This is a genomic window from Mycobacteroides sp. H003, from assembly GCF_001440135.1.
Classification (GTDB): domain Bacteria; phylum Actinomycetota; class Actinomycetes; order Mycobacteriales; family Mycobacteriaceae; genus Mycobacterium; species Mycobacterium gwanakae.
Genome location: NZ_LJYL01000034.1, coordinates 1,317,252 through 1,431,251 on the forward strand (window position 1 = coordinate 1,317,252; position 114,000 = coordinate 1,431,251).

Below are 114,000 nucleotides of genomic sequence, written 5' to 3' on the forward strand. Positions count from 1 at the left end.
ACGTGACACCCCGTGGGGTGCGACCGCCGCCAGTACCCGGTCCACCAGATATGCGTCGACGGGCATCGACTCATCGAAATACAGTTCACCGAAGCTGAAGTACGCGGTGTGCAGGCCCTGCTGACCCAACTCGCGATGGACGCCGGCCATCAGCCGACCCACCTGTCGCGAGTCCTCCATACGTGCTTGTTGTGCGGGCGGGAGCTCCCTGCCCTCATTCAAGACCGCGAGGTTCATCAGCTGCCAATCGATCGACAGGCCCGACTGGTCCGCGAGTGTGTTCAGCCATCGCGCGGTATTCCAGGAGAACGGGCACACCGGGTCGAGCCACACCCTCACGTCGAACGTGTCGGCTTGCGCAGAACCACTGCCTGTGGACATTCGGCGTCTCCCATCACGGCTCACAAACTCGTTCTCATTCCGTTTATACCATACCCCCTACGGTATATAAGCCAGTATGAGATTCCGGGGCTATATACCGTAGGGGGTATGGTATTTGTAGAGTCGACGCGAGCGAAGAGGGCACACGTTGGCGCCGAAAGCACTTGATCTACAACAGAAAGGTGGCCAGAAGGTGCGCACAGCAACAGTTGCCGTGATGCGGCGCGCGTGGGTTGCGGCGGTGGTTGCATGTGCGGTCGGTGTCGGCGCAATCGCCGTGAATCACCTGCGAGGAGCGTTCGGCTCCGAACCCATATTCTCGGCCACCGGCAGCAGCGCACAGCCACTCGCGCCCTCGGCGATCAAACACGTGCGATACGAGATCTACGGCCCCACCGACACCACGGGTGCGGTGAGCTACCTCGACAAGAACGCGCAACCACAGTCCGCCGATTTCACCACTTTGCCCTGGACCTACACAATCGAAACCACCGTGCCCGCGGTTATTGCCAGTGTTGTGGCGCAAGGCAATAGCGCCGCGATTGGGTGCCGGATCACAGTGAACGGCCGAATCGAAGACGATCAGTCTGCTGACGGGCACCACGCCCAGATCTCCTGTCTGGTGAAAGCAGCATGAACCCTCCTGCTCAAGAACGTCCTGCCTTCATGCGATTTGTTCGCAGATTCGCCATCCCCATTGTGCTGGCCTGGCTACTACTGACCGTGGCGGTGAACCTGCTTGTGCCACCCATTGAATCGGTGGCAAGAGATCACGCGGTGACGATGTCGCCGCGTGACGCGCCGGCGATGATGGCGGCTAGGCACATCGGTGAGAAGTACCACGAATCTGACTCCGACAGCATGGCCATGATCGTGCTGGAAAGCGACAATCCGCTCGACGCATCGGCACACCACTACTACGACAACCTGGTACGCGCACTGCGGACAGACACTGGCCACGTTCAGCACGTTCAGGACGTGTGGGGCGACCCGTTGACAGCTTCCGGTGTTCAGAGCCGCGACGGTCACGCCGCGTATGTACAGCTCAATCTGGCTGGCGACCAGGGCAGCACGCTCGGCAACAAGTCGGTGACAGCGGTCCGCACAATCGTGGACAGCTCCCCGCCACCGCCGGGCCTCAAGGTTTACGTCACCGGCCCGGCGGCGCTGACCACCGACATGAATGAGGCCGCCGACAAAAGCATGCTGATCATGATGGGCGTGACCGGCGCAGTCATCATGATCATGCTCCTCATCACGTACCGCTCCGTCAGCACGATGCTGCTGGTTCTGGTCATGGTTGGCTTCGAGATGGGCACCGCCAGAGGTGTTGTCGCGATTCTCGGTAACTACGACCTCCTGGGATTCTCGACATTCGTGGTGGCCATGTTGTCCTCGTTGGCGATTGCCGCGGGAACCGACTACGCCATCTTTCTCATCGGCCGCTATCAGGAAGCGCGCCAAGCCGGCCAGGATCAAGAAACCGCGTACTACACCATGTTCCGGGGAACCGCCCACATCATCCTGGGATCTGGTCTGACCATCGCCGGTGCAACGCTGTGTCTGCATCTCGCGCGACTGTCGTACTTCAAGGCCCTCGGCATCCCCTCTGCACTGGGGCTGCTGGTGGTTGTCGCAGGCGCCCTCACCGCGGCGCCCGCCGTCGTCGTCCTCGCAACCAGGTTCGGGCTGCTGGAACCCAAACGAGCCGTGAAAGTTAGGCGGTGGCGGCGTATCGGCACCGCCACCGTGCGCTGGCCCGGCGCGGTGCTCGCCGCCTCACTGGGCATAGCGATCATCGGTATCGCGATCATGCCGACCATGAAGGTCAGCTACAACGACCGGTTCTACATACCGGCCGACCTGCCTTCGAACGTCGGCTACGCGGCCGCTGAACGCCATTTCACCGCCGCCACAATGAATCCCGATATTCTGATGATCGAGAGCGATCACGATATGCGCAACTCCGGCGACATGATCATTCTTGACAAGATCGCCAAAGACGTGTTCCGTTCACCCGGAATCGCCATGGTACAAAGCATCACCCGCCCCTTGGGGGGCCCGATTGAGCACACCTCCATCCCTTTCCAGATCAGCGCCCAGTCGATTCCGATCCAGCAGAATCTTCAGTTCATGAGGGACCGCGCAGCCGACATGCTCACCATGAGTGAGGATCTCGGCTCCATGATCGGCTCCATGGAGCGCATGCGATCCCTGCTGAGCCAGATGAGCGACACAACGCACCGCATGAGCGCGGACATGACAGATGCGACAGCAACACTCAACGAGATTCGGGACCATCTGGCCGACTTCGACGACGTGATACGACCGCTGCGCAACTATCTCTACTGGGATCAGCACTGTTTCGATATCCCTGCATGCTCTGCCATACGTTCGGTGTTCGACGCCATCGATGGCGTCGACACGTTCAGCGACACGATGCGCACACTGACCGCAGACGTCGGAAACGCCGACGCAATCATTCCGCACATGGCGGCCCAATTTCCCCCGATCATCGCCGTGGCCAAGTCCATGCGCGCGAGCCTGCTGACCATGCACAGCAGCTTCTCGAACCTGGTGACACAGATGGCGCAGATGACCGACACCGCCAGCGCGATGGGACAGGCCTTCGACGCCTCCCGGAGCGGCGATTATTTCTATCTTCCACCAGAAGCATTCCAGAATAAGGACTTTCAGCGCGGGCTGAAGCTGTTCCTGTCCCCCGACGGCACAGCCGCGCGCTTCATCATCACCCACGACAAGGACCCGGCCACCCCCGCAGGAATCTCCTCAGTCATCTCCGAGCTGGAGGCCGCCCATCAAGCTGTCAAGGGAACCTCCCTGACCGGCGCCGAGTTCTACCTCACCGGCACCGCCGCGATCTACCGCGACATCCAATCTGGCTCTCGCTATGACCTATTGATCGTCGGAATCGCCGCCGTGACACTGATTTTCGCCGTGATGATGATCATCACACGGGCACTGGTCGCCTCACTGGTCATCGTCGGCACCGTACTGCTGTCGCTCGGCGCCGCGTTCGGGCTGTCGGTGCTGGTGTGGCAGCACATTTTCGGCCTCGAGCTCAACTGGATCGCGCCAGTCTTCGGATTGATCATCCTGCTAGCTGTCGGCTCCGACTACAACCTACTGCTCGTATCCCGATTCCAGGAGGAGATCGGCGCGGGACTCAAGACTGGCATCATCCGTTCAATGGGAGAAACCGGCGGAGTCGTCACGTCCGCGGGGCTGGTGTTCGCATTCACCATGATGTCCATGGCTGCAAGCGATTTGAGCTCGATCGGCCAGGCCGGAAGCACGATCGGCCTAGGTCTGCTGTTCGACACACTCATCGTGCGCTCACTGATGACCCCGTCCATAGCCGGGTTACTCGGCCCATGGTTCTGGTGGCCGCTGAGAATACGCACCTACCCTATACCCAGGAGGGTATACTGCCAGTAGCTAGGCGCCCCCGAAAGGTAGAGACATGATCGACGATCAAGACAGCATCACCGCGATCCTCAGCAGACTGCGCCGGGCACAAGGTCAGCTCAACGGCGTCATCAACATGATCGAGAACGGACGCGACTGCAAAGACGTGGTGACTCAGCTGGCTGCCGTATCGCGCGCCCTCGACCGCGCAGGATTCAAGATCGTCGCCACCGGGCTGCGGGAATGCATCACCGCCGATCGCAACGGAGACACCGCGCCCATGACCGAGGCCGAACTCGAGAAACTGTTCCTAGCCTTGGCGTGAGCGCGGCGCCTCGCGCCTACCTTTCGCGGCTCAGATATCGCCCGAGAAATCTGCGGTGAACCAGCGGTCGGGACGGATGGTGAACAGTACGTTCTCGCTGCCGTCGTAGCTGCGTACAAACTCCCGGCCGCCCTCCTCACCGAGGTAGCGGATGGCGATTTCCTCGCGCGCCGCCACCGGGGCCGGCTCAGCAGCCTCCACGACAGTGCCCTCGACGACGACGTACTGATAGGGCAGCTCTTCCTGCTGAACCGTCAGCGTCACCGCCCCGGCCTCCTGGATAAGCCGTGCCTTGCGATTTCCCGCACTCGTGCTGATACGGATGTTTCCACCGGGGACGTAGTCGTACCAGATCGGCACACTGGCCGGCGGGCGCTCGTTGGCGGCAACCGACAGCACAGCGATGTGCTTGGCCGCAAGAAAATCCTGACGCTCTACTTCGCTGAACTGACGTGGCATGTTGCGTCAAACCCCCCGATCTGTCGGGCTTATTCCCGCACCTAGATTCATCTGGATTTGATCCCCCAAAGCACATTGGCGAGCAAGGCATCCACGAAGTCCGCCGTGAGCGGCTGATCCGGTACCAGCAGCCGGTGGTAGCAAGCGCCCCACAGTTGGTCCACGACGACTTCCGGGTCCGTGGTCGCATCAAGCTGGCCGCGTTCCTGCGCGCGGCGCAGCGCCGCTACCGCAAGTGCGCGCCGCGGACCCGAATATCGTTGCAGAAAGGCAGCTTTCAGGTCAGGATCGAGCTGCGCCTGACCTATAAGCTCCCCGATGATTCCGCCCCCGACCGTGTCACGGATGACGCCGAGGAACGCGCGCAGCTGCACGCGGAGATCGCGCTCGATCTCCCCGGTATCGGGGAACCCCAATTCCGGTTCAACCTTTCGGAAGTAGCCATCGAGCGCGAGGGCGCCCTTCGACGGCCACCACTTGTAGATCGTCATCTTGCTCGCACCCGAAAGAGCAGCGACCTTCTCGATGGTGAATCCGCTCATGCCATCGGCGAAGAGCAACTCACCCGCCGCCTGCAGCACTTCCTCGCGCACCTCGTCAGCCGGGCGACGCCCTCGTCGCGGCCGCCTCACCGCGTTCCGTTCCGCCTGGGCCACCATCGCCTCCGTCCCCTTGCCAACTATGTGTACGTACCGTACATTATCGATATGTACGATACGTACACATAATCGATCGGAGGTCGCACATGAAGATGACGGGCAATACGGTGTTCATCCCCGGAGCCACCAGTGGGATCGGCTTGGAACTGGCCCTGGCCTTGCAGGCCAAAGGCAATACCGTGGTCGTCGGCGGCCGCCGCACCGAGCTGCTTGAGCGAATCCGCGCCGAGCACCCCGGCATCTCGGCAGTGCAGATCGACATCTCCGATCCGGCGAGCATCCGCACCGCCGCCCAGCAGGTACTCACCGAGCATCCCGACGTGAACGTCCTCATCGCGATGGCGGGCATCATGCGCGTCGAGGACTGGCACCACCCTGAGTTTTTTCTTCAGTCGGCCGAGGAGATCATCACCACGAACCTGCTTGGCACGATTCGGTTGATCGCCAACTTCATCGAGCACCTACAGGCCCAACCGGAAGCCACCGTCATCACAGTGTCGTCCGGATTGGCCTTCGCACCCCTGAAGGTCACCCCCAGCTACAACGCATCCAAGGCTGCCATCCACATGCTCAGTGAGACGCTCCGGCTGCAGCTCGCGGATACCACCGTGTCGGTCAAGGAACTCCAGCCACCCGCGGTTCGCACAGATCTCATGCCGGGCCAGCAAGAGAGCGACTTCGCAATGCCCCTGAAGGACTTCGTCGACGAGGTGATCACCCTGCTGGAGACGCAGCCCGACGCCAACGAGATCCAGGTAGAGCGGGTGAAGTTCCTGCGCTACGGCGAGGCACGCGGTGACTATGACCACGTCGTCGCGACGCTCAACGCCTCCGATCCCCACGCTCGCCAATAGCGGGTGTCGCATACCTCACCTGGATACCTCGCTTCGCTCTTGCCAAGATTGAGTGGATGACTGACGAGGCGAGCACCGGCGCACCCGGCACCAAGATCGCGCTGGCGCTAGGCGCGGGCGGGGCCCGGGGTTACGCGCATATCGGTGTGATCCAGGAACTGCGCGAGCGTGGCTTCGAGATCTCCGGGATCTCGGGGTCATCGATGGGTGCGCTGGTCGGCGGCCTGGAAGCAGCCGGTGCGCTCGACGGATTCACCTCGTGGGCGACCTCGTTAACGCAGCGCGCGGTATTGCGGCTGTTGGATCCGACCTGGACCAGCCCCGGCTTCTTCCGTGCGGAGAAGATTCTGGACGTCGTGCGCGAACTACTCGGCGACGTCGCGATCGAAGACCTGCCGATCCCGTTCACCGCGGTCGCGACCGACTTGATCGCCGGTAAGTCGGTGTGGCTACAGCGCGGCTCATTGGCGTCGGCCATTCGCGCATCCATCGCGATTCCCGGAATGATCTCTCCACATGTACTCGACGGCAGAGTGCTGGCCGACGGCGGTGTTCTCGATCTGATGGCGGTGGCCCCGCTGGCCGGGGTGCACGCCGAGCTGCGAGTGGCGGTAAGCCTCAGCGGAGGCGAAGAAGTACGCGCCCCGGCGCCGCCGCTGGACCCCGAGCCCCGTGAGCCGCGCGTGACGACGGAGTGGTTGAACCGGCTGCTGCGCAGCACCTCGGCGCTGTTCGAAACCGATGGCACCGAGGCCGCTGGCCAACCGGATCCCGCCGCGAAACTGACGAGCTTCGAGGTGATGAACCGCACCATCGAGGTCATGCAGTCCTCACTTGCCCGCATGCAGCTCGCGGCACACCCGCCTGATGTTCTCATCGAGGTGCCGCGCAGTGTCAGTCGCAGTCTGGACTTTCATCGCGCCTCCGAGGTCATCGAGGTCGGGCGCCGTTGCGCCGCTGAGGCTCTCGATACATACGCGAACGCGAACTAGCCGTTGCCATCCCGTCCACCAGTCGAATGACCGATGGCCGACCATCGCGACCGCCGCTAGCATCCAATGAAGAGTGTCAACCGTCCCTGACCGTCCAGCACGCCTCATCCCCTTGGAGGGCACCATGGCCCGCACAGTCTCGCAACTCATCGTCGATACCGTGAAAGCCGCTGGTGTTCAACGCATTTATGGCCTTCCCGGCGACTCGTTGAATGGCTTCACCGAAGCTCTGCGCCGCGATGGCACCGTGGAGTGGGTTCACGTGCGCCACGAGGAGGCGGCCGCATTCGCCGCAGGAGCCGAGGCCGCACTGACCGGCACTCTTGCGGTGTGTGCCGCCAGCTGTGGTCCGGGCAATCTGCATCTCATCAACGGGCTTTTTGACGCACACCGCAGCCGCGTTCCCGTCCTGGCAATCGCATCGCACATTCCCAGCGCCGAAATCGGCAGCGGCTACTTCCAGGAAACGCATCCACAGAATCTGTTCGCCGAATGCAGTGTGTACAGCGAGCTGGTGAGCAGCGTTGAACAGCTCCCCTACGTCTTGGACACCGCCATCCGGGCCGCGCTGGATCAGCGGGGTGTTGCCGTCCTGACGATCCCCGGAGACATCCTCAGCGCCAAGACAGATGTAACACCACCCTCGGCGCCCATCGTCGCCGGCATCGGGACCCGTCTGCCGGACCCCGAGTCCCTAGAGCGAGCGGTGCGCGTACTGAACGGGTCCAGCGCGGTCACGATCCTCGCCGGAGCCGGTTGTGAGGGCGCCCATGCCGAGCTGCTGGCGGTAGCCCGCAGGCTGCAGGCCCCGATCGTGCACACGTTGCGCGGCAAGGAATTCGTCGAGTACGACAACCCATTCGATGTCGGCATGACGGGCCTGTTGGGATTCCGTTCCGGGTACGACGCACTCGAGGACACCGACGTGCTACTGATGCTCGGGACGGATTTCCCGTATCGACAGTTCTACCCACCGAAGGCGACCGTGATTCAGGTCGATATCCGCGGTGAACACATCGGCCGTCGTGTCCGGGTGGATGTCCCACTCATCGGTTCGGTGAAAGACACCTTGCAGCAACTTAATTCGACACTTGTTCCGCATTCCGACAGCAAGCATCTGGAGCGCGCGAAAGAGAACTACACGCGTACGCGTGCTCAACTCGACCGGCTGGCGGTGGACGATCGCAATCAGACGCCCGTGCGGCCGGAGCTGGTAGCGCGCAGGATCGACGAGCTGGCCGACGAAGACGCGGTATTCATCGCCGATGTCGGCACACCGGTCATCTGGGCCGCGCGCTACCTGTCCATGAATGGCAGACGACGCCTGCTCGGTTCGTTTAACCACGGCAGCATGGCCAATGCGGTACCCCAGGGAATCGGCGCCCAGGCGTCACACCGCGGCCGCCAAGTCGTCACGCTTTCCGGCGACGGCGGCCTCGCGATGATGCTGGGAGACCTCATCACACTGACCCAGTCTCAGCTGCCCATCAAGATGGTGGTGTTCAACAATGGCGCGCTCAGCTTCGTAGAGCTGGAAATGAAGGCCGCCGGAATCGTGAACTACGGCACGGCCCTGGACAACCCCGTCTTTGCCGACCTCGCAAGGGCACTCGGGATTCACGGTGTCCGTGTGGAGCGCCCGGACCAACTCGACGCCGCGTTGTCGGACGCCTTCAGTCACGACGGCCCGGCCCTCGTGGAAGTGCTCACCGCCCGCCAAGAGCTGTCGATTCCACCGACCATCACCGCCGCGCAGGTCGCAGGCTTCTCCCTGTGGGCAACGAGAACCCTGTTGTCGGGCCGCGGCGACGAGCTCATCGACCTGGCCAAGACGAACCTGGGCGCGCGTCTGCGCCGCCGGTAAGTCTCAGCCACTGCTGCCACGCGGTCGTGGCGCTACCATCGCAAACGCCATGACCGCTGCTCCTTCCCCTCCTACGTTCGTCGGGCGCGACGAACTGCGCGACGTAGTCAGGCGCGTCGCGACCACGACAGACAACGCGCCCAACGTGTTACTCCTGCTCGGAGAGGCCGGTATTGGTAAGTCAGCGCTGCTGCGGGATGCCACCTCAGCTGCCGCGAACGCCGGAGTCCGGGTGCTCTTCGCCGCCGGGAGCCAACCCGATCTGTTGCACGCCTACACGTCCCTGGCCGAACTCATCTGCCCTTTGAACAAGCACGTCAACGCGCTGCCCAGGCTGCTGCGTGACACCCTCAGTGACATCCTCGGGATCAACAACACACCCTCATCACCCAGTCCAGTCATCATCCGGCATGCGCTCCTTGCCTTACTGGAATTCGTAGCCCGTGAACGCCCGCTCCTTCTCGCACTCGACGACGTCGACCTACTCGACCGCGATTCACGTGAAGTACTGATCTCCGTGTCCCGCAGGCTCATCCACACTCCGGTGTCGGTGATCATGACGGGCAGACACCGAGATGGGCTGCCTGGCCTCGACTCGGTCATCACCGTTATCGACGTACCGGCACTGAGCGACCGCGAAGCGAGTGATCTCCTCGACACACAAATACCGCCCCCCGAGCGTGGCGTTCGCGGTGAAATCATCCGGTGGGCGGACGGAAATCCGTTGGCGCTGATCGAAGGGGCACGCTTCTACGGTCTTTCCGGCGCCACGGTGTTCCGCGGAAACAACATGGCCGGATACCGCGGTGCGCATTTCATCTTCTCCATAGAGCTGGCGGCACTTGATAAGATCACCCGAAAACTGTTGTTGTACAGCGCATCCGGTTCGGGATACGAAACCGTGGACATCATCACCGATGTGGCCGGCCACGGTACCGACCTATCCGTCTGGAACGACGCCGAGAACGCTGGGCTACTGAGTATCACCCCGGATAGGTTGATCAAGTTCTGCCATCCACTGCTTCGGGCTCTCGCCTATATCGATTCAACCCTGACCGAACAACGGGACGCCCATCTCGCCTTCGGACGATCTCCACTACTCGACAATGCCTGCCGCGCCTGGCATCTGGCTGAAGCAGCGCGCGGGCCAGATGAGGCCATCGCATCAGCACTGGAACAGTCCGCGCAACTGGCCCAGGAGCGCGGCGGCTACCTGGAGGTCACACGTGCGCTGCAGCGTGCCGCAGAGTTGAGTCCACATGATGACGACGGTGCGCGCCGCTACGCCCGGGCCGCGGCGGCCGCGAACTTCGGTGGCGACACCGCCTGGGCACTCACACTCTGCGACAAGGCTTCTCAGTTAACCAATCAACCCGATATTCTCGGTTACGCCTCCCTCACCCGAGCTTCCATCAGGCTGCAATCAGCACAGGCGACCGAGGCCTTCGAACTGGTTCGCCGCTGTATGGAGGGAGCAACGCCCCCGGAGGGCCGACTGGCCCTCACGCTGGCTCACCTGGGCGCCTCGGCCTCCTACTATTCCGGGGATATCGGACATCGCGAAGCGCTCCAGAAGTGGCTTCCCCGCCTTCCCTTCGATGACACCGAACAGGAGGAGACGTCGGCCGAATTCTTCACATTCCCGGAGGGTGCTGCCGCCCTGCAGCGCACCTACATCGGCATGTACGCAGACACCGCCTCAGCAGGGCACGCCAGGCCGACATCCTTCGACCGGTGCTGGCTGACACCGCAGGCGCCGATCCTGGAACCCTTTCGGCATCTCGTCGTGGGCCTCATGGCAGCCTCCACCGACGACTCCGACCTTGCTGTTCGCCATCTCTCGGAGGCGGTTGAATCCCTCAAAGGCAGTGGCGGCATGCGGGGCTTCACCTATGCACTGGCACCCCTCGCCTGGGCACTGCTGGACACGGGCCGCTGGAATCAACTCGGGGAACTCCTTGCCGCCACCGCGGACCTGTACGAGCTCGACGATCTCGCACTGCTGCACAGCGAAACCGCCGTGTGTCGTGCGCAGCTACTCGCATATCGCGGTGACGTCACCGCCGCGACAGCGGCGTTGCGCAGTATCGACACCTCCTCGTTGGATACGACGTCAGGAGCGACACGCACCGCGCTCACGCGCGCATGGGGGTGGACCGCGATCCTCCACAACGACTTCGACGGCGCGTATCAATACTTCCGCGCGCAGTTTCATTCCGACGGGACGCCCACGCACTTCGTCGTATCGCACCGCGGGGTAGCCGAACTGGCCTGGGCGGCTGCGCGCAGCGGCCGCGCCGAGGAGGTTCGGCCGTTGATCGAAGCCATCGGAAGGCAACTGGACCCCGCGTCACCCACACGAATCCGGCTGCTGCATCACCAGGCAATGGCGCTGGTGTCCTCAACCGCGAACGCGGAGGACTACTTTCGGCTCGCGGTAGACGATTCCAGCGGAGATCAGTGGCCACTTGAAGGCGCTCGCGCCCGGCTGCACTACGGAGAGTGGTTGCGCCGAGCCCGTCGTCCCGCTGAGGCGCGTCCCCTCCTATCGACGGCCCTGGCGGTTTTCGAGCGCCAGGGTGCCGAGGCGCTGGCGGCACTCGCCCGTGCCGAATTGCGTGCCGCGGGCGTCGTCTCGAAATCTGCCCGCACCACCGCAGGCTTCGAATCGCTGACCGCGCAAGAACAGCAGATTGTCAGGCTCGTGGCGTCTGGCATGACCAACCGCCAGATCGGCGATCAGCTCAACCTCTCACCGCGCACCATCGCATCTCACCTGTATCACGTCTACCCCAAGCTGGGGATCAGCCGACGGCACGAGCTGCGTGACCTGATCACGTAGCTGGGCCCGCGCGCCGCACCAGTCATATGACTGATGCGCCCATGTCCACGGTGACGCATAGTGCACCCATGACTACCCTGCCCACGGCGGCACTGCAGGTGGCAGAGTTGTCGGCGCTCCCCGAGGGGGCGCCCCATGCCACCCGAGTGAGCGGCGTGGACATCGTTCTGATTCGCCAGGACGAGGATGTTTCGGCGCTGTACGGCCGCTGCGCACACCGCGGTGCCCTAATGGCCGACGGCCACCTCGAAGGTGACCTCCTGGTCTGCGGGGTTCACGGCTGGCGTTACGAAGTGGACAGCGGTATCTCACCGGTCAATCCTTCGGTGGCACTGACGAAATTTCCCGCCTGGGTCTCCAACGGCACTGTCTACGTGGATGAATCGGCTGTCTCGGCATTCGCGAAGGTATATCCGGTGTCGTACGAGGACGACGGCTATCAGGGCGCGTGGATCAAACCTTCTGATACCGCGGAGGAGCCCTTCGTCACCCAGATCCACGAGCTCGCCGCCCACGGGCTCGACAGGGTCGGGCATCACGGGACGATGGCGGCGATGGGGGTTCCGCGCGACAAGCTGCCCTCGTGGGATTCGATTCAGCTGGTGACCGGCCAGCTGGCTCGTCTGCCCCTGCTGGACGACGAACCCGTCGACACCCGCACGGTGATCGGTCCGGGCGCCCGGCGCCCGCTGTCCCTCGACATCCCCTTGTTTGTCAGTGATATGAGCTTCGGGGCACTCTCGCAAGAGGCCAAGATCGCGTTGGCCGCAGGCGCCGATCTCGCCGGAACGGGAATCTGTTCGGGTGAAGGAGGCATGCTCCCCGAAGAACAGCAACACAATTCGCGATACTTCTACGAGCTGGCCTCCGCCAGATTCGGATGGAGCTTCGAGCACGTCAAGAAGGTGCAGGCTTTTCATTTCAAGGGCGGCCAGGGTGCCAAGACCGGTACCGGCGGGCATCTGCCCGGCAACAAGGTCGTCGGGAAGATCGCCGAGGTCCGTGGTCTCGCACCGGGCACTCCCGCGATCTCACCGTCTCGCTTTCCCGATTGGACATCCCTGGACCAGTTCCGTGACTGCGCGAACGAGGTGCGCGAGTTGTCGGGGGGAATCCCGGTCGGCTACAAGATGAGCGCACAGCACATCGAGCGCGATATCGACGCGGCGCTCACCATCGGCGTCGACTACATCATTCTCGACGGTCGCGGGGGTGGCACCGGCGCTGCACCAATTCTCTTTCGCGACAACATCTCCGTACCGACCATTCCGGCTCTGGCTCGCGCGCGTCGACATCTCGATCGCTCCGGTGCACGGGAGGTGACTTTGGCGGTGACCGGCGGCATCCGCACCCCGGCCGATATGGTCAAGGCGCTGGCGCTGGGCGCCGACGCCATTGGTTTGTCCAACGCCGCACTGCAAGCCATCGGCTGTGTCGGCATGCGCGCCTGCAACACCAACACCTGCCCTGTCGGCATTGCCACCCATAATCCAGCGCTGCGTGATCGTCTGCCCATCGATCTTGCGGCCGCGCGATTGCAGCGATTCCTGCAGTCCACCGTCGAGCTGATGACGATACTGGCCAGGGCGTGCGGGCATCGCCGTCTCGCCGACCTGGAGCTCGACGATCTCGTCACATTCGACCGCGACTTCGCATACCTCAGCGCAGTCCCCTACGCAGGAGCGATACCACTGTGAGCGAACAGGAACTGGTCTGGCACAAGGCGGCTGATCAGGATGCGCTGGATGAGGGTGAGGTGACGGTCTGCCCGGTGGGCATGAAGTCCGTGGCCTTGACCAAACTGCACGGCCGTTTCGGTGCCATCGACAACCGGTGCCCCCACCAGGGCGGTCCGCTAGGCCAAGGCACCTTGGAGAACGACAAGATTCGTTGTCCCTGGCATGGATTCGACTTCGACCCATTCACCGGCGAGGCAGCCGGTGGACCCGACTTCGATGTGCAGACCTATCCCGTGGACGTGCGCGAGGACGGCGTGTACGTGGGCACTCCGCCGCCGGCCCCTCATGTCCGCACGGTCAGCGACGTGCTGATTGAGACCATGACCAACTGGGGTGTCGACACCGTCTTCGGTATGGTCGGGCACTCGAATCTCGGTGTCGCCGAGGCGATGCACCGCGCCGAAGGCGACGGCAAATTGCGGTACTTCGGCATCAGGCACGAGGGCGCGGCGGCCTTCGCCGCCTCGGCATACGGGAAGCTGACCGGACGCCCCGCCGCGTGTTTCGGTATCGCCGGCCCGGGTTCGACGAATCTGTTGACGGGGCTGTACGACGCGAAGGCCGATCGCGCACCGGTGCTGGCCATCTCGGGCAACGTGGATTCATCGGTGGCCGGTAAGGGCGCCTTCCAGGACATCGATTTGCTGGCGGCCTTCGCCGACGTGTCCGTGTATTCGGCGATGGTGCGGGCAGGCTCGGACCACGCCGAACTGATGACGATGGCGCTCAAGCACGCCATCCTGGAGCGCGGTGTCGGCCATCTCGTGCTCCCCGACGAGGTCCAGGTACTCCCCGCGCCCGACGAACCGGCCACCGGGCCGCGGGGCCGCATGCCGGATCTGCGGGTGGGCCCACCTGCGGCGGCGCTCGACACGGCGCTGCGCCTCATCGAATCGGCCATGCGCCCAGTGATCGTGGTGGGCGCCGGTGCGAAATTCGACATGGCAGCCATCACCGCGCTGGCCGAGCGGCTGAACGCCCCGATCCTCACCACCTTCAAGGCCAAGGGCCAGATCTCCGACCGTCATCCGCTCGCCGGCGGGGTGCTGGGCCGCTCGGGTACACCGGTTGCGTCTTGGATGATGAACAAGACCGATCTGCTCTTGGTATTCGGCGCGTCGTTCTCGAATCACACGGGTATCTCGCCCTACAAGCCGACCATTCAGGTCGACACCGACCCACTGGCGCTCGGCCGCTTTCGACCGGTCACGGCACCCGTGCTCGGTGACGTTGGTGTGACGGCCGCCGCCATGTCCGATGGGCTCCGGACAAACCCGGCGCTAGTCGACCAACGTCCCGAGCTCGCGGAGCGCTGGTCGGTATGGCGCACCGAAAGGACGCGCCGGGCCGCCGCCCCCGCACATGGACGAGTGTCTGCTGCTGCCGTCTTCCATGCGCTCAACGGTTTGGTGCCCGAAAATGCAGTGCTGACAGTCGATGTGGGCAATCATGCGTACTCGTTCGGCCGCTATTTCGAGCCCACCGCACAGGCGGTGCTCATGTCGGGATATCTCGGCTCCATCGGCTTCGGTTTTCCCGCCGCCATGGGCGCCTGGGCAGCGGCCCCGGATCGGCCCATCGTCGCGGTGACCGGTGACGGCGGTTTCGGCCAGTACCTCGCCGACTTCACCACTGCCGTGAAGTACGACATGAATATCACCCATATCCTGCTCAACAACGGCGAGCTGGCCAAGATCAGCGAGGAACAACGCAGCTCCGAATACGCCGTGTGGCAGACGTCGCTACACAATCCGTCGTTCGCGGAGTTCGCCCGCGACTGTGGAGCGTATGGCAGGCGCGTGAGCGATGCGTCCGAGCTGAATTCGGCGATCGCCGAGGCACTCAGCCATCCTGGGCCTGCCCTGGTTGAGATCCTGACGGACCCACGGTCGCACTAGAGGAGCCCCTGGGTTATCCACAATCCGTAGTTTGTCCACAACCAGGGCACAGCACGCGGTGCGGCTCAACAGATTCCCCTAGAATCGAAAGTGTGTTCGACTCATTGGGAGACGCCGATCTGATCGATGTGATCACCTCGGCACAGCGTGCCGAGACGCAGGCATGTGCCCGGCGGTTACATGCCATCGGCGTGCTCGTCGACCGGCACGCTGACCTCAACAAGGCTGATGTGCGTGACCATCACCCCCTGGATCGCTGGGATAGAATTGCCGCCGAAATTGCGGCGGCTCAGGGCATCACCCAGGCATTGGCCTCCAGCCAGATGCGGTACGCCCAGGTTCTGCGGCACCGCCTCACAGCAGTCGCTGAACGCTTCGCCGCCGGTGATCTTGACTTCAGGACCGTCGCACTGATCATCAACCGGACCGAGCTCGTCGACAACGACGCCACGGTGACGCAGGTGGATACCGCGATTGTGCGCGCCCTGCCCCGCTGGGCGCGCTGGTCCCACAAACGCATCAGTGCGGCACTCGATGCGTTGGTGCTTCACTTTGATCAGGACGCCGTGCGGCGCAACAGATCTGCCAAGGAGGGACGGCATATCGAAATCCGCCCAGCCGACACCGGGGAACCCGTCGCCGAGATCTGGGGCACCCTGCAGGCCACCCACGCCGTCGCGCTGGACAAACGACTCGATCTTCTGGCCGACACCGTGTGCCCAGCAGATCCACGCACGAAAGCCCAACGCCGTGCCGATGCGGTCGGTGCGCTGACGCGGGGTCTTGATCAGATGCGTTGTACCTGTGGACGTCCGGCCTGTGCTGGACGCGATATCGCCGATTTCGCGGTCGTCGTCAACGTGGTCGTCAACCAATCCACCCTCGACGGTCTAGACGATGTACCCGCCCATGTCCCAGGCTTCGGGATGCTTGCCGCCGAGCAGGCGCGCACCGTGGCCTCCGGCGCCCGCACTCGGACGCTTGGCGATTCCCACAGCACCAGATACCGCCCATCCGAAGGGCTTGTGGCTTTCGTGCGATCCCGCGACCAGCTCTGCCGATTCCCCGGCTGCGAGTGCGCCGCCGACCGGACGGACACCGACCACACCGTGCCGTGGGCCACCGGTGGTCCCACCACCGGCACCAATCTGAAAGCGTTGTGCCGCAAACACCATCTCCTCAAGACCTTCGGCGGCTGGGCCGAGATCCAGGACCCCGACGGCACTGTGCACTGGAAGGCCCCGACGGGGCACATCTATGTCACCACTCCTGCCAGCCGCTTCCTCTTCCCCGCCCTTACCCGCCTGCGCACCCGAAAACAGGAACGCGACCGTCGGCGCCAGGTGGAGCGCAACCTCAACCGCCAGGAACGATTACAACGCGAGGCAGCACTGGCCGCGCTCACCGCTCAGGATCCGCCACCCTTCTAGAACGCTTTACCTATTCCGGCCAGCTATTGGCCCGGATCAGCTCCACCAGATCCGCCCGCACGAAGGACGGATCGAAATACGCAAGCACATCGGCATTCATGTTGCCGAACGTACTGTCCGGCCGGTGCCGATTGCCCTCGAAGAAGGCGTTCAGAATCCTGTTCTTGAAGTCGGGCCGCGGATGCGCGGCGGTTACCGCATCTAAATCTTTGGCAGACAGCGCATCCCGCGCGATGCCGACCACGTCGGTTTCAACCCCGGCCGTAACGAGGGCCACCTCCGGGCTCAAGAACTCGGTAATCCCGGGCGTGGTGTGCAGCGCGATCGCCAGCCACACGTTCTGTGCCTCCTGGGCACCCACCCCTCGTTCGGTCAGGAAGTCGCGGGCCGCGTTCGCGCCGTCCACCTCGAAGCGCAGCTGCGAGTCCCGGAACCTCTCGGTAAGGCCGATGTCATGGAACATCGCGCCGGCGTACAGCATCTCCGGATCAGGTTTCACACCGCGACGCTGCCCCTGCAACGCACCCAGCAGATACACCCGACGGGAGTGGTGAAACAGCAGGTCGTCCTCCGTGTCGCGGATGTACTCGGTGATCTCGCGAACCAGCGGGGTATCCGGGATCTCGACTCCGGCAATCTCGGTCATGGCATCTCCTCATGTCTGGCGGAACTAGTCCGGATGTCTGGCGGAACTAGTCCGGCCGAACTCGGTCACCTACGAGTTTCTGGCGCAGACACTCGACAGTGGGAGATGCACAGCCGCCGTCGATCCCACAGATACAGACATCTGCGCAGCCGCGCATCTGCGATCCTGTGGTCATGTCCGATGAGCGGCTCATCACCATCGTCGTGTTCGACGGCATGAAGCTGCTGGACCTGGCCGGTCCCGCCGAGGTGTTCGCCGAGGCCAACCGATTCGGCGCGAACTACCGGCTGGTGGTGGCCTCGGTCGACGGGCAGGACGTGGCGACATCCATCGGGTCAGCGTTCTCGGTGACCGCGACAATCGACTCCATCGAGTCCACGGACACCGTATTGGTAGCGGGCGGGGATGTGCTGGTCGGGCGCCCAGTGGATCCCGCACTCGTGGACGCCCTGGCCCGAATATCCGCGCGGTGCCGGCGTATCGCGTCCATCTGTACGGGCGCCTTCCTGCTCGCACAGGCCGGTGTCCTCGACCATCGTCGCGCCACCACGCATTGGCGTCATACCGGGTTGCTGCAGCGGGCGTTTCCGAACATCACCGTCGAGCCCGACGCGATCTTCGTCAGGGATGCACATGTTTACACCTCGGCCGGGGTGTCCGCGGGTATCGATCTGGCGCTGGCGCTCGTCGAGGACGACTACGGATCAGACATCGTGCGTGAGGTGGCGCGGTCACTGGTCGTCTATCTCAAACGCGCGGGCGGACAGTCCCAGTTCTCGGTCTTCGTGGAGTCGGCGCCGCCTGCGGGCTCGGCGCTGCGTCCGGTAACCGACGCTATCGCCGCCGACCCTGCCGGCGATCACAGTGTCAACAAGTTGGCCGCGCGGGCGGCGCTGAGCGCCCGCCAGCTCACCCGGCTCTTCCACACCGAATTAAGCACTACGCCAGCGCGATACGTGGAACTCGCCCGAATCGATGCGGCCCGCAGCGCCTTGGATGCAGGCAGCACCGTCGCCGAAGCCGCACGAATCGCTGGGTTCGGCAGCCCGGAGACGCTGCGGCGGGTATTCGTCAGCGAGCTGGGAGTCTCACCGAAGGCCTACCGCGACCGGTTCCGAACCGCCGCACGCTAATGCCCGCGCGCCACCCAATCGTCGTAGTGCACGATCTCGTCACCGATGGTGGTCGTATCGCCATGACCGGTGTAGACCACCGTATCGGCGGGAAGTGGACCAAGACGCCCAGAAATGGACCGCAAGATCGTCGGGAAATCGGAGAACGACCGCCCGGTGGCGCCCGGCCCGCCCTGGAACAGGGTGTCGCCCGAGAACACGGCCCGCAGCTCGGGTGCATACCAACATACCGAGCCCGGCGAATGACCCGGCGTATGCAGGGCGTGCAGTTCCAGTCCACCGACGGCAAGCACCATGTCGTCCTCTACCGCACGGAAATCCCTGTCCGGATGAGTCATTCGCCACAGCACGTCGTCAGCCGGATGTAAAAGCACCGGCGCGTCCAGCGTGTGACTCAACTCAGGAGCGACGGTGATGTGGTCGTTGTGGCCATGGGTACACACCACCGCCACAACATTGCGCCCGGCGACCGCCTCGACGATCGGCTCCGCCGAATGGGCGGCGTCGAAGACCACCACATCGTCGCCCTCGCCAACGATCCAGATGTTGTTGTCGACTTCCCAACTGCCACCATCGAGTTCGAAGGTTCCGCGGGTCACGACCCGCTCAATGCCACTCATCCGTCGACCTTTCGCATGGTTTCAGTATTGCGGATCGCCCCAGCACCGATCGATCGCACGCCATGGATCAGCGAAATGCCCACCCATCCCGCGGTACGGCGACTGGGATTTGAGCGCGGCCCACACTATGGGCGCTACCAATCGCAAAGGTGCGCGCCGCCACCCCACCGCGGCACTCGTCTGAGCATGCATCACGGGTAGCGAATGTCGCTGGAAGTCAAGGACTTGTTGAGAACGTTCGGTATCCATCCAATCGGTGACGAACCAGCTCCGATCATCGCCGGGATCGCCCGGGCGTCCCGCCGGAACGCCGCCGACAAGCCCCATCGCGGCCGCCGTTTCGGATGCAACGGCCGACTGCGTGGTGCGATGAGAGCTGTCGCCGCCGATCAGGAAGACCTCGCGTACCTGGCTCGTCGATACCGCGGCGCAAAAGGCCTGTGCAACATCGCGCACATCGACGGTCTGGATCCGGCCGTCCGACGGAAGCACCGCTTCAAACCGCAGCAAGTTAGGATCAATGCTCCACCGAGGCGCCGACGTCAAGACTCCGCCGAGCCGTAGCACAACCCATTCAAGTGCCGACGAAGTCACCAGCTTCTCGGCGGCAACCTTGTTGGCGCCGTAGAGATCACTCGGGTTGACCGGCGTCTGAGCGGTGAGCAGCCCCCTGTCACGATGCGGGTTTCGGGTGCCGTATACCGCGACGCTGGAGGCCAGAATGAAGCGCGGTGCCGATGCGAGCCCCGCGGCGGCGGCCACCAGATGCCCCGTCGCCTCGACGTTGACTGCCTGCGCCAACGCCCGATTCGCGTAACAGAACGGCGGAATCAGAGCCGCGAGGTGAACAACCGCCGCGGGCGCTACGGATTCGATCAATGCCGTGACCTCGGCGACGGATGTCAGGTCAGCCCAGTGCACCTGCACTCCGGATGGCAGACGCTCCGCGCTCCGCAGGTTCGCCGGTGTGCGCAGATCAGTGGCGGCCACGGCGTAACCCCGTGCCGCGAGGACATCCACAACAGCGGACCCCACCAGGCCGAACGCGCCGGTCACCAGAACACGATCACCGGTCACGCCAACCTCCAAATAGACAAGTGTCCAGCCCCTAAATGCTTGTGGCCGAGGCCATATATGCGACCTACCGCACCCACTATTGCCGAAAACCAGACACCTGTCCAGAATGGCCATGCGACGGCCCGGCGCTCCGGCGGATCGTTAGTGTTGGACCATGACAACAGCGTTTGTGTTGTCCGGTGGCGCCAGCCTCGGGTCGATACAAGTCGGCATGCTGCAGGCGCTGACGGAGGCGGGTGTCACTCCTGACCTGATCGTCGGCACGTCCGTGGGCGCCCTGAACGGCGGCTGGCTGGCCGCTCGCTCCGAGATGGCCGGCGTGAACGCACTCGCCGATCTGTGGCGTTCACTCTCACGCGGTGACGTCTTTCCCACCAACCTGTACACGGGGTTCCTGGGGTTTGTCGGTCGCCGGCGCAGCCTGGTTTCGGATTCGGGCCTGCGCCGGTTATTGCGAGAAAACCTGGAGTTTCACCGGCTCGAGGACGCGCCCATTCCCTTGCACGTAGTCGCGACGGACGTGCTCACCGGCAAAGACATTCTGCTGTCGCGCGGGAATCCGATCGACGCGATTGCCGCCAGTGCCGCTATCCCCGCCGTGCTGCCGCCGGTGACTATCGACGGGCGGGACTACATCGACGGCGGCGTCGTGAACAACACCCCTCTCTCCCACGCTGTTTCGCTAAGCGCCGACGAGATCTGGGTGCTACCCACCGGATACTCATGCGCTCTTCGCGAAGCTCCGAAAGGCGCGCTGGCCATGGCATTGCACGCCACCACGCTGGCCATCAACCAACGCCTGGCCGTGGACGTGGCCCGATTCGAGGGAACCGTCGACCTGCGGGTGGTTCCGCCGCTGTGTCCCGTCCGTATCTCACCGATTGACTTCTCGCATTCCGGTGAGCTCATCGACCGTGCACGCGCGCAGACCCTCCGATGGCTACTCATGCCGAGATTCAAGATCAATCAGGCGGATCTGCTGGAACATCAGCACGACTGAGCACGCCGAGCTGCAACTGGCCCGCGCGGCACTCAACGCGGACGTCACCGTCGAGCAGCTCGACACCGTGCTCACCGACATGTCAGCCGTTCTCATCGACATGAACGACACCCTTGGCGTCATCGGCGAGCTCACACCGCGCATGATGCTCGTCGTCGAGCGCATGGAGAACGTCATGACGCGCATCGAGCGAATCGTCGGGCTCGCGGAATCCGTGCTCACGCCGGTTACCGTCACCGAGTCCGCCGTGCGTAGCGTCCTCGTGTCGTTCCAGAACGAGATCAAGCGACGGCTGAGTCCGCCACGCGCTGACTAGAGTGACGCCATGGAGCTTTACGACGTCATGCGCACCACGTTCGCGGCACGTGAGTTCACCGGAGAACCCCTGCCCGACAAGGTATTAGATCGCATCCTGGATAACGCGCGGTTCGCACCTAGTGGAGGCAACCGGCAGGCCGGTCACGTCATCGTGGTACGGGACCAGCGGACCCGTGAAGGCCTCGTCGCGGCGGCGCAGCCGGGAGCACGCCGCTACTTCGCGCAGATCATGGCCGGCGAATCGCCGTGGAATCCGGTAACCCCCACGCAGGTTGATCAGGAGACCATCGATGCGACCACCGTTCCCGCGTCGGTAGCCGACACGCTGCGCACCGCGTCAGTCGTCCTCGTCGTGTGCGTAGACCTGCGGCTTGTCGCCGCGACGGATCAGGAGCTCAATCGCGTCGGAGTCATCAGCGGAGCATCGGTCTACCCGCTGGCGTGGAACATCCTGCTGGCCGCGCGAGCAGAAGGCTTCGGCGGAACGCTCACCACCATGGCAGTCGCACAGGAGCCGAAAGTACGTGAGCTATTGGGTATTCCCGAAACGTATGCGGTGGCCGCGGTGTTACCCATCGGCAAGCCGATCAAGCAGCTGACCAGGCTGCGACGCAACGCCATCGAGGAATTCGTCACCCTCGAACGGTTCGACGGCGATCCCTATCGCCCCGAGCACGGCTGATCGGGAGGCCCGGAGGAGCCCGCGAATGTCACTCACGGCCACACGAATATTCGAGATCACACTGATTTCCCCGGGCAACCTGATGTTTGATCGAATGGACGTGCCAGTCAGCGATCTGAAACGAGCAACCCGTGAACGCACAGGACGAGCCGGACACCACATCGGATGAATCGGATACCGCGCTACCCGAGGAGCCGGGAGAGGACGCTCCCCCGGAGAGTGCTTCGGCCCTGATCACCACCACGGGGCTGGGCGTGGACGGTGAACACGGACCGCTCTTCTCCGATATCGACCTGGAACTCACCTCGGGGTTCCACGCCATTCAGATGCCCGGTGGACCCGGACAGCACACATTGCTACTGGCGCTGGCCGGACGACTCAAGCCCAGCCACGGCACGGTCACCGTGATGGGTGACAGCGATCCGCGGGCGATCCGCCGACACTGTGCCATCGCTGCTTTCGCCGATATCGATGAGCTCGAAGAGACCGTGACCGTGCAGACCGTTCTCGCCGAGCAGGTCCGCTGGCTGGCACCGTGGTTCTCGCGGGTCCCTGCCGACACCGGACGCGACAAACTGGCCGAAGTATTCGGTGAGCTTCCCACCCCTTCGGCGGGCACGTACATCGTCGAACTGTCTGACCTCGACCTGTTCCTGCTGCGGATCACGCTGGCACTGCTCTCCGACCGGCCAATCCTGGTCATCGGCGACCTGGAACAGGTCCGCGACAACTCCCGCCGGGCCACGGCCGTCGAACGACTCGGTGCGCTCGCCGAAAACCGCACCGTCGTTGTCGGGGTGACCAACCCCCTGGGTATCGACGCGCCCATCCACGACTTGCACGACCATCGCATCCTCACCGGGAGGGACTAGCCCATGCTCGCTGGACTCGCATTTGGTTCAGAAATAAAGCGTTTCGGTCGCAGCCGAATGACCCGCGCCGCGATCGTGGTCCTCATGCTGCTGCCGCTGGTATACGGCGCGCTGTATCTGTGGGCCTACTGGGACCCCTTCGGTCACGTCAACAAGATGCCCGTGGCCCTCGTCAACGCCGACAAGGGCGCCACTGTTTCCGGCCAGCAGGTGAACATCGGCGAGGAGATCTCCAAGAGCCTCACCGCTGACGGCAGCATGGACTGGCACGTCCTGAATCTCGATGAGGCGCGCGCCGGAGTTGACCACGGCAAGTACTACTTCATGTTGGAGCTACCGCCCGATTTCAGTGAGGCCATCGCCTCGCCACTGACCGGTCAGCCGAAGCAGGCCAATCTGGTCGCCGTCTACAACGATGCCAACAATTACATCTCCTCGAGCATCGGCCGCACCGCAATCGACCAGGTGCTCAATGCCGTCTCGACCCGCATATCCGGCCAGGCCGTCAATCAGGTTCTGTCCGTCGTGGTCTCCTCCGGCGCGGGTATCCAGCAGGCCGCCGACGGCGCGCAGAAACTCGCAGACGGCGCGGCCAAGGTCGACGACGGTGCCGGGCAGCTCGCCAACGGGCTGCACACGGCCCGACCCGGATCAGCGCAACTGGCCACCGGCGCCAAGCAGCTCTCCGACGGCATCAACCAGGCAACCGATCCCCTGCTGACCGTCAGCAAGGCGGTCGCGAACATCGGCGGCAGCACCGACAAGCTCCAGCAGGGCACCGACGCGCTCCGGCAGGCCAACGATCAGATCGAGGGCATCGCGAAGGCGCAGGACAGCGCCGCCAACGCACTCAGCCCGGTGATCGACCAGCTGGCCGGACGCCAGGACCCGGCGGCGAACACGTTGCGCGGGATACAGGATCAGTTACGCGAGCATCAGTTCACACCCCAGGTTCGCCAGCAACTGACCGACGCGGAGAACGCGTCGATCGCAATGACCGAGACGCTGCGCGGACCCGGCAGCCCGCTGAAGTCTGCGCTCGATCAGGTCGGCGGCAAGGGCCAGGAGCTCACCAACAAGCTCACCCAGCTGCGTAACGGCGCGCAGCAGCTGGCCACCGGGAACGCGCAACTGTCCAGTGGTATCGCCCAAATGGACGACGGTGCGCAACAACTGAAATCGGGTACCGCACAGCTACGTTCCGGCTCGGCCGAACTGGCGACCAAGCTCGCCGAAGGCGCCAAGCAGGTGCCCAACTGGAGTGCCCAGCAGAAGGACGCCATCGCCGACACCATCGGCGGTCCGGTGCATCTGGAGACCTCGCATGAGAACGCCGCACCCAACTTCGGAACCGGCATGGCGCCGTTCTTCGTCACGCTGGCGTTGTTCTTCGGCGCATTGGTGCTGTGGATGATATTGCGGCCCTTGCAGACTCGTGCGATTGCGGCGGAGGTTCTGCCGATTCGGGTGGCCCTCTCCAGCTATCTGCCCGCCGCCACCATCGGAATCTTCCAGGCGATCATCCTGTACTGCGTGGTGCGATTCGCGCTCGGAATGCACGCCGCGCACCCCGTCGCGATGCTCGCGTTTATGGTGCTGGTCTCATTCGCGTTCGTTGCCGCTACCCAGGCCATCAACGCGCTGGTGGGTCCGGCTGTCGGGCGGGTGCTGCTCATGGCCCTACTCATGTTGCAGCTGGTCAGCGCCGGCGGCATGTATCCGGTGGAAACCACCTCGAGACCCTTCCAAGTGCTGCACAAATACGATCCGATGACGTATGGCGTCGACGGACTACGTCAACTGATTCTGGGCGGCATCGATGGCAGGTTGTGGCAGTCGGTGATCACACTGCTCTGCATCGCACTGGGCGGGCTCCTGATTACCAGCCTGTCGGCCCGGCGTAATCAACTCTGGAATCTGACGCGGCTGCTGCCGTCGATCAAGATGTAGCACGCTCCGCCGTGGTGGCTTTGCGTCGCGAGCGTGTCATGGCCACTCGACGCTCCCGCGTTGTCATCGCACCCCAAACACCGTGTGGTTCATCGGTTCTCATGGCGTATGCCGCGCACGGCCTGCGTACCGGACACGCGTTGCAGATCTGCTTCGCCTGCACCTCGTATTGCTTTCGCAAGGCTCCACGCTGAGTTTCGGCGTAGTAGAAGATATCCGTCGACATTCCACGACAGACCGCTTTGACCTGCCACTCCAATTCATCCAAACCCGGTTCCAGGCCGCGAAACTTTGGTCGTGTCACGGCCGTGCCCCAAACCGCCCGAAAGCATTCCGGCGCGTCGATGCCATCCGCATCCACCGAGTCTGGAGCCCCTGACCGCCGGAATGCGATAGCCAGTTTGGACAATGTGCGCCGCGGAATTGTCCCGACTGGCTCTAGGATTCGCCGGCGCCAATCGCTACTGTGCGCGTCCGCTGCGCCAATCCATCTCGGCGGGCAGGTGCGGCGACAGTCCAGGCGGCGATTGTGCTCGCCGCCGCGGTGCCCAAACAAATCGCGGCATACCAAAGACTGCCGATCGGATCGCCGGCGCCGGTCACGCCATGGTCCGCCCCGAAGTAGCCGGGCAGCGCCGTCACCCACAGCACCGTCATCACCACCAGGTAGAGCCCCGCATAGATCAGGATGGCCGGATGCGTGGTGTAACCGTCCGCGCCGTCGCGCCGAACACCGCGCCACTGTCTGATCAGCACAGGCACCGCCACTGCCACGACGGCGATCAGCTCCAGGACATAGACGACACCCACCACGGTGGTGCTGCCCGATACCGCACCGGCGATGGTTGCCGGTAGCGGTAAGACCGCGGTACCGATCGATGCCAGCACGCCGATAACCACCGTGCGCCAGATGATCTGACTGCCCGTGAAGGATCGTCCGGCGTCCACATGCCGACCCACGAACAACTGGGCGCAGAACGCCAGCGACATCGGCCACAGTGCGGCAAAGACGACCACGCTGCCCATCGGGACCGAGTCGAAGAATGGCTTGTTCAGCGGATTGTCCAGAGTCCATTCCCACCAGCGCAATTGCGGGCCGAGGTGGTCGAAGATCTCGTAGAACGCGTGGTGCACCGTACCGACGCAGGCTGCTCCGATCAGGACGCCGTAGCGGCGGAAGACGCCCAGTGTCCTGACGATCTCGAAGGCCACGGTGGCCATCATCGGGTAGATGGCGATGATGTACAGGGGCAACCGGCCCCACAAGAAGTCGACAGTAAAAACGTTGTGCGCGAACATCGTGTCCACGTGCTCGCTGATACCGAACGGCCCGGGGAAGTACAGCGGCGGTTCGATGATCAGCAGGTATGCGATCGCTCCGAACCACACGACGATGTTTGTTGGATCGTTGTGGCGGCGGAGCCGAATGATCGCGTAGACCAGCGCTAACACCGCCCCAGCGATTACGGTCAGCTCCAGGACCGGCAGCGTCCAGTTCTCCAGTGAGAACGGACTGCGGAAGGCGACGATCCCTCCCGCGGTGTCGCACGAGAATCCCAGGCGCGCTGCCAGATCGGCGAATGTGGGGGCACACAGATAAGACACGTTCAGACTCCCACCTGCGCCGCCGGATCAGCCGTGTACCACTGTGTGACTTCATAACCGGCCTCATATCGCGCGAACCACTCGTCGGCCAGGGCCGGCAACTTCTCGTGCGCTGGATTGTGCCCCGGGATCTGACTGCGCACCGCGCCCGACATCGCAACCATCACCTCACGCACCGGCAAGCTACTGAACGCGTTCTCGATGGGGCCGTCATACGGTGCGTTTACAAACGGAAGCCGTTGCAGCAGAGACTTCTTCCGCGCCTGCATGCCGAACATCGACAGCGCGTCCACCTTACGATCCTCGAGAGGGACATGCTTGTTGAAGCCCTCGCAAGCGATGCGCAACACCGACCAGACATGCCTGAAGATCGACGGCGCCACGCGCATGCGGTACCAGGGATCGTCGGCCACCGCGTCATAGATGATCAGCGCCGAGCTGCGATGTTCCACCTCTTCGACGAAGTGCCACAGGAACAGCGAGGCGACGCGATCATCGCCCGGCGCGAACAGGGTGTCGTCGTGATCCAGCATCAGTTTGAAGACCGGGGTGAACGTCGCCTCCAGGTCGGCGGTGTACGCCAACCGATACTTCAGCGGCTTGTTCGCGGTCAGTTCGTCGAAGGCGGCGACTACCTCATCCAGGGTCTCCTTGAGGCCCGGGTAACTCTTGATCAGACCCTTGGCGTGCTGGCGATGACCCATGGAGTGCTGTCCCTCTTGCCGAACGAAGGCCTCGGCCTCCTCGGCGATCGCCGGATCGGCGATCAGCGGCATGGCCTCGGGAATCATCTGCCCGATCATCTTCTCGAATGCGATCGCCAGGAAGGAGACCGCGTTGGCCATGCTCGAAAAGGCCGGGTTGGACTCGTTCCACAGGAACGGAACGTGATGGTCGGCGAACGCAAACCGCAACTTGCGCACGATGAGTTCCGTCATGAAAGGCACCTCGCTTAGAACATACAATCAGACACTTATTTGTTGTTCTGTATGATTACTGGATCGAGCGGGTGGTGTCAACGGTCGATATGCTGCGTGGATGCCGGCGGCCAGGGAACTTCACGATGGCGCGTAGACGGGGATGGGACGGTCAACCACCGAACAGCGACGTCGAGGCATCCGATCGGATAGTGACCGCAGCCGTGAAGCTGATCGGCGAGACAGGTTCAGCGGTAAGCCTGGCCGACGTCGCGGCTGAACTCGGCGTCATCCGGCAGACGGTCTACCGGTACTTCCCGACGGCTGACGCACTCATGCACGCGGCCTCCATCGCGTCGGTGGACAGCTTCCTGGACCGGCTGACGGGAGTCGTGCGCGGCATCACCGATCCCGCCGAAGCACTCACCGAGGGTGTGCTCTACACCTTGGAAGAGGTCACTCGCACACCACATTTGGCCATCATGATGTCCGAACCGTACGCACACTCACACACCAGCGATATGACCTCGGACGAGGCACAGGCGTTCGGTCTTCGCATGCTCGGCCGATTCGACGTCGAATGGGATCAGTATGGGTACGACGACGATGCCAAACGCGGACTCGTCGAGTTCGCCCTACGAATCATGTTGTCGTTCTTCGTCTCCCCCAATGAAGCCACGCGTTCCCGCGACGAACTGCGCAGCTTTCTCAGGCGCTGGCTCGGCGGAGCCATCTTGGCCCAGCGCCCCAATTAATCACCAATTCCGTTTAAATTAATCGCTTCTATCGCCTTTCATAATTAGTCGGGTGGTCCTACCTTGACGTTATGAAGCCGATCAATCGACGCACCGTCCTCGGCGGTGCCGGAGTGGCGGGCGTCGCAGCCGTCGCCGGCGCGGGGGCCGACCGGGCTCTGTCTTCTCCCCGCTCCCGTGACGACGTAAAGGATCAGACCGTGACCGATGACGCCGCCCGCTTCGGCGATCCCCGCCTCCCCGCCGAGCTGAACACCGCACAACCGCACCTGTTTCACCTTGGCGCGCTGGCGCCGCAGACCTTCGACGGGGGCGATCTGCGGCAGGCTCACGAGGGCAATTTCCCTATCCTCACCGGGCAGCAGGCCAGCATCGTCATGGTGACCTTGCAACCCGGCGGAATACGGGAACCCCACTGGCATCCCAGTGCCTGGGAGATCAACGTCATCACCAGCGGTGTGGCGAAGTGGACGTTGCTGGACCCGGAGGGACACAGTGAAACCTTCGACGCGCACGTCGGCGATGTCGTCTTCGCGCCTCAAGGATCGCTGCACTATTTCGAGAACAAGGGCACCGAGGACCTCAAGCTGCTGATCGTGTTCAACGCCAGCACCGCGGAAGGCAAGGATGACATTGGCATTGGCGCGTCGATCAGCAAGCTGCCGCCCGATGTCCTCGCCGCGATATTCGGTGTACCGACGGAAACCTTCGCATCATTCAAAAAGATCGATGAGTCCGTCACCATCCTGCGCAGGCCTAACCGGTGATGTGCGGGCCGAATCGGCGCTCCAACCCGCGATTCACCACGAGTCCGAGAATCGCACCATAGGGCCGGCGCAAAATCCCGGAAAGCACCTGGGCCCCGCTATCCTGTGGCCCAACTGATGTCAACGACTCCCCGAACTCGTCTTTCCGTGGCAGCCCGCCGCGACGAACTGCTGCGGGTCGGCTCGGTACTCTTCGCCACCCGCCCCTGTGACGAGGTCTGGATCGAGCACATCGCCCAAGAAGCGGGCGTATAGTCCGCCCTGATCTACCACTACTTCGGCAACAAGAAGACCTTCGTCGGCGAGATTGTCCGCCGCGATTCCGAGTCATTTCTACGGGCGATCACGGTCGACCCCGCACTGCCGCCGTACGAGCAGTTCCTTACCTCGCTCGACGCCTACCTCGACCACATCGAGCAGCATCCGCACGCGTACATCGCGATGACCCGCGGACTGGCCAGCACCGACCCGGCGGTCCGGGAGATCCTGGACAGCAACCGTGCGGTGGTAACGGAACACACGCTCAAGAGGATCGTTTCAGGGACGCCCACGCCCGCCCAACGCATGATCGCGCGCGCCTGGGTCGTCTACATCGTCGACATGTGCATGGCGTGGCTGACCGACAGCATCGTCGACCGCGCCGAGCTACGCGATCTGCTGATCCGTTCCTACGACGCGCTCAGCGGCGTCATCACGGACATCGGAAGCGCTTAGCCCACAATGCGGTTCGCTCGCCGGTAAGGTAGCGCCCCATTGCTGGTTCACTACCACTAGCCTTACTTCCCGGACAGCGGTCGGTGCGCGTTATGGAGGAGAAGGTGGCCACACCCCGACGCCGGCGTGTGTCCCTGAGGTTGCGGCGCGCCTTGGTTCTCACTCACCGCTGGATCGGCCTCATCGGTGGACTCCTCGTGGTGATCATCAGCACCAGCGGCGCCATACTCGTGTACCAGCCGGAGCTGGTCCGGGCACTGCACCCCGAGATCTTCCGCACCACATCCGCAGCCGAACCGGTCGGATTCGCGCGGGCGATCACCGAGGTCCAATCGCGCTACCCCGAAATCCAGCTTGCGAGTGCTTCTCTCAAGGACGGTGTGTATCTACTCAACGCCTCCGGAACACATGACACATTCTTCGTCGACGCGGGCACCGGCCTCCTCAACGGCCGAATCGATCTCGGCGCGGGAGTACTGGGATTCCTGGTCAACATGCACGACTGCGGGTTCACCTGCGAGGGCTACAGCGGCTATCTGCCCATCCTGACTCAGCCTTCCCCGCTGGCGCAGCTCAACGCCTTCGCCGGAATGTCCTGGGGGTCCGCACTACTCGCCCTGGCGGCCCTTATCCTGCTCCTCCTGGTGGTTCCCGCGCCGTACATCTGGTGGAAGGCGATTCGAAAGTTACGCAACGCCTTACGTGTGCGATGGGCCTCCGGGCGGTTCGCCCGTGATTTCGACCTGCACGCCATGATCGGCATCGTCGCCACGGCACCGTTGATCGTATGGGGGCTGACCGGAATGCAATTCGAGGCCCCCGGGCTGACCACCCTCTGGTACTCCCTCACCGGGGGGCACGCCTCCGAGCGCACGTTCACGGGAGGCCCCGGCGGCCAGAACATCACCGTGGAACGCGCCATGGACGCCGCCGCGCGCCAGTTCCCGGGGTCCGAGGTGACCTGGATCGGGCTCCCGGATGACGACAATGCGTTCTACACCGTGGATCTCCTGGATCCCGGCGAACCGGATTTGCGGGCGCACAGCCTCAACTACCACGGCAACCGCTCTGTCGGGGTAGACGCCCACGACGCCGGCCACGTGCAGATCCTCCGCGACAAACCTGCCACCGCATCGAACGCCATCGCCGACGAATGGGCCGGGCCCGCCGCGCATTTCGGCCTTGCCGTAAACGGCTACTGGCGCTCGATCTGGTTCGTTCTCGGCATGGCTCCACTACTGCTCGGACTCACCGGCCTGAGCACCTGGCATTGGCGGCGCCGGGCCCGCTTGCGTGCGCGACTCAGGAACGCACCGGCTCCCGGCGCGGACGCGAAAGCACCCGCGTTGGCCACCAGAACCACGTCCCCAGTAGCCGAACGAGGGCCGGAACGATGAAGGAGCGCACGATCAGCGTGTCGAGCAGCAGCCCGATGCACACGGTGGTGCCCACCTGGCCGATGGTTCGCAAATCACTGGAAAGCATCGCCAGCATCGTGAAGGCGAACACCAAACCCGCGGAGGTGACAACGCCTCCCGTACTTCCCAGCGCACGGATGAGTCCGGTGTTCAATCCGGCATGGGTCTCTTCTTTGAGCCGGGCGATCAGCAGCAGGTTGTAGTCCGAGCCCACTGCCACCAAGATGATGAACGTCAGCGGTAGGATCAACCAGTGCAAGGGCAGACCGACGAGATGCTGCCAAATGAGCACCGAAAGCCCGAACGCGCCCGCGAACGAGAAGGCCACCGTGCCGATGATGACGAACGGCGCCACCAGACTTCGGGTGATGACCATCATGATCAAGAAAATCAGCGTGAAGGCCGCGATCGCCGCGATGAGCAGATCCGATGCGGCGTACTCCTTGATGTCCTTGTTATTCGACCCCGCTCCGCCGATATAGACCTTTGACCCCGCCAACGAGGTTTCCTTCAGCGCCGTCGTAATGGCATCGGGGAACTCGTTGACGTGTTCAATTCCTTCCGGCCCCATGGCATTGCCCATGTGCGTGACGATGAACCGGGCCGCTTTGCCATCCGGTGACATCATCAGCGCCATACCGGTTTTGATGTCCTCATTGTCGAAAGCTTCGTGCGGTATGTAGAAGAAGTCGTCGCTACGGGACGCGTCGAAGTCGTTACCGACATTGATCATGTCGTCGAATGTCTGGTCCGTGGCGGTGGACTGCAGATTCGTCTGGCCGTAGGTGTTGACGATGAGGGCTTGCAGCGCTTCCTGATCGTTGGCGGTGAGCTTCAACAGCGAAACCATCTGCGGCAACAACTGGTCGACGACCTCAAGGGAGCCCACCGCATCCTTGATGTCGGCGGCCAACTTGTCGATGCTGTCCAGCATGTCGAACAGCGATCGGAACGACAGGCATACGGGGATGTCGAAACAATGCGGTTCCCAATAGAAGTAGTTGCGCAGCGGCCGCATGAAGTCGTCGAGGTTCGAGACCTTCTCGTTCATGTCCTTGGTGACTTGCTGCATGTCCTCCATCGTCACGACGGTGTTGTGCATTTCATCCGCGAGCTTTTGCGTCAGGTCGATGGTCTGTCGCAAGACCGCCACCGAGTGCGCCATGATCTGGGCCTGCTTGTCGGTGTTGGCGTTCTGAGCCTTCGTGAAGGGCAGTTGCTGACCGTTCCCGCTCCCCTGAGTGGTGAACAGGTACGGCAGAGAGGCATGTTCGAGCGCTCGTCCCATCGGCCTGGTGATGCTCTGCACCATCGCAACGCCGGGAAGCCGCACCAGGCTCTTGGAGACCCGGTCCAACGAGATGAAGTCGGCCGAGTTACGCATGTCGTGATCCGATTCGACCATGAGCATCTCGGTGAACAACTTGCTCGGCGGGAAATGCCGGTCTGCCGCCGCAAAACCTTCCTTCGCGGGGGCGTCGGACGGCTGATAGGCCCGATCGTCATAGCTCACCTGATAGGTCGGCACGAAGACCGCGCCCACGAGAACCGCTGCCGCACTTGCCACAAGGATCGGCTTGGGCCAACGCACCACACTGGCCCCGATACGCCGATACAGATGCGCCTTGGCCTTCTGCTTGGGATCGAAGAGCCCGAACAGGCTGCCCAGATGCAGCATCGCCGGCCCGAGGGTGAGCGCTGCTGCGATGGTCAAGAGCATGCCGATGGCGACCGCCGGGCCCATCGTGTGGAAGTAGTTGAGACGAGCGAAGCTCAGGCATAGACCAGCGCCCGCGATCGTCAGACCCGAGCCGATGATGACATGAGAAACGCCGCGGTACGCCGCATAGAAAGCGTCCTCCCGGCTCAATCCCGCGTTGCGCGCTTCGTGATAGCGCCCCAGCAAGAAGATGCCGTAGTCGGTGCCCGCGCCCAGCGTCAGCGAAATGACGATATTGACGGCGAATGAGGACAGCTCGATATATCCGAAATGTCCGAGGGTCGCGACAACTCCTCTGGCGACCAGCATCTCGACCAGAACTCCGAACAACGGCACCAGCATCGTGGTGACCGACCGGTACACCATGAGCAGCATGAAGATGATGAGGAAGATCGTGACGATCGTGATGTTGTTCAGGCTCGAGTTCGCGACGCTCAACGTGTCCGAGGCCAGCGGTGCCGCACCGCTGACATAGACCTTGAGTCCCGGTGGCGGAGTGTCCTTATCGATCAGGTCCTTGACCGCGTCAACGGACTTGTTCGCCTGCATCTGGCCGATATCGCCGGCCAGACGTAGCAATACGAACGCGGACTTGCCATCGAGACTCTGAGCCCCGGCTGCCGTGATCGGCTTTCCCCAGGTGTCCATCACGTACTGCACATGCTCGGTGTCGTTCTTGAGCCGGCGCACCAACTCGTCGTAATAGTCGTGATCAGCGGCGCCGAGTGGCCGATCGGCCTCCAGCACAAGCATGGTCAGGCTGGTGGACGTCGACTCGTGAAACTTCTCCCCGATTTGCAGCATCGCCCGCTGCGACGGCGCGTAGTGCGGGATCATCGGACCGGCGAGCTCGGCGGCAACGTCTTCCACGTGCGGCACGAACGTATTCGTCGTCACCGCGACAATGGCCCAGAAGACGATGATCGGCACCGCCAGGATGCGAACCATCCTGGGAACGAAGGGCCTCTTCACCCGGTGCTCGCTCATGCGGACTTCACCCTGCACATGACGTTCGCGTCGGCATGGTCATCGGACATCTCGTCGCGGACAACGTCATTCACCCGTATCCGGCAACCGACCTGCCCCCCACGCACCTGTACCGAAATGCTGCCCGAAACCACGGTGAGAGTCGTCGTCTCCGTGTGTGACCACGGCAGCGCAGTCACGTCCACCTGGTGCGGATGACCATCGATATCGACATAACTCAGCATCCCGCCATTCCCGACCGTGCCGAAGACCTCGTAGGTGAGCGTCTTGGGCGTGAACTCCGGTGGCGCCTGCGGCGGATTGACGGTGAGCACCGGTCCGGGAGCGGACAGTTCGTGCACCTTCAGCATCGAGCCACCGGCCACTCCCAGCGCAATGACGGCGACGAGCGGCATCCAGGCGCGTGCCAGGAACGTCCTGCCAACCGAACGTCGGCTCACCCGACCACCCTCCCGGACCTCGCGCCGCGTGCATGTCAATGAAGCTGACATAAGTACGGTCGGAAATGCTATCAGCCAAACCTGGGAATGCGAGCGGCAACTTTCGCCGGCCCCGACAATCCGTCAGATCGGCATCACGACGCGCGCGGCAGCCGCCCCTTCAGCCGCCGCATCCGCAGCACCTGCGCCGTGATGTTGATCGACGAGATCATCGGAATGACCCCGAGGAACGTCCGCTCGGAGGGGGTGGCTCCATGTAGCTGCTCCAGGCTGCCGAGCACATAGAAGCAGCCCAGGCTGAAGATGGTCGCCGGAATGGAGAAGGCCCACAACGATCCGCGATCGGCGATGGCCTGCCGTGCAAAGGTGAGCTCATCGGGCGACATCGGCTCCCGTTTGCGTACCTTCCTCAAGACCAATGGATAGCCACCGATCCGGTCCGCCAGTGGTGACGACGCCTGCTTCCTCAAGCGAGTGGTGTACACGAACATGCACGTCGCGAAGGTCAGCAGGGCCACAAAAGCAAGAATCGCCAGGTACCCGAAGAGGTGCCAGTTGTGCCCCAAGAAGTTCCAGTTCATCGCACCGTCCCTTTGCCCCGCCATCGAGGAATCTCCCTGGAGATACTCGGGGTTTCTCTGAATCAAGTCAAGGTTCCTGACACTGCCTGCGGCTCACAGGGTTCTGCCGACACCGGGTTGTAGGTGTGTTGTACTGGCGAGATGGCCGAGTCTCGCGAGCTCAACGAGGTGGTGGACGCCGCGATCGAGCAGTCGCTCCTCGGTGGCCCCCGCAAGTACACCCGGTCTCAGGTGTCCGAGCTGTCCGGCGTCCCGGTCGAACGCGCCCGCAAGCTATGGGTGGCACTGGGCTTCGCCGCAGCGGAAAGCGACGACGAGGTCGTGTTCACCGATGCCGACGTCGCCGCGATCCGCACCTTCGCCGCATTGGGAACGGCTACCGCAGCCAACGAGCAGAGCCAGGTCACCGCGGCCCGCACCCTCGGCCAGGCCATGGCGCGGCTGGCCGAATGGCAGGCAGACCTACTGACCCGCGAGGTCGAAGATCGCATTGCCAACGATGGCGACGCGTTCACAACCGGGTCAAGCGTCGACGCGGTTACACGCACAATCTCCACACTGACCGACTTGCAGGACTATGCCTGGCAGCGACATTTGGCTGCAGCACTCACTCGGTCGAATGAATCTGGTAGCACCACAAGACAATTGCTTGTTGGTTTCGCCGACATGGTTGGCTATACCCGCCTCTCCCGCCATCTGGACCTCGACGAACTGACCAATCTGCTCGAGACCTTCGAGACCGCACTCACCGAGGCAGTCACCACCCACGGCGGCTGGGTGATCAAGAACGTCGGCGACGAAGTCATGTTCGCCGCCGCGAGCGCCGGGGCCGGCGCGCGCATCGCCGTTGCCATGAATGCAGCGATTACTGCAGCAGCACAGGAAATTCCGGATATGCCGCAGATCCGGGTGGGCCTGGCCTACGGACAAGTGCTCGTACGCTTCGGCGATCTCTACGGCACCGTGGTCAACGTCGCCGCACGACTGACCGGCGTGGCCCGGCCCGGAACGATCCTTCTCGACGACGCCGCCGCGGCGGCACTGGGAGACGACGACGAGTTCGTTCTCCGTCACCTGCGCGGCGTGCGCGTCAAGGGGTTCTCCCGGTTGGGTTCGCATGTCTTGCGAACCCGCAAACGCTCATAACGACCCAATGATTTTGACGGACAGGAAAGGACATCACATGGCGCAGTACATCGAGGAAACAATCTTCGAGGCACCCCGAAAGACTGTGTATGAATTGTTCGCCGACCGCGAAGGGTACAACGAATTTCTGCCCTTCACAGTCACGCTGGTCCGGCCTGGCACCACCGAACGGCAGGGTGTGGGGGCGATTCACCGAATCGGTGTGGGCCCGGTCGGCGTCAAGGAAGAGATCCTCGAACTTGTTGCCGGGGAACGTATTCAGTATCGCGTCGTCGGTGGACTGCCGGTGCGCTCACACATCGGAACCATCACCCTCACCGACCACCCGCGGGGAACGGCCGTGCGCTATTCCATGGAGTCCACTCCACTGATCCCGGTACCCGATACCGCGATGGTGTGGGTCCTGCGTAAATCAATGTCGAGCCTCGTCGACGGCGCACGCCGGGAAGCGGCGCGCCGGGGTGCTGCCGGGAAAGCATAGAAAGCCAAGACTATTTGAGTCACGAACGTATTTTGAATTCCAGAGTAGAAATTTGCATTTCTGGTTCAGTTCGTGCGCCATTCTTAGGCATTGCTAATTAATCACATTCGCCCCCTATAAACCGAGTGATCTTCATTTATTCAGACACCTGCGCTTTTACGTGACTACCGACTCATATCGAATACCATTCCGTCACAGTTCCATCTCGCCTGAAAATACCCTCGGTCTCATCGGTATGCGCCTTCTGACATGGCGATTAGCCGGACATCTGGGCGGCATCTGATTACCGCCGTGCGCCCGTTAGGTCACAGCCACAGTTCACATTCCGCATCAACTTCATAACCAACCTGAACGTCAGCTGGACGTCAATTTTGGGGCGTTATAAAGTTCAGCCATCGAATTTCACCAGCGTGATTTACACGCTCAAGCTAGGGAGTCGGGTCGGTGGCGATCATCATCTTTGATCGAATGGCTATTCAGGTAATTGCCAGCGCTGGTTTATGTGCGGCCGCGTTCGTATGGGCGCCATCCGCAGTCGCAGAGTCATCCGGGAGCGCGCACCACGCGGTTGAAGACGGCCCCGGAGGCTCCGGCAAGGGTGCGTTAGTCGGCGCCCCCGCCGCAGGCGCCGCGCCCGTGGCCGGGGTGCCGATACTGCCGGGGCCTGTTGCGGCACCTGTCGTACCGGCAGCGCCCATCATCCCGGCCGCACCGATTGTTCCTGCGGCGCCAGTGGTTCCGGCCGCACCGGTAGTTCCGGCCGCACCTGCCGTGGTCCCTGCGGCCGCGCCCCTTGATGGTGCCCTGGCCGCAGGCCCCGTGGCCGGAAAGGGCGTCCCGGTCGGTTCCACGGTCCCGGGCGCGCCGACGCCGGGTATTCCGACCCCCGCCGGTCCGCAAGGCTGAGCGCCCAACCACACCCGCTTCTTCAATGATGCCGAGGCCGCGAATGCGGCCTCGGCATCATTGTTTCTCGCCAAATATTCAGAACCACAAAAGATTACGTTGGCCACGCGCCACTACTCTTGCACGACCACCGGGTCGCCGACGTTGACGTTGTCGAAGTACCACTGGGCTGCCGCGGGACTCAGGCTGATACAGCCGTGGCTGACATTCTCATAGCCCATGGCCGGTACGGCCCACGGAGCCGCGTGCACGAACAGACCACGGCTGGTGAAGCGGACGGCGTACTCCACATCGATCTTGTAGCCATCGGCGGCGGTGACCGGGATGCCGACACTACTGGAATCCATCAGCACCGAGCGCTCCTTTCCGAGGACCGCGTAGGTGCCGATGGGCGTCGGATACTCCGGGCGGCCCATGGAGGCCGGGAAGACCCCCTCTTCCCCCAGGCGCGGAAGATGATGTGGTGCAGGCAATCCCGATGCCCCGTCCGATGGCCTTCTCCACACTCCCTCATAGGACACGGTGAACGTGTGCCGCGAGATGCTGGCGATACCGACGAGAGCCGGGCCGGTGGTGATCTCCGCGGGCTTGCCGCCCACCATGAGCTTCACGGTGCTGTGCGACGGCCAGAACTGATCTGGCATCCATTGCACGACGTTGTCCTCGAGCCATTCGTACTTCCCCGTCATGGCGGGTGTGGAGGTGATCCGCAGCGCCCGCTCGGCGGCCTCGCGATTAGCGATGGGCCCATTGAATGTCACCACCACCGGATGTGCGACACCCACCGGCCTATCCGGCATGGGCGCAATGGATCTGACGTCCAGATCGAGCGGCATGCTGACAGCCGCGGCCTCGATGCCGACGGCACGCCCGGCCATCGTCGCCGCGACCACGGATACTGCGACAACCATGTGAAGAACTGTCCTCATCGACCGACCCCTTTGGGATGACCACTTCGTCATGAATGATGTGATCGTATGGACGCGTCAAGGCCCGAAGTAGCGGGCGCGCTTGCCGTTTCGATAACGCGTTCCCCACGGTTTGATAACGAAAATGTCCGCGAAAACAGCCCGCTAACTGGTCTCGGGCGAACCCCAAATCGCCGCACTTCGGGAGGCGTTTTCGGGAGAGATAAGGGCCGTCAACAACGGAGCCATCAACGCGACAATTTCGTCGTCGCTGGCGGCCACTAAATCGGGCATGCGCAGTAGATAACGCTGGCTTGCGATACCCATCAACACAGCACTCAACAGCGCCGCGCGCAGCCGTGCGTAAGGCGCTTCGATGGTGGCCGCCACCGAACTCACCGCATGCTCGGTTACCTGCTCGCGCAACAGTTCCAACGCATCCTCGCTGGTCATGCTGTTGCGCAGCAGGACCGCCATCGGACCGTCCGGCTCCGCCGCCCATCCCGAGAGCAGCCCGCGCAAGTAGTTCTCCGCCGTCACCGCCGGATCCGGCACTGTCAGCTCATCCACCGGGATGCGCCACTGGACGGCCTCGCGGAAGAGGTTGCTCTTGCTCCCGAAGTACTGGATGACCGAGGACTTGTCCACGGCGGCCGCCGCCGCAATACCGCGAATCGTGGCCTTCTCGTACCCGAGTTCGGCGAACACCCGCCGGGCAGTCGACAAGATGCGCTGTCGGGTCCGCTGTCCCTTGCGCTCGGGTGCAGGTGCAGACATGTCAACATCCTCGCAGGAATAAAAGTAGACAACTGTTGAGTTATCGTAGTCAAGAGTATCCACATGAAGGGACAGCGGGAATGACACACGTGATCGACTGGGATGGTGCCTACCGGGAAGACAAGCCGGCATGGAACATCGGCGAACCGCAGCCCGAGTACGCCGCACTCATCGAGCAAGACGGGGTTGTCCGCGGCGAGGTGCTCGACGCCGGATGCGGATACGCAGAGCTGGCGCTCGCCCTGGCCACACGCGGACACACTGTCGTCGGGCTCGACCTGGCGCCGACCGCGGTGGAGGCCGCCACCACCGCGGCAGCCCAGCGCGGTCTGCACACCGCCACATTCCAACAGGCGGATATCAGCTCATTCACCGGCTACGACGGCCGCTTCTCCACCATCTTCGACAGCGGCCTATTGCATGCGCTGCCCTCGGAACTACGGGACGGTTACGTGCAGTCCGCACATCGAGCGGCGGCACCTGGCGCCTCGTTCTACATTCTGGCGTTTGGTACCGGCGCCTTTTCCGATCACGCGGATCCGGCACCCACCCAGTTTTCCGAAGAGCAACTGCGCGCGGTGGTTTCACCGCTCTGGCAGGTCGAGAGCATTCGACCTGCACTTCTCCAGGCGGGGACCGGCGAGGCACGTGCGCTGCTACCCGGACATCTCGTGACCGCCCGCAAGGCTTGAGGTGGCGAAGTCATGACCTTCACCCCGGGTGAACAAGAATTCCTGCGCAATCAGCCCATCGGTCGCTTGTGCACCATCGGGGCCAATGGCGATCCGCAAATCAGACCGGTCGGGGTACACATCGGTTCGGACGGAATGACGATCGACATCGTCGGTCATACGCTGGCATCAACACAGAAGTGGCGCAACGTGATCAGCAATCCACGGGTGGCCTTCATCGTCGATGAAGTGGTCTCGGTGAAACCTCCGCGAGCCCACGGCATCGAGGTCCGTGGGCTCGCGGAGGCGCTTGCGGGCCGCGGCAGCACCGACGACGGGCTGAGCGGTGACATCATCCGCATCACCCCGCGTCGGATCATCTCGTGGGGAATCGATGGCCCCCAGACACGCGGCAGGGAAACAGGACTGGCGTAGGCGGCAAGCCAAACTATTTGTGAGGCTGCGCCTGCAATCGCATTTCGTCGATGACGCCCCGGAGGGCGACCCGCCCGATCTCGATGGCGCTCGCGATAGCGGCAAGGTCCCGGGATAGCCCCGACACATCATGCGCGCCAACAGGGGGACGCACCTGAACAAACTCCACGCCTCGCGTCCGGGCGTTGTCAGCGCGCCGGTACGCGAGGTGCCGACTGAGGTGGCTCCGACCGGCACCGCGCGCATGCCGCAGGTAGTACGGCATCAACGCCAAGAGTTCGAGCCCGGCCACGGATGCCGCCTGGTCCTCGCGCAGGGTGCGTAACACCAGTACATGCGTGGCACCCTGAGCGACAGCCGAGGGCCAGGGAATTGCCTCGGCAACGCCCCCATCGACGAATGCACGGCCCGCGAGTTGCACTGGCGGGCCGGCTAACAGCGGCAGGCACGCACTCGCCCGTAATGCTGTCTGCAACGACGCCCGGCCTACGACGTATGGAGCCAAGTCACATGCCGCACCGGTCCGCGCATCGGTGGCGATCGGGTGAAACGTGATCGAATTGCCAAGTATTGCATCGAAATTCATCGGTGTGATTGAGGTGTAGACGTTACCGACCAGTGCCTTGAGATCAACTACCGGGCCGCCGCGCAGCAGCCGCGCCGGATCATTCACCTTCGCAGCGGCCACTTCTGGCCACGCCCACGACGGCAGCCACCGCTGCGCCTCCCCCGTCAGCAGCCAAGCCCCGTTCAGCGCGCCGCCCGAAGTGCCGTAGACCGAGTCGAAACAACTGGTCAGGCCGAGCTCATCGAGTGCGATGCACATACCGGCGGAGTAGGCCGATCGGTTACCACCGCCTTCGATCGCCAACGCAACACGGTGGCCGTCCTGGCGATTACCGGGGCGACTACCGGTAGCCAACCGGGCGGCCAACACGTCGATAAGCGAAAGCTGCCCGTCCGTCACTCGAGCGCCTCCCATACGTCGATAGTGCGCGATCCCTACCGGCCCGCGTTCCGCGCCAGATCGATCGCGAACTGGTTCACGAAGGTGCCGGCCCGAGGATCCCCGCGGTCGCATGAACCGTCAGATTCCCCGGGACGCTTGACCCACAGGTAGGCATCGACGTTCGGGCTCGCGGTGGCCGTCGTGGGCGGAGTGCCCAATGCGCGGCCGCTGGGATTACACCAGTAGAGGGCATCCGCGGTGGGGCCCGCTCCATTACGCGAGGTATCGATCACGTAATGCGCGCCGTTCGTCATTCCCGAAATCGCGTCGCCGTAACCGATTTCCTCATCCGTGGTGAAGAAGTTCGCGGTATTGAGGCTGAAGCCTCGGGCCTTTCCGACGCCGACATCGTTGAGTCTGGCCGCCATCACGTCGGCACTCACCCACCGCGAGTGACCACCGTCGACATAGAGGGCCGTGGCCGGATTACGGGTCAGCGTGTCGACGGCATAGCGCATCAGCTCGAAGCGTTCCTGGCGTTGGCCGGGAGACAGGCAGTCCGCCATGGCCAGGGCGTCCGGTTCGAGGATGATTACCGCTGGCCCCGATCCCACGGCCGATGCGACGCCATCGATCCATCCCCGATAGGCATCGGCGGATCCGAAACCGCCGGCGGCGAAACTGCCACAGTCGCGGTGGGGGATTGCGTAGAGGGCCAGCACCGGGGTGGCGCCGGAGGCCTGCGCCGCGCTGATGTACTTCGCGTCCACGCTGGGAGTCGACACATTGTCCATCCAGTACGCCTGCGGCGTGTTGGCGATGGCCGTCAACTCGGGGCTCCCGGCGCTCTGCGCGGCACGCATCGCCGCCGAGTTCGGGTTGACGTAGAACCCTTGACCGTCCAACGGGTTGTCCGCCCGCGCCACCGGACCCACGAAAAGGCCCAGACACATCACGGCCAGCAGGGGAGCGATCCGTCGCGCGAGGACACCAGCAGCTGAGGAAATCACCTCAGAAAAATAGCCTCAGCACCACAACAAGCGCCATTCGGCCCAGTGGCGATCTGCGCTATCTATCCATCGTGTGCGGAGGGTCGTCGACTTCCTGCTTGTCTTCACAAGCGCCCAACGCGTTGACCAGTACACAGTTGTCTCCGCTGTCCTGCTGGTTGGGAGGGAGTTCCTCGCAATCGCCGACTTCGTTGACCCTCTCGCACATCACGCGAGTGCTGGGCGCCGCGTATGCCGCGGGGGCCGAGACCTGAAAAGCACCCGCGATCATCGCGGCAAAGGCCGCGGTCACGACACCTCTCATGATGGCTGCCACAGTGCCCTCCCTTCTTTGTACGGGCACAACCCCCGATCACCGTTTCAGAGCGAGAACAACGGTGAATACGGGCGGTGACCACCCATTTTACAAACTAATGATCACTGCAACGAGGGTTTCGGATATGGATCGGCGACCAACTACCCAGAACCTGCGCGCTAGGGTGCTTCCGTCGGCCTCAGCGAACAGGCCGGTAGAAAAGTTGGACACCTCATGACTGCACCCGCAGAAGCGTCGGCACTCGAAGCACGCGTCGGCCATTACTACCAGATGGACGGCCCCTACCTGGTGGGCCGCGAAAAGGTGCGCGAGTACGCCCGCGCGGTGCAGGACTACCACCCCGCGCACTGGGACGAGGCCGCCGCCGCAGGGCTCGGCTATTCCGGTCTGGTGGCGCCGTTGACGTTCACGTCGACCCCGGCCATGGCCTGTAACCGGCGCATGTTCGAATCCGTGGTCGTCGGGTACGACACCTACCTGCAGACCGAAGAGGTCTTTGAACAGCACCGCCCGATCGTGGCCGGTGACGAGCTGCACATCGACGTGGAACTGACCTCGGTGCGCCGGGTTGCGGGCAGAGACCTGATCACCGTGACCAACACCTTCACCGACACAGCCGGCGCCCGCGTGCACACGCTGCACACCACCGTCGTCGGGATCACCGCAGATGAAATCAGTCCAGGGACGATGGCCGCCGTGCAGAGGGCGATGATGCACGACGTCGACTTCTCTGGCATCGGGACAGCCGCCGACGCCTACGAGAAGACCGTCCGGCCCGAGGGCGAGGTTCGGATCGCCGCGGACAGCCGCGCACCGGGCACGCCGTCCTTCGACGATGTGCGGGTCGGCGACGAGCTACCGGTGCACCACACCCGACTATCCCGAGGCGATCTGGTCAACTACGCCGGTGTGGCCGGCGATGCCAACCCGATTCACTGGGACGAAGACATCGCCAAGCTGGCCGGACTACCCGATGTGATCGCGCACGGCATGTTGACCATGGGATTGGGTGCCGGATTCTTCTCGGTCTGGTCGGGCGACCCGGGTGCGGTGACGCGTTACGCGGTGCGACTGTCCGCACCGGCCATCGTGTCGTCCGCCGAAGGCGCGGACATCGAGTTCGGTGGCAAGATCAAATCGCTGGATCCGGAAATGCGCACCGGCGTCATCGTCGTCACCGCGAAGTCCAGCGGTAAGAAGATCTTTGGCCTGGCGACGCTGAACGTCCGCTTCAGCTGATCTGACAGCGCTAGAGCTCTGTCACGCGTCCGTTGTCGACCTTCCAGGATCGATCCAGCCGAACGTTCTGCAGCATCCGGCGATCATGTGTCACGAGCAGCAGCGCACCGTCATAGGCCTCGAGCGCCTGCTCGAGCTGCTCGATGGCGGCGAGGTCGAGGTGATTGGTCGGCTCGTCCAGAACCAACACATTGGTGCCGCATGCCTGCAGCAATGCCAGACCCGCACGGGTGCGCTCACCAGGTGAGAGCTCGTCAACCGGGCGCTCGACATGGTCGGCGCGCAGCCCGAACTTGGCGAGCAGGGTGCGTATATCGGCTGTCGACCATGACGGTAACCGCTGCTCGAAACGGTCCACGAGCCGGTCCGGGCCGGTGAAATCGCCACGCGCCTGGTCGATTTCGCCGATCGAGACATTTACTCCCAGGCTCGCACGTCCCTCATCGGGTTGCAGACGCCCCAACAGCACCCGCAGCAGTGTGGACTTTCCGGCCCCGTTAGTCCCCGTAATCCCAATGCGTTCACCGGCATCAACCTGCAAGGAGACCGGCCCAAGAACAAAGTCGCCTTGCCGCACAACAGCATTGGCCAGAGTCGCAACAACCGAACTCGAACGCGGTGCGGCGCCGATGGTGAACTCGAGCACCCATTCCTTGCGGGGCTCGGCCACCTCTTCCAGGCGCGCGATCCGGCTCTCCATCTGGCGAACCTTCTGCGCCTGCTTCTCGCTGGATTCGGAGGCCGCGCGGCGCCGGATCTTGTCGTTGTCGGGAGCCTTGCGCATGGCGTTACGCACACCCTGGCTCGACCATTCCCGCTGAGTGCGAGCGCGCGCCACCAGGTCTGCCTTCTTTTCGGCGAACTCTTCGTATTGTTCGCGCCGGTGGCGCCTGCCAACCTCACGCTCTTCCAGATAGCTTTCGTAACCACCACCGAACACGGTGGTGGTGTTCTGCGCCAGGTCCAGTTCGAGGACGTGGGTGACGCTGCGGGCCAGAAACTCGCGGTCGTGACTCACCAACACCACGCCACCACGAAGATCGCGGACGAAGTCCTCGAGCCGGGCCAGTCCGTCCAGGTCAAGATCGTTTGTCGGCTCATCGAGCAAGACGATGTCGAACCGAGATAGCACCAGGGCCGCCAGTCCAACACGTGCCGCCTGCCCACCCGACAAGGACGTCATCAAGGTCGACTCCGGTCGCACCGCATCCAGACCGAGGCCCAGATCAGCCAGCGCCGCCGGCAGCCGCTCGTCAAGGTCCGCCGCCCCGGAGGCGAGCCAACGATCAAACGCCGCAGAGTAGGCCTCGGCCAGATCGGCCTCCGCTAGCCCCTGCCCCGGGTCGGCCAGCGCCGCGGCCGCAGCCTCCATGGCCTGAGTGGCATCGGTACACCCCGTGCGGCGGGCAATGTAGGCCGCGACGGTTTCCCCAGGGAGGCGCTCATGCTCCTGCGGTAACCAGCCGATGAATGCGTCGGCCGGGGCAACACTGACCACACCCTCGAGTGGTTCCAGATCCCCGGCGAGGATTCGCAGAAGGGTGCTCTTGCCGGCGCCGTTGGCGCCCACGACTCCGATCACGTCTCCCGGCGCAACGGTTACATCGAGCCCCTCGAAGAGGGTGCGGTGAGCGAATCCGCCGGCCACATTTTTCGCGACAAGCGTTGCCGTCATGGCTTCATCGTCGCATCATCACGGCGCAAGAGAACCCGCGCGCCCGTGCCGGACCGATACCATCGCGCCATGCACCGGCCGGTTTCGAGACGCGATGCCCTTCGATACACCTTGGCCGCACCGATCCTCGCGGGTCTTCCGATGGTCCTCGCACCGAGTGCCTCCGCGGACGGGCTAAAGCTGATCGACTTCACCGAGCGGCTGGTGACCCCCGAACAGATCAAATCCGCCGGCTACGCGGGTGCCCTCGTCTATGTATCCGAGTTGCGGCCGGGAGCTACCTTTGACTTCAAACCCGTCACGCGTGACTACACCGCCGGGTTACGCGCCGCCGGACTGCACATCGTCAGCTGCTACCAGTACGGCAAGCCCGGCTGGCCCACTCCGTCCGACTTCACCCGCGGCTACGACGGCGGCGTTGCCGACGCCCAGACCGCCTTGCGACTACACGGGGCCGCGGATGGGCCCGATACCGCGCCGATCTTCTTCAGCGTCGACGAGGACATCGACCAGAACACCTGGAAAACGCTTGCAGTCCAATGGTTCCGGGGCATCAATTCGGTACTCGGAGTTCGCCGTACCGGCATCTATGGTCACGCCCGGACGTGCGGGTGGGCGATCGGCGACGGCGTCATCGGGCATTCCACGACCGGCGGTTACCGCTGGGCCTGGCAGACACGAGCGTGGTCAGGCGGGGCGCGTGAGCCCGCCGCCGTGCTGTACCAGAGCGCAGTGAACACGGCGTCGAACCCCGGCCCACTGATCGGTGACGTCCACGTGGATGTCGACGATGTACTGGCAACCGATTTCGGCCAGTGGGACTTGAGCCGCTAGCGATCTCGCACCGCGGCCGAACCAGATTTGCCGCGGAGGGAAGCCCCCCACATCGAAGGAAGGTTACGCTAACCTTCATTGGCTGGCCCGATCTCGCAGGCGGTCAGCAGCACTGGAGAGGAGACGCCAGGCTGCCCGCGTGTGGCCCTGGAAATCGGTCAGATGATGCGTTGTGAAACTGATTCCCCCACAGTCGGTCCGATCGACGGCGCAGGCAACAGGTCATGACGGCTCCGGTATGGATGGCGGCACCTCCCGAAGTGCATTCGGCCCTACTCAGCAGCGGCCCCGGCCCGGGGTCTCTACTCGCCGCGGCATATGCCTGGCGCTCGTTGAGCACTGAATATTCTGAGGCGGCAACCGAACTCACCACGACGTTGGGCACGGTACAAAGCGGTCCCTGGAACGGCTCCAGCGCAGATCAGTACCAGGCGGCGCATGTGCCATACCTCAGCTGGTTGCAGCAGACCAGTACCGTCAGCGCCGGAGTGGCCGCCCAGACCGAGACGGCGGCCACGGCCTATTCCGAGGCGCTGGCCACCATGCCCACCCTTGCAGAGCTCGCCGCGAATCATGCGGCGCATGGGGCGCTGACCGCCACCAATTTCTTTGGTATCAACACCATTCCGATCGCCCTCAATGAGGCCGACTACATCCGGATGTGGATACAGGCCGCGACCGTGATGAGCACCTACCAGGCTGTCTCGGAAACTTCGGTGACCACAGCACCGCCGACCCTCCCGTCACCGGTGGTGCTGTCGCCAGAAAGTGGTCGCACCGCGCGGGCCGCGGCTCAAGACGCCACCAAGCCACCCCCCATCGTGCCTGATCCGAACGATCCCATCGAGATGTTGCTGGCGAACTCTCAACACTTCCTGGGTATGTATCGCGCGCTGAAGGGACTGATTACCGACCCGGTCGGCACCATCATCCAGATCATCATCGACTTCTCCACCAATCCGGCCGCAGCCCTGGTTACCTGGCAGCCGCTGTTCTTCGTATTCGCCTATGCCGCAACGTTTGGTGTGATGGGAACGCCGATCTACGCCGCAATCTTGGGCCCCGCGGCGGGTATCTCACTGCCGCTCGCCATCACCTTGGGCAGCCTCTCTCAGATGCCCGCGGCGCCACCTGCCGACGTCGCCGCGGAGGTCGTCCATCCTCGTGCCGACCAGCCGAATGCGGTCGCGATGAGCGGTGGCACGGTGACCACGGCGAGCTCGGCCGCACCTCCCCCACCGTCTACCTCCACGGTGACTCCTACCTCTGCCCCGGCTCCCACCACCCCGCCACCCGCTGGCGCAGAAGGACTCGGATACGCCGTTCGGGGGGACGGGCCCGGATTCGGGTTCGGGCCAACCATGGGCCAGAGCACTGGCGCCGCGGCTCATGCCCCAAGCAGTGCCAGTGCGGCCGCGGCCGCACTGGCCTGCAACCCTGGAAAGTCCAAGAGCCGCAGGCGCCGTCGCGGAACCGCCGAGGACCGCGGGTACCGTCACGAATACGCCACCCTGGAGAACGACATCTCTGCCGACACCGCCGCCGACGATCCGCTGACGGTGAGCGCCTCGCGTACCGGCGCCGGGAGGCTCGGCTTCGCCGGTGTGCGCACCACATCGGCACCCGCCGAGGCCGCCGGACTCACCACCCTCGCCGGCGACTCCCCCGAAAGCCGGGTGAGCCCCATGCTCCCGGGAACGTGGAAGACCGCGGAAGACGGCAGCGAAACCCGCTGATCTACGCACCAACTGCCGCACATACGTGCCGTTCGAAATATCGACCCATTGTTCATGTTTCGGAATCACATCGAGCGGGTATATCCCGGTCGTGAGGCCGAAGTGGCCGCTACGAACCTTGAGCAAGGAGAGCCGCATCATGATTATTCTGGGTGTTCTGCTGGCAGTCCTGGGGTACATCTTGGCCGTCCCGATTCTCCAGACGGTGGGGATAATCCTGGTAGTAGCCGGCGCGGTCCTGTGGATCTTAGGGGCGGTGGGTAGGCCCGTCGCGGGTCGCAAGGTGTGGTTCTGAGTGTTGGTACGCCGCATTGCCCGTCCCATGCTCGGGTCCATATTCATCGCCGCGGGCGCCGATGGCCTCCGCCATCCGGAGGCATCGGCCGCCGTTGCCGAACCCCTGGTCAACGACCTTTTGGAGAACGCGCCCAGCTCAGCCATCCGATACCTGCCACGAGACCCGTCGACTTACGTCCAAATACACGGGGCCGCACAGCTTGCCGCTGGATTGGCCTTGGCCAGTGGACGGCTCCCCCGGGTATCGGCCTGGGTACTGGCAGGCACCCTGGTCCCGGTGACCCTGGGCAGCAAGGCGTTCTGGCGCGAGACCGATCCAGCCCTCAAATTGCAGCAGAAGACCGACTTCTGGAAAAACGTCTCCATCTTGGGCGGTCTGATCATCGCCGGCATCGACACTGAGGGACGGCCCGGCTTATCGTGGCGTGCGCGCAGGGCAGCTAGCGACGCTGTCGCCGTGGTTACCTCGGCACTCCCCGGGGCCGAAGACACTTCGCAGTCGCTCCGCGCCAAGACGGTAGAGCTGGGAGAAGCGGCGCGCGAGAAGGTTCCCGTGATCGCCGAACACGCCCGCGAAAGGGGTGCGGAGATCGCCGAGGCCGCGCAACGACGGGGCGGCCAGCTGGCGGATATCGCGTCACGGCGGGGAAATGAACTCGCGGAACGCATCTCAGAGCACAGCGCCGAACTGGCCAGCGCGGCAGATAGAGGCCGGAAACAGATCGAGGCACTTGCCGCCGATCCGCCACCGAGACTCCGCAGGTTCGCCCGCACCTTCGGCCGCCACTAAGAGACGGCGAAGCCCATTCCACGCATGACGGTGTCCACGTGATCGTCGTAGAGCGCATCGCTGTCTGTCACGAGATCCCGAAGACTCCCGAAGATCTCGCCGGCGAGATACCCGGTGATGGATGCCCACGCCGAGATACCGATCCCGATGATCGCGGTGTCAGCCGGTGCGTCCGTAGTCGTTCCCAGCAGCGCAGCAAGTAGTGGCCCCGGAGCCAATGGGCGGAATGTAGTGCGTTGCGGCACCGCCTCACCCGCCGCGACGGCGCTGAGATACGCGCCCATGAAGGAGACGATGACTTGCACTGCAGCAGGACCGGTCTCGGAGGGTTGCGCACGATATCCCGGGATGGGCGTACCGCTGAGCAAGGCGAAATCTCCCGGATTCGCGAGCGCCCAGCGACGGGCGGCGACGAACGCGGCGCGTACCCGCCCCCTCGCACTGCCCTGCTCCGCGGCTTCTTGCCCCTCACTCATCGCTTCGGCAAGGGCGACATTGGCGTCAACGCACAATGCGGTAATCAGCGCTGCCTGCGTATCGAAGTAGCGGAACAGTGCCGCAGGTGCCATACCCATTTCTCGGGAGATCGCCCGTAGAGACAGGGCACCGGTACCGCCGTCGGCGAGCTGCCTTCTGGCGTGGGACTTGATCTCATCCGTTGTCTGCGCACGCTGTCTTGCCCGCCTCGTGGCGGGGACATCCGCGGCATTCGTCGGGGTGGGCACGTGGCCAGTCTATGAATGCCGTGTGCTCAGCTGTTGCCGAGCCTGGGCCGAAGTAGATCCACGCCCGGGCCGGTGAGCTCGGGCAGCGCGCTGGGACGGGCACCGACCGCCATCACGATTGCCTCTCCTGGGCCTCGAATCTCCGGGCCGTCACCGTAGGTCCAGTCCACATCGGTTGCCGTCCAACGCAACCCCTTGAGTCTGCGTTTCGAGTGAATAAAAGGGTCAGGATTCTCCAGTACAGTTCGCAGGGTGTCAGCGGGCACCTTCCGGAGCCGCTTTAGCGGGCGCCGGATGTCCTGGTGATGAATGAGCAGATCAGCGAGAACCAGCTTCGGCTGGATCTTCGCCGAATAGCTTCTGTCGATGGTGGATTCGAAGGCCGCGAGCAGCTCGTCGGTCGACCATCCTTCTGCTCGGTCGATATAGAGCTGGTTCAATTTATCGGCCGATCCGCGCACCCGGACGACCTCGTAGAGGTACCTGGGGAACGAAGTTCCGTCATACAGCACGTGGGCCACCACATCACGCACCCTCCACCCCGCACACAGTGACGGCGCGTCCCATTCCTGCGGAGTGAGCGTGTGCAGCAGTGCGGCGAGGTCGCGCTTCTCCTGTTGAACCATCGCGTACACATCGGCTCGAGACATCTTTAGCTCCCTTGGCTCGGTGTCCCCTCGGCGCATTCAGTGAAATCGCAGCCGGATGAAGTTGCCCAGGCCGTTCCTTCGCCAGCTGGACAGCATCTTTGGCGTCGGCAGCCAAAATGGATCGGGCACATGGAATCCGAGCCGCGTGGCCCGGGTGAGGCCCATCTGCCGCATTTGTCGTGCCATCGTCAGCAGCGGCAGACTGGGTTGGTAGGAGTAGTCGTGTCGCCCTCGCGCGATCGAACCGGAAATCAGGCGCGCCATCTCGGCGGGCGATCGAGTAACTCCGGCGATCCCGGGATGCTCTGCTCTCCACTGGTTCACGGCGTCTTCCGATGCAAAGAAGCTGTTGTAATCGCACCAGCCGACGACCCGATGGGGCATCTCACGAACCGGATATCCGAGGTGTACCCGCAGTGTCTTGGGTGAGTAGTCGACCAGCAGGCCGTCCCGCCCGACGAGGCGCACCGGCTGCTTGGTCTGCCGGCACACAGAGTCCACGATCACCTCCGCACCGGGGAACTGCCCGGATATCGCGCACGCCTCGACAGCACATTCCGCGAACCACTTCTGCTGACCATCAACGGTAATCGCGTAGTGGTTTGTGAAGGTCGCAAACGGGCGCGCGTAGACCAGCTCGCCCAGCGGCGGCTGCGGGGCACTGAGCACTTCGTCCTGGAAAGTCTCGCTGTCCGCATGCTCCTGGTCCTGGCGGGCAACACAGATCGCGCCCTCCAGGGCACGCAGGAGCAGAGCGACCTCCCCGTCCGACAGCGCGAATTCGCTGCGTAGTTGCGCAACCGTCGGCGCGGTTCCGTCGGTCAGCACCTGCGCCATGATGCGCCCTCGGAGCGCGCGCGCCTCATCAGTCAGTATCGCCATCGACGCCTCCATTTAGTGATCACTGCTCACTTTTCGATCACTGTACACACACTGTTGGGCGTCCTCAATGCGCAACAACCCCCGTCCAGGTGGCACGTGCGGGGCCCAGTAATATGACCGTGTGGTCATATCGGTAATGGCCACCACCGATGTGAAGGGGACTCCGTGTCCGTACGCCGCACCGTCCAAAACCTTGCTCAGCGCCGCACCCTGCTGCCTGCGCCGATCGATTCACTACTGGCAGGCCCGGGACGTGACGTCAGCCAACTGACGGTGGTCGTTACGGGTGCGTCGGCCGGAATCGGCCGACAGGCCGTCATCCAACTACGCGCCCGGGGAGCTCGCGTGATCGGTGTGGCCCGGCGGGCCGATGAGCTGAAGGCTCTCGCGGAGGAAACCGGTTGCGAGTGGCGCACCTGCGATCTGAACGACGAGGCGGAGATCGCCCGGCTGCTGGAGGACCTCTGCGATCAGCGCGTGGATGTGTTGGTGAACAACGCCGGTCGCTCCATCCGCCGTCGCATCATCGACGCGACCGACCGGCTGCACGACTACCAGCGGACCATGGCGCTGAACTACTTCGCGCCCGTGCAGCTGACCCTGGGTTTACTGCCCGGAATGATCGAGCGGGGCCGCGGCCAAATCGTCAATGTCTGCACGTGGGCCCTGCACGCCAACACTTTTCCGCGCTTCTCCGCCTATGCGGCGTCCAAGAGCGCACTGGCGATCTTCGGCCGCACCCTGAACGCCGAACAGCCACACCCCGGTGTCCGCGCGACCAATGTGTACTTCCCACTGGTGCGCACCGAAATGATCGCACCCACAGCCGAATACGAGGCCGCCGTAGCGCTATCCGCACCGGAAGCCGGTCGCTGGATCATGCGCGCCGTGACTCACCAGCCGGTGGAGGTCAACGCCGCCGTGCTGCGCGCATTGCTACCGGCGATCGACTTGTTCTCACCGGCAGCAGCTGACACCACCATCGCGTCGATCACATAGGTCCGGTTACCGTACGGATTTGATCGGAAGCACTGCCAGTGCGCCGAGGACCGACAGCACCATGGACGCCAGATACAGGATGCTGAAGTCCCCTTGAGTGTGATGTAGCCCGAATAGCGCTGTTGCCAACATGGGCACAAGCAACTGCGGCAACAGGTACGCCATAGCCACCACGCCAAGGTCTTTCCCCGACGACTCCGTCTCGGGGAGCACCTCCGTCATCAGTGCCAAGTCCACGGCGGCGTAGGCGCCCTGCCCTGCTCCGATCACGGCCGCGCCGAGCAACAGCGAATGAAAGTCTTTGAACAGCAGCAAGATCACCAGGCCGACCGCAGTGATCAGGCATGAGGTCCAGACGATGCCCTTGCGCCGACCGGTGCGATCTGACCACCACGCCGATATCGCTGCGGTGATCGTATTGGTGATCAGGAAGGCACCGATGATGATGCCGTACTTGGCGGCCGCCTCATGCTCCGACAATCCCAAGGTGCCCGCCACGATGTACAGCATGTAGACCGTCACCAACAGCACCGACATCGTGACGAAAAGGCGGCAGATCCATGCCCACGCGAAATCCTGGTGTTTCCTTGGATTTATCCAATAGCTCGCGAGGATCGCTTGCCAACTTCGGGGAACCCGCTGCGTGCGGACGATGTCACGCAGAATAAGTGCGGCGGCGCCATTGAACATCAGCGCCAGTACCGCCGGGAGTCCGAACCACCATCGCGGATCGTTCGGTAGGACGTTGATGAACACGCTGCCGACCACAGGCGCAAGGCTGGTCGAGATGCCAAACACCGCCGCCACACGTGCCCGGATCGCGACCGATATCTGATCTGCCAACAGCGCGTTGAAGACCACCAGAGTTGCGGCGAAACCAATCTGGGTGATGCACCAACCCGCGACCACTCCACCGACCGTCGGTGCCGTGGCCAATGTCGTCAGACCCACCGCACCGACAAGGGTGCCCCCCACCAGGAACGGCCTGCGAATACCGAACCGCGAGATCGAGGTGTCACTGAGATGGCCCAAGGGAGGCGTCACCAGGATGATCGCAATGCCACCGAGAGCCATCGTCAACGACAGCACCTGCGTCTTGTGCGCCGGGTCAAGCTCGGCCAGCCGTAGCGGGATGCTCACCGCACCGGCGGCGAGCAGCGCGACCGCGGAGGCGAAGTAGGCCAGCAGAAAGACCGGCAGGAAGGCGCGCGGCTGCACAACCCGGACATCCGCCTCAAGGCGTGTAGCAGGCGTTTCCGTAGACATACGGTCCTCTCGATGTTCTTCGAACAACCACTGTAGGTGCTCACGCGCTAGGGCCGCTGGGCACGAGATCGGGGCACAATCGTTGCGGCACCCTGAAACCGACAACTGAGGCGGATACTCATGGCACGCATCGACACCCACCATCACTGCATCCCGGCCCTGTATCGCAAGGTCCTACAAACCGCCGGAATCGATGAGGCCGGCGGGCGGGCGCTACCGGACTGGAGCCCCGAGGCATCCCTGAAAACCATGGATGCCCTGGACATCGCCACCGCAATCCTGTCGGTGTCGACACCGGGCACTACCTTCTTGTCCTCCGCCTCTGATGCCGCGGCGCTGGCCCGCGACCTGAACGACTACACCGCGTCCGTCGTCGACGAACATCCGAAGCGGTTCGGCTTCTTCGCCACCGTCCCGATGCCCCATATCGATGCGTCTATCGCCGAAACCGTTCGTGCACTGGATGTCTTACGCGCAGATGGCGTGGTCCTGCTGGCCAACAACGACGGCGTCTACCTCGGCCAGGACGGGCAGGACGATCTGTTCGCCGCTCTGGACGCCCGCGCAGCGGTGGTCTTCATCCATCCCGCCGATCTGCCCGGGCCGGCCATAACCGGGGTGTTGCCGTTTGCCGCCGACTTCCTTCTCGATACAACCCGTGCCGCATACCTTTTGGTCCGCAACGGAATCCGCCGCAAGTACCCGAACATCAAGTTCATCCTCAGCCACGCGGGTGGCTTCGTGCCGTACGCCAGCCACCGCATGGCCGTCGCCATTACCAGCGACACGGGGGCCAACCCCGCGGACAATCTGGACGACTTCGCAAGCTTCTACTTCGATACCGCACTGTCCTCCAGCCCCGCCGCACTGCCCTCGTTGCTGGCATTCGCCAAACCCGGTCACGTCTTGTTCGGATCGGACTGGCCGTTCGCGCCGCTGGCAGCCTCACAGCTGTTCGCCGCCGGTCTGGAGAACTACCCTCTGGACAATTCGGCTCGCGCCGCGATTGACCATGCCAATGCCCTGAGGCTCTTTCCCCGTCTCGGCACGGCACCTACTCCCCCGACGCGGTCGCTCGCGGACAACGCACGGAACCTGGCGCGTCGCACCGTGATGCGTGGCGTCGCACATTTGATGGCTTCGCGGTGAACTTCGCCGTGTAGCACCAACGAGGTCATCCGGACGTTGTCTGCGACATCGCCGGTCTGCTGCGCATCTGCATGCTGTCACCTTGCTTGAAGGGATAGGCCACGGGTCGCGTCAAGGAAGGGTGTCTGCGGGCGTTATGCCGGTAGCCCCATGCTTCTGGTCCGGCTATCGGGAGGAAGTCATCGATGACCTGGTGCCGATGGGCCATGGTGAGTGCCCGGTGCACGACCGCATTGTTGGCGGCCCATAAACGCTGATGACGTTGCACCCCAATAAGTTCCAACCATTCGTCCGGCAAGGTCGAAACCGCCGCGTGGGCGGCCATCCGCAGGAACGGGTTGATGGGTAGCAGCGGAAAGGCTGGTGCGGCTGGGGGTTTCAGGAAGAACGAAACGAGCTTGTGCATTTCAGCGGTGGGCCTGATGATCTTCTTGGCGTCGACGGCGAGGTAGTCGGCGACATCTTCCGGGGTGGCGGGCACGTAGCGCGGCGGGATGCCCAGCAGGTCGGCGGTGATGAGGCTTTCCCGGTAGAACCGGCGGATCTCCTCGTCGGTCAGCTGTTGCCCGGGCGGGCAGAAGCGCTGGTAGCACTCGAGCAGCCCATGCCAACCGGTCACATAGACGAACAGCAGCGTCTCAGGGACATTCGCGACATAGGGCTGTTGGGTATCGGGCACCACACCATTGACCGCACTGTGCCGCTTGAACAGCCACTGGCCAATCTTCTCCGCCGCCTCGGTGTCGCCGAAGACCGCTTGGGTGAAGAACATGTTGGAGCGCCGGACTCGGCCAAGAGGATCCGCAGCATAGGTGGAGTGTTGATCGACTCCGGCGGCGCCGGCCGGATCGAACACGGCGACGATGGAGCCCCGGATGCCCGCGAGCGAGATGACGGGATGTCCCCACACTTTCCAACTCACCGATTCCGGGCCGAAGTAGCCCGCGTTGCGACGCGGCCCGTTGGCGATCTGCAAGGCACGGCGGCCCGATTTACCTAATGCGTCGACGAGAAGATCCATCCCTGGGCCTCTTTCCTGTATTCCCTGACGGGCAGTGCGATTTCAGCGCGATTGGCGAGGTTGGGGTACCGGCAGGCCCGGTGTTGTCATCCCGTTGAAAAAGACACCGAGCACCGTGAGGACCTCGCCGAACACGTCGTGAGGGTCCTCCGCTTGGCAGATCAGCGTGTTGCCCGAACACAGCACCCGTAAAAGCAATTGCGCGGTCGTGACCACGGGCATGGCTGAGATCAGCTCGCCCCGCTGGACCATGTGCGTCAACAGCGCGACGAGCGCCGGCAACACGTACTGGTCATCGATCTGCTGGTAACGGTCCGGGCCCAGCGCCTGGGGTGCCTGACGCAGCAGCTCGCGATGTATGGGATCGCTCAGTGAGAGGCCTACGAACTCCGTCGCAGCCCGGCCCGCGATGGGCAATCCGGCTCCCACTGGCCGATCCCGCATCCGGGTATTCGCTGCTTCGATTCCCGCTGCCGCGACGACCAGCCGTTCGCTGAACACCGCCTCAAACACGGCCTTCTTGTCCGGGAAATGCCGATAGAAGCCGCCCTTGCTCACCCCGGCATGTGCGGTCAACGTCGCGACACTGGTCGCGTCGTATCCGACTGTCGCGAAGCACTCTTTGGCGCTGTCCAGCAGCGCACGCCGCGTTCCCTCGGCGCTGACCTGTCGGCGCGACACCTTCGGTGCCAACTCGACTACCATGAGTCCCTCCTTTCAGCGACCGGCGGTCGCTGAACGACCGATGGTCACCATACCCACTGCGGGCCAGGAAGCCAAGCGGCGTAGCCCACAGACCCCAAGGACGCTCGTGAGCTGCAGCTGGTCCAACCAGGCAATCTGCTTCCACACCGCATCGCCCACGGGATGCACCAACCCGTATCCGAGCCTCTACCGTTGGTCCGGTGAAGCTGCCGGGTGCTCGGGTCTGTGCCGTCGCCGCAGTACTCCTTGCCCTCGCGGGCGTGCCTTCTTGCGGGCACGCGACAAACCCGACCGCCCCCGCGCCGAGCGTGGAGCCCCAAGGTCCTTTCGCGCCCGTCATCCGCCTCATGAACGATGCGGTTGCGGAGCCTCGGCTACCGGGCGCGGTGGTGCAGATCGGGCACGCCGGCACGGTCGTGTTCCGGCAGGCCTTCGGGTGGCGCAAACTCCCCGACGAACCGGGACTGGACGGGTCGCCCGCACCGGCCGAACCGATGACCGACGACACGATTTTCGACCTGGCGTCGCTGACCAAACCGCTCGCGACGAGTGTGGCCCTTCTTCAGCTGTACGAAAAGAGCCTGGTTCGGATCGACGAACCCGTACAGACATACCTGCCGGATTTCAACCCCGACAACGACCCGCGACGCGCACAGGTCACACTTCGCATGCTGTTGACGCATACCTCGGGCATCGGAGGCGACCTGAGCCATCAGGGGCCTTGGGGAGTGACGGAGGCGGACAAGGCGGACGGTGTACATCGGGCACTCACCGCCCCGTTGGCATTGGACCCCGGTAAGACATTCCACTACTCCGATATCAACTTCATCATCCTCGGCGTGCTCATCGAGAAGCTCACCGGCGAGTCTCTGGATGTCTACGTGCAGGACAACGTTTTTGCGCCGCTGGGCATGTCCGACACGCGTTACCTACCCCCGGCCAAGGCATGTGGACCGCACCAAACCATCGGTACAGCAGTTTCTTTCGACAAATTGATGACCGCGAACGTTCCCTGTCCGGTGGGCACCTGGAACACCGATCTGTTGACACGCATCGCACCGACGGCACGCGACGAGGACGCCCCGGCTATCAATCCCAACTACGACAATCTGCTTCGCGGGACCGTCCACGACCCCACCGCGCGCCGGATGGGCGGCGCGGTCGGCAGTGCGGGTGTGTTCTCGACGGCCGATGACGTCGGCCGGTACTCCCAGGCACTTCTCGATCGGCTCGCCGGACGACCGAGCCTGTTCCCGCTGAAGCAATCCACCCTGGAACTGATGACGACACCGCAGCAGCCAGGCCACACCACCGCACAACTCCAAGCGGCCAACAACGCCAGCCGCCAGGCCATCCAGAAGAGTCCGAACACCACCGATCCCCTACTTGCACCGCACTATCCGGCCATAGCGGCACAGAGCCTGCGCGGTTTCGGCTGGGATATCGATACGGAACTGTCCAAGCCGCGTGGAATGCTCTTTCCCATCGGCAGCGTCGGCCACTCAGGCTTCACCGGGGTGACGGTGTGGATCGACGCAGCGTCGGACACGTATGTAGTGGTCCTGGCGAACGTTATCCATCAGCGCGGCGGTCCACCCATTGTGGGGCTGAGCGGCGATATCGCCACCACGGCAGCCCGGGTTCTGCATCTCTACAGCAATTAACCGGCCCGGTGGACGAGAACCACTGCGCCCCTGCCGATCACGAGATTCTTCACCCTGATGCCAGAACGTTATCGGACGTCTCGGCGAGGCAACTTCTTTAACAACAGTCACATTGTTAACTTCCTGCGATGCACGATTCGTCGGGGACCAACGACCCTCTGCGCGCTTCACGATCGGTGACGCGACGTGACGCACTGCGCTACGCCACAGCCCTGTCCGCATTGGCCGGGCTCGGTGCGGCATCGGCCGCTGCCAGCGCACCGACGGCGTCCGCCGCCGCGCCCACGTTGATCGACTTCGCCATGCGCCAGATTCCGGCAGAGGACATCAAGGCCGCGGGACACTCGGGAGTGATCAACTACGTCTCCACCTCACGCCCCGGTTCGTCCATGGGCGCCAAGCCGATCACCCGGCCGTATGCCCAGGCGCTCACCGCGGCCGGGCTGGTCATCGTCAGCAACTTCCAGTACGGAAAGCCCGGCGGGACAGCGCCATCGGACTTCACACGAGGATTCGCCGGTGGCGTCGAGGACGCTCGCACCGCCTGGCAGCTGCACACTGCCGCCGGCGGCGGCCAGAGCGCGCCGGTCTTCTTCTCCGTCGACGACGACATCAACCGCGATACCTGGAACAACGTTGCTCTGCAATGGTTTAAGGGCATCAACTCGGTGCTCGGCGTACAGCGCACCGGCATCTACGGCGGCGTCAATCCGTGTCAGTGGGCCGCTGCCGATGGCGTGATCGGCAATTCGCGCTCACCCGGCCACGTGTGGGCCTGGCAGACCCGGTCATGGTCACGCGGCCAGGTCTTCCCCGGTGCGGTCCTCTACCAGCGCATTGTGAGCACCGCATCGAATCCTGGCCCGGTAGTCGGTGGGCTCGAGGTCGACGTCAGCGACGCCCTGGCCCAGGATGTGGGCCAGTGGAACTTTCACCAGTGAGAGACACGCGAAGCTCGGCGTAGGCGTCGACGAGTGCATCGAGCGCGAACCGCCGGTTGAGACCGCTGGGATTCGGCAGCACCCACGTCGTCACCTCCGCGAAGCGGAATGGCTGTAGTCCGAATGCGATGTGCGGGGATTTGAGCATGGACACCACCGCACGCTTTCCGAGAAATGCCAGCGCCCCAGGGTTCAAGCGACGCATCTTATCCTCGAAATCTGGCCGCCCCGCACGGAATTCGCTAGCCGTGATGTCGTCGGCCCGCGGTGTCGCGCGGCTGACAGCAGCAGTGATGCCGCACCCGTACGTCAACAGTTGACGCTCGTTCTCCGGGCGCAGGCGAATGTCGGTGAAGCCGGCCCGGTAAAGCACTTCCCAGAAACGGTTGCTCCGGTTTGAGAAGTTGTGTCCATCGGCCACTGCCGTGGCGGCAGGATTGATTCCACAGAAAATTACATCGAGCCCATGCGCGAGAATATCGGGAGAGTACTGACCCACAGCATGTAGGTTCTCATGACTCACCGGCCTGGCGGTACCGAACTATCCTGGGGGGCTGGAGGGTTCGGGCCTTGCCCAACGATGCGCTCCTGAAGCCGATACAAGGTGTACTTGAAGCTACCGACAAAGTAGGCCCAGTCGGCCTGCTTGGGTCCGTGGTAATCGCTGGACCCCTTGTAGCCCGCGTCGTCGATGTTGCCCAATGCCAGCTTGGCGATGTTGACGTCATGCGCTTGCGCACTACCGGCGTTCGCCTTAATGAGCATTGGTATCAGCCGGTTGAGTGCGACCAGGCTGGTGTCGGGACTCACCGCGATGTCGTTGAAGCCGCGCGAGATCGAGTTGAGGTCGGCGAGTGTGCTGCGGCCGTCAGTGCCCTGGATCGACGGGAATTTCGCAAGTTGGTCGCTGATCTGCCCGCTCTTGTTGGCCAGGTCGCCGATCTGGTTAGCATCGATAGCTTGCACGCCCGGGCCCGATGCCGCGATCAGATCATTGATCGTCTTCTCCCGCGACGAAATCGAGGCGGCCAGTTCGGACGTCTTGTCCAATGAGTTTTGAATCTGTGCCGAACGCTTATTGAGGGTGTCCAGCAGCTGATTCGATTGCCCCACAATGTCGCCCAGGGTTTGACCATTGTCAGCCGAAGCCTTGCCCAGCCCGTTGACCAGGTGGGTTAAGTTGCGGACCACACCACCGTTGACCAATACCGCGGCTGAACTGAGCACACCTTCCACGGAGGCAGCCGATGACGTGGTTTGTAAATCGAGAACGTCGCCGTCCTTGAGGAGTTCCGCAGATGGCTGAATCGGGGGTTCGAGGGCTACGAACACGTCACCCAACGGGGTCGCACTGCGCAGCTGGGCAGTGGATCCGACCGGCAGGCGCACACCCCTGAGTATCCGAAGTTTGACGACGGCCACATCGTCGATTGCCTCAATGGATTCGACCTCGCCGATATCGGCGCCCTTGAGGCGTACCTTTGCCATATCCGGCAGATTCAGAGCGTTAGCAAATTTTGCCGTCACCGCATAGGCATCGGAACCGATGCTCGGCGCCGGCAGGTCAAGGCTCTCCAGGGTCGGCGGATCACAGGCCGATACTGTCATTGCCAATAGAGCTGCCGCGGCGGCTTGAACGACCGGACGAGCGCACCGCGACGCCCCTGCGGCCGTTGAGCGGATGGGCACAACCGTACCAGAATTTATCTGGGAATGCGCGTCCCATGCCATCGCGCAACCGTATCAAGCGGAATTGGGCCAAACACCCTCGCTATCTCGTCAAAGCCAGTGATTTCCACTACATGATGGTGCCTCAAATGAGCCTCGTCACGAGCCTGCGCCGGGTGACAGATTTGACTCGACGCGTTCAACGAACGAATCGGGACCGGGTGCTCGCTGAGGGCAGGGGCGCGCGGGCGTACAGGCCGCGAAGAGCGGTCCAGAGTTTGCTATACGGATGCATTCTCCGGTTCCGCGAGGCACCAAACTCTCGTCACCACATTAATCGCCTGGTTTCGGGCGCCCCATCCAAGCAATGCTGATTGTTCAGGCAATGAATTTGCCATCGCTTAGAGGAGGTCCGTGGGCGGTTGTCGGTACGCCTTCGGCAAGCTGGATCGACACCGTGAACCGAAGGTGGATCCACGGGAGTTTGGCCGCCCGGTCTCCGCCGTGAATCGATATGCGGGGCAACACATAAGCGCCGCTAGGGCGACCGTTTGTTCGTGAAGAATGTGTCCACGCTCACATGCGCTGCATACGATACCCCCGTAATGCACAATGCGCATATGACAGCTGATCCGAAGTCCGCCTGGAAGGCACTCAAAGAGGGCAATGAGCGTTTTGTGGGTGGCTTTCCGCAGCACCCGAGCCAGAGCATCGCGCGTCGTACTGAACTGGCCAATGGCCAGAGCCCTGACGTGCTGTTGTTCGGCTGTTCGGACAGCCGGGTGGCCGCGGAAATCATTTTCGACCAGGGCCTGGGCGACATGTTCATCGTGCGTACCGCCGGTCAGGTGATCGACTCGGCGGTGTTGGGTTCGATCGAGTACGCGGTGGCGGTGCTGGGTGTGCCGTTGATCGCGATCCTGGGCCACGACTCGTGTGGCGCGGTGGGGGCCACGGTGGCCGCCCTGGATAGCGGCGAGGTGCCCGGCGGGCATATCCGGGACTTGGTGGTGCGGGTGATGCCCTCAATTCTGGGTGGCCGCAAGGACGGGCTGTCGCGTATTGACGAGTTCGAGGCCCGCCACGTCGAGGAGACCGGCATCAAGTTGTTGCAGCGCTCGCAGGTGGTCGCCGATGCCGTCGAGGCCAACAAGCTCGCCATCGTGTACCTGACCTACAAACTCGCCGACGGACGCATCGTCCTGCACGGCCACGTCGGCGACATCGAGTAGGCAGCAGCCTGGCGCTTCCTATCCGAGCAACGGGCGCATCTCGACGCCAACGGGCGGTCGATGAAGTGCACGTCATCGACCGCCCGTTACGCATACGATCCGGCATTCCAGTACGGCAGCACTACTGCGCTCGATGGAAGTCAAATCGTCAGCCGCACAACGGATTAAAGCGTTGGTACAGTTCGTCGGTCCGTGACCGCTCTGTGGCGCAGGCGATACTGACCCACGTCGGCGCCGGTTGTTGAGCGCGCCTGGCTAGTCGTTTCCGGTTAGCTTGTCCTTGACGGCCTCAACACCCTCTTTGACCTTATCGGCAGCGTCAGCGATCTTCTGCTTGGCAGAGGCGATCCCCTGCTCGGCCTGTCCTTCAGCTTTCAGATCGTCGTCGTTGGTGACGGACCCGGCGGCTTCCTTAGCGCGGCCCTTAAGATCATCGAACTTGTTCTGGGCGTCATCAGTAATTCCCATGTTTCCCAACCTTTCTCATGATGTCGTGCAGCGAGACAAGCGTCTCGCTTTTAGAATGGCCAACTCCGCTGTTGTCGGCAGCACGGGTCGTCTACGGCGTTTTGAGGGCCACCGACGACCCGTGCCCGTGCTGACGTTTCTACTGGTTGCTCAGTTTGTCAGTGAGACTTTCGCATCGGCATCGCCGACTTTGAAAGTGATCGTTCCGTGCTCGAAGGTGGACTTGAACGAGCCGTCGGACTCGGTCACCTCATCGGCCGTGGGATAGCCGAGTTTGCCTTGTGAGGCTTGGTTTTCGTTCCAGGTGTCTCGGATCTTGCCCCACACGAAATAGACCGGCTCTCCATTGCGGTAGATCAGCACGCCGCCGTCAAACTGCTGGTAGACGCCGCTGCGGTCCAGGGTCTCCTTCTGATTGTCATACGGTGCGCCCAGATCCTTCTTCTGAACATCGTTCAGGGTGTTCCACTTGGCCAGGATCGGCCCCTCCACGGTGTAAGGCGTGCCGTTTTTGCCCGGAATCTGTGTCGTGCTGGGCTTTTCGGAGGGCGAAGCGGTGATGGACGAGATCGCCGACGAAGCGGCCGAGCTAGCCGAACTGAGCGAAGGCGCGTCACCAGTCTTGTGTGAGCAGCCCACCGCAACTGAGGCAATGACGCCTACTGCGACGGGCAACGCGGTGACATGCAGATTCTTGATGCGCATCTACTTCTCTCCCTTGGTGTGTGATCGATCTTCCGCGAAAAACGCGTACTGCACTCCTGCCGATCGTGCGCCGGCAAGAGACATCTATGAACCAACCTCGGATGTCCGACGATGCTAGCAATTGTTTACAGAATAAACTAGGGTTATGGCTATGACGGGTAAGCCTTCAAACCGCCACCGGATGTTGGGACGAGCGCTGGTGGTGTGCGGGGTCGTGGCTTTGTTCGGCGGCGCCGTCGCCACCAATCACGGCAGCCACGCTGGCGTCCTTTCCACGGTGATGGCACTCCCCGGCAATTCCGAGGTGGCCGATCCCGACAGTGATTCTTCCGGGGGTTCGGACGTGACCGGTCCCATCGGAAACTCTGACCGTTCCGACGTGACGGGCCCGATCGGTGGTTCACCTAGCGGTCCCGCTGGCAATTCCGCCAACTCGAACGTCCCCCCCATCGGTGGCCCCGGCGGCGGTTCCGCAGGCGGTTCCTCCAACGGTCCCGCGGGCGTGAACGGCGCCGCGGGTGGGGTCCCCAGCGGCCCCGCCGACATGAACGGCACCGTCGGCGGCGGTCCCGGCACCTAGTGATTTCGTCAGGGTTGTCGCACCCCCGGTGACGACAGTGCAAAAGCGACCACAATCAGCCAGCTAATCGCAACGCAATATCTATCGCGCTGCTTCATGACGGCCGGCGTCGGTATTGACCCATGTAGTAGCCACCAAACCCGGGCGCTTCAAGTTGATAACGATATGAAACCTCAGTGGTTGCAATGCGATACGTGAGCCCTGAGTACTTGCTGGGCGCCACTATGTTCACTAAGTGCACCGTCGAACGGCCCTAAAGATCCCACTGGCGCTGGCAGCAGCGACTCTCCCCCAGATACTGGCTCCTCTTTCGGTGATCCCGCGGGCGACGGCCGCGCCAGGCCAATGGCCGGTTGAACGCGCCAACGCGTGGTACCAGGCCCAGGGTTGGCTGGTCGGCACCAACTTCATCACCTCGAACGCGATCAACCAACTCGAGATGTTCGCACCGGGCACCTACGACGCGCGGCGCATCGACAGCGAGCTGGGGGCGTGCCGGCTACTGGGGTTCAACACCGTACGGGTGTTCTTGCACGATCTGCTGTGGGCCCAGGACCGCGCCGGATTCCAGAACCGGCTCTCGCAATTCGTCGGGATCGCCGCGCGCCAGAGCATCAAGCCACTGTTCGTCTTCTTCGACTCGTGCTGGGATCCAAATCCTCAGCTAGGAGCCCAGCGGGCGCCGACTCCGGGCGTGCACAACTCGGGCTGGGTACAGAGCCCGGGGGCGCACCGCATCGACGACCCGCGCTACCGCGGAGTGCTGAAAGATTACGTGGTGGGCGTCATGAACCAGTTCCGCGATGACAACCGGATCCTGGGCTGGGACATGTGGAATGAGCCGGACAACCCGGCCAAGCAGTACCGCAAGGTGGAGCGCAAAGACAAGATCGATGCCGTCAGTGGGCTGCTTCCGCAGGTATTCAGCTGGGCACGCTCGGTCAACCCCGTGCAGCCGTTGACCAGTGGTGTGTGGCAGGGCAGCTGGGATCGCGGTAGCCGTAGTGCGATGGCCGGTTTCCAACTCGACAACTCCGACGTCATCTCGTTCCACTCGTATGCAGGCCCCACCGAGTTCGAGGCCCGCATCAACGAGCTCGCCCCGCTGGGCCGACCGATCCTGTGCACCGAGTACCTGGCCCGCGACCAAGGCAGCACAGTCGAGGGCGTGCTCCCAGTTGCGAAGCGGCACAACGTCGGTGCGTACAGCTGGGGGCTGGTGGCAGGCAAGACCCAAACCTACTTCCCGTGGGATTCCTGGGACAAGCCCTACGCCAAGGTCCCGGACGTGTGGTTCAGCGATCTACTACAGCCGGACGGGCGGCCCTATCGCGACACCGAGTATCAGACGCTGCGAAAGCTGACTACGCGCGTGTAAAGCATGCCGACCAACACGCATCGGGTATCTGGCGTCTAGCAAGGCGGGCCGCATGGTCGCGCTGCCGGGCGATGATTTGGAGTATGGAGAGGCGAGTTCGTCAGCCGATTCGCCTTTCCATACAGTCGCACCACCCGACGTTGTTGAGCGGCATTGAGTTTGGGGTGGGCAGGTGGCAGTTAGTCCTTGCCAGATACGTCTTAGTGACCAAGGCAAAGCGGACTAAAAGACCGTGGCTCTACGCCGAGTCCCGCAACCTTGCGGTCAAAGTTGAGAACCTACAAAACCAATGTAGGTTCTCTAATTCCGTGTCATCTACCGACGGCCTGAACTGTGGCTATTCAAACTGTCTGTCGTGTCATCGCCGAGTACCGGTCTATTCGAAGTATGCAGCCGAGGCCAGCTGCGGGATGTTAGGAATGGGGATTCATGACCCCGTGGTCGACGGGTCTCTGTCGTAGATGCAGTCCTTGGCGCACAGCCGAATTAGCTCGTGGGCACTTTCGAGCGACGTGTCGTCCTTGGGTAAAACCGATCGTTAGCCGAAGGGGCAGGCTCTACTGATCGTCGCAACAGTTGGCGGTGTTTGAGGCTGTCGGATAGGTGAACGGTTCTAAGGCGACGGGGCGGTGGCGAGGTTGATTAGTGCCTGTCGGGTACCGGTATCGGGCGCCGGGATGAGGAAGATGAGGCCGCTGTCTGGGTTGTCGGGCCGGAGGTATATCTGCCAATCAAGGGTGAGCTCGCCGGCACTGGGATGTTGGTAGCGCTTGCGGCCAAAACTCTGGAGAGTGACCTCCCGGCTGGCCCAACGCGTGCGGAAGTTTTCATCGCGGATCGATAACTCACCGACCAGTGCGGCAAGCCGGGGATCCTCTGGGTCGCGCGCTGCGACCATACGCAGGAAAGCCACGCAGGCTCTGGCCGCCGATGGCCAGTCCACATACATCCCGCGAATACGGGGTTCAAGGAAGGACACCCACACCAGATTCCGGTGTTCCCGTGGAAGCTCTGCGAAGTCCATAAAAACCGCTGCCGCCAACGGATTCCACGCCAGGATGTCGAGACAGCGACCGAACGCCACGACGGGAACCTCGCTGATGTCACTGAGGAGCATTCGCGTCGCCGGGTCGACGTGAAGCGACGAATCTCTAGCCGCGAGAATAGGTTTCCGAGCCAGGACGCGGACGTAATCCTGCTGGTCGGCGTTCAGCATCAACGCCCGGCACACGGCGTTCAGCGCGGTTTCGGAGATGCTAGCGAGCCTGCCCTGCTCCAGCCGCGTGTAGTAATCGGTGCTGATCGCTGCACGTTCGGCGACTTCTTCACGCCGCAAGCCACCAACCCGGCGTTGCCCGGTCGCCGGAGGCAGCCCGACCATCTCCCGAGTCAGTTCGCTGCGCCGCGCGCGCAGGAACGAACCCAGTTCGTTACGAGCCCGCGTGCTATCGGTCATAGCGTGAAGCATGCCACCGATAACCATCGTCGCTGTCACCTACAGGGTAGGAAAAAAGCACCTAGGTAGATCCAGACCTGGCTGAAAGCGGATTACTGCGCAAGTATGGGCGTTGTCGCGCCACGGGATGCGACGACACCCGGGGCATCCACCAACAAAAACATCAGAAATAACCCATCGTGCCCATAAGTGCGCATTTTCCGAGCCAAAGCCCTCAAAGAACGGACCGCCGGCGACCACAAAGATTCAGCGAAGCCCCTGCCTCCTCGCCGCCAAAATGGCGATTCCATCGGAGAACTCACGCTACTTACGCGACAGTAAAGGCCGCCAAGTGCTCACACGACCCAGTCCATACGATCTGCTCCCGCCAGTACCTGCATTCGCTCTGCTTAGCGACGATATTGCCGATGGCCAGCCGCTCGCGGTCGAACAGCGCAGCGCTATTTTTGGAGCACAGGGCGGGGACCGTTCACCTCATCTTTCATGGTCTGGATTTCCCGCCGAAACCAAGAGCTTCGCCGTTACCTGCTACGACGCTGACGCACCTACTGCAAGTGGTTTTTGGCATTGGGCAGTATTCGATATCCCCCCAGATATCACCGAACTTCCTTCGGGAGCAAGAACTCTCGACAGCGATGCCCTACCACTGCCGGCGATCACATTAGCCAATGACATTGGCACACCCACTTTTGTGGGGGCCTCCCCACCGCCGGGACACGGGCCTCACAGGTACTTCTTTGCGGTGCATGCCCTGAACGCGCCATCGCTGGGCCTCAGCCCCACAGTTTCCCCGGCCTGGCTCGGTTTTCATCTATATCAGCGCACCATCGCGCGCGCGGTAATCACGTCGATCCACGAAACCCCTAACTAAGAACAAGATTCGCCCAATTCAGCACCGATAAATCACCTTTGGAGGCATGTCATGGCACTTAACGCAGATCAAGAGCTGGCGTTTACGAACTTCGCGACGTTTTTCGCCAAGCCTTATCGGACCCCGATTCTGCGGCGCCCCGACGAGTACGGGCTGAAATACGAGGACGTGTACTTTCCCTCGCTGGACGGAACGAATCTTGAGGGCTGGTTCATCCCGGCCGATTCGGATCGACTGCTCATCGTCAACCACTTCCTCAGCGGCAGCCGCTACGGCTACCCCGGGCATGTCCTGCCCGACGACATCGTCGGCTTCGAGGTCAATTACCTTCCGCAGTACAAGACGTTGCATGATGCCGGGTACAACATCTTGGCCTACGACCTGCGCAACCACGGCGTAAGCGGTGCGGCCAACGGAGGCATCGGCGGTGCCGGGCTTTACGAGTACCGCGACGTGATCGGCTCGGTGCGTTATGCGAAGTCGCGCAAAGACACCGCCGCGATGAAAACCGGGCTCTTCAGCATCTGCTACGGAGCCAACTCCACCATCGTGGCCTTAAGCAAACACCCCGAAGAATTCACCCACATCAAAGCCCTGCTTGCGCTCCAACCCGGCTCCGGAGATGTCTTCCTCGAGCGCATGGCCGAGAACCTGGGAGTCGACAAGGAAGAAGGGGCTAAGGCTGCCGACCAGGCACTACATATAGCGACAGGATGGCATCTCAACGAGCTCTCTCCGCGCGAGTACGCCAAGGATGTCACCTTGCCCACGTTGGTCGTGCAAGTCCATCATGACTCGATGGTGTACCCGAAAGATGTGCAGTCGATCTACGACAACGTCGCGGCCACCGATAAGAAGCTGTTCTGGATCGAAGGCACCACCAACCGCTTCGACGGCTACACCTACTTCACCGACCACCCCGAACTACTACTCGAATGGTTCGACACCCACATCGACAACTAAAGGGTCTGTCAGATTGACGGTGGATCTGCTTGGCATGGTTAGTTACTCGCTGCCGGGTGATCCGGCCCTCGAACGCGACGGCGAATGCGTTCAAAGCCGAGTCGGTGATCTTGCACAGCGCCCAACCCGGCATCGGCTGTTAGAGCGCACCCATCAGCAGCGCATTTCCAAGCCATTGGGCGGCGCAGGTCCCGATGGACCACGGGGATACACCGATCTGGATCCGATTCATCGGCTCAGTGGCCCAGATGGTGGCCACGACGGTGAGTCTCTGTGCGACGGGAATTGCCGCTGCATACGATGGCCCAGTTTGTAAACGGCCATTTCGTGGCATCTTCTCGCCCATAGTTCCCCTGCAAGTGCTGGTTACTACCAACCGTCACGGGAGCCTGCTGGCAAGCAGCTAACTAGAAGACGCTCGGGTCTGCTGCACGATTGGGTGACAGTTGACCTGCCCTACCTGCTGCGACGCAATCCACGTCACCGCACGATCAAAATCAGTGAGCAGTAAGCGCGCCAGCTCCAACCGTGATTCGTAGATACTGAAACCAGACCGGAACTTGACGATAACCGCCTCGGGCTCAACCGAACCCCAGCCGCAGTCGACTTCCTCTAATGCCCTGGCCGTAACCATCTCATCGGATCTCCGCTGAGCGGGGGACTTCCAGATCAAGCGTGCGCCTCAGACAAACACGAACGGCACCGACACCCCGTCCCACCGCAGTCGATTCTCACCTTTGTGGCCAATTGGCCAAACAGTGACCATCAGAATTGAGACCCTCCGCAAGCTACGGAGCTGCAATGCCACGGCAGACGAAATCGGCTGTGGCACGCACGTGCGCCTCAAGCACTTCCCGGTCGGGTTTGTGACCGTGGCGCAGCATGAGCCCGAATGGGATAGCCACGATGGACTCCGCCACTGACGGCACGTCAATCTCGGCGCGTATGTAGCCCTTGTCGATACCGCCACGAATGAACGCGCTGAGGGCCGCAACGCCAAACTTGAATCCGCCGATGAACTGTTCAGTCATCTCACGGTCGATCGCGATGCTCTGCATCAGCATCAACCGTGAGATCCGAGGATCCTCGGTGATGATCGCAATGAATGCCGTACCGAGCTTTACGGCGAACTCCTCGAACTCCTCGAGGTTGTCGAGGCTTTCTGGCATCGCCGTCGACAGCGCGGCAGCCACACGATCGCCGGTGTGCCGGACCACGTGCTCAAGAATGTCCCTCTTGTTGGTGAAGTACCGGTAGAACATCGAGTGCCCCGAACCAAGACGTTCGGCGATGTGCGCGATCGAGGTCTGGTGATAGCCGCGCTCGGCGAACTCGATGAGAGCCGCCTCGATGACCTCTTCCTTGACCATCTCGCTGCGCTTGGCGCGCTGGCGATCGACCAGGCGCGTGGGGGTCTCCTGCCGAGTAGCCACGCTCAAATCTTAGCCGTTCCCCTATGCGTACACCTAGTTCACTTGCGGAATGAATTGTCGTCTTTGTATTGACACGTTCTTGTCCTGGACACTAGCGTCGCGCCAGAGACGCAGATCACGGTAGAAGGAGCAAAGGTGTCACCACTACATACGGGAGCCGAATGGGGGCCGCCCCCGGTCACTGAGTGCGTGCCTTGGTGGGGTTGGACCGTGGTTGGGCTGTTGAGCGCAGCGCTCGTTGTGTCGTTGGTTTACGTCGTCTGGCTCACGGTGCGGCGCGACGAGGATGCACCCTTGTACTGGCTCATCATGGTGGGGGGCGTCACGGTGCTCCCATACTTCGTCGAGCCGTGGCTCGACGTCATCGGCGCCACGACATACATGACCAACGCCCTGCCATACGTCACAATCGCCGACCGGCCCTTGCCGATCTTCGTGCCATTGGTCTGGGTGGGAACTGCGCCGACCGCCGTGATCGTGTACCAGATGATCAAGCGCGGACTACCTGCGTGGACACTCATCAGCTTTGCCGTCGTGTTCGGCGTCTTTGAATGCATCGGCGAAATGGTCAACAGTCAGTTCGGGCTCATGAAGTACTACAGCAACAACGCGCTGGTCTTCGGAGTTCCCCTGCCCAGCCTGATCCAGAACGGGGGCTTCCTCGTCATCATCGGATGGGCCTTGATGCTGATACGGCCCCATCTTCGCGGATGGCGTTGGGCAACAGTGCCTTTCGTGGCGCCAGCAGCATACTTGGCTTACACAATAGTCTGCACGCTACCTAACTATTTCGCCATCCACATGAGGTTGAGTCCTCTCCCGTCATGGATCTTGGCTGTGCTGTCGACTGCGCTGAACCTACTCGCGGTGGTCCTCGTGGCCTACGCGCCCTCTGTTCAGCGTTACCGAGACGTCGCGAATGCCCGGGTCATCGGCAAGCCGACGCCCGTCGCTGACCCGGTTGTCGAGGCGGCGCTGACATGACCGTGAACGGTTGCCCGATAACAGGCACAACCCAGCCGGCTGCGCCACGGCATTCTCAGAGGTCGAGACTCCCGGCGCTGGGCCCCCTTCCTCCAAACCCCTCTGTAGGTGAGGTGAGCCGATTAGCCCGGGAGTTCCGTAAGGGTGCGCAGCGGAAAGACCCGTTCTGGCTTACTCGCGGCTCGGTACCGTTGTTGTCTGGCGCTGTTCGCGGTCTGGGAACGCCTGTTCTTACGCCGCCCGGCCCGCGCGGTCTTCCAGTTGTCGGTGCCGTTCCGCAGATGCGGCGAGATCCTTTCGATTTCTTCCGCCGCTGCGCCCGCGAATACGGCGATATCTATCAGATCCCCATGCCCGCGGGCAATCTTGTCGTGGTAAACCACCCTGACTATGCGAGCCACGTGATGGATGATCCGAACGGGCGCTACAGCATGATTGGGCCGGGATCATCGCTTGTCGGGATGATCGGCGCTGCGATACCAATGCTGGAGGGCGGAAAGTTCCGGCAACGACGACGGATGCTGATGCCGATGTTTAGTCGTCGCCATCTGCGCCGTGTGGCCGACGTTATTGCGGGCGAGTTCGTGGCGCGGGTCGACCGGTGGTCCCAGTGGGCGGGCACCGGCCAAGTAGTTGATCTGCAGCACGCGATTTCGCAAGTCACACTGCCGGCGTTTCTGCGCGCGATGTTCTCTTCGACGATCACCGACCGCGAGATTCACGAAACCGATATTGACCTGCGCATGTTCATGTCACTTATGGCCACGCCCTTGATGATGAGCCCAAGACCCGCGCTTGTCCCTTTCCCTGGACGCGAAACTGCGCCGCACTCGATGCTTAGACTCCGCTCACTGATCCGGCGAATCGTGCAGGACCGCCGCGCCAATCCTGTCGGCACACCAGATTTGTTGAGCCTTCTGCTGGACGCGCGGTACGACGACGGAACCCCGCTGTCGGAGCGAGATCTCACTATGGAGCTGATGATCCTAATGGCCGGCGGGTATGAGACCGTCGTGGCTTCGCTATCGTGGACACTGGCGTTGTTGCTCTCTCATCCGGAGCACCTCGCGCGGCTCTATGACGAGATTGACGCTCTTGGTGGTGCGGTTCCTACCCAGGATGACTTGGCCAGACTCAACTGGGCCAAAGCATGTTTCGACGAGGGCCAGCGACTTCAGGGGCATCCCTTCAATCCCCGCTTCGCCATGCAAGACGATGTGATCGGCGGTTACCTGATACCGCAGTACACCATTGTCGGCCCATCTCTCTACGCAATACACCGCGACCCACGTTGGTGGCAGGACCCCGACAGGTACGACCCAACACGTTTCCTAGACGAGGCTCATGTCAAGCAACGTCCTCGGTTGGCGTTCATGCCTTTCGGATCCGGACCCCATCACTGTGTTGGGACAGGGATGGCGTACATGAATGCCCAGTTCTTGTTGGCCATCATGTTCCAGCGCTACCGGCTTGAACTTCCAGAAGGTTGGTCTCCGCGACACCACTTCAACTTCTCCGTCACCGTCAAGGGTGGCCTACCGGTCACGGTGAGACGGGTGTAGGGCAGCAGACATGGACATATCGTTCGAAGGCAACGTTATCTCGGTGGACCAAGACCTCTGCATGGGCTCGGGTTATTGTGCGCGTGAGTATCCGACACTGTTCCAGCTAGATGGCGATGGCGTTGCCGAATTGAACACCGGGGTTACGTTGGGCGCCAATGCACTACACCAGGCTGAGTCCGCCGCTCAGATTTGTCCCGCAGCGGCAATCGAGGTCCTGCATGGCGCGTGAGCCCGGCGCCGTAGACACCATCAAGAGCTGGGGCGTGGGATACATACGGCGACATCCCACCACCGCACTGGACACCGTGGGCCGTCAGGTCATGCTCGCCTCCGACACAATGCGTTGCCTCGCTGTAGATATCGCGCGCGGTCGATTTCAGTTTGGCGAGTTCGTCCGACAGGGCGCATTCATGGCGTCAACATCAGTGATACCGACCCTCCTGGTCGCATTGCCGGTAGCGGTGACCTTGTCAGTTCAGTTCGCCTTAGTCGCTGGACAAATCGGTGCAACCTCCCTCGCGGGGGCCGCAAGCGGGCTGGCGATCATCCGGCAAGGTGCTGCCCTGGTCGCTGCGATTCTATTGGCCACGGCTGTCGGTTCAGCCATCTGCGCCGATCTGGGTTCGCGCACCATGCGCGAGGAAGTCGATGCCATGGAAGTGATGGGAGTTTCTGTGGTGCGCCGGCTCGTCGTACCGCGGTTCGTCGCTACTGTGCTGATTGGGGTCCTTCTGACGGGAATCACCTGTGTAATCGGCTTCCTGGCGACCTACGTCTTCAACGTGTACTTCCAAAACGGAGTGCCCGGCAGTTTCGTGGCCAGCTTCGCCTCGTTCGCAACCGTCAGCGACATGTGGCTGGCACTGCTCAAAGCCGCAGTTTTCGGCGCAATCGTGGCGGTCGTGGCATGTCAAAAGGGGTTGAGCACGCGTGGCGGCCCAGCAGATGTGGCCAACTCCGTAAATGCCACCGTGGTGGAATCGGTGCTGGTACTGCTGCTCGTTGACGTCGCCTTCAGTCAGCTCTACATCCTGCTTTTCCCCCGAACGGGGCTGTGAGATGACGGTCTCGCGTTACGTTCCGTTACGGCTTGACCGTGCCGCACGCGCGATTACCCGCGCCGGTAGACCGCTCGGGCGAGTGGGTCACTTGGCAGAGTTTTTCGCGCAGGGCGTAGTGACCGTGCCAGTCGTGCTTCGACACTATCGGCGTGAACTACAACGGCTACTCATTGACATCCTTTGGGGTAATGGATCTTTGGTGGTCGGAGGCGGCACTGCAGCGGTGGTGATAGTCCTTGGCGCAATCATCGGCGCGCTTATCGGCGTCGAGGGGTACGCAATGCTCAACCTGCTCGGATTGGGCCCGGCAACCGGGTTTCTTTCTTCGCTGGTGTCGACGCGCGAGTTGGCACCGCTTATGGCCGCCATGGCATTCGCCATGCAGGCCGGGTGCCGATTTACTGCGCAGCTGGGCGCTATGCGCATCTGCGAGGAGATCGACGCTACCGAATCACTAGCGATTCGGCCGATCCCATATCTGGTGACCACCCGGCTCATCGCCTCCTCGATTGCCGTTCTACCGCTTTACATTGCCTGCATAGCCTGCATGTACTTGTCTTGCCAGCTAGTAGTTGCATTCTCGGGCAATTCATCGATGGGGTCCTACATGCACTACTTCTCGATGATGTTGAGCGGCACCGACATCATCTTTTCGGTGATCAAAGCCGTTGTCTTCGTGTGGATTGCCTCAACCATCCAGTGTTACTACGGGTTCTACGCAGTCGGCGGGCCCGAAGGTGTCGGTATCGCGGCGGGTCATGCCATGCGCGCCTGCATCATTGTGATGATCACCGCGAACATGCTATTAACGATGGCCCTCTGGGGCGTCGACTCCGGTGCGCGGTTCGGCGGCTGACCGATGCCAAACTCTTTTGACCCCAACTCTCGCGGAGCATCGGATGGCCGGCTGGCCGCCTACGGTTCAGCTGTCATCGTGCTTGTCACCTTGGTGACAACAGTTCTTTTGGCCAAATCGACCGGCAGACTCGAGCACACTGTCCGGGTCACTGCGGAATTGCGCAATGTGGGTGACGGTCTACCTGCCCGATCTGACGTGAAGTACCGCGGCATGCTCGTCGGGCGCGTCACTGACGTCACGCCCGCAGTAAACGGCAGACCTAACCTGGTGCAGATCGACCTTAAACCTCAATCTGCACAGAGTATTCCAAATACAGTGACGGCACGAGTGGTCCCCAGCAATATCTTCGCAGTCTCCTCAATTCAGCTGGTGGAACATGGGTCGGGTCTTCCGCTTCGCGGAGGCGACGCGCTCGCCGAGGACTCCGAGCTTTCTACCGTCCTATTCCAGTCCACGGTAAGCAAGCTGCGCGACATACTTCTATCCACGGGACGCACATCCGATGGCGACGCAGTCGGTTTGCTTGACACTCTTGCTACCGCCACCGAGAACCGTGGTAAGAAACTCGTTGCATCCGGAGCGCAACTTGAGCGGTTGCTCGACCAGCTCAACGCGGTCGTTACCACCAGCACTAGCGTGTCGAACCCATCGACATTATCGGCACTACTGAACGCCGTGCAGGGCCTCAAATCAACGGCGCCCGCTCTTATCGATGCGCTACACGAAGCCGTGATTCCCATGCGGACTTTCGCCGAGAAGCGTGAGCAGTTGTCCGATCTACTCTCCGGGGGCACGCATACGTTGGGCACTCTGCGGACTGGACTGGACAACCACGCGGACCAACTGATCACCATCTCAACAGACATAACGCCCGTGCTGGGGGTATTCGCTGAGCGGCACGACGCCATTCCGAACCTGGCCAACATGGCAAAAGGCTTGTCTGACAAATTTATCGAACAGGTATGGGACCCGGAAAAACAACAACTCAATGCGAAAGTAATCGTATCGTTCACCCCGTCCACCCTGTACACGCGCGAAGACTGCCCTCGCTATGGGGAGCTCGAAGGTCCCAGCTGTGCCACCGCGCCCCCACGCAAACCTGGTGGCGTCACCCCCGACATCGCACGCTATGCAACACCAGACCTGCCACCGCAGCTCCTGCCGGACAGGTACATCCCGCCCCCGGGGCTAGCCCCACCCGCCAGCCCCGACCAGTCACCAACCGCGTTGGCGCCGGCCTCATTCGGGGGCAACATCGGGCCTATTGGCAGCCAGCACGAACGCAACCAAATATCCGAAATCGTAGGCTTCCCGGCGACTACGGCAACACAACTGCTAATGGGGCCTCTTGCGCGCGGCACGAGAGCGACGGTCTCGCGACTGACGAAGGAAGCGAAATGAACTATCGCAAGCCATTTGTTGGGCTCACTCTCTTCATACTGGTGTCGGTCGGGCTCACGTCAATGGTGTTCACAACGTTACGCCGAGAGATTCCAGGAGATTCGGACACTTACTACGCGATCTTTACCGACGTCTCTGGTCTCCATGAAGGAGACGACGTACGCATGGCCGGTGTGCGCGTTGGACGCGTGGAGAACGTGTCCCTTGAGGGCATCAACGCCATGGTCACGTTCCGGGTACAAGCGGACCAATCCATCTTCGGGAACACCATCGCCTCGGTTATCTATCAGAACATCGTGGGACAGCGTTATCTCGGCCTGTCTCTGGGATCCGATGGCACCACCGGCAAGCTCGCCCCCGGCGCTGTTATCCCGCCTGAACGTACCGAGCCATCCTTCGATATCGGGCTGCTACTCAACGGTTTTGAACCGCTGTTTAGCGTCCTTGAACCACAGAAGGTCGACGATCTGACGCGGGCAGTGATCCAAGCCTTGCAAGGTGACACCGACTCCATTACCGCGTTGGTCGAACAGACCACCACGATGACGCAGACGCTGGTGGGACGCGATGAAATCCTCGGCGGCGTCATCACCAATCTCAATAGTCTCGTCTCCAGCCTGGCTCAGCAAAGTAAGAGCCTCAAAACTGTTTTATCGCAAAGCAAAGCAATGATCATTCAGCTCAACGGCCGCCGAGAGGAGCTAGTTTCAAATGCTGGATCGATCTCCTCAGTTGCGCGGCGATTGGCCGGCATCACCCAATCCATACACCCGCAGTTCGCGGAGCTGGTGGGCCGAGAACCCGGATTTCTCAAACACCTCATCGAAATCGAACCTCAACTGGCCTTCCTCGGTGCCAACGCGCCGTTGGCACTTCTTGCCATCTCCAATGCCTTCCAGCAAGGCGCATATGTCGACCTGTACGGCTGCGAACTCGACGTCACCTTCATACCCGGCACATGGCAGGTCCTGCCGACCATCGTCAATGCCGCGACCCCGGGCGGAAAACCGATGTATACATCGAAATGCAGGCCCACGCCATGACGATTGATCTTCGTCCTAAGGTCACCGCACTTATGCGCGTCACTCGTCGTCGTTGGTCGTCAAGAAGCGCAGCCACCGTGGGCGCTGTGTCGGTCGCAGTGACCATCGCCCTCGTTGCCGGAATCCTGATGATCAACAAGGCCGGGTTGGGCTACACCCGGTATCGGGCGGAGTTCGCCCAAGCGGCCCAAATCCAGTCCGGCGACGACATCACCGTGGCCGGCGTCTCCGTCGGGAAAGTCACCGGAACCTCCCTAGTCGGGAACCATGTTTTGGTCGGGCTCCGGATCCGTCATGACATTCGCGTCGGTTCGGGTAGCCATGCCAACATTAAGGTCACGACACTGCTTGGTTCGCGGTACGTGGAGTTGCGGCCCGCAGGCGATGCGCCGCTGGAGAACTGGACAATCCCCTTGGCGAACACCGGCGTGCCGTACGATCTGCAGACTGCCCTGGCAGATGCCACCGGGACCTTCGAGCAGGTCGATGCTGATCAGATCGGCCGCTCCGTCGACGCATTAAGCCGCAACCTCAACGGGCTACCGCCACTGGTCCCACAGGCCATGGAAAATCTCCGTGAACTATCCGCAGTGGTGTCTAGCCGCCGAGACCAAATCGGTTCATTGCTTTCCGGCACTGCCTCGGTAACGGAGATGCTCCGCGAACAACAGGCCAACATTGGCGCACTCGTAAACCAAGGCCAGAGTCTGTTCCAAGAGATCGTCGATCGCCGCGAATCCCTGACACAACTGCTGCGCGCAGTCACCAAAATCGTTGACATCCTTGGCTCTATCGTTATGGACAACCGCGCCGGTCTCGACGGGGTTCTGGCCAATCTGAGCAAGGTGACAGCCATGCTCAGCCAGCACGATGATCTACTCCGCAGCATTCTGCAACTTTCGCCTTTGATGATTAGGAACGCCACTAATGCTTTCGGCACCGGCAACGCCCTGGATATCAACGTTCCTGCCGGGCCCCTGGTCGACTCATGGATGTGCGCAATCAGCGGCCGCGCAAAGCAATTCAACATGATCCAGTACTACAAGGACTGCAAATGAATCGTCGCATTACTCTCGCGCTGGTCGCGCTCTGCACCGCGATTGCCGCAATAGCCGCGCTGACACCCACGATCATCGCGGCTCGCTCCATAACCATTACGGCTCAATTCGATGACGCTGCAGGCTTATACACCGGCAACTCGGTGTCCGTGCTGGGCATGCCGGTAGGCAAGGTCACCGCAATCACAACCACTCCCGCGTACGTTGAGGTCGTATTCACTCTGGACAAGGGAGTGAAAGTTCCGGCTGACGTGCAGGCCGTCACGGTATCCACCTCTATCCTGACCGACCGGCATATCGAGCTGACTCCGCCCTACAGTCAAGGGAACGTACTCAAGGACGGCGACCTCATCGGACTAGGTCGAACAAAATCGCCGGTGCAATTCGACCGTGTGCTGAAGATGGTGGACCGCCTGGCCGCAGCCCTGGCTGGAAACGGCAAGAGCGATGGCGCAGTCGCCCGCCTTATCGATGTCGGTGCCCAGGTTGGCGATAACAGCGCGCAGATCAAAAGCGCCCTCGACCAACTATCCCAGGCCATGCGGCTCGGCGCCAACGGCGGCAGCAACACCAAGGACAACGTCACCCAAATTATTCGCGCCTTGGACGAGCTAACTCACGCAGGTGCCGAAAATGACAGTAAAATAAGGCTTTTCGGGACAACGCTGCGGAAGATGAGCCAAATCCTGGCCGATGAATCGATCGGGTCAGGCACAACCGGAAGGCAAGCCAATCAACTGCTCATCCAGGCCACAGACCTTCTGGATAAGAACCGCGACAACATCAACCAGGCAGTTCGCAACGGCACCACCATCACCGGGACCCTGGTCGATAAGCGGCGCGAAATCAGCGAGATCTTCGACGTCCTGCCGCTGTTAACCGAGAATGTCTACAACGCCATCGACCCAGTCAACAAGGTCTTTCGAGGCCACATGCTGGCGGACAAAGTCGTCTTCGATAGCCAGTTCGGCAAGGAAATTTGCAATCTCATGGGGCTGCGGCAACTGGGCTGCAGCACCGGAACGCTGCAGGACTACGGCCCAGACTTCGGTCTAACCTCCATGCTCGACGGCATGACCCGGATGGGACAGAAATGAGGCTCACCTCGGCCCTGACCACGCTGACCACCCTGCTGGTGACCAGCGTCAGCACGGCATGCAGCAGCGGGCTGCAAGACCTGCCGCTGCCGACACCGCATCTAAGTACCGAGACCTACACGCTGCATGCAGAATTCGCGAATGCGCTCAATCTGCCGACCAAAGCAAGAGTTAAACTCGCGGGCGCCGACATAGGCGAGCTGGAGTCAATGACAGCACGAAACTATATTGCCCACATTACATTTCAGATCCGCTCCGATATCCGGCTCACCGTCGGAACCACCGCCGAGCTGCGATCAGCCACCCCTCTGGGCGACGTATTCATCGCCCTTTCCTCGCCACCTGAGAACCTCACCAGCTCTGACCGATGGCTCCATGACGGAGACACGATCAGTCTGGAGTCCACCAAGTCGGCCGCAACAGTGGAGGCAGTGCTCAGTTCGGCAGCTGTGCTGGTCAACGGAGGCGCAATCCGGAGCATGACCAAGTTGGCCAACGGCCTGGGTGACGCGACTGGAAACCGAGGCGAATCCCTACAACGAGTTATCGGCAAGTCCAACCAGCTTCTCGCCAAAATGAATTCGAGAGCCCAGCAGTTCCAGGAGTCGTTGGCTGAGACGAACACGCTGGCAGCCTCGCTGGCAGCCAACCGCGACCAGATCTCCGACATCTTACAAGCGGCCGCACCGGGCACCGAAGCACTCGCATCCGATGCAAACAACATCTCAGACTTGGTCGCCCAACTCAGCGGTATAACGCGCCAAGCGGCACGGTTTCCGTCAGTCCAGGGCACCGACTCCCGAAGCATCGTCACAGATCTCAATACAACCGCGAAAGCCTTCAACGGCCTCGCTACACACCCCGACCCCCTCCTATGGTCATTGAACCGGCTGCTGCCGCTTGTTATCAAAGCTGCCTCAGGAACAGCAGTCGGCGGCCATTTAGAGATTCCCAAGATAGCGCTTGGTGCCATCCCTGATATCGGCTACGCAGGCGACCCGGGCTTTCACGGGCCCAAACGAGCCGACTGGGACTATCTGGTCGGATCTCTTCGATACCAATTGTTCCGCCTCCAAGAACGTGTAGTCGGACAGGGGCCAGATCACCCGTGAGTCGCACCGCCAATTCACCACGCATCTCCGTATGGGAACGATTGGCCCACGCGACTGTCGCGGCCGTCGCTAAAATCCGTCGACACAGATACCTGACGTCGTGGCTTGCGATCGGCGTAATCCTTGCCTTAGGTGCGACCTACTTAATGGTCGGTGCGCTCAGAATCAACCCGACAGCGCCGTCCATCCATATCCGCGTACACCTCGCCGAATCCGGCGGCCTCATGCCCAACCAAGATGTGACACTGCGCGGCGTGCCGATCGGCCGAGTTGAATCCGTCGCCGCCGATAGCGACGGAGTGTCCGCAACGCTCACTTTAAGTCGCGCAGCCAAGGTGCCGACCACCAGCGATGTCCAGGTATCAGGACTATCGGCAGCCGGAGAGCAATACCTGGACTTTCGGCCGCACGACCCGTCCGGCCCATACCTCATCGACGGCAATACCGTGGACCGGCGACAGACCTCAGTTCCGTTGTCCCTCACGCAATTTCTCACCGATTACAACGCGGTACTCGACCAGGTTGATCCGCAGAAGCTGCAAGCCATCACCCGCGAACTCGGCGTCTCCCGAGCTGGCGCCGACAAGCTCACTGCCATCATCGACGGAGGCGCCTTCCTACTCGGAACCCTCGATTCCGTACTCCCGCAGACTGTCAGTCTGCTCAAGAACAGCCGACTCGTGTTAACGACTCTCAGTGATGTACAGCCCGGAATGGCCGCAATCTCGCCGAACCTGCGACATCTGTTGACCGGCGTGGCTGCGATGGACGGCGGTTACCGAACACTACTGGCCAATGCACCGTCCGCGTTCACCAACATCGACCGGCTGGTCGACGACAACTCCGACACCATGGTCCAGCTTCTTGGCAACCTCGCCACCGTCGCGCCCCTTGCCTCAGTCCGAGTGCCGGCCTTATACAAGCTTTTTACCAACGAGCGCGGCTCGGCCGTAGAAGCCTTGGGCACAACCATTCACGACGGCGCCATCTGGGGAATCGGCGACATATACCCTCGCTACTCCTGCGACTACAGCACCCCTCGACAGCCACCCTCGAATGCTGACTATCCCGCGCCCTACCTATACACCAGCTACTGTTCCAATCCCGACCCCGTGGTGTTGATCCGGGGCGCACGCAACGCACCACGCCCACCAGGTGACGATACCGCCAACCCACCCACGGGCGTGGACCCCCTACAGCGGGCAGACCCAATACCCCAGGGGCGCTACACAATCCCCACCCCCTACGGCGGCCCGCAACTACCGATCGAACCACCACCGCCAGTCGGATGATTACCCCCGTCCGCTTCAGCCCCGATCTGGTGGTCCGCCTCGCCTCTCTGAACACCCGCGGGCGATCATCGCCCTCCCTACGGGACTCACCACACGGGCTGCGAGATCGATGAGAGAGCCGATGAGCCCAGCAGATAAGCAAGTACCGGCATACGGGGCGGCCCAGCAGGAATGTCTACGGCGACTGAACTGGAACCCTGCGTTGTCGTTCAGCGAATCGGGCCGATCGATCATGATGGACGCGGATCCGTCTCAGCACCGGGCGAAGGCCATTGCCACCCCGATGCCTTTACCGCTGTCGACAATCTCTTCCTCGGCGCCTCATACGTCCGTACGGGAAGCGACATCCATTTACAGCGCGAAGGAGGCCGGTATGCGCGCGGCGCAGGGCGTGCTTACCGCAAGCAATTCGCCATCCCCCGTGCCCAGGATCTTCGAACACTTTTCTCTGCCAAGACCAATCAAATGGCTCTGGCGCCCCGATGACTCCACGTACGCCAAAGGTCAACGCAATGTGTTCGACATCATGGGGTCGTGACGGGATGGCGCGCATCGTTTGGGAGTTCCGCCAACCGAGAGAAAAGGTATGGATGGCGATCATGAATGCCGAGCTGTGGCCAGTCGGCTTCGTGGACTTCAGCCCAACTGCCGGAGCAAAATTCCGCAGTAAGCTCATCCCTACCGCAGGGACGAACTACACCGGCACTCTCCTATGCGAAGTGCTCGAAGCCGTGGATTTTCAGTCGCTTTCGGTGCGTATTTATGCCCAGCGGAGAGGCGCACCGCCGACACTTTGGGAGATAAGGTCGGAACTCACCGATAAAGACACCGGCGGTACTTCAGCGGTGATGAACGTCTACGGCACGAATGCCGATGAGCCAGAAGAACGCATCCTCCTCAACATCCTTGGCGCAGTGACCCGCTGGATCTACGGGAGAGCCGAGAAAGATCTCGGGTCAGCCGATTCTGAGAGTGCGGCCCAGTAATAGACGATCCTCTTGATCGCCGCACGCGGCGCAGCATGTTCTCGATAGCCACTTCATAGGTACCGAGGTGCAGCGCGAGGGTCATCTTCTTCCTGAAGGCCCTTTGCGGGTCAACGAAGTCGAATCGTCTCTGCATCAACATTTCTCGGACGTCGGTGGTATACCCTTCGACGTCCCGCCAGCGCTCGTAGCGGCTGCTGTGGTACCGGTACAGGCCGCCCACTAGTTCATCCCGCAGTGCAACATCATTGGAGTTGCGCAGGGTCGGCGATCTCTCGGTGATGTCGACTTCGGTGCCACATTCACAAGCCGAAAGGGCGCTTCTGCAGTGTACTGCTGATCGAAATCACTTGGATAGATGTAGATTCTGTTGTCGCAGTTGATGCAGTCGAACCAGTGGCCGTAGTTGAAACCGACGAGCGGCTAGTCAACATGCCTGCGGGGCCGCATCACTGTTCACGCAGCGAAGCCGCAGTCGGAACCTGCAGCAAGTGCTGGCACCGCTCGGTCTCATAACCACCGCAGCCCTGCACAGCAAGTCCTTGCACATTAGTACGCGAAAACGTCACCGTAACCACGCAGCCCGGTGATGCAGCGGGTGTACCAGTCCATGGCGACCGTCAGCTCGGCCTGCATCCATTGCAGTGTCAGTGGATTCAACGCGAACACGTCCAGGCGGGTGGTGTCCATCAGGACGTATTCACCAGGTCGGGTCGGGCGCAGCTTGCCGTACACCCCGGCGGGCCGGTCGGCGATGTCCCGGTTACGTTTCGTACTCAACCGGAATGTCGGATGCTGCTTCTCTAATTCGCTCAGCACGCGAAAGGCGGTAGCGCGCGACGGCAGTGCCACCGCGTCAGCCCCAAATCGCCTGACTATCCTGGCATTAGTGCGGTCAATGACTAACAGCCGCGATGGCTTTGACTGGTCCTGGTGCTCGACCATAACTTCCACCGCGGTCTGGACCCATCTCTCATCCACTCGCCCTGTTGAAGCCACTGGCTTCTTGGATTCGGCCAATCCGGCTTCGCCGTTTCGCCGGAATTCACCGATCCAGCGGCGCAGAGTCCGTATCCCGATGCCCAGCTCAGCGGCCTTGGTCTCATATCGCCGCATCAATGGCACATCCAGCCTGTACTGGGCGCGAGGCTCACCGTCAACTGCGGTTTCGACATGACCGGACCGGTACCCAGTGAGAACCTCACGCACATGAGCGGCGCGCTCCGATACCGTCTGCCGCTCAGCGCGGTCCATGTTGGCCAGTACTACACCGGGTGTATCGAACGGATCGTTCGAGGACGGGCCGGCTCGGTCAGGAAGAATCCGGGCACGTTCACCGGTCAACAGCTCTTTTACCGATAAGCGCAGCACTTGGCGGGTGCGGTTGCTGCGCAAGATCGCATGCAGCCCAGTGGCACTGGGATGCATCTCGGTAATCTCGGCGACCTCGCCGTCGTAGAGGAACCGGGTGCCCACACCTATGGGCACACCTGCGGGGTTCATGCCGCAGACTCCAACACGTGCGCGCGGCTCAACGGCTTCATCAAATCCACGGTGAAACGCTGGCGCCACAGCATGTGCATCAGTGCTGCGCGAACCATCGCACTGGGCCACCGCTGCTCGCTGTCGATCGCCTCACCCACGGTCATTCCCGCAATTTCGTTGCCAGATAGTGCATCAACGATCTGCGTATCGACATACTGCGGGTGCCGATAGCCGGCCAGAAAACGCACATTAGCCAGGTTGACGGGGTCCGCGTCGTGCCACACCTCGTACCGCCACCCTCGCGACTCCACCACAGCGCGCGTCCACTCAAATGTGCTCGCTACCAATGGTTTGGCCGCCTGTCGAGCCGGTTTCACATCGACCACTACAGGGCCGTCTGTAGTGATCAGTAAGAAGTCCGGGATGTGCCTGCACCGGGTGCCTGCCACGGTGGTCTCCAGCAGCACAGGCTGCGGCACGATCCACGACACCGCCAGGTCGAAGTCCGCGAGCAATAGACGGGCTAGCTCCAAACGTGATTCGTAGATGACGTGACCGCCACATGTGGCAGACCAGTACGTTCCCGAGTAGTGCTTCTGCCCCTTGTACCAGCGGAATGTGCGCCACGGCGCTGCAGCCCGTAGATCCTGAGCGCTCACTCCCGGCCAGGGCCTCCGGACCTCTGAACCGGTGAAGCCAGAGCGGAATTTGACGACAACCCCCTCAGGCTCAATCGAACCCAAGTCTCTATCTGTCGTCTCTAGCGCTCTGGCTGCAACCATCCCATCGGCTCTCCGCTGATCGGGGGACTGTCAGTTCCAGCCTGCGCCGTTGGCGCGCACATGAGGTGCCGACACGCCGAACTATCGGCGCCTTAGCGCTGCTGGCGCGTGTGCACGCGCCGCTGATAGCAGCTGGCGTAAGGACGGGTTTACCAGCGGGTGTCCAGCCACGTCGACCGTAGGTACAGTCTCGTTGCCATCGGCAACAGAACGCACATACGCAGCGGCGTCCGGGCACTCCCAGATGTTGATCTCGGTGTACTTAATCCGGGTCAAGCGAAGCTGCGTTCTGAGCTTGATCGAGTAAGGACACCCCGGACGCCAGTAGACGGTGATGCCGTCGGCTTGCGCTGATGAACTCGTCATACCGTCCTTCTTCCGATCGATGTGTGATCTGGCAGTGCGAATACTTGGCGCGTGTCGGCCCGAATCTTTGAGGGCATCTGACGCTCACCTCTGCACCGCATAGTGCTATTTCGTTGCGGCTCTGGATCTCCTCCCCAGTTCACGTCCCAAGGTTTAGCTGGCTGTATCACTGCCAGATTCCTTCCTCGTTATCGATGGGACGGCGCCTCGCTTGTGCTGGGCCACCAGATGTGGTTTCCGATGAGGGTCATGGCTGCTGGTACGAGGATTGTTCGGACGATGGTGATGTCTAAGAGCAGGCCGACGCCGACGGTGAATCCGATTTGGAGCAGGTGGATGACGCTGCCGCTCATGAGTGCGAACATGGTGAGTGCGAAGACGATTCCGGCGGTGGTGATGACCGAGCCGGTGCTGGCGAATCCACGGAGGATGCCGCGGGTCATGCCATCTTGAGATTCTTCGCGGATGCGAGAGGCGAACAGCATGCTGTAGTCGGCTCCGACTGCCACGAGGGCCATGAATGAGACTGGTAGGACGGTGAAGTCGAGGTCGACGCCGATGATGTGCTGCCAGATGAGCACGCTGACGCCGGCGGCGGCAGCGAATGAGAGGGTGACCATGGCCACCATGAAGGCAGGGGCCAGGATGCTGCGCAGCAGCAGTGCCATGACGAGCAGAATGCCCAGGATTGCGACAGCGCTGAAGGTGAAGAAGTCGCGCCAGACTTGGGCCTGCATGTCTGTTGATATGGATGCGATTCCGGTAGTGGCGATGTGTGCGTTTTGCAGGGTGGTTCCGGTGGCGGCAAGTGCGGCTGTTTTGACCAGGTGCACTGCGCCGTCGCGGGCTTGGGCGCTGTAGGGGTTGACTTTCCAGACCGCGACCATGCGAGCAACCATGCCGTCGGCGGAGAACAGCAGCTTTTGCCCGGCCTGGAAATTCTTATCGGAGAATCCTTGCGGCGGCAGGTAGTACCCTGCCCCGGGCCCTCCGACGGTGTGGGTGCTGACGGAACTCAAGTAGTCCAATGCCTCTTTGAGGCCGGCGTCGAGGGTGCCGGTCTGGGTGCTGACTTGTTCGACGCCGGTCTTGACGCGGCCCAGGCCGGTGGCCAGTTGCGACATCCCTGCGGTCAGTTGTTCGGCGCCATGCACGAGTTGGGTCAGCCGCGCGGAAGCTTGGACTTGGGAACGCCCGCCTAGTTGGGCTGCGAGCACCTGCAGCTGGGTGAGGGTGCTTTGGATCCCAGGTAGTGCGGCCCGCAGGTTCTCGATGGCCCCTTGCGGGATCGCGGTCACGGCTTGCAGGTCGCGCAGCGCCCGCCCGACTGCCCCGTGGGTGATCGCATCCAGGTCAGCCAGATCGGCCCGGCCACGTGTGCACAGGGCATTGGCGTCGCATTCGGGTGCGGGTTCTGGGGCCAGCATGGGGCCGAGTGCGGAGTTGACCGAATTGGCTGCGGCGGCGGCGATGTCGTTGTTACTGAGTGCTTGCAGAGCCAAATCCAGGAGATTGACCGACGAGTTGAGGTCGGCGATGGCGCGGGGGGCATCGATCCGGTTGTTGGATGCGGTGGCCAGCGCGGCACTTGCGGTGTCGTAACTGCTTAGTACCCCTTTGGCCAGGGATACGACTTGTTTGATTCCGGTCAGTAGTTGGGGCAGCTGGGTATTGGCGGAGGAGGCGCCGTCGCGCAGTTGGTTCACCCCTGCGATGAGACGGGCTAGGTCCGGGTTGGATTGTTGGATCTGCTGCTGCGCTTCGCCGAGCCGGTCGCCGACGATGCCAACTTGATGCCCGATCGTGGTCTGTACCAGTGCTTTACCGTTGGGTCGGGTGATGGAGCGGACCACGGCGACTTCGGGGAGTTTGGAGAGGTTTGTGGCGATCATGTCCAATGCGGCAAGGTCGTTGGTGTTGCGCATGTCGTGATCGGATTTGATGATCAGGTATTCGGGGGCGGCTTCATTGACTCCCCAGTGGGCGTAGACCTTGTCATATCCACGGGTGCTCTCGGTGTTGCCCAGTTGCATCGAGTTTTCATCGAAGTTCAATCTCAGGGTCACCAAGACAGCAGACAGCGCAATCAGCAGAGCCAGGGATGCAGCAGCTAGCAGCCCGGAGCTGCGGATGATCCGGGCCCCCGTGCGACGCCAGCGGCGTTCGTTCAGAGGACGTGGCTCGGCGTATCCGCGTTGTCCGGCAATCGATAACAGCGCATAGGGCAAGGTAGTGGAAACCGCGAGGGTAATGGCGACACCGATGGTGATAGGCAGCCCCGACGATTTGAACATGCCGATCCGCGCGAACACCATGGACGAGGCGGCAGCAGCAATGGTCACCGCCGAGGCAATCAGAATTCCCGAGATCTTCTGCCCTGCGCGTTGCAGGGCCTCAGGGACAGGCAGTTTGATTCGGCGGCCTTCGTGATAGCTGGCCAGTATGAAGATCGCGTAGTCGGTGCCGATACCCAGAACCATCGCGGTCATGAGGGCAATGGTGAAATTCGAGACCGTCAGTGTCCCGGTGATGCCCAGTAGCGACACGATGGGACGTGCCACCCCGAGGGAGACGCCGATGGTAAGCAGCGGGATGCAGGCCAACACCAACGAGCGGTAGACGACCAGCAGCAGCATCGTGATCAGCAGTACCGAAACGCCGGTGATGATCACAAGGGAGCGGTCCATGGCTGTGAACAGGTCCGCAAGTGTCGGCGCGAACCCGGTGTAGTAGATCTGCACGCCTTCTGGTTTGGGTAGGACGGCGATCGTTTTGCGGATTTCGTTGACGTTGCGGTGCGCGTCGGTGGAGCCGACCTCGCCGGTGGCTGCGACAAGCAAGTTGATGGCCTTGCCGTCGGGGCTCAGGGAGATCTCGCGCAGCTGGTCATTGCTGTAGGTGTCCAGGACATAGGCGACGTTCTTGTGGTCGGCGCGCAGGGCCTCGATGAGCCGTTGGGACAGCTCATGGTCGGCAGCGGTCAGTCCGTGTTCGTCGACCAGCACGACGCTGCCTACTGAGGCTGATTGCGGGACACCGAAATCAGTGGACATGTCGCGAAGAGTTTGTGCAGCAGTGAGGTTCGCGGGCATGAAGGGCGCCGAGTACTTGGACACCGTGATTTCGAGCTGCGGTATCACGGCATTGAGCACACCGAGCAGAATGATCCAGCCGCCGACCACTAACCATGCGCGGCGTGCGCTGAAACTGCTGATCCGGCCGAACGTTTTGTTGTCGGCGTGGGCCACTAGGCGAAGGTCCTGTCGTGATGGGGAGTGAGCCACAGGCGTGCACCATGTTTAGGGACGGTGGTGATGTTGCGGACCCACGGGGTTTCGGAGGCGAGGTGTTTTGCCGGGCTGATGGTGAACCGCTGAAAGATCTCTTGCAGGATCACAGTTCCCTCGGTGAGCGCGAATCCTGCACCCAGACATCGGCGTACACCGCCGCCGAATGGCAGCCAGGTGTTCGAGGCCACGGTGCCATCCAGGAAGCGGGTGGGGCGGAACTCGGCGGGCTTGCGATGTGATTCCTCACTGTTATGCGCCAGCAGGATCGAGGTATTGACCACCATCCCCGTGGGCAGGTGCCAGCCGCCGATCTCGGTGGGGGTGGTGACTTTCCTTGCTGTAGAGACGATCACCGTGTGCCGGCGCATCCCTTCCTTCAGGATGGCCTCCAGGAAGCGATCATCGCCACGCGATGCTGCATCCACGGCCTCGGCCTGGATCTTCGGGTTCTGGGCCAGTTCCCACAGCGTCCATGACAGCGCGGCCGCCGTGGTTTCATGTCCGGCCAGTAGCAGGGTGATGAGTTGATCGCGCAGTTCGGCATCGGTTAACGGTGTCGCGGCGTTCGCGCCGCTTTGCAGCAGCCTCGAAAGCACATCGGTGCGGCTAGCAAGATCGGAAACGGCGCGGCGGCTGGCGATTTCGCTATAGAGGATGTCGTCGATCTTGCGCTGGTTGTCGTGCGAGCCCTTCCAGGGTTGGACGCGTTTGAGGGCCGGATTGAGCCTTCCAGCGAAGATCACCGGGTGGATGTTGACAATCCGGTCCAGGCGGTGAGTCAACTCGGACTTTGTTTTTGGATCGGTAACCCCGAACACGACCCGCACAATGATGTCGAGGGTCAGTGCGTTCATACAGTCCAGACCCCTGATGGGAGCTCCGGTGTCCCACTGGCTGATGTGCTCTCGGGTGACGGTGGCCATCATGTCCCGATACCCCCGCAGGGCCGCCGAGGTGAAGGCGGGCATCAGCAGAGACCGCATCCGTGCATGCTCGTCCTCGTCGGTGATCAGCACTGAATGCTCACCCATCACGAGCTTGAGGATCTGGTTGCCCTCACCGGCGTGCAGAACTTTTGGGTCCGCAGCGAAGATCTCCTTGATGTGCTCGGGGCACGTGTACACCACCAAGTTGTCCGCATAAGGCGGCACCTGCAACGAGAACACATCCCCGTACCTGCGACGCATCGCCGGCAAAAACCGTTCCCGGAACTTCAGGTACAGCACACTCTGCACAAACCGCGGCAGCCGCGGCCCCGGCGGCAAGGCTGCTGTCACCGCTGAGACTGCCCAAATTCAGGCACGTCGACCCCCGGCCACACCAAATCCTTGTCGGCGCACGCCTGACGCAGCGCATCAATGAACGCCACGGCATCACCGGAGGCGCCCGTGAAGTCTTCAGGCCCCATCACGACCTGGTAGCCCTCGGCCGTCTGGGCCACCACCGCAGGAGTCCGATCACCAGTGAGCTGCGCGATCTGTGCGGACCGCTCATTGCGATGCACCAGCTCGATCGGCACTCCCAACGTGCAGGCGAGGTCTTTCCATTGCGGGTTGGCCCGCACCCCGCGGTGCGTGATATCGCACAGCGCGCAGGACGCGGTCCCCTGCAGCTTGCCCAAGGCCCAGGCCAGATTGCCGCGCACACCACCGTCACCGTTGTAGACGCCGACGAAACCCACAATCTCGTTTGCCATACCGGCTCCTAAATTGATGTTCAAACGTTTGTACTAAACGACTGTTTATCACGATAGTATGTGGGTATGCAAGACTCGGCCACCGTCCGCGACAAACTGCTGCAGGGCGCCGTCGATTGCCTGCAGGAACGCGGCTACGGCAACACCAGCTCGCGCGACATCGCCAAAGCGGCCGGCGCTAACCTCGCTTCGATCAACTACCACTTCGGCAGCAAGGAAGCCCTGCTCAACGACGCGCTAGGTCTGTGCTTCGCAACATGGAACCAGCGTGTCCAGCAGGCGTTTGACCAGAGCACTGCCACTAGCCCTTACGAACAGATCCGCGCGGTATTGGCCGCCACCGTCGATTCCTTCGAGCAGATCCGGCCCGCCGTTCAAGCGTGTATCGAGTCCTATGCCCCCGCACTGCGCTCACAAGACTTAAGGGAGCGCCTCGCCTCTGGTTACGCCGAGGTTCGCCAGCATTCAGTTGACCTGGCCAGGGCTGCGCTGGCAGGAACAGACATCGAACCACCCGAGTCCTTGCCCACGATCGTCACGGTATTGATGGCCATCATCGATGGCCTAATGATCCAGTGGATCTCCGATCCGGACGCGGTCCCCCGCTCCGGGGAGATTCTGGAGGCCATCGCCGCGATCGGAACTGTCGTGCCAGCGAGCGACAAAGCGTCGTAACGGCTATCGGACTTCTTACGGGCTAGAGGCATCTTCGCTGCGCTCGACGCGATCCTTACGAGGCGCCGCTCCCGGGATGAGCATCGGAACCCGGCTGCTGTATTCACGGTAGGGCTCGCCCAGCTCTTGGCGTAGATCATGCTCTTCGAACTGCAGCGCAATCAGGATGTATACCGTTGTGGCTATTGCAAATAGCAAGTGCCCGGCTGTCATTGTGGGAGCAGCCCAGAACGCAACGATGAAACCGAGCATCAGGGGATGGCGTACCAGCCGGTAGAGCATCGTTTCCCGGAAAACGAGATGACTGTAGGGCGTGTGCTTCCAGGCGAGGTAAATCTGGCGCAGCCCAAACAGGTCGAAATGGTTGATCATGAACGTCGAGGCCAGCACGATGGCCCACCCGAGCCAAAACAACGCATGCAGGCCGATCCGGCCAGGTGTCCAGCTCACATCCCAGATCACGGCAGGCATCGTGCGCCACTGCCAAAACAGAAGGACCAGAAGGAGACTCGATACCAGCACATAGGTGCTGCGCTCAACGGTTGACGGCACGAATCGTGTCCACCAACGCTTGAACAATGGCCTGGCCATCACGCTGTGGGGGATCGCGAACAAGCCCAGCAGAACCACATTCACCACGAAAGCTTCTGTGGCCGAGGAGATGAGACCGTTGTCGACGGTGCGCGGCACAAGGAAGTTCCCCACGAAGGCAATCGAGTAGAGGAACGATCCGAGGAAGATCAAGTAGCTGATCGCCCCGTACCCAATGGTCAATACCCGTCCCATCGCGTCCTCCTCAGGTTGTTCAAGAATCGCTTCAGACAGGCTGCGCAAGACCAGAACAGCCCTGGCATACGCCACCAGCCGGTACCATATACAACTATATTCCAAAGATCTATGGAAAGAGCGAGGGTGGGATACGTCATGAGCCCGGAAAAGGTCGCGCTGTACGAAGCGTTCGCAGCCAGCGGCAAGGCGCTGGCCAGCGGCAAGCGCCTGGAACTGCTGGATCTACTGGCCCAGGGCGAGCGGACGGTGGAGGCGCTGTCCAAAACTGCCGGGCTGAACGTGACCACCACCTCGGCGCATCTGCAGACCCTCAAACAAGCTGGCTTTGTGGTGGCCCGCCGAGATGGGCCGCGCATGTATTACCGATTGGCCGGTGACGATGTGGCGCAACTACTAGCGCTGCTACGCAAGGTCGCCGAAGCCCACCAGCCCGCGGTCCCGTATGCCCGCGACGCCTATCTAGGCACCCAAGAGTCCGCAGAGATCACGCGCGAAGAGCTGGTGAGGCTGGTCCAGTCCGGCGAGGCGGTGGTCCTGGATGTGCGACCAAGAGAGGAATACCTCGCCGGCCACATCCCCGGCGCAATCTGCATCCCGGTCAACGAACTCACCCAACGGATCACCGAACTACCTACAGGCGCTCAGATCGTTGTCTACTGCCGCGGCGAGTACTGCGCCATGGCCTACGACGCCGTCCAAATGCTGACCGACCGGGGCCGACGGGCTATCCGCCTCAGTGACGGCATGCTCGAATGGCGACTAGACGAACTGCCCGTCGACGCAGGAACACCACAGTGACCACCCACTCCTCCACCAATCACTTGAGAAGATGATCCCAAATGCCAAATCACCCATCAGATCTGGCTGCAGCGCAACGTGAGCACTGGCAAGACACCTACCAGCAGCACCCAGGCATGTACGGAGCCGAGCCATCCGAAGCGGCGCGGCACGCAGCTCAGCTCTTCAAGAACGCACGAGCAGAGCGTGTTTTAGAACTTGCTGCCGGACACGGACGCGACGCGCTCTACTTCGCACGCGAGGGATTCACCGTAATCGCTACGGACTTCAGCGAAGTCGCCATAGAGCAGATCCAACTAGCCGCCAAGGCACAGCACTTGGAGGCCAACATTTCGGAGATCGTGCACGACCTCCGCGAACCCCTCCCGCTCGACTCCGGATCAGTTGACGCCGTATACGCACACATGGCGCTGTGTATGGCACTGTCTACCAAAGAGATTCACGATGCAATCGATGAAATCTGGCGCACCCTGAAACCGGGCGGAAAGCTCATCTACACGGTCAGGCACACCGGCGACGCCCACTACGGCGCCGGGCAGGACTGTGGCGACGACATCTTCGAACACGGCGGCTTCGCAGTGCACTTCTTCTCACGCCAGCTGGTTGACGATCTCGCTCAAGACTGGGTCCTCGACGACGTCGATCCCTTCGACGAGGGCGACCTGCCCCGTCGTATGTGGCGAGTGACCGCTACCAAACCGAATGTTCAACCGTCGTCACCGCCCGACAGCCCCGCCGGATAGAGCTCAAATCTCATTTTTGTGGCCAATTGGCCAAGCAGTGGCCATCAGAACTGAGAATTGGCCATTCGAATTGAGAACCTACAGAATGTAGTTACCGCGCCATGTTGGTAAAGCGCGACAAGTGCAGCTGGTGCGCCACGGTGATGGTGGCCGTCGGACCGTTACGGTGCTTGCCAAGAATCAGGTCGGCCTCACCACCGCGCGGATCGTCACGCTCGAACGCATCCGGGCGGTGCAACAGGATCACCATGTCGGCATCCTGTTCCAGCGAGCCAGATTCACGAAGATCGGAGACCTGCGGACGCTTGTCGGTGCGCTGCTCGGGACCACGGTTCAGCTGACTGATCGCGATGACCGGAACCTCAAGCTCCTTGGCCAGTAGCTTCAGGTTTCGGGAGAACTCCGAGACTTCCTGCTGACGGGATTCGTGCTTCTTACCGGAGGTCATCAGCTGCAGGTAGTCGACGACCACGAGCTTGAGCCCGGCCTTCTGGTTGAGCCGTCGCGCTTTGGCGCGGATTTCCATCATGGTCAGGTTCGGGGAGTCGTCGATGTAGAGCGGCGCCTCACTGATCTCGCTCATCCGCCGTGCCAGCCGGGTCCAGTCGTCATCGCTCATCCGGCCCGAGCGCATATCGCCCAGTTTGATCTTCGCTTCGGCCGAGAGCAGTCGCATGACGATCTCGGTCTTGCTCATTTCCAGTGAAAAAATCACGCTGGGCAGCTGGTGCTTGATCGAGCATGACCGCATGAAATCCAGACCAAGGGTCGATTTACCCACACCCGGCCGGGCCGCCACGATGATCATCTGACCCGGATGCAGCCCATTGGTGATCTCGTCCAGATCGGTGAAACCCGTCGGCACACCCTTGGACATGCCGCCGGCCGACGCGATCGCATCGATCTCATCCATCGTGGGCTGCAGCAGCTCTTCGAGGGGCACGTAGTCTTCCGACATCCGCCGGTCGGTCACGTCGTAGACCTCGGCCTGTGCGCGGTCCACCACCTCGGCGACATCGGCGCCCTCGGCCCCGGCGTACCCGTACTGCACCACGCGGGTCCCGGCCTCCACGAGACGGCGCAACAGTGCCTTCTCGGCCACGATCCCGGCATAGAACCCGGCGTTGGCGGCGGTCGGCACGGTGGAGATCAGCGTGTGCAGATACGGCGCACCGCCCACCCGGCGCAGCTGCCCGCGCCGGTCCAGCTCGGCGGCCACCGTCACGGCGTCAGCGGGCTCTCCCCTGCCGTACAGGTCGAGGATGGCCTCATACACGCTCTGGTGGTTGGGCCGATAGAAGTCGTGCGGCCGCAGCTTCTCCAGCACGTCGGCGATGGCGTCCTTGGACAGCAGCATCCCGCCCAGCACGGACTGCTCGGCAGCCACATCCTGGGGTGGTTGACGGCCGAACTCCTCCTCGGGAGGGGCAACTGGGCCGGACTGGCCCAGATCGTCGACTATCGCCACGGCGCGCTGGTCCTCCTAATCACATCAAGTCGAACACATGATCGCGGCGAGGTCTGACAAGTACAGTTCAGCCCGCGCGCCGCGGTAGACGTTAGATGTTGCTGGCGGCCCTGCCAAGCGCCCCTGTGGATGAGCCTGGGCATGGGGTGTGGACTACTGTCCAACCCGGTGTTAGGGGGTTGGGGACAACCTGGGGATAGCTACCTACATTCCTGCACTTTTCCCAGTTGGCAGCCGGTGAACTAATTGACAGGACTGTGGATGGGAATCCGCCCGGCGTGTCGCATCAGGTTGCGGGCTCGGGCGTGTTCTGTTACCCCTCTCAACCCTCTAGGTTAACTAGAGGTAGCTTCGCTGGAGTGGCACACGCGTACAATACGTTCGCCAACAGATACGGCAACGGCGCCGCGGAAACCCGCGACGCCGTTGACCCGGCAGTACTTCCGATCGGTCAGCCTGCGGCGACTACATCCACGGTGATCTTGGTCGCCACACCGGCGTGCAGGTGCACATCCAGTGCGTACGAACCGATCTGCTTGATGTGTGCCTTCGGCAGGGTGACGGTGCGCTTGTCCAGGTTGGGTCCACCGGCGGCCTTGATGGCGCCCACCACGTCAGCGGCGGTTACCGAGCCGAACAGCTTGCCTTCGCCGGCGGTCTTCACCGTCAGCTGAACGGCACCCAGGCCCTCGATAGCCTGCTTGATCTCGTGGGCGTGCTCGACACCACGGATCTCCTTGGCCTCACGGGCGCGACGGATGTCGGTCGCCTGGCGCTCCGCACCACGGGTGGCAACAATCGCCAGTCCGCGCGGCAGCAGGTAGTTACGTCCGTAACCATCCCGAACCTCGACGGTGTCACCGGCAGTGCCGAGGTGCTCGACCTCGGTCGTCAGAATCAGCTTCATCAGATGTCCCTCCGGTCCTACCGCGTCGCCGAGCTGAACGGCAGCAGGGCTACCTCGCGAGCGTTCTTCACCGCGATCGCGATGTCGCGCTGATGCTGAACGCAGTTTCCGGTGACCCGGCGGGCACGAATCTTGCCGCGCTCACTGATGTACGTGCGCAGCAGGTTGGTGTCCTTATAATCGATGTTCAGCGCCTTCTTAGTGCAGAACGCGCACTTACGTGTCTTGACCGGCTTTTCCGGGGCAGGACGGCGCTTAGTCGTCTTGGCCATGGTGAATCTCTTTCTTTCTAGCTAGATAAGTTGTATCGCCCAGATCAGAAGGGCGGTTCGTCGTCGGCCGCGGTGGAACCGGAGGCCGGGGCACTGCCCCACGGATCGTCGGCAGGCTCGTTGGAGCGGGAACCCCCGCCGCCACCGCCGCCGCCGAAACCTCCACCGCCGCCACCACCGCGCGAGGCCTTGTTGACCTTGGCGGTCGCGTACCGCAGAGACGGGCCGATCTCGTCGACCTCAACCTCCATGACGGTGCGCTTCTCGCCCTCGCGGGTTTCGAAGGAGCGCTGCTTGAGCCGGCCAGTGACAATGACACGGGACCCACGGGTCAGGCTCTCGGCCACGTTCTCGGCGGCCTCGCGCCAGATATTGCACCGCAGGAACAGCGCCTCTCCGTCCTTCCACTCCGAACTCTGTCGGTCGAAGATGCGGGGAGTCGACGCCACAGTGAAGTTGGCGACGGCAGCCCCGGACGGTGTGAAGCGCAGTTCTGGATCGGCGGTCAAGTTTCCGACGACCGTGATGGTGGTGTCACCTGCCACGGTTCCTCCTCGTGTCTGTCAGCTGGCGTGGTTAACGGCAGCCTACGGAAGTCAACTGACTTCCGTAGGACCTCAGCGGGCTCCGGTACGCAGGACCTTGGTCCGCAGCACGGACTCGTTGAGGCCCAGCTGGCGATCCAGCTCCGAGACGGTGGCGGGCTCCGCGACCACGTCGATCACCGCGTAGATGCCCTCGGCATGCTTGGCGATCTCGTAGGCAAGACGGCGCTTACCCCAAACCTCCACCTTCGAGACGGTTCCACCGTCACCGCGGATGACGTTCAGAAACGTATCCAGCGATGGAGCTACGGTGCGCTCGTCAAGAGTGGGGTCGAGAATGACCATGATTTCGTACTGACGCATGAGAAACTCATCACCTCCTGTGGTCTAGTGCGGCCACGGCGTATCCGTGGCAGGAGAGTCGCCTGCGTCGGCAACCGGCCAAGGCTACCGCACAGCCCCCTGACCGGCGAAATCAGACAGACGCGCGGGCGATATGCGGTGTGGGCTTACGCGCGCGCAGCCACGACGGCAGCCAGGCCGGAGGATTGTCGGCAACCCCATCGCACGGCCCGCCTGCCGGATCGTCCGTGTCGTCACTATCTGCGCGCACCAGGTCCTCGCTGGGGTGATAGATCTGGCGCAGCACCAAGGCGCACAACCCGATCACCGCGATATCGCGCACCAGCACCGTGCCGGTGAACCACTGCTCGGGCAACCCCTTGTTCTCCAAACCCAGCAGGTAGTACATCCGCGGAACCCAGACCAACGCGTCGACGGTCATCCACGCCAACAGGATTCGGCGATGCGGCAACGCCACCACGGCAAGTGGCACCAGCCACAGCGAGAACTGCGGGCTCCACACCTTGTTGGTGAGCAGGAATACCGCCACCACCAGAAAGGCCAACTGCGCCACACGCGGGCGCCGCGGAGCCGTCAGCGCTACGTATCCGATGCCCAGACAGCAGATCCCGAACAGAACGGCCGATATCGCATTCAGCACGACCGGGGGCTCCCAGAAGCCCAGCGGGCCGTCGAAACCCTGCCATCCCGTGAAGGATTTGACGACGTTGTACAGCGAGTCCATGTCGTCGCCGCGGCGGGTGTTAAGCCGGAAGAACTCCCCCCACCCGCGCGGGAAGAGCATCGCCACCGGCGCGTTCACCACAACCCAACTGGCCAGTGCGGCCGCGGCCGTCTTGGAGAACTCGTGCATCTTGCCGCCGCGCAGGCTCACCAACAGCAGCGGAAACAGCAACAGCACCGGATAGAGCTTGGCGGCCACACCCAGCCCTATCAGCACACCCGCCAGCCACGGTTTCCTGCGAGCCCACGCCCACAATGCCGTCATGCTGAAAGCCGTTGCAAGAGCATCGAAATTCGTGAAGATCTGGAAGATCACGATCGGGGACGCCGCGATCATCACCACATCCCATGGGCGGGTGCGCGGGCTCAATCCCGCGCTGGCCCAGATGGTTACCAGCCACGCGAGCGCCAATCCGAAAGCCACGATGTTGAAGAACATCACCACTTCGGCGACGATGGGCAGCCCCAGTAGATCGCTGGCCTGGGTGTACGTCTTGGCCAGGGCCATCGCGGTGTACTGATACACCCCGGTCACCACCGGATACTCCATGTACCGGACCGCCGGAGTGCCGTCGTACTGAATCTTCTGATGGCCGCCCGAGTCCGTCTCCAGCCAGCTGGACTTGTAGGGGAAGCGCCCCTGATTCAACAGCTCCGCGCCATAGAGCGGCACGGTGTCTGAGTAGCACAACTGGTAGTAGGCCCGGTTGTTGTCCCAATTGGCCACGCGCTGAGCACCATTGCCGGAACCACTCTGCTGCAGGCAGGGTGCCTTACTGGTCCACCCCAGGATGAGGAATCCCAGCGCGATGATGAACACCACCCGCAATGGTGTCCAGAACGGCTGGCGCCCGACCAGGGCGTGCCCGCCCAACGGCCCACCGATCACCTCGGATAGCTCGGCACCCATCGCATCGGTGCGACTGGGGAAGTCGCGATCGTCGGCACTGCGCAGGTCATCGGCGAGCTTCTCGGGAGACACCGTCGCACGGGATTCGGCCGGCACCTGCCTACTGCCCCGGAGGCGGCGGCGCGTCACCCGCCGGTGGCGCCGCCGGGCCCACCGGAATCGTCGTCGGGGGTCCCACCGGAATGGTGATACCCGGTGCGATCTCGATGGTCGGCTGGATGACCGTCACCTCGCCGCCACCGCCCGGCGCGGGCGCCGGCGGACCGTTCGGAGCCGGCGGCGGAGGCACGTAAACCGGCACACCGGCGTATCCGCCGATGGCGCCCGGCTTGGGGAAGGTCTCCTTGGTGGAGCCGTCCAACGCGCCATTCATGGTCTTCTGCCAGATATCCGACGGCAGACCGGAACCGTAAATCGGTCCACCCCAACTGTTTCTGATCGGCTTGCCGTCGTCGGTCCCTATCCACACCGCGGTCGAGAGTGACGGGGTGAAGCCGACCATCCAGGCGTCCTTGTTGTCCTTGGTGTCGCCCAGCTGCGCGGTACCGGTCTTGGCGGCCGACTCTCGTCCGCCCGCCAGGCCATGCCCGCGGGAGTAGGCCGCGATCGGTTTCATCGCCGAGATCGCGTTGTTCGCAACATCATCAGAGAAACGCTTCTCACCCGTGTTGTCGGAAGAACCCGCGTCAAAAAGCACCTGGCCGTCCGCGTTCACAACCTTCTGGATGAAATGTGGCTTGCGGTAGGTCCCGGACGCCGCCAAGGTCGCGTACGCCGAGGCCATGTCGATCACCCGGGTCTGGTACTGGCCCAGTACCACACCGTTATTCGGCGGACCGCCCTGACCATCCTCGGACAACGTGTGCGAGACACCGGGGAAGTTCTCGGCGATACCGGCGGCATGCGCGGCGGTGGCCACATCCTCGGGCCCGTTCTTCAGCTTCAGCATGAGCCGGTAGAAGCTGGTGTTCAGCGAGCGCTTGAGCGCCTCGGCCACCGAACACGTTCCGCACGAAGCGTCCTCGCTGTTCTTGATGGTGATGCCCTGATAGGTCAGCTCCGAGCTGTCCAGCTGGTAACCCAGTCCGATTCCCTGCTGCAGCGCTGCCACCAAGGCGAACACCTTGAACGACGAACCGGTCTGCAGACCTTGCTGCGCGTAGTCCAGACCCTGGGCGTTGGAGCCGCCGTAGTACGCCTTGACCGCACCCGTGCGCGGGTCCACGGACACCACCGCCGTTCGCAGGTCTGCGTTCTCGCCCTGCAAGGTGCTGTTGACCGCGTTCTCGGCGGCCTGCTGCGCCTTGGTGTCGATGGTCGTCGTGATCTGCAGGCCCTCGGTATTCAACGTCTGCTCGTCGATGTTGAACAGATCGGTGAGCTCCGCCATCACCTGACGCTTGATAAGTCCGTTGGGACCGGTGGTCGCGTTCTGGGCAGCAGCCTGCTCAGGCGGCACCGTTGCCGGGTACACCTGCCCGGCGCGATCCTGCGCGGACAGTGCACCGATGGTGACCATGCCGTCGAGCACCCAGTTCCACCGGTTCGTCGACTCCGGCAGATCCACGGCGGGATCCAGGCGCGACGGCCGTTGGATCAGTGCGGCCAGCAACGCGCCCTCGGACACCGTGAGCTGTTCCACGGGCTTGTCGAAGTAGGCCTTCGACGCGGCCGAGATGCCGTAGGCGCCACGTCCGAAATAGATGATGTTGAGGTAGGCCTCCAGCACCTGATCCTTGGACCAGGACTGCGACATCTTGGTGGAGATGACGATCTCCTTGGCCTTACGGGTCAGACCGCCGAGGCCGGCGCGCTGCGCACCCACCATCGCGTTTTTCACGTACTGCTGGGTGATCGTGGAACCGCCCTGGGTATCGCCGCCGAACATGTTGTTCTTGACCGCGCGCAGCAGACCCGAGAAGGAGAAGCCCGGGTTGCCGTAGAAATCGCGGTCCTCGGCGGCCATCACCGCCGCGCGCACGTGCTGGGGCACCTGGTCGATCTTGATGTCGACCCGGTTTCCGTCCGGTGGAACAACTTTGGCCAGTTCGGTGGTGCCGTCGCTGGCCAAGATGGTGGACACCTGACTGGTACGGATATCGCCCGGCTTCGGGATGTCGACCACCGAATACGCCAGTGCGAACGTCGCCAGCGGGATGACGATGGCCAATAACACCAGGGCAATCATCACGCGACGGAAGATTTTCCAGCCGTTGCTCTTTCGCCTACGGCGACGCTGCGGCGGACGCGACGAACCACCCGGCCTGCTGGAGGGGGGCGGCGGCTCATGCCCATTGCCCTCGTCATCACGTTCCAGCGCGGCGCGAGCCGCGGCCACGGCATCCTCATCGCGCCGGTACAGCGGCAGATCCTCGACAGGGTCGAGGATCGACGTCGGCCGATCGTCCATGCTGGGGGTGCGCGGTGAATCCGAGCCGCCGGAAGCTACCGGATTCTGTCCGCCAACCACGCCGCCCTCACCCTGTGGCCTATTCACTGGCCGTCCGGGCACGAGTTGTTCGCTGACGTGGGGTGGTCCCCTTCGGCGCCGGGAGGGCGCCCATGACATACGACTTCACCAAATGATTCCAACTGCAGGTCCGGCATACCTCGACAACGTGCACGGCGAACTCCGAGTACCGAGTCGCCAGCAACACCAGTTCCTCGGCCGTACGGGCCGAACCGGATACCGCGCCCAGATGCTCGCCGAAAACCCACGACACCAGCGTCAGCTGCTCCTTGCGGCAGATCGGGCATACCACCGCACTCGATTTGCCATGGAACTTGGCCGCGCGGAGCAGATACGGGTTCGCGTCGCAGACTTCGGCCACGCCGGTACGCCCGGAATAGACCTCAGCCAGCAGGGATCGCCGCTTGAGCGCGTAATCCACCACCTGTCTCTGCAATCGCACGGTAACCAGAGTACGTCCGATTACGCGCTGGCCGAGCCCGGGCCACACAGACAGCACGTACTTTGCGAAGCCGATCTCTGTCCGCGTTCCGCTCGTTACGATGAGGCGGCTGTCAGGAAGAGGGGGACATATGACATTCCGTCGACTATCACCGGTGCTCGGCGGCTTTGCGGCCTTGACCGTCATCGCCTCCGCGGCCATCAATCCCGCGGCGACCGCGTCCCCACCGGTTGGCACCGGAAAGGTCGTAGGAACGGCGGTCCTGAAGGTGATCGGCGGCGGGACGGCGACCGTCACCTGGAAAGAGAACGACGGCGCGGCCCACGTCGAGAAGGATGTCGCGCTGCCCTGGGAGCACACCATCGACGTCGTCGAAGAGGCGAACTCCGAAGTCCGGGCCAGCGGGGCCGGCGCCACCGGCTGCACGATCACCATGGGCGACATGCTGGTGTCGTTCAAGAGTGAGCCGAATCCGGTCTGCGAGTTCGCGTACTGGGGCTGACGCACCCGGGCCCTGAGGGACCGCGTCGCTCTACGATTCCTCGCATGGCGACCCGTGCCAAGGATTCCGACCGAGACGTCACGTGCAAGGCGCTCGACGCCGCCTTCGGCGACGGCCAGCTCTCCTCGGAGGAGCACCGTCAGCGGATCGCCATCGCCACCAGTGCGCAGACTCTCGGCGAGCTCAACGGCGTGGTCTCCGATCTGCAGATCGCCGCCCTCCCGGCCCAGGTACCCATCCCCCGGCCGCCGCGGCGCCGCTGGCCGGCGATCGTCGTCACCGCCGTCGTCGCTGCCGCCCTCGGAGCCGGGGTGAGTGCCTATGTCACACGGCCGGTGCCACCGGACCCGGGCGCGGCCGCCGACGGCGTCGCTCCCGTCGTGATCGCCCCGACGAAGTTGTTCTCCGTTCCGGGCCTTTCCGGCCTGCTGGACCAGATGCGCGCAAAGTTCGGCGACACCGTCGGCATCGAACTGACCGTCCGCTCCAACAACGCGGCGCTGGTCCGCATCGAATCCACCGATCCGAACCTGCCCATCACGTACCCGTATCAGGGCGGGTTCCGTGACGGCGGTGCGATGCCCGGCACCTGGCGCAACGTGCGGATCGGCGACCTGAGCCGATTCGATCCGGCCAAGATCATTGGGGTTCTTCGCGGAGCACCCGACGCCCTGAACGTGCCCGGCGCCGGCGAGGGCGGAACCGTCATGGTGATCAGACCCAACGACGAGGGCGTCGATATCACCATCACCGTCTCGGAGCGCGACCGCACCGGGCGAATGGTCGTCGCGGGTAACGGCGAGCCCAAAGAGGTCGTGCCCGCATCCTGACCATCAAGATCGCTCTACGATTCCTCGCATGGCGACAGGCATCCGGGCCAAGGACAGCGACCGCAACGACACCTGCAAGCTGCTCGACGACGCACTGAGTGACGGGCAGCTGTCCATGGAGGAGCACCGCGAACGCGTTGCCTCGGCCACCACCGCCTCGACGCTGGGACAGCTCACCTCGCTGGTCTCGGATCTGCAGAACGCCAAAGCGGCCGCCAACATGCCCGTGTTGAAGGGGCCGCAGCGCCCCTGGTGGCGACGGTGGTACGCGCCCGCCGGTGTGGCCGCCGCCCTGGTCCTTGTCGGTGTGCTCATCGGTTGGGGCGCCTACGGAAACACCAGCTCTCCGATGGACTTCACCACCGACCCCGGTGCCAAGCCCGACGGTGTGGCGCCCATTGTGATGACGCCGCCACGTCAACTGATGTCGCTCGGCGGCCTGACAGGGCTCTTTGAGCAGATGCGCCAAAAATTCGGTGACACCACCGGGTACGAGCTGAACATCTACGGGGACTACGCGATTTTGACCCGCCCCGATCCCCACGAACCTCGCCGCACGCTGCGCTACACCTATCAGGGCGGATGGGACCATCCCGACGACTCGTCGGGCAGCCACGCCGACCGCACGGTTGACCTCGCCAAGTTCGACGTCAAGACCATCATCGGCATCATGCGCGGCGCGCCCGAGACTCTGGGCATCAAACAGAGCGAGGTCAAGAACACGTACCTGTTCATCAAGCCGAGCGAGGACAAGACCGCACCGCCGGACACCGTTCAGATCGACATTTCGATCAGCGGTGAGTTTCAGAATGGCTCGATCTACGTCAATCCGGACGGCACCCCCATCCGAACCACGTACCCCTCCGGGAGCTAGATCTTCCCCCGTGTGGCGCCCGCATATATCGCGGCGATACTATGTCCCGATCGGTGCACGAGAGATGCTCCGGCGTCATACACGGTGTGAGGAGGTGACTTCATGTTGGAACTGGCCATCCTCGGCTTGCTGCTTGAGTCACCCATGCACGGCTACGAGCTGCGCAAGCGCCTGACCGGATTGCTCGGAGCATTCCGGGCGTTCTCTTACGGCTCGCTGTACCCGGCCTTGCGCCGCATGCAGGCCGATGGGCTGATTGCAGAAGACTCCGCGCCCGCGGGCACCACGGTGCTACTTCGCGGCAAGCGGGTCTATCAAATGACCGCCGCCGGCCGCGCACGCTTCAGCGAGCTGGTCGCGGACACCGGTCCGCAGAATTACACCGACGACGGCTTCGGTGTGCACCTGGCGTTCTTCAACCGCACCCCGGCCGAGGCCCGGATGCGAATCCTCGAAGGCCGCCGCCGTCAGGTAGAAGAGCGCCGGGAGGGCCTGCGCGAGGCCATCACCCGGGCAAGCAGTTCGTTCGACCGGTACACCAAGCAGCTGCACCAGCTTGGCCTGGAATCCAGTGAACGAGAAGTGAAGTGGCTCAACGACTTGATCGCCGCCGAGCGCACCGCGCAGGCACGAGTCGAGGAGCGTTAGACGTGACACAGCGCACGACCATCGGTAAAGGAGAACCGTCCATGTCCAACACATCATCTGAGGTGCGAGTCGCCATCGTCGGCGTCGGCAACTGCGCATCCTCGCTGGTTCAGGGCGTGCAGTACTACCAGGATGCGGACGAGAACTCCAATGTTCCGGGCCTGATGCACGTCAAGTTCGGCCCGTACCACGTGCGCGACGTGAAGTTCGTCGCCGCGTTCGACGTGGACGCCAAGAAGGTCGGCTTCGACCTCTCCGAGGCGATCTCGGCGTCGGAGAACAACACCATCAAGATCGCCGACGTGCCGCCCACCGATGTCATCGTGCAGCGCGGACCCACCCTGGACGGCATCGGCAAGTACTACGCCGACACCATCGAGGTGTCCGACACCGCTCCAGTCGACGTCGTGAAGGTGCTGAAAGACAACAACGTTGACGTCCTCGTCTCCTACCTTCCGGTGGGTTCGGAAGAGGCCGACAAGTTCTACGCCCAGTGCGCCATCGACGCCAAGGTGGCGTTCGTCAACGCGCTGCCGGTGTTCATCGCCTCGGATCCGGTGTGGGCCAAGAAGTTCGAAGATGCCGGTGTGCCGATCGTGGGCGACGACATCAAGAGCCAGGTGGGCGCCACCATCACCCACCGGGTGATGGCCAAGCTGTTCGAGGACCGCGGTGTCACCCTGGACCGCACCTACCAGCTCAACGTCGGCGGCAACATGGACTTCAAGAACATGCTCGAGCGTGAGCGTCTGGAGTCCAAGAAGGTCTCCAAGACTCAGGCCGTCACCTCGAACCTCAATGGCTCACTGGCCGACAAGGTGTACGACAAGAACGTGCACATCGGTCCGTCCGACTACGTCGCCTGGCTCGATGACCGCAAATGGGCTTACGTGCGCCTGGAAGGCCGCGCCTTCGGCGATGTGCCGCTGAACCTCGAATACAAGCTCGAGGTCTGGGACTCCCCCAACTCGGCCGGCATCATCATCGACGCGGTGCGTGCTGCGAAGATCGCACTCGACCGCGGACTCGGTGGCCCGATTCTTCCGGCCTCGGCCTACCTGATGAAGAGCCCGCCGAAGCAACTCGCCGACGACATCGCGCGCACCCAGCTGGAGCAGTTCATCGAAGGCTGAGCCTGTTTTTTCGTTCTACCCACCGAGGGCACACCGTCAGGTGCGCCCTCGGTGTTATTTGTTGGCCCGCAACCGATTCGCGACTGCGGCTAGCTGGTCGAGCGCAGCAAGGGTCTCGTCCTCGCCCAACGGATCCAGATGAAGGAGCACCCGCTCCACGCCGGCATCCAGATACGCAGCGGCAGCCCGCTCCCCGGACACGCCGCTCACACCGACCGGCAGATCCGCGCGTCCCTGCTCGGTGAACCGGCGGCGCGCCACCCGCACATCCTCGGGGGTAGACGTCGCCGCGTATGGCAACCACCCGTCGCCTAACCGCACCGCGCGTGACTGAGCGGCCCGGCTCGGACCACCCACGTACACCGGAATGGGCGTCCGTGGACGCGGGCTCGCGGCGACGGGCCCGAAATCGAGGTGCTCGCCATGGAATTCCGCTACGTCCTCGGTCCACAGCTGTTTGAGGGCGACCAGCTGTTCGTCGAGTTTCGCACCACGCAGCGTCGGGTCGGTGCCGTGGTTGCGCAGCTCGCCCAGATTCCACCCGACGCCGACTCCCAGCACGGCGCGGCCGCCCGACAGTGTCGCCAGCGTCGCCCAGGCCTTCGCGGTGTGCAACACATCGCGCTGAGGCAACAGCGCGACCCCGGACCCGATCACCAAATGCTCGGTGGCCGCGGCAGCGTAGGCGAGCACCACCGGAAGGTCTCGTATCAACGGAAGCCGCGCCCGGAACTCCGGATCGATGTTATCGGGCGTGTCGACCGGGAAGTAGGAATGGTCGTCGAAGAGCAGCCAGTCGAAGCCGCGCTCCTCGACAGCGCGGGCGAGCACGTCGGGGGCCACGTATCCGTCGGCCGATGAGGTAGAGATACCGAAGCCGGTCATGACCTCCAGGAACCACTCGCACGCCACTGAAATTCCTGGCAACGCGCTGCACGATCTGATTGCGGGGTGCAACATCGACCTACCCGGCTGTAAGGAGAATCCATGGCGACCACGGAATCGTCCAGCGAGGGCGGTCTGCAGCATTCGTTGCAGAAGCGCCACCTGACGATGATCGCGATCGGTGGCGTCATCGGCGCCGGCCTGTTCGTGGGGTCCGGTGCGACGATCAAGGCGGCTGGCCCGGCGGCCTTCCTCACCTATGCCATCACCGGTGTGCTCATCGTGCTGGTGATGCGCATGCTCGGCGAGATGGCCGTCGCGAATCCGTCGACCGGCTCCTTCGCCGACTACAGCCGCCGCGCCCTCGGCGACTGGGCAGGATTCTCTGTCGGCTGGCTCTACTGGTACTTCTGGGTAATCGTCGTGGGGTTCGAGGCAGTCGCCGGCGGCAAGATCGTCCAAGATTGGTGGCCGCACTTTCCGTTGTGGCTGATCGCTCTTGTCCTCATGGTGGCCATGACCGCCACCAACCTCTTCTCAGTGCGGTCCTACGGCGAGTTCGAATACTGGTTCGCCAGTGTGAAAGTACTTGCCATCATTGCATTTCTCGTCCTCGGCACGATGTTCGTACTGGGCTGGTGGCCGGGTAAGCACATGGACTTCTCCAACCTCACCAAGAGCGGGTTCGCTCCCAATGGCACCGGTGCGATCTTCTCCGCCATCGTGGTCGTGGTGTTTTCGATGGTCGGCCCGGAAATCGCGACCATCGCCGCCGCCGAATCCAAGGACCCCGCACGGGCCATCAGCAGGGCCACCAACTCGGTCATCTACCGAATCGGGCTCTTCTTCGTGGGCTCCATCTTCCTCATCGCGGTGATCGTGCCGTGGGATAGCCCGACTTTGGGCACCTCACCCTTCGTCACCGCATTCAAGACCATGGGAATTCCGCACGCCGACAACATCATGCGGATAGTCGTGCTTACCGCCGTGTTGTCCTGTCTCAACTCGGCGATGTACACCGCCTCCCGCATGCTGTTCGTCTTGGCAGGCCGGGGCGAGGCACCGCGCAGCTGGCTGCGCGTCAACTCGCGCGGTGTTCCGGTGCACGCCATCTTGGCGTCCTCATTCATCGGATTCGTCTGCGTGGTGCTGGCATACGTCGCCGAAGACACCGTCTTTCTATTCCTGCTCAACTCCTCGGGCGCGGTAATCCTGTTTGTGTACTTCATGATTGCGATATCGCAGCTGGTACTCAGGCCCCGCACACCCCCAGAGAAGCTGATCGTCAAGATGTGGGGTTATCCGGTGTTGACGATCCTCACCGCCGGTGCGATCGTCGCGATTCTGGTCGCGATGGGCTTTCAGGACGGCACCCGCTCGCAGCTGTGGACCAGCCTGCTGTCCTGGGCGGTGATCCTGCTCGCCTTCGTGGCACTCCGGCTGACCCGGCGCCGCGCACCGCTGCCCGACGAACCGGTTACCCGGTAATCGCCCCGGCCCGCCGGAACAGCTGCAGCGTGAGACCGTGCAGGTAATCACCCACCGCCACAGGCGCTTTCCCGGCGAAGGCGCGGGCGTGCGTGCCCTCCAAGATGATGCCCAACTTGAAACAGGCGAGCACGGTGTACCAGTGGATCGCGCTGAGATCACGGTCCGTGCGTTCCGCGTAGTGCGCGACGAGTTCCTCGGGCGTGGGCAGACCTCCGGCCTGCACGAGTGCTCCACCCAATGAAGCACTGTCGCCATCCGAGGGCCACGTCGCCAACAGCCAGCCCAAGTCCAGCAGCGGGTCACCGATCGTCGACATCTCCCAGTCCACGATGGCGGCGAGCTCAGGACCGTCATTGCGGAACATCATGTTCGCCAGGTGGAAATCACCATGCATGATCCCCGGCTTCCACCGCGACGGCCGGTGCTGCTCAAGCCAATCGGCGACGGATTGCAGACCCGGGATGTCCGGGCCCGGGTACCCCTCGTGCTTGCTGAACGAGTCGAGCTCTTTGAGCCAACGCGGTACCTGACGCTCGAGGAAGCCGTCGGGATTGCCGTACCCGTCCAGTCCCAGCGCCAGATAGTCCAGTGCCCCCAGGGCGGCGATACCGCTGACCGCCTCCAGCCCCATCTGGTGCCGAATCTGCGGACTGCTCGCATGCGGCTCCGGCAAGGTGACCGAGGCATTGAATCCGTCGACCGGCTCCATCAGATAGAAGACCGCGCCGCCCAGCACCGTCTCGTCGGTGCACGCCGCGATGAGCTCGGGCGCGGGAACTCCCTGTCCGCGTAGCGCTCCCAGCAACCGCGACTCTCGGCGGATGACACTGTTACTGGCCTCACGTAGATGCTTCGGGGGCCGACGCAACACATACTCGCGGCCACCCCGGGTGAAGCGCACCATGATGTTCTGCGTGCCGCCCGTGATCGCCGAGACGTCCGCCACCTCACCCGCCGGAAGTCCCTGCTCATCCATCCAGCGCGAAACAATGTCGAAATCAACGCTTTTCGGGTCGACATGCTGAGGAGCCGCCATTACAGATTGCCCACCCGGTGCTCGAGCCGGGCCGCCACATGTGCCCTGGCCTTCTCCGTCAATGCCGGGATGTGACTCGGCGGGAACAGGCCCTCATACGGGGTGTAATCCTTGAGGACTTCCTTGGCGATGGTGACTTTGTGCACCTCGGTGGGGCCGTCGACCAGACCCATCACCTCCGAGTACAGGAACATCTTGGCCAACGGCATCTCTTCGGACACGCCGAGCGAGCCGTGCAGGTGCAGCGCACGCTGGGCGACGTCATGCATCACCTTCGGCATGGCGGCCTTGATGGCCGCGATGTCCTTGCGCACCTTGAGGTAGTCCTGGTGCTTGTCGATCAGCCAGGCGGTCCGAAGCACCAGCAGACGGAATGACTCCATCTCGATCCAGCTGTCGGCGATGCGCTCCTGCGTCATCTGCAACTTGGCGATGGTGCCGCCGCGTGCTTCCCGGCTGATGACACGCTCGCACATCATGTCGAATGCCTTACGCACCTGAGCCACCGTCCGCATCGCGTGATGCACGCGACCACCGCCGAGGCGGGTTTGCGCGATCACGAACGCGGAACCCTCGGCACCCAGCATGTTCTCGGCGGGAATCCGGGCATTGGTGAAGCGGGTGTAGGCCTCGTCCTCGCTGAACCCATGCACGGTGATGTTTCTGACGATCTCCACCCCCGGCGCGTTCGGGTCGACGATGAACATCGACATTCCCTGATACGGGCTGACATCCGGGTTGGTGACGGCCATGACGATCCAGAAGGCGGCGTGCCGCGCCTCGGAGTTGAACCACTTCTCCCCGTTGAGGATCCACTCATCACCGTCACGCACGGCAGTTGTCTTGAACAGCGTCGGATCGGACCCGCCCTGCGGCTCCGTCATGACGTAACAGGACCCGATGTCGCCGTCCATCAGCGGCTGCAGATACTTCGCCTTCTGCGCCTCGGTGCCGTAGTGCGCGAGGATCTCGGCATTGCCGGTGTCGGGAGCCTGACATCCGAAGATCGAGGGAGCCCACACCGAACGGCCCAGAATCTCGTTGAGCAGCGCGAGCTTGAGCTGCCCGAAGCCCGGACCGCCCAGCTCGGGGCCGAGGTGACAGGCCCACAGCCCACGGCGCTTGACCTCCTCCTTGAGCGGTCGCACGTAGTCCATGGCCTCGGTATCGGACTTGTCGTACGGGTTGGGGAACACGTAATCGAGCGGTTCCACCTCGGTGCGGACGAATTCCTCGGCCCAGTCCAGCAGCTCCTGGTATTCGGGGTCGGTCTCGAAATCCCATGCCATGTCAGTTACTTCCTGTCGGTTCGGGTTCAATGGGAAGTTCATGCGGACGATCCGTATGCACGCCGTCCACCACCATGTCGGCGATGCGCTTGGCGATCTGCGCCGGGCTCTTGCCATCGGCGCGGTACCAGACCGCCACCATGTTCAGCATCCCGAGAATCGCGTTGGTGATCAGGTGATCGCTGGTGCGAAACACCCCGGCTTCGTAGCCCTCGTCGAGAACGCGTTGCCAGCAGCGCTGTAACTCGTCACGCATTCCCTGCAACTCCGCGGCCCGCTCGCCGGTCAGCGCGGAACCATCGCGGACCTGGATGGCAACCTGCTTGCGGTACTTGACGATAAGGATGACGTAGGAGCCGATGAGAGTGCGCAGACGCTTGGCGGGCGGGGTGTTCATGCCTGCGATGTGCGCGGCCTCGGTGAGCATTTCGTCGATGTAGCTGCGCAGGATCTCCCAGAGGAGTTCCTCTTTGGACCCGATGTGGTAATACAGCGCGCCACCCCGTACACCGGCCGCAGCGCCGATCTCAGCAACACCGGTCGCGTGAAATCCCTTCTCGGCGAAGAGTTCCGTTGCCACATCCATGATCCGCCGACGGGTCGCCGCGGCATCGCCATCGGCCGCGGGCGGACGGCCCCGACGCGGCTTGGCGCCGGCCTCGGTCACAGGATGCCGCCATCCAGTCGAATCGTCGTTCCCGTGCAGTAGGCCGATGCATCACTTGCCAGATACAGTGCCGCGCCGACGATGTCTTCCGGTTCGCCCACGCGGCGCAACGGAATGCTGGGAATGAGCGCCTCGGCGAATCCTTCCGGCCAGGCCGCCGCGATATCTGTGTTGAAAAGTCCGCATTGAATCGTGTTGGTGCGCACGGTCGGCCCAAAGCTGTGCGAGAGGCCAAGGGTCAGGGCATTCAAACCGGCCTTTGCCGCTGCGTACGGCAACGCGGTGGCGTCGGGCCGCACCGCTTCGATCGAGCTGATGTTGATGATCGAACCGCCGGATCCTGCCGCCATCTTGGTGGCGATCAGGGCCGACAACCGGAACGGTCCCTTCAGATTGACCCCAATGACCTTGTCGAACAATGCTTCCGAGACCTGGTCCAGGCTGGGGTACAACGGGGACAGTCCGGCGTTGTTGACCAGGACGTCCACCCGCCCGAACTCCCGGTACACGGTGTCGACCAGCTCATCGCATTGCTCCCAGGAGCTGACATTGCAGGCCACCGGGAGCGCACGACGACCGTGTTCGGCCTCCACCTGGGCGGCCAGCTCGTTACAGGAGTCGATCTTGCGGCTCGCGATCACCACATCGGCGCCATGCGCGGCGAACGCCTGCACCATCGCCCGGCCCAACCCGCGGCTACCACCGGTGACGACGACGACCTTGTCCTGCCGCATCCAGTCCTCCTTGACTAATGTGGCGATCGATACATTAAAGAAGCGATGCCGATAGCGCAAGAGGCGCAGCCGTGGATCAGCGGGCGAGCTTGTCCAGCAGCAGCGTGAACATCGCCTCGGTCTTGTCATCGTTGGGGTCGAGTCGGCAGAACATCACCGAAGCGACGTAGTTCGCGCGCTGGCGCGCCACCAGACGGCAGGACCACGGTGAACGGTCAGTGGTTCGCGTCCAGTTCACCTCGTCTTGACCGCTGTGCCCGATGCTGAGCGTCCAATTCTCCGCGATGCCGTTCACCGAGGTAACCCCATGTACTCCATCGCATCTGGACATGCGCTGGGCGAATTGCTCGAACTGCTGGCTTGCCGAGGTAGCGGTCTCGAAGACAATCAGCGCTGACCCTATGGTGTGCTGGCGAACCCTTCCGACCGTCTCGGAATACGCCTGGATGCGCGCCGCACCGAAGCTCAGGTACTGCTGCCGCGTGGCCAACGAGTATCCGTATGCACAGTCAGACACCGTGTTGGCCGTCGAGAGCACAGTTTCGACGGCGGGAATAGTCTTGATATCCGGAAGGCCCACTGCCGCACGGATATCCGACGCCGACAGAAGCCGATCTTCAAGGTCGGCCTGCCTGGGCGGCAGCACCGGATACAACTTCTCCGGCCTGGCGGGGGCCGCCGCGTCGCCCTCAACCGCGTGCGTACAGGAGGCCAACAGCGCGGCGGCCGTCAGTAAAACGACTGGTGCCCAGCGCATTACCGTGCCCCCGAGAGTTTTAGCGTCAATCGGTCCAGCACATCGCCCGCCTTGTTATCCGAACCGTGGGTGCAGAACATCGACGATGCCACAAAGTTGGCCCGCTGTCGTGCAGCCATGTAACAGGTCCAGCTCGAGTCGACCACGCTGCGCGTCCACGCCACCTCATCGGCGGTGTCGGCACTGGTGATGCTCAGTTTCCATGAGGAGGGATCGCGCTGTGTGTGCGTGGCGCTCGTGATCGCGTCGCACCTGGCCATCAGACCGTTGAACCGCTGGAACTGTTGTCGAGCCGTGGCGTCGTCGGAGAAGGTCACCACCGCGTTTCCCACCGTATGCAGCCGCGCGACATCGCTCTCCTCCACATACAACTCGATGCGCGCCGCCTCGTGCTTCTCATAGGAAGCGATCTCGGCCAGTGAGTAGCCAGCCGCGCATACGGTGGCGTCGGTAGTCGAGCGGAACATCGCGTCCACTGCCTGCCCCGGCTCTAGCCGTGGCAACTCCGATAGCTCGCGAATCTGCGGCCCCGTAAGCAGCGAGCCGCCGGGAAGCTTGCCGCCGATGGCGTGCAGTTCTGGATAAAGGCCAGCACGCTCGGGCGGCGGGGTCGCGAGTCCGTCGGCTACGCGGGAGCAGCCGCCACAGGCAACCATCACGCAGAACAACACCGCCGCCACCCGCATCACCGCACCCCCTATCCCAGCATCCCCACCCGAGGTTTGCTAGAAGCGAAGCTACACCACCAGTGCCATGCGAGGGTCGGTAAGCAGCGCACCCAGATCCGCGAGGAACTTGGACCCCTGCTCACCGTCCACCAGTCGGTGGTCGAAGGACAGCGCGAGCGTGGTGACGTCGCGGACGGCGAGTTCTCCGTGCACCACCCAGGGGCGTTTGGCAATCGAGCCCAGTGCCAGGATGGCCGCTTCGCCCGGATTGATGATCGGGGTACCCGCATCGACGCCGAACACTCCGATATTGGTCAACGTGAACGTACCGCCGGACATATCGGCGGGCGCGGTCTTTCCCTCGCGTGCGGTAGTCACCAACTGCGCGAATGCGATCGCCAGTTCACGCAGCGACATCCCGCTGGCGTTCTTCACGTTCGGGACCACCAGTCCGCGCTCGGTCGCTGCCGCCACACCGAGATTCACGTAATGCTTGATGACGATCTCGCCGGCTTGCTCATCCCAGGTGGAATTCAGCGAGGGGTGCGACCGCAGAGTCAACAGCACCATCCGCGCGACCAGCGTCATGGGCGTGAGTTTGAGGTCGGGGAACTTCGCCTTCAACTCGGCCAGTAGCTCCATCGTCGCGGTCATATCGACCGTGAGGAACTCGGTGACGTGGGGCGCCGTGAAGGCGCTGCGCACCATGGCGGCGGCCGTGTGCTTGCGGACGCCCGCGATGGGAATCCGCGTCTCCCCGCCCACCGGAGCCACAGACTCAGCCTGCGGAGCGCGCGCGGTGAGACTGCGCGTGTAGGCCTCCACATCCTGCCGGGTGATGCTGCCCCCGATCCCCGTGCCGCTGATCAGGTCGAGGGCCACGCCCAGTTCGGCGGCCAGTTTGCGCACCGACGGTTTCGCGGCGGCTCGCACCGGTTCCGGTGGGGCAACCGGCACTTCGGGTTCGACGAGGGCGAGGGCGGCCGAGCCCGCGCGACGCCGACGGCGGGTCTGGCCCGTCGACTCCGACGGGCCGTAGCCGACCAGGTTGGCGGGCTCGTCGGGTTCGGCACCGGCGACCTCGATCGAGATCAGCGGCGACCCGACCGCGAGGGTCGAGTTCTCCGCCGCCTCCAGGGCCACCACCGTTCCCTCGTACGGCGACGGCAGCTCGACCATCGCCTTCGCGGTCTCCACATCGGCGAGCACCTGGTTGAGCTTCACCGCATCGCCGACCTTCACCTTCCAGGCGATCAGGTCGGCTTCGGTGAGTCCCTCACCGAGGTCCGGAAGCAGAAACTGTT

Annotated in this window: 115 protein-coding genes (2 of these 115 running past the window's edge); 62 read left to right on the forward strand and 53 right to left on the reverse strand. The window is 62.8% G+C overall.

Annotation, left to right across the window (positions count from 1 at the left end; translation table 11 throughout):
- Positions 1 to 381, reverse strand: the 5' portion of a protein-coding gene (locus tag AOT87_RS26320) for a hypothetical protein (protein WP_057967605.1). The gene continues 240 nt to the left of window position 1, outside the view; the window shows 381 of its 621 coding nt (coding positions 1–381); it begins with the start codon at positions 379 to 381; its stop codon lies beyond the left edge, outside the window.
- A gap of 217 nt (positions 382 to 598) precedes the next feature.
- Here AOT87_RS26320 and AOT87_RS26325 point away from each other — a divergent pair, with 217 nt between their 5' ends.
- From AOT87_RS26325 to AOT87_RS26335, 3 genes are read left to right on the forward strand one after another with little or no spacing between them, the layout of a single operon-like run.
- Positions 599 to 1,018 carry an MmpS family transport accessory protein gene (locus AOT87_RS26325; RefSeq protein ID WP_057964651.1) on the forward strand — a complete coding sequence of 140 codons (420 nt, stop codon included), beginning with the start codon at positions 599 to 601 and terminating at the stop codon, positions 1,016 to 1,018.
- A 29-nt stretch (positions 1,019 to 1,047) separates the two neighbouring features.
- A complete protein-coding gene (locus AOT87_RS26330) occupies positions 1,048 to 3,840 on the forward strand; it encodes an MMPL family transporter (RefSeq protein WP_198528408.1) in 2,793 nt (930 codons plus the stop codon).
- Between the two features lie 25 nt (positions 3,841 to 3,865).
- Positions 3,866 to 4,135, forward strand: a complete 270-nt coding sequence (locus AOT87_RS26335) for a metal-sensitive transcriptional regulator (protein ID WP_030097577.1) — start codon at positions 3,866 to 3,868, stop codon at positions 4,133 to 4,135.
- 30 nt (positions 4,136 to 4,165) lie between these two features.
- On the opposite strand, the gene AOT87_RS26340 is transcribed toward AOT87_RS26335, so the two are convergent.
- Together AOT87_RS26340 and AOT87_RS26345 are read right to left on the reverse strand one after the other, a co-directional pair.
- Entirely contained in the window at positions 4,166 to 4,594 is a 429-nt protein-coding gene (locus AOT87_RS26340) for a pyridoxamine 5'-phosphate oxidase family protein (RefSeq protein ID WP_057967607.1), read from the reverse strand.
- Between the two features lie 47 nt (positions 4,595 to 4,641).
- Positions 4,642 to 5,187, reverse strand: coding sequence for a TetR/AcrR family transcriptional regulator (locus AOT87_RS26345; RefSeq protein WP_234795832.1), 546 nt, complete (start codon positions 5,185 to 5,187; stop codon positions 4,642 to 4,644).
- A 152-nt stretch (positions 5,188 to 5,339) separates the two neighbouring features.
- Between AOT87_RS26345 and AOT87_RS26350 the strand changes: the two genes are divergently transcribed.
- The 7 genes from AOT87_RS26350 (at position 5,340) to AOT87_RS26380 (ending at position 16,872) form a co-directional block, all read left to right on the forward strand.
- Positions 5,340 to 6,107, forward strand: a complete 768-nt coding sequence (locus AOT87_RS26350) for an SDR family NAD(P)-dependent oxidoreductase (RefSeq protein ID WP_057967609.1) — start codon at positions 5,340 to 5,342, stop codon at positions 6,105 to 6,107.
- A gap of 56 nt (positions 6,108 to 6,163) precedes the next feature.
- Complete coding sequence (locus tag AOT87_RS26355) at positions 6,164 to 7,099, forward strand: patatin-like phospholipase family protein (RefSeq protein ID WP_057967610.1); 936 nt, start codon at positions 6,164 to 6,166, stop codon at positions 7,097 to 7,099.
- Between the two features lie 124 nt (positions 7,100 to 7,223).
- On the forward strand, positions 7,224 to 8,963 hold the full coding sequence (poxB, locus tag AOT87_RS26360) for a ubiquinone-dependent pyruvate dehydrogenase (RefSeq protein ID WP_057967611.1): 1,740 nt from the start codon (positions 7,224 to 7,226) through the stop codon (positions 8,961 to 8,963).
- Positions 8,964 to 9,012: 49 nt separating this feature from the next.
- Positions 9,013 to 11,805: an AAA family ATPase gene (locus AOT87_RS26365; protein ID WP_057967612.1), complete on the forward strand. Its 2,793-nt coding sequence runs from the start codon at positions 9,013 to 9,015 to the stop codon at positions 11,803 to 11,805.
- Positions 11,806 to 11,873: 68 nt separating this feature from the next.
- Complete coding sequence (locus AOT87_RS26370) at positions 11,874 to 13,502, forward strand: glutamate synthase-related protein (RefSeq protein ID WP_057967613.1); 1,629 nt, start codon at positions 11,874 to 11,876, stop codon at positions 13,500 to 13,502.
- Positions 13,499 to 15,442 carry a thiamine pyrophosphate-dependent enzyme gene (locus tag AOT87_RS26375; RefSeq protein ID WP_057967614.1) on the forward strand — a complete coding sequence of 648 codons (1,944 nt, stop codon included), beginning with the start codon at positions 13,499 to 13,501 and terminating at the stop codon, positions 15,440 to 15,442. Before AOT87_RS26370 ends, AOT87_RS26375 begins: the two co-directional genes overlap by 4 nt.
- A 92-nt stretch (positions 15,443 to 15,534) precedes the next feature.
- Positions 15,535 to 16,872 (forward strand): HNH endonuclease signature motif containing protein, encoded by a 1,338-nt coding sequence (locus AOT87_RS26380; RefSeq protein WP_057967615.1) that lies wholly within the window; start codon positions 15,535 to 15,537, stop codon positions 16,870 to 16,872.
- 10 nt (positions 16,873 to 16,882) lie between these two features.
- Here AOT87_RS26380 and AOT87_RS26385 read toward each other — a convergent pair whose 3' ends face one another.
- A complete protein-coding gene (locus AOT87_RS26385) occupies positions 16,883 to 17,518 on the reverse strand; it encodes an HD domain-containing protein (protein ID WP_057967616.1) in 636 nt (211 codons plus the stop codon).
- Positions 17,519 to 17,691: 173 nt separating this feature from the next.
- Between AOT87_RS26385 and AOT87_RS26390 the strand changes: the two genes are divergently transcribed.
- Entirely contained in the window at positions 17,692 to 18,651 is a 960-nt protein-coding gene (locus AOT87_RS26390; protein WP_057967639.1) for an AraC family transcriptional regulator, read from the forward strand.
- Here the strand turns inward: AOT87_RS26390 and AOT87_RS26395 are convergent.
- Together AOT87_RS26395 and AOT87_RS26400 are read right to left on the reverse strand one after the other, a co-directional pair.
- Positions 18,648 to 19,271: an MBL fold metallo-hydrolase gene (locus tag AOT87_RS26395; protein WP_057967617.1), complete on the reverse strand. Its 624-nt coding sequence runs from the start codon at positions 19,269 to 19,271 to the stop codon at positions 18,648 to 18,650. The genes AOT87_RS26390 and AOT87_RS26395 overlap by 4 nt on opposite strands.
- Before the next feature lie 21 nt (positions 19,272 to 19,292).
- A complete protein-coding gene (locus tag AOT87_RS26400) occupies positions 19,293 to 20,348 on the reverse strand; it encodes an NAD(P)-dependent oxidoreductase (RefSeq protein ID WP_057964605.1) in 1,056 nt (351 codons plus the stop codon).
- A 154-nt stretch (positions 20,349 to 20,502) separates the two neighbouring features.
- On the opposite strand from AOT87_RS26400, the gene AOT87_RS26405 reads away from it, so the two are divergent.
- From AOT87_RS26405 to AOT87_RS26425, 5 genes are all read left to right on the forward strand, one after another.
- Positions 20,503 to 21,348 carry a patatin-like phospholipase family protein gene (locus tag AOT87_RS26405; protein WP_057967618.1) on the forward strand — a complete coding sequence of 282 codons (846 nt, stop codon included), beginning with the start codon at positions 20,503 to 20,505 and terminating at the stop codon, positions 21,346 to 21,348.
- A gap of 79 nt (positions 21,349 to 21,427) precedes the next feature.
- Positions 21,428 to 21,664 carry a hypothetical protein gene (locus AOT87_RS26410; protein WP_324612912.1) on the forward strand — a complete coding sequence of 79 codons (237 nt, stop codon included), beginning with the start codon at positions 21,428 to 21,430 and terminating at the stop codon, positions 21,662 to 21,664.
- A 9-nt stretch (positions 21,665 to 21,673) separates the two neighbouring features.
- On the forward strand, positions 21,674 to 22,348 hold the full coding sequence (locus AOT87_RS26415) for a nitroreductase family protein (RefSeq protein WP_057967620.1): 675 nt from the start codon (positions 21,674 to 21,676) through the stop codon (positions 22,346 to 22,348).
- Positions 22,349 to 22,479: 131 nt separating this feature from the next.
- Positions 22,480 to 23,220 carry a hypothetical protein gene (locus tag AOT87_RS26420; RefSeq protein WP_057967621.1) on the forward strand — a complete coding sequence of 247 codons (741 nt, stop codon included), beginning with the start codon at positions 22,480 to 22,482 and terminating at the stop codon, positions 23,218 to 23,220.
- Positions 23,221 to 23,223: 3 nt separating this feature from the next.
- Positions 23,224 to 25,170, forward strand: a complete 1,947-nt coding sequence (locus AOT87_RS26425) for a YhgE/Pip domain-containing protein (RefSeq protein ID WP_057967622.1) — start codon at positions 23,224 to 23,226, stop codon at positions 25,168 to 25,170.
- On the opposite strand, the gene AOT87_RS29645 is transcribed toward AOT87_RS26425, so the two are convergent.
- Genes AOT87_RS29645 through AOT87_RS26435 form a run of 3 tightly spaced genes read right to left on the reverse strand, consistent with a single transcriptional unit; the run spans position 25,160 to position 27,713 of the window.
- Entirely contained in the window at positions 25,160 to 25,570 is a 411-nt protein-coding gene (locus AOT87_RS29645; RefSeq protein WP_081343272.1) for a WhiB family transcriptional regulator, read from the reverse strand. The two genes, AOT87_RS26425 and AOT87_RS29645, sit on opposite strands and share 11 nt — an antisense overlap.
- A gap of 38 nt (positions 25,571 to 25,608) precedes the next feature.
- Positions 25,609 to 26,775 (reverse strand): hypothetical protein, encoded by a 1,167-nt coding sequence (locus AOT87_RS26430; protein ID WP_057967623.1) that lies wholly within the window; start codon positions 26,773 to 26,775, stop codon positions 25,609 to 25,611.
- Between the two features lie 2 nt (positions 26,776 to 26,777).
- Positions 26,778 to 27,713: a metal-dependent hydrolase gene (locus AOT87_RS26435; protein ID WP_057964599.1), complete on the reverse strand. Its 936-nt coding sequence runs from the start codon at positions 27,711 to 27,713 to the stop codon at positions 26,778 to 26,780.
- A 125-nt stretch (positions 27,714 to 27,838) separates the two neighbouring features.
- Here AOT87_RS26435 and AOT87_RS26440 point away from each other — a divergent pair, with 125 nt between their 5' ends.
- From AOT87_RS26440 to AOT87_RS26455, 5 genes are all read left to right on the forward strand, one after another.
- Complete coding sequence (locus tag AOT87_RS26440; protein ID WP_057967640.1) at positions 27,839 to 28,447, forward strand: TetR/AcrR family transcriptional regulator; 609 nt, start codon at positions 27,839 to 27,841, stop codon at positions 28,445 to 28,447.
- A 71-nt stretch (positions 28,448 to 28,518) separates the two neighbouring features.
- Positions 28,519 to 29,214 (forward strand): cupin domain-containing protein, encoded by a 696-nt coding sequence (locus AOT87_RS26445; RefSeq protein ID WP_030097598.1) that lies wholly within the window; start codon positions 28,519 to 28,521, stop codon positions 29,212 to 29,214.
- Positions 29,215 to 29,331: 117 nt separating this feature from the next.
- Positions 29,332 to 29,469 carry a hypothetical protein gene (locus AOT87_RS28920; RefSeq protein ID WP_157859036.1) on the forward strand — a complete coding sequence of 46 codons (138 nt, stop codon included), beginning with the start codon at positions 29,332 to 29,334 and terminating at the stop codon, positions 29,467 to 29,469.
- 186 nt (positions 29,470 to 29,655) lie between these two features.
- Positions 29,656 to 29,928, forward strand: coding sequence for a hypothetical protein (locus AOT87_RS26450; RefSeq protein WP_057967624.1), 273 nt, complete (start codon positions 29,656 to 29,658; stop codon positions 29,926 to 29,928).
- Positions 29,929 to 30,056: 128 nt separating this feature from the next.
- Positions 30,057 to 31,325, forward strand: a complete 1,269-nt coding sequence (locus AOT87_RS26455) for a PepSY-associated TM helix domain-containing protein (protein WP_057967641.1) — start codon at positions 30,057 to 30,059, stop codon at positions 31,323 to 31,325.
- Here the strand turns inward: AOT87_RS26455 and AOT87_RS26460 are convergent.
- The 3 genes from AOT87_RS26460 to AOT87_RS26470 all read right to left on the reverse strand — a co-directional run bounded on the left by AOT87_RS26460 (position 31,231) and on the right by AOT87_RS26470 (position 35,074).
- Positions 31,231 to 34,014: an RND family transporter gene (locus AOT87_RS26460; protein ID WP_046255324.1), complete on the reverse strand. Its 2,784-nt coding sequence runs from the start codon at positions 34,012 to 34,014 to the stop codon at positions 31,231 to 31,233. The genes AOT87_RS26455 and AOT87_RS26460 overlap by 95 nt on opposite strands.
- Before the next feature lie 35 nt (positions 34,015 to 34,049).
- Positions 34,050 to 34,448 (reverse strand): MmpS family transport accessory protein, encoded by a 399-nt coding sequence (locus AOT87_RS26465; RefSeq protein WP_030097602.1) that lies wholly within the window; start codon positions 34,446 to 34,448, stop codon positions 34,050 to 34,052.
- Between the two features lie 179 nt (positions 34,449 to 34,627).
- Entirely contained in the window at positions 34,628 to 35,074 is a 447-nt protein-coding gene (locus tag AOT87_RS26470; RefSeq protein WP_057967625.1) for a hypothetical protein, read from the reverse strand.
- Between the two features lie 141 nt (positions 35,075 to 35,215).
- Between AOT87_RS26470 and AOT87_RS26475 the strand changes: the two genes are divergently transcribed.
- The 3 genes from AOT87_RS26475 (at position 35,216) to AOT87_RS26485 (ending at position 37,607) form a co-directional block, all read left to right on the forward strand.
- Complete coding sequence (locus AOT87_RS26475) at positions 35,216 to 36,220, forward strand: adenylate/guanylate cyclase domain-containing protein (protein ID WP_057967626.1); 1,005 nt, start codon at positions 35,216 to 35,218, stop codon at positions 36,218 to 36,220.
- A 37-nt stretch (positions 36,221 to 36,257) separates the two neighbouring features.
- Entirely contained in the window at positions 36,258 to 36,701 is a 444-nt protein-coding gene (locus AOT87_RS26480; protein WP_057967627.1) for an SRPBCC family protein, read from the forward strand.
- Positions 36,702 to 37,169: 468 nt separating this feature from the next.
- Positions 37,170 to 37,607, forward strand: coding sequence for a hypothetical protein (locus AOT87_RS26485; protein WP_057980227.1), 438 nt, complete (start codon positions 37,170 to 37,172; stop codon positions 37,605 to 37,607).
- A gap of 113 nt (positions 37,608 to 37,720) precedes the next feature.
- On the opposite strand, the gene AOT87_RS26490 is transcribed toward AOT87_RS26485, so the two are convergent.
- Both AOT87_RS26490 and AOT87_RS26495 read right to left on the reverse strand, forming a co-directional pair.
- On the reverse strand, positions 37,721 to 38,518 hold the full coding sequence (locus AOT87_RS26490) for a L,D-transpeptidase (RefSeq protein ID WP_057969555.1): 798 nt from the start codon (positions 38,516 to 38,518) through the stop codon (positions 37,721 to 37,723).
- A 162-nt stretch (positions 38,519 to 38,680) separates the two neighbouring features.
- Positions 38,681 to 39,292 (reverse strand): TetR family transcriptional regulator, encoded by a 612-nt coding sequence (locus tag AOT87_RS26495; protein WP_057969556.1) that lies wholly within the window; start codon positions 39,290 to 39,292, stop codon positions 38,681 to 38,683.
- An 80-nt stretch (positions 39,293 to 39,372) separates the two neighbouring features.
- Here AOT87_RS26495 and AOT87_RS26500 point away from each other — a divergent pair, with 80 nt between their 5' ends.
- Together AOT87_RS26500 and AOT87_RS26505 are read left to right on the forward strand one after the other, a co-directional pair.
- Positions 39,373 to 39,984 (forward strand): class I SAM-dependent methyltransferase, encoded by a 612-nt coding sequence (locus AOT87_RS26500; protein ID WP_057969557.1) that lies wholly within the window; start codon positions 39,373 to 39,375, stop codon positions 39,982 to 39,984.
- A gap of 12 nt (positions 39,985 to 39,996) precedes the next feature.
- Positions 39,997 to 40,398, forward strand: coding sequence for a PPOX class F420-dependent oxidoreductase (locus AOT87_RS26505; RefSeq protein WP_057969558.1), 402 nt, complete (start codon positions 39,997 to 39,999; stop codon positions 40,396 to 40,398).
- 13 nt (positions 40,399 to 40,411) lie between these two features.
- On the opposite strand, the gene AOT87_RS26510 is transcribed toward AOT87_RS26505, so the two are convergent.
- From AOT87_RS26510 to AOT87_RS26520, 3 genes are all read right to left on the reverse strand, one after another.
- Entirely contained in the window at positions 40,412 to 41,380 is a 969-nt protein-coding gene (locus AOT87_RS26510) for a patatin-like phospholipase family protein (RefSeq protein WP_057967007.1), read from the reverse strand.
- Positions 41,381 to 41,400: 20 nt separating this feature from the next.
- Positions 41,401 to 42,354, reverse strand: coding sequence for a glycoside hydrolase family 6 protein (locus AOT87_RS26515; protein WP_232785733.1), 954 nt, complete (start codon positions 42,352 to 42,354; stop codon positions 41,401 to 41,403).
- Positions 42,355 to 42,415: 61 nt separating this feature from the next.
- Entirely contained in the window at positions 42,416 to 42,673 is a 258-nt protein-coding gene (locus AOT87_RS26520) for a hypothetical protein (RefSeq protein WP_227457801.1), read from the reverse strand.
- Positions 42,674 to 42,886: 213 nt separating this feature from the next.
- On the opposite strand from AOT87_RS26520, the gene AOT87_RS26525 reads away from it, so the two are divergent.
- Positions 42,887 to 43,912 carry a fused (3R)-hydroxyacyl-ACP dehydratase subunits HadA/HadB gene (locus AOT87_RS26525; RefSeq protein ID WP_057967005.1) on the forward strand — a complete coding sequence of 342 codons (1,026 nt, stop codon included), beginning with the start codon at positions 42,887 to 42,889 and terminating at the stop codon, positions 43,910 to 43,912.
- Between the two features lie 10 nt (positions 43,913 to 43,922).
- Here the strand turns inward: AOT87_RS26525 and AOT87_RS26530 are convergent, their stop codons facing one another.
- Positions 43,923 to 45,587, reverse strand: coding sequence for an ABC-F family ATP-binding cassette domain-containing protein (locus tag AOT87_RS26530; RefSeq protein ID WP_057967004.1), 1,665 nt, complete (start codon positions 45,585 to 45,587; stop codon positions 43,923 to 43,925).
- A gap of 69 nt (positions 45,588 to 45,656) precedes the next feature.
- Here AOT87_RS26530 and AOT87_RS26535 point away from each other — a divergent pair, with 69 nt between their 5' ends.
- The 4 genes from AOT87_RS26535 (at position 45,657) to AOT87_RS26550 (ending at position 49,244) form a co-directional block, all read left to right on the forward strand.
- Positions 45,657 to 46,421 (forward strand): DUF1906 domain-containing protein, encoded by a 765-nt coding sequence (locus tag AOT87_RS26535; RefSeq protein ID WP_057967010.1) that lies wholly within the window; start codon positions 45,657 to 45,659, stop codon positions 46,419 to 46,421.
- Between the two features lie 224 nt (positions 46,422 to 46,645).
- Positions 46,646 to 48,157, forward strand: coding sequence for a PPE domain-containing protein (locus tag AOT87_RS26540; RefSeq protein WP_057967003.1), 1,512 nt, complete (start codon positions 46,646 to 46,648; stop codon positions 48,155 to 48,157).
- A gap of 139 nt (positions 48,158 to 48,296) precedes the next feature.
- A complete protein-coding gene (locus tag AOT87_RS26545; RefSeq protein ID WP_109398835.1) occupies positions 48,297 to 48,452 on the forward strand; it encodes a hypothetical protein in 156 nt (51 codons plus the stop codon).
- Entirely contained in the window at positions 48,453 to 49,244 is a 792-nt protein-coding gene (locus AOT87_RS26550; RefSeq protein WP_057967001.1) for a DoxX family membrane protein, read from the forward strand. It abuts the gene before it with no gap.
- Here AOT87_RS26550 and AOT87_RS26555 read toward each other — a convergent pair.
- The 3 genes from AOT87_RS26555 to merB are packed head-to-tail and all read right to left on the reverse strand — an operon-like array spanning position 49,241 to position 51,501.
- Positions 49,241 to 49,969 (reverse strand): TetR/AcrR family transcriptional regulator, encoded by a 729-nt coding sequence (locus AOT87_RS26555; protein WP_057967000.1) that lies wholly within the window; start codon positions 49,967 to 49,969, stop codon positions 49,241 to 49,243. The two genes, AOT87_RS26550 and AOT87_RS26555, sit on opposite strands and share 4 nt — an antisense overlap.
- Positions 49,970 to 49,995: 26 nt before the next feature.
- A complete protein-coding gene (locus tag AOT87_RS26560; RefSeq protein ID WP_057966999.1) occupies positions 49,996 to 50,619 on the reverse strand; it encodes a maleylpyruvate isomerase family mycothiol-dependent enzyme in 624 nt (207 codons plus the stop codon).
- A gap of 36 nt (positions 50,620 to 50,655) precedes the next feature.
- Positions 50,656 to 51,501 (reverse strand): alkylmercury lyase family protein, encoded by an 846-nt coding sequence (gene merB, locus AOT87_RS26565; RefSeq protein WP_057967009.1) that lies wholly within the window; start codon positions 51,499 to 51,501, stop codon positions 50,656 to 50,658.
- A gap of 165 nt (positions 51,502 to 51,666) precedes the next feature.
- On the opposite strand from merB, the gene AOT87_RS26570 reads away from it, so the two are divergent.
- Entirely contained in the window at positions 51,667 to 52,500 is an 834-nt protein-coding gene (locus tag AOT87_RS26570) for an SDR family NAD(P)-dependent oxidoreductase (protein WP_057966998.1), read from the forward strand.
- Positions 52,501 to 52,506: 6 nt separating this feature from the next.
- Here AOT87_RS26570 and AOT87_RS26575 read toward each other — a convergent pair whose 3' ends face one another.
- On the reverse strand, positions 52,507 to 53,766 hold the full coding sequence (locus AOT87_RS26575; RefSeq protein WP_057966997.1) for an MFS transporter: 1,260 nt from the start codon (positions 53,764 to 53,766) through the stop codon (positions 52,507 to 52,509).
- Between the two features lie 120 nt (positions 53,767 to 53,886).
- On the opposite strand from AOT87_RS26575, the gene AOT87_RS26580 reads away from it, so the two are divergent.
- A complete protein-coding gene (locus AOT87_RS26580; protein ID WP_057966996.1) occupies positions 53,887 to 54,915 on the forward strand; it encodes an amidohydrolase family protein in 1,029 nt (342 codons plus the stop codon).
- Positions 54,916 to 54,940: 25 nt separating this feature from the next.
- Here the strand turns inward: AOT87_RS26580 and AOT87_RS26585 are convergent, their stop codons facing one another.
- Together AOT87_RS26585 and AOT87_RS26590 are read right to left on the reverse strand one after the other, a co-directional pair.
- A complete protein-coding gene (locus AOT87_RS26585; RefSeq protein WP_057966995.1) occupies positions 54,941 to 55,936 on the reverse strand; it encodes an oxygenase MpaB family protein in 996 nt (331 codons plus the stop codon).
- Positions 55,937 to 55,978: 42 nt separating this feature from the next.
- The gene (locus AOT87_RS26590; RefSeq protein WP_057966994.1) at positions 55,979 to 56,641 is read right to left on the reverse strand and encodes a TetR/AcrR family transcriptional regulator; all 663 of its coding nucleotides are present in this window, start codon (positions 56,639 to 56,641) and stop codon (positions 55,979 to 55,981) included.
- A gap of 200 nt (positions 56,642 to 56,841) precedes the next feature.
- On the opposite strand from AOT87_RS26590, the gene AOT87_RS26595 reads away from it, so the two are divergent.
- Together AOT87_RS26595 and AOT87_RS26600 are read left to right on the forward strand one after the other, a co-directional pair.
- Positions 56,842 to 58,305 carry a serine hydrolase domain-containing protein gene (locus AOT87_RS26595; RefSeq protein WP_078284734.1) on the forward strand — a complete coding sequence of 488 codons (1,464 nt, stop codon included), beginning with the start codon at positions 56,842 to 56,844 and terminating at the stop codon, positions 58,303 to 58,305.
- A 128-nt stretch (positions 58,306 to 58,433) separates the two neighbouring features.
- Positions 58,434 to 59,246 carry a DUF1906 domain-containing protein gene (locus AOT87_RS26600; RefSeq protein WP_057966993.1) on the forward strand — a complete coding sequence of 271 codons (813 nt, stop codon included), beginning with the start codon at positions 58,434 to 58,436 and terminating at the stop codon, positions 59,244 to 59,246.
- Here the strand turns inward: AOT87_RS26600 and mug are convergent.
- A complete protein-coding gene (gene mug, locus AOT87_RS26605) occupies positions 59,197 to 59,745 on the reverse strand; it encodes a G/U mismatch-specific DNA glycosylase (RefSeq protein ID WP_057967008.1) in 549 nt (182 codons plus the stop codon). The genes AOT87_RS26600 and mug overlap by 50 nt on opposite strands.
- 20 nt (positions 59,746 to 59,765) lie before the next feature.
- Positions 59,766 to 60,854 carry an MlaD family protein gene (locus AOT87_RS26610; protein WP_044105449.1) on the reverse strand — a complete coding sequence of 363 codons (1,089 nt, stop codon included), beginning with the start codon at positions 60,852 to 60,854 and terminating at the stop codon, positions 59,766 to 59,768.
- A 680-nt stretch (positions 60,855 to 61,534) separates the two neighbouring features.
- Here AOT87_RS26610 and AOT87_RS26615 point away from each other — a divergent pair.
- Positions 61,535 to 62,146 carry a carbonic anhydrase gene (locus AOT87_RS26615; RefSeq protein WP_057966992.1) on the forward strand — a complete coding sequence of 204 codons (612 nt, stop codon included), beginning with the start codon at positions 61,535 to 61,537 and terminating at the stop codon, positions 62,144 to 62,146.
- A 255-nt stretch (positions 62,147 to 62,401) separates the two neighbouring features.
- Here the strand turns inward: AOT87_RS26615 and AOT87_RS26620 are convergent, their stop codons facing one another.
- Positions 62,402 to 62,614 (reverse strand): CsbD family protein, encoded by a 213-nt coding sequence (locus AOT87_RS26620; RefSeq protein WP_030097629.1) that lies wholly within the window; start codon positions 62,612 to 62,614, stop codon positions 62,402 to 62,404.
- 150 nt (positions 62,615 to 62,764) lie between these two features.
- Positions 62,765 to 63,319, reverse strand: a complete 555-nt coding sequence (locus AOT87_RS29130; RefSeq protein ID WP_078353854.1) for a hypothetical protein — start codon at positions 63,317 to 63,319, stop codon at positions 62,765 to 62,767.
- A 151-nt stretch (positions 63,320 to 63,470) separates the two neighbouring features.
- On the opposite strand from AOT87_RS29130, the gene AOT87_RS26630 reads away from it, so the two are divergent.
- Both AOT87_RS26630 and AOT87_RS26635 read left to right on the forward strand, forming a co-directional pair.
- Complete coding sequence (locus AOT87_RS26630) at positions 63,471 to 63,899, forward strand: hypothetical protein (RefSeq protein ID WP_131726964.1); 429 nt, start codon at positions 63,471 to 63,473, stop codon at positions 63,897 to 63,899.
- A gap of 235 nt (positions 63,900 to 64,134) precedes the next feature.
- A complete protein-coding gene (locus tag AOT87_RS26635) occupies positions 64,135 to 65,277 on the forward strand; it encodes a cellulase family glycosylhydrolase (protein ID WP_057966991.1) in 1,143 nt (380 codons plus the stop codon).
- A gap of 613 nt (positions 65,278 to 65,890) precedes the next feature.
- On the opposite strand, the gene AOT87_RS26640 is transcribed toward AOT87_RS26635, so the two are convergent.
- Positions 65,891 to 66,733, reverse strand: coding sequence for a helix-turn-helix transcriptional regulator (locus AOT87_RS26640; RefSeq protein WP_057969559.1), 843 nt, complete (start codon positions 66,731 to 66,733; stop codon positions 65,891 to 65,893).
- A 277-nt stretch (positions 66,734 to 67,010) separates the two neighbouring features.
- On the opposite strand from AOT87_RS26640, the gene AOT87_RS28155 reads away from it, so the two are divergent.
- Positions 67,011 to 67,604: a YbhB/YbcL family Raf kinase inhibitor-like protein gene (locus tag AOT87_RS28155; RefSeq protein ID WP_081343252.1), complete on the forward strand. Its 594-nt coding sequence runs from the start codon at positions 67,011 to 67,013 to the stop codon at positions 67,602 to 67,604.
- 51 nt (positions 67,605 to 67,655) lie between these two features.
- Positions 67,656 to 68,567, forward strand: a complete 912-nt coding sequence (locus tag AOT87_RS26645) for a hypothetical protein (RefSeq protein ID WP_057969560.1) — start codon at positions 67,656 to 67,658, stop codon at positions 68,565 to 68,567.
- A gap of 788 nt (positions 68,568 to 69,355) precedes the next feature.
- On the opposite strand, the gene AOT87_RS26655 is transcribed toward AOT87_RS26645, so the two are convergent.
- A complete protein-coding gene (locus AOT87_RS26655; RefSeq protein ID WP_081343273.1) occupies positions 69,356 to 69,937 on the reverse strand; it encodes a TetR/AcrR family transcriptional regulator in 582 nt (193 codons plus the stop codon).
- Positions 69,938 to 70,135: 198 nt separating this feature from the next.
- On the opposite strand from AOT87_RS26655, the gene AOT87_RS26660 reads away from it, so the two are divergent.
- The 13 genes from AOT87_RS26660 to AOT87_RS26720 all read left to right on the forward strand — a co-directional run bounded on the left by AOT87_RS26660 (position 70,136) and on the right by AOT87_RS26720 (position 82,458).
- Positions 70,136 to 70,984 carry a hypothetical protein gene (locus AOT87_RS26660; protein WP_057969563.1) on the forward strand — a complete coding sequence of 283 codons (849 nt, stop codon included), beginning with the start codon at positions 70,136 to 70,138 and terminating at the stop codon, positions 70,982 to 70,984.
- Between the two features lie 77 nt (positions 70,985 to 71,061).
- Positions 71,062 to 72,546 carry a cytochrome P450 gene (locus AOT87_RS26665; protein WP_324612916.1) on the forward strand — a complete coding sequence of 495 codons (1,485 nt, stop codon included), beginning with the start codon at positions 71,062 to 71,064 and terminating at the stop codon, positions 72,544 to 72,546.
- Between the two features lie 10 nt (positions 72,547 to 72,556).
- Positions 72,557 to 72,778: a ferredoxin gene (locus AOT87_RS26670; RefSeq protein ID WP_057969565.1), complete on the forward strand. Its 222-nt coding sequence runs from the start codon at positions 72,557 to 72,559 to the stop codon at positions 72,776 to 72,778.
- Positions 72,768 to 73,607 carry an ABC transporter permease gene (locus tag AOT87_RS26675; RefSeq protein WP_057969566.1) on the forward strand — a complete coding sequence of 280 codons (840 nt, stop codon included), beginning with the start codon at positions 72,768 to 72,770 and terminating at the stop codon, positions 73,605 to 73,607. Before AOT87_RS26670 ends, AOT87_RS26675 begins: the two co-directional genes overlap by 11 nt.
- 1 nt (position 73,608) lies before the next feature.
- A complete protein-coding gene (locus AOT87_RS26680; protein WP_057969567.1) occupies positions 73,609 to 74,466 on the forward strand; it encodes an ABC transporter permease in 858 nt (285 codons plus the stop codon).
- A gap of 3 nt (positions 74,467 to 74,469) precedes the next feature.
- Positions 74,470 to 75,870, forward strand: coding sequence for an MCE family protein (locus tag AOT87_RS26685; protein ID WP_057969568.1), 1,401 nt, complete (start codon positions 74,470 to 74,472; stop codon positions 75,868 to 75,870).
- Positions 75,867 to 76,913 carry an MlaD family protein gene (locus AOT87_RS26690; RefSeq protein ID WP_057969569.1) on the forward strand — a complete coding sequence of 349 codons (1,047 nt, stop codon included), beginning with the start codon at positions 75,867 to 75,869 and terminating at the stop codon, positions 76,911 to 76,913. Before AOT87_RS26685 ends, AOT87_RS26690 begins: the two co-directional genes overlap by 4 nt.
- An 86-nt stretch (positions 76,914 to 76,999) precedes the next feature.
- Positions 77,000 to 77,971 carry an MCE family protein gene (locus AOT87_RS26695; protein ID WP_234797232.1) on the forward strand — a complete coding sequence of 324 codons (972 nt, stop codon included), beginning with the start codon at positions 77,000 to 77,002 and terminating at the stop codon, positions 77,969 to 77,971.
- Complete coding sequence (locus AOT87_RS26700) at positions 77,968 to 79,068, forward strand: MCE family protein (RefSeq protein WP_057969570.1); 1,101 nt, start codon at positions 77,968 to 77,970, stop codon at positions 79,066 to 79,068. The genes AOT87_RS26695 and AOT87_RS26700 overlap by 4 nt, the downstream gene beginning before the upstream one ends.
- Positions 79,065 to 80,180, forward strand: coding sequence for an MCE family protein (locus tag AOT87_RS26705; RefSeq protein ID WP_057969571.1), 1,116 nt, complete (start codon positions 79,065 to 79,067; stop codon positions 80,178 to 80,180). Before AOT87_RS26700 ends, AOT87_RS26705 begins: the two co-directional genes overlap by 4 nt.
- A 146-nt stretch (positions 80,181 to 80,326) precedes the next feature.
- The gene (locus tag AOT87_RS26710) at positions 80,327 to 81,472 is read left to right on the forward strand and encodes an MlaD family protein (protein ID WP_081343254.1); all 1,146 of its coding nucleotides are present in this window, start codon (positions 80,327 to 80,329) and stop codon (positions 81,470 to 81,472) included.
- A 121-nt stretch (positions 81,473 to 81,593) separates the two neighbouring features.
- Positions 81,594 to 82,010 (forward strand): hypothetical protein, encoded by a 417-nt coding sequence (locus AOT87_RS26715; RefSeq protein ID WP_131727315.1) that lies wholly within the window; start codon positions 81,594 to 81,596, stop codon positions 82,008 to 82,010.
- Positions 82,011 to 82,014: 4 nt separating this feature from the next.
- Positions 82,015 to 82,458 carry a hypothetical protein gene (locus AOT87_RS26720; RefSeq protein ID WP_057969573.1) on the forward strand — a complete coding sequence of 148 codons (444 nt, stop codon included), beginning with the start codon at positions 82,015 to 82,017 and terminating at the stop codon, positions 82,456 to 82,458.
- A 549-nt stretch (positions 82,459 to 83,007) separates the two neighbouring features.
- Here the strand turns inward: AOT87_RS26720 and AOT87_RS26725 are convergent.
- From AOT87_RS26725 to AOT87_RS26745, 6 genes are all read right to left on the reverse strand, one after another.
- Entirely contained in the window at positions 83,008 to 83,961 is a 954-nt protein-coding gene (locus tag AOT87_RS26725; RefSeq protein ID WP_324612913.1) for a hypothetical protein, read from the reverse strand.
- The gene (locus AOT87_RS26730) at positions 83,958 to 84,602 is read right to left on the reverse strand and encodes a TnsA-like heteromeric transposase endonuclease subunit (RefSeq protein ID WP_234795789.1); all 645 of its coding nucleotides are present in this window, start codon (positions 84,600 to 84,602) and stop codon (positions 83,958 to 83,960) included. The genes AOT87_RS26725 and AOT87_RS26730 overlap by 4 nt, the downstream gene beginning before the upstream one ends.
- A 204-nt stretch (positions 84,603 to 84,806) precedes the next feature.
- Positions 84,807 to 85,091 (reverse strand): glutaredoxin domain-containing protein, encoded by a 285-nt coding sequence (locus tag AOT87_RS28160; RefSeq protein ID WP_081343255.1) that lies wholly within the window; start codon positions 85,089 to 85,091, stop codon positions 84,807 to 84,809.
- Between the two features lie 188 nt (positions 85,092 to 85,279).
- Complete coding sequence (locus tag AOT87_RS26735; protein ID WP_057969575.1) at positions 85,280 to 88,339, reverse strand: MMPL family transporter; 3,060 nt, start codon at positions 88,337 to 88,339, stop codon at positions 85,280 to 85,282.
- A complete protein-coding gene (locus AOT87_RS26740; RefSeq protein WP_081343256.1) occupies positions 88,339 to 89,658 on the reverse strand; it encodes a cytochrome P450 in 1,320 nt (439 codons plus the stop codon). Before AOT87_RS26740 ends, AOT87_RS26735 begins: the two co-directional genes overlap by 1 nt.
- A complete protein-coding gene (locus tag AOT87_RS26745; RefSeq protein ID WP_057969577.1) occupies positions 89,655 to 90,077 on the reverse strand; it encodes a hypothetical protein in 423 nt (140 codons plus the stop codon). Before AOT87_RS26745 ends, AOT87_RS26740 begins: the two co-directional genes overlap by 4 nt.
- Before the next feature lie 66 nt (positions 90,078 to 90,143).
- Between AOT87_RS26745 and AOT87_RS26750 the strand changes: the two genes are divergently transcribed.
- Positions 90,144 to 90,752 (forward strand): TetR/AcrR family transcriptional regulator, encoded by a 609-nt coding sequence (locus AOT87_RS26750; RefSeq protein ID WP_057969578.1) that lies wholly within the window; start codon positions 90,144 to 90,146, stop codon positions 90,750 to 90,752.
- Between the two features lie 15 nt (positions 90,753 to 90,767).
- Here the strand turns inward: AOT87_RS26750 and mddA are convergent, their stop codons facing one another.
- Complete coding sequence (gene mddA, locus AOT87_RS26755) at positions 90,768 to 91,538, reverse strand: methanethiol S-methyltransferase (protein ID WP_057969585.1); 771 nt, start codon at positions 91,536 to 91,538, stop codon at positions 90,768 to 90,770.
- Positions 91,539 to 91,676: 138 nt separating this feature from the next.
- Here mddA and AOT87_RS26760 point away from each other — a divergent pair, with 138 nt between their 5' ends.
- Entirely contained in the window at positions 91,677 to 92,339 is a 663-nt protein-coding gene (locus AOT87_RS26760) for a metalloregulator ArsR/SmtB family transcription factor (protein ID WP_057969579.1), read from the forward strand.
- 41 nt (positions 92,340 to 92,380) lie between these two features.
- Entirely contained in the window at positions 92,381 to 93,082 is a 702-nt protein-coding gene (locus AOT87_RS26765; RefSeq protein WP_057969580.1) for a class I SAM-dependent methyltransferase, read from the forward strand.
- A 91-nt stretch (positions 93,083 to 93,173) separates the two neighbouring features.
- Here the strand turns inward: AOT87_RS26765 and dnaB are convergent, their stop codons facing one another.
- The 8 genes from dnaB to AOT87_RS26805 form a co-directional block, all read right to left on the reverse strand.
- A complete protein-coding gene (gene dnaB, locus AOT87_RS26770) occupies positions 93,174 to 94,550 on the reverse strand; it encodes a replicative DNA helicase (RefSeq protein WP_030097637.1) in 1,377 nt (458 codons plus the stop codon).
- Positions 94,551 to 95,001: 451 nt separating this feature from the next.
- On the reverse strand, positions 95,002 to 95,457 hold the full coding sequence (rplI, locus tag AOT87_RS26775; RefSeq protein ID WP_030097638.1) for a 50S ribosomal protein L9: 456 nt from the start codon (positions 95,455 to 95,457) through the stop codon (positions 95,002 to 95,004).
- Between the two features lie 17 nt (positions 95,458 to 95,474).
- Positions 95,475 to 95,729 carry a 30S ribosomal protein S18 gene (gene rpsR / locus AOT87_RS26780; protein WP_005064619.1) on the reverse strand — a complete coding sequence of 85 codons (255 nt, stop codon included), beginning with the start codon at positions 95,727 to 95,729 and terminating at the stop codon, positions 95,475 to 95,477.
- Between the two features lie 44 nt (positions 95,730 to 95,773).
- The gene (locus AOT87_RS26785) at positions 95,774 to 96,274 is read right to left on the reverse strand and encodes a single-stranded DNA-binding protein (RefSeq protein WP_030097639.1); all 501 of its coding nucleotides are present in this window, start codon (positions 96,272 to 96,274) and stop codon (positions 95,774 to 95,776) included.
- Between the two features lie 72 nt (positions 96,275 to 96,346).
- The gene (rpsF, locus tag AOT87_RS26790; RefSeq protein WP_030097640.1) at positions 96,347 to 96,637 is read right to left on the reverse strand and encodes a 30S ribosomal protein S6; all 291 of its coding nucleotides are present in this window, start codon (positions 96,635 to 96,637) and stop codon (positions 96,347 to 96,349) included.
- A gap of 112 nt (positions 96,638 to 96,749) precedes the next feature.
- On the reverse strand, positions 96,750 to 98,342 hold the full coding sequence (locus AOT87_RS26795) for a glycosyltransferase family 87 protein (RefSeq protein WP_057968883.1): 1,593 nt from the start codon (positions 98,340 to 98,342) through the stop codon (positions 96,750 to 96,752).
- 28 nt (positions 98,343 to 98,370) lie between these two features.
- On the reverse strand, positions 98,371 to 100,740 hold the full coding sequence (locus tag AOT87_RS26800) for a transglycosylase domain-containing protein (RefSeq protein ID WP_057968852.1): 2,370 nt from the start codon (positions 100,738 to 100,740) through the stop codon (positions 98,371 to 98,373).
- A gap of 19 nt (positions 100,741 to 100,759) precedes the next feature.
- Positions 100,760 to 101,182 (reverse strand): DUF5318 family protein, encoded by a 423-nt coding sequence (locus tag AOT87_RS26805; protein WP_046256144.1) that lies wholly within the window; start codon positions 101,180 to 101,182, stop codon positions 100,760 to 100,762.
- A gap of 130 nt (positions 101,183 to 101,312) precedes the next feature.
- Between AOT87_RS26805 and AOT87_RS26810 the strand changes: the two genes are divergently transcribed.
- The 5 genes from AOT87_RS26810 to AOT87_RS26830 all read left to right on the forward strand — a co-directional run bounded on the left by AOT87_RS26810 (position 101,313) and on the right by AOT87_RS26830 (position 105,169).
- On the forward strand, positions 101,313 to 101,684 hold the full coding sequence (locus tag AOT87_RS26810; RefSeq protein WP_057968853.1) for a hypothetical protein: 372 nt from the start codon (positions 101,313 to 101,315) through the stop codon (positions 101,682 to 101,684).
- A gap of 44 nt (positions 101,685 to 101,728) precedes the next feature.
- On the forward strand, positions 101,729 to 102,514 hold the full coding sequence (locus tag AOT87_RS26815; protein ID WP_057968854.1) for a DUF1707 domain-containing protein: 786 nt from the start codon (positions 101,729 to 101,731) through the stop codon (positions 102,512 to 102,514).
- A gap of 28 nt (positions 102,515 to 102,542) precedes the next feature.
- On the forward strand, positions 102,543 to 103,388 hold the full coding sequence (locus AOT87_RS26820; protein WP_057968855.1) for a DUF1707 domain-containing protein: 846 nt from the start codon (positions 102,543 to 102,545) through the stop codon (positions 103,386 to 103,388).
- Positions 103,389 to 103,490: 102 nt separating this feature from the next.
- On the forward strand, positions 103,491 to 104,036 hold the full coding sequence (locus AOT87_RS26825; protein ID WP_030097647.1) for a PadR family transcriptional regulator: 546 nt from the start codon (positions 103,491 to 103,493) through the stop codon (positions 104,034 to 104,036).
- A 41-nt stretch (positions 104,037 to 104,077) separates the two neighbouring features.
- A complete protein-coding gene (locus tag AOT87_RS26830) occupies positions 104,078 to 105,169 on the forward strand; it encodes an inositol-3-phosphate synthase (RefSeq protein ID WP_057968884.1) in 1,092 nt (363 codons plus the stop codon).
- A gap of 54 nt (positions 105,170 to 105,223) precedes the next feature.
- On the opposite strand, the gene AOT87_RS26835 is transcribed toward AOT87_RS26830, so the two are convergent.
- Entirely contained in the window at positions 105,224 to 106,054 is an 831-nt protein-coding gene (locus tag AOT87_RS26835) for an LLM class F420-dependent oxidoreductase (protein WP_057968885.1), read from the reverse strand.
- A 102-nt stretch (positions 106,055 to 106,156) separates the two neighbouring features.
- On the opposite strand from AOT87_RS26835, the gene AOT87_RS26840 reads away from it, so the two are divergent.
- Entirely contained in the window at positions 106,157 to 107,542 is a 1,386-nt protein-coding gene (locus AOT87_RS26840; protein WP_081343257.1) for an amino acid permease, read from the forward strand.
- On the opposite strand, the gene AOT87_RS26845 is transcribed toward AOT87_RS26840, so the two are convergent.
- The 7 genes from AOT87_RS26845 to AOT87_RS26875 form a co-directional block, all read right to left on the reverse strand.
- Positions 107,532 to 108,581 carry a phosphotransferase family protein gene (locus AOT87_RS26845; protein WP_057968856.1) on the reverse strand — a complete coding sequence of 350 codons (1,050 nt, stop codon included), beginning with the start codon at positions 108,579 to 108,581 and terminating at the stop codon, positions 107,532 to 107,534. The two genes, AOT87_RS26840 and AOT87_RS26845, sit on opposite strands and share 11 nt — an antisense overlap.
- The gene (locus tag AOT87_RS26850; protein WP_057968857.1) at positions 108,581 to 109,870 is read right to left on the reverse strand and encodes an acyl-CoA dehydrogenase family protein; all 1,290 of its coding nucleotides are present in this window, start codon (positions 109,868 to 109,870) and stop codon (positions 108,581 to 108,583) included. Before AOT87_RS26850 ends, AOT87_RS26845 begins: the two co-directional genes overlap by 1 nt.
- A gap of 1 nt (position 109,871) precedes the next feature.
- Positions 109,872 to 110,537, reverse strand: coding sequence for a TetR/AcrR family transcriptional regulator (locus tag AOT87_RS26855; protein ID WP_057968858.1), 666 nt, complete (start codon positions 110,535 to 110,537; stop codon positions 109,872 to 109,874).
- Entirely contained in the window at positions 110,534 to 111,271 is a 738-nt protein-coding gene (locus tag AOT87_RS26860) for a glucose 1-dehydrogenase (RefSeq protein WP_057968859.1), read from the reverse strand. The genes AOT87_RS26855 and AOT87_RS26860 overlap by 4 nt, the downstream gene beginning before the upstream one ends.
- A 76-nt stretch (positions 111,272 to 111,347) precedes the next feature.
- Positions 111,348 to 112,028, reverse strand: coding sequence for a sensor domain-containing protein (locus AOT87_RS26865; protein ID WP_057968860.1), 681 nt, complete (start codon positions 112,026 to 112,028; stop codon positions 111,348 to 111,350).
- Positions 112,028 to 112,714 (reverse strand): sensor domain-containing protein, encoded by a 687-nt coding sequence (locus AOT87_RS26870; protein ID WP_057968861.1) that lies wholly within the window; start codon positions 112,712 to 112,714, stop codon positions 112,028 to 112,030. Before AOT87_RS26870 ends, AOT87_RS26865 begins: the two co-directional genes overlap by 1 nt.
- A 51-nt stretch (positions 112,715 to 112,765) precedes the next feature.
- Positions 112,766 to 114,000, reverse strand: partial view of a dihydrolipoamide acetyltransferase family protein gene (locus AOT87_RS26875; protein WP_057968862.1) — the 3' portion only. It continues 10 nt past the right edge of the window; 1,235 of the gene's 1,245 nt are visible here — the last part of the coding sequence; the start codon falls outside the window, past its right edge; the stop codon is at positions 112,766 to 112,768.

Bases quoted from the DNA above. Each gene is read 5' to 3' on its own strand.
- AOT87_RS26850 (WP_057968857.1), bottom strand. From the start codon at position 109,870: ATGGCATGGGATTTCGAGACCGACCCCGAATACCAGGAGCTGCTGGAC.
- AOT87_RS26715 (WP_131727315.1), top strand. From the start codon at position 81,594: ATGAGCCCAGCAGATAAGCAAGTACCGGCATACGGGGCGGCCCAGCAG.
- AOT87_RS26480 (WP_057967627.1), top strand. From the start codon at position 36,258: ATGGCGCAGTACATCGAGGAAACAATCTTCGAGGCACCCCGAAAGACT.
- AOT87_RS26440 (WP_057967640.1), top strand. From the start codon at position 27,839: ATGGCGCGTAGACGGGGATGGGACGGTCAACCACCGAACAGCGACGTC.
- AOT87_RS26540 (WP_057967003.1), top strand. From the start codon at position 46,646: ATGACGGCTCCGGTATGGATGGCGGCACCTCCCGAAGTGCATTCGGCC.
- AOT87_RS26460 (WP_046255324.1), bottom strand. From the start codon at position 34,014: ATGGTTCGCATCCTGGCGGTGCCGATCATCGTCTTCTGGGCCATTGTC.
- AOT87_RS26545 (WP_109398835.1), top strand. From the start codon at position 48,297: ATGATTATTCTGGGTGTTCTGCTGGCAGTCCTGGGGTACATCTTGGCC.
- AOT87_RS26655 (WP_081343273.1), bottom strand. From the start codon at position 69,937: ATGGTCAAGGAAGAGGTCATCGAGGCGGCTCTCATCGAGTTCGCCGAG.
- AOT87_RS26760 (WP_057969579.1), top strand. From the start codon at position 91,677: ATGAGCCCGGAAAAGGTCGCGCTGTACGAAGCGTTCGCAGCCAGCGGC.
- rplI (WP_030097638.1), bottom strand. From the start codon at position 95,457: ATGAAGCTGATTCTGACGACCGAGGTCGAGCACCTCGGCACTGCCGGT.
- AOT87_RS28160 (WP_081343255.1), bottom strand. From the start codon at position 85,091: ATGACGAGTTCATCAGCGCAAGCCGACGGCATCACCGTCTACTGGCGT.
- AOT87_RS26525 (WP_057967005.1), top strand. From the start codon at position 42,887: ATGACTGCACCCGCAGAAGCGTCGGCACTCGAAGCACGCGTCGGCCAT.
- AOT87_RS26720 (WP_057969573.1), top strand. From the start codon at position 82,015: ATGGCGCGCATCGTTTGGGAGTTCCGCCAACCGAGAGAAAAGGTATGG.
- AOT87_RS26830 (WP_057968884.1), top strand. From the start codon at position 104,078: ATGTCCAACACATCATCTGAGGTGCGAGTCGCCATCGTCGGCGTCGGC.
- AOT87_RS26500 (WP_057969557.1), top strand. From the start codon at position 39,373: ATGACACACGTGATCGACTGGGATGGTGCCTACCGGGAAGACAAGCCG.
- AOT87_RS26870 (WP_057968861.1), bottom strand. From the start codon at position 112,714: ATGCGGGTGGCGGCGGTGTTGTTCTGCGTGATGGTTGCCTGTGGCGGC.
- AOT87_RS26505 (WP_057969558.1), top strand. From the start codon at position 39,997: ATGACCTTCACCCCGGGTGAACAAGAATTCCTGCGCAATCAGCCCATC.
- AOT87_RS26410 (WP_324612912.1), top strand. From the start codon at position 21,428: ATGTCAGCCGTTCTCATCGACATGAACGACACCCTTGGCGTCATCGGC.
- AOT87_RS26370 (WP_057967613.1), top strand. From the start codon at position 11,874: ATGACTACCCTGCCCACGGCGGCACTGCAGGTGGCAGAGTTGTCGGCG.
- AOT87_RS26630 (WP_131726964.1), top strand. From the start codon at position 63,471: ATGACGGGTAAGCCTTCAAACCGCCACCGGATGTTGGGACGAGCGCTG.
- AOT87_RS26765 (WP_057969580.1), top strand. From the start codon at position 92,381: ATGCCAAATCACCCATCAGATCTGGCTGCAGCGCAACGTGAGCACTGG.
- AOT87_RS26620 (WP_030097629.1), bottom strand. From the start codon at position 62,614: ATGGGAATTACTGATGACGCCCAGAACAAGTTCGATGATCTTAAGGGC.
- AOT87_RS26845 (WP_057968856.1), bottom strand. From the start codon at position 108,581: ATGGCGGCTCCTCAGCATGTCGACCCGAAAAGCGTTGATTTCGACATT.
- AOT87_RS26350 (WP_057967609.1), top strand. From the start codon at position 5,340: ATGAAGATGACGGGCAATACGGTGTTCATCCCCGGAGCCACCAGTGGG.
- AOT87_RS26405 (WP_057967618.1), top strand. From the start codon at position 20,503: ATGACAACAGCGTTTGTGTTGTCCGGTGGCGCCAGCCTCGGGTCGATA.
- AOT87_RS26610 (WP_044105449.1), bottom strand. From the start codon at position 60,854: ATGACAGTATCGGCCTGTGATCCGCCGACCCTGGAGAGCCTTGACCTG.
- AOT87_RS26475 (WP_057967626.1), top strand. From the start codon at position 35,216: ATGGCCGAGTCTCGCGAGCTCAACGAGGTGGTGGACGCCGCGATCGAG.
- AOT87_RS26385 (WP_057967616.1), bottom strand. From the start codon at position 17,518: ATGACCGAGATTGCCGGAGTCGAGATCCCGGATACCCCGCTGGTTCGC.
- AOT87_RS26865 (WP_057968860.1), bottom strand. From the start codon at position 112,028: ATGCGCTGGGCACCAGTCGTTTTACTGACGGCCGCCGCGCTGTTGGCC.
- merB (WP_057967009.1), bottom strand. From the start codon at position 51,501: ATGGCGATACTGACTGATGAGGCGCGCGCGCTCCGAGGGCGCATCATG.
- AOT87_RS26580 (WP_057966996.1), top strand. From the start codon at position 53,887: ATGGCACGCATCGACACCCACCATCACTGCATCCCGGCCCTGTATCGC.
- AOT87_RS29130 (WP_078353854.1), bottom strand. From the start codon at position 63,319: ATGCGCATCAAGAATCTGCATGTCACCGCGTTGCCCGTCGCAGTAGGC.
- mddA (WP_057969585.1), bottom strand. From the start codon at position 91,538: ATGGGACGGGTATTGACCATTGGGTACGGGGCGATCAGCTACTTGATC.
- AOT87_RS26485 (WP_057980227.1), top strand. From the start codon at position 37,170: ATGGCTATTCAGGTAATTGCCAGCGCTGGTTTATGTGCGGCCGCGTTC.
- AOT87_RS26640 (WP_057969559.1), bottom strand. From the start codon at position 66,733: ATGACCGATAGCACGCGGGCTCGTAACGAACTGGGTTCGTTCCTGCGC.
- AOT87_RS26835 (WP_057968885.1), bottom strand. From the start codon at position 106,054: ATGACCGGCTTCGGTATCTCTACCTCATCGGCCGACGGATACGTGGCC.
- AOT87_RS26535 (WP_057967010.1), top strand. From the start codon at position 45,657: ATGCACCGGCCGGTTTCGAGACGCGATGCCCTTCGATACACCTTGGCC.
- AOT87_RS26425 (WP_057967622.1), top strand. From the start codon at position 23,224: ATGCTCGCTGGACTCGCATTTGGTTCAGAAATAAAGCGTTTCGGTCGC.
- AOT87_RS28155 (WP_081343252.1), top strand. From the start codon at position 67,011: ATGGCGATTCCATCGGAGAACTCACGCTACTTACGCGACAGTAAAGGC.
- AOT87_RS26585 (WP_057966995.1), bottom strand. From the start codon at position 55,936: ATGGATCTTCTCGTCGACGCATTAGGTAAATCGGGCCGCCGTGCCTTG.
- AOT87_RS26810 (WP_057968853.1), top strand. From the start codon at position 101,313: ATGACATTCCGTCGACTATCACCGGTGCTCGGCGGCTTTGCGGCCTTG.
- AOT87_RS26330 (WP_198528408.1), top strand. From the start codon at position 1,048: ATGCGATTTGTTCGCAGATTCGCCATCCCCATTGTGCTGGCCTGGCTA.
- AOT87_RS26560 (WP_057966999.1), bottom strand. From the start codon at position 50,619: ATGTCTCGAGCCGATGTGTACGCGATGGTTCAACAGGAGAAGCGCGAC.
- AOT87_RS26355 (WP_057967610.1), top strand. From the start codon at position 6,164: ATGACTGACGAGGCGAGCACCGGCGCACCCGGCACCAAGATCGCGCTG.
- AOT87_RS26395 (WP_057967617.1), bottom strand. From the start codon at position 19,271: ATGAGTGGCATTGAGCGGGTCGTGACCCGCGGAACCTTCGAACTCGAT.
- AOT87_RS28920 (WP_157859036.1), top strand. From the start codon at position 29,332: ATGTCAACGACTCCCCGAACTCGTCTTTCCGTGGCAGCCCGCCGCGAC.
- AOT87_RS26390 (WP_057967639.1), top strand. From the start codon at position 17,692: ATGTCCGATGAGCGGCTCATCACCATCGTCGTGTTCGACGGCATGAAG.
- AOT87_RS26725 (WP_324612913.1), bottom strand. From the start codon at position 83,961: ATGAACCCCGCAGGTGTGCCCATAGGTGTGGGCACCCGGTTCCTCTAC.
- poxB (WP_057967611.1), top strand. From the start codon at position 7,224: ATGGCCCGCACAGTCTCGCAACTCATCGTCGATACCGTGAAAGCCGCT.
- AOT87_RS26670 (WP_057969565.1), top strand. From the start codon at position 72,557: ATGGACATATCGTTCGAAGGCAACGTTATCTCGGTGGACCAAGACCTC.
- AOT87_RS26750 (WP_057969578.1), top strand. From the start codon at position 90,144: ATGCAAGACTCGGCCACCGTCCGCGACAAACTGCTGCAGGGCGCCGTC.
- AOT87_RS26465 (WP_030097602.1), bottom strand. From the start codon at position 34,448: ATGCCGCTCGTCGCCGTCATTGCGCTGGGAGTGGCCGGTGGCTCGATG.
- AOT87_RS26705 (WP_057969571.1), top strand. From the start codon at position 79,065: ATGAGGCTCACCTCGGCCCTGACCACGCTGACCACCCTGCTGGTGACC.
- AOT87_RS26615 (WP_057966992.1), top strand. From the start codon at position 61,535: ATGACAGCTGATCCGAAGTCCGCCTGGAAGGCACTCAAAGAGGGCAAT.
- AOT87_RS26600 (WP_057966993.1), top strand. From the start codon at position 58,434: ATGCACGATTCGTCGGGGACCAACGACCCTCTGCGCGCTTCACGATCG.
- AOT87_RS26450 (WP_057967624.1), top strand. From the start codon at position 29,656: ATGACCCGCGGACTGGCCAGCACCGACCCGGCGGTCCGGGAGATCCTG.
- rpsR (WP_005064619.1), bottom strand. From the start codon at position 95,729: ATGGCCAAGACGACTAAGCGCCGTCCTGCCCCGGAAAAGCCGGTCAAG.
- AOT87_RS26365 (WP_057967612.1), top strand. From the start codon at position 9,013: ATGACCGCTGCTCCTTCCCCTCCTACGTTCGTCGGGCGCGACGAACTG.
- AOT87_RS26675 (WP_057969566.1), top strand. From the start codon at position 72,768: ATGGCGCGTGAGCCCGGCGCCGTAGACACCATCAAGAGCTGGGGCGTG.
- AOT87_RS26325 (WP_057964651.1), top strand. From the start codon at position 599: ATGCGGCGCGCGTGGGTTGCGGCGGTGGTTGCATGTGCGGTCGGTGTC.
- AOT87_RS26435 (WP_057964599.1), bottom strand. From the start codon at position 27,713: ATGACGGAACTCATCGTGCGCAAGTTGCGGTTTGCGTTCGCCGACCAT.
- AOT87_RS26820 (WP_057968855.1), top strand. From the start codon at position 102,543: ATGGCGACAGGCATCCGGGCCAAGGACAGCGACCGCAACGACACCTGC.
- AOT87_RS26700 (WP_057969570.1), top strand. From the start codon at position 77,968: ATGAATCGTCGCATTACTCTCGCGCTGGTCGCGCTCTGCACCGCGATT.
- AOT87_RS26645 (WP_057969560.1), top strand. From the start codon at position 67,656: ATGGCACTTAACGCAGATCAAGAGCTGGCGTTTACGAACTTCGCGACG.
- AOT87_RS26745 (WP_057969577.1), bottom strand. From the start codon at position 90,077: ATGGCAAACGAGATTGTGGGTTTCGTCGGCGTCTACAACGGTGACGGT.
- AOT87_RS26335 (WP_030097577.1), top strand. From the start codon at position 3,866: ATGATCGACGATCAAGACAGCATCACCGCGATCCTCAGCAGACTGCGC.
- AOT87_RS26680 (WP_057969567.1), top strand. From the start codon at position 73,609: ATGACGGTCTCGCGTTACGTTCCGTTACGGCTTGACCGTGCCGCACGC.
- rpsF (WP_030097640.1), bottom strand. From the start codon at position 96,637: ATGCGTCAGTACGAAATCATGGTCATTCTCGACCCCACTCTTGACGAG.
- AOT87_RS26825 (WP_030097647.1), top strand. From the start codon at position 103,491: ATGTTGGAACTGGCCATCCTCGGCTTGCTGCTTGAGTCACCCATGCAC.
- AOT87_RS26710 (WP_081343254.1), top strand. From the start codon at position 80,327: ATGGTCGGTGCGCTCAGAATCAACCCGACAGCGCCGTCCATCCATATC.
- AOT87_RS26415 (WP_057967620.1), top strand. From the start codon at position 21,674: ATGGAGCTTTACGACGTCATGCGCACCACGTTCGCGGCACGTGAGTTC.
- AOT87_RS26860 (WP_057968859.1), bottom strand. From the start codon at position 111,271: ATGCGGCAGGACAAGGTCGTCGTCGTCACCGGTGGTAGCCGCGGGTTG.
- AOT87_RS26575 (WP_057966997.1), bottom strand. From the start codon at position 53,766: ATGTCTACGGAAACGCCTGCTACACGCCTTGAGGCGGATGTCCGGGTT.
- AOT87_RS26530 (WP_057967004.1), bottom strand. From the start codon at position 45,587: ATGACGGCAACGCTTGTCGCGAAAAATGTGGCCGGCGGATTCGCTCAC.
- AOT87_RS26495 (WP_057969556.1), bottom strand. From the start codon at position 39,292: ATGTCTGCACCTGCACCCGAGCGCAAGGGACAGCGGACCCGACAGCGC.
- AOT87_RS26470 (WP_057967625.1), bottom strand. From the start codon at position 35,074: ATGAACTGGAACTTCTTGGGGCACAACTGGCACCTCTTCGGGTACCTG.
- AOT87_RS26490 (WP_057969555.1), bottom strand. From the start codon at position 38,518: ATGGTTGTCGCAGTATCCGTGGTCGCGGCGACGATGGCCGGGCGTGCC.
- AOT87_RS26445 (WP_030097598.1), top strand. From the start codon at position 28,519: ATGAAGCCGATCAATCGACGCACCGTCCTCGGCGGTGCCGGAGTGGCG.
- AOT87_RS26590 (WP_057966994.1), bottom strand. From the start codon at position 56,641: ATGGTAGTCGAGTTGGCACCGAAGGTGTCGCGCCGACAGGTCAGCGCC.
- AOT87_RS26840 (WP_081343257.1), top strand. From the start codon at position 106,157: ATGGCGACCACGGAATCGTCCAGCGAGGGCGGTCTGCAGCATTCGTTG.
- AOT87_RS26815 (WP_057968854.1), top strand. From the start codon at position 101,729: ATGGCGACCCGTGCCAAGGATTCCGACCGAGACGTCACGTGCAAGGCG.
- AOT87_RS26340 (WP_057967607.1), bottom strand. From the start codon at position 4,594: ATGCCACGTCAGTTCAGCGAAGTAGAGCGTCAGGATTTTCTTGCGGCC.
- AOT87_RS26690 (WP_057969569.1), top strand. From the start codon at position 75,867: ATGAACTATCGCAAGCCATTTGTTGGGCTCACTCTCTTCATACTGGTG.
- AOT87_RS26685 (WP_057969568.1), top strand. From the start codon at position 74,470: ATGCCAAACTCTTTTGACCCCAACTCTCGCGGAGCATCGGATGGCCGG.
- AOT87_RS26510 (WP_057967007.1), bottom strand. From the start codon at position 41,380: ATGGGAGGCGCTCGAGTGACGGACGGGCAGCTTTCGCTTATCGACGTG.